Genomic DNA, 83,427 nt, shown 5'->3' with positions numbered 1-83,427 from the left:
TCGTAGACCTCGCAACCAAGGTCCACATAAGAAGGACGCCGCCGGAGGGCCTTCTTGACCAGCTTCACGCCGCGGCGGCCGGGTGGCCCGGCAGCGCCCGGGGCCGGCGGGCGCTGCCGGGCCCCCGGTCAGGCCTGCCCGGCCGGCTCCCGGTACCCGGCCACCTCGAAGTCGAGCCCGCCGTCGCCGACCACCACCCGGACGGTGTCGCCCCGCTGGACGCCGCCCTGCAGGAGCAGCCGGGACAGCGGGGTGTCCAGCTCCCGCTGGATGACCCGCCGCAGCGGCCGCGCGCCGAAGTCGGGCTGGTGGCCGTGGTCGGCCAGCCACTCGACCGCCTCAGGGGCGACCTCGAGCGTGATCCCCTGCGCCGACGTCCGCCGCCGGGTCTCCTCCAGCAGCAGGTCGGTGATCCGGCGGAGCTGGTCGGGCTCCAGCCGCTCGAAGACGACGACCTCGTCGATCCGGTTGAGGAACTCCGGGCGGAAGGACTCCCGCAGCCGGCGCATGACCCGCTCCTGCAGGTCGTCCCCCGACCCGCCGTCGGCCGAGCCGAACCCGAGCGGCGTCCCCCGGCCGACGATCAGCTCCGACCCCAGGTTGCTCGTCATGATCAGCACGGTGTTGGTGAAGTCGACCGTCCGGCCCTGGCTGTCTGTCAGCCGGCCGTCGTCGAGCACCTGCAGCAGCGTGTTGAAGACGTCGGGGTGAGCCTTCTCGATCTCGTCGAGCAGGACGACCGAGTAGGGACGCCGCCGGACGGCCTCGGTGAGCTGGCCGGCGTCCTCGTACCCGACGTACCCGGGCGGGGAGCCGACGAGCCGGCTGACGGTGTGCCGCTCCTGGAACTCGCTCATGTCCAGCCGCACCATCCGGTCCTCGTCCCCGAACAGGGCGGCGGCCAGCGCCTTGGCCAGCTCGGTCTTCCCCACGCCGGTGGGGCCGAGGAAGAGGAAGCTGCCGATCGGGCGGTCCGGATCGCCGAGCCCGGCGCGCGACCGGCGCACCGCCTCGGCGACGACCGCCACGGCCCGGTCCTGGCCGATCACCCGCTCGTGCAGCCGGGCCTCCAGCTCCAGCAGCCGCTGCATCTCCTCCTGGGTGAGCTGGCTGACCGGGATGCCGGTGCTCCGCGACACCACCTCCGCGATGTCCTGCACCTCCACGCACGGGATGCCGCTCCCGCCCCCGGAGCGCGCCTGCTCCAGCCGCTGCTCGGCCTCGCGCACCTGGTCGCGCAGCTCCGAGGCGCGCTCGTACTGCTCCGCGGCGACCGCCTGGTCCTTCTCCCGCTGCAGCCGGGAGAGCTCCTGCTCCAGCCCGCGCAGGTCGGTCGCCGGCGTCTTCACCCGCCGCCGCACCCGCGCCCCGGCCTGGTCGATCAGGTCGATCGCCTTGTCCGGCAGGTGCCGGTCGGCGATGTAGCGGTCGGACAGCTCGGCGGCGGCCACCAGCGCCTCGTCGGTGAACCGCACCTGGTGGTGGGCCTCGTAGCGGTCGCGCAGCCCGCGGAGGATCTGCACGGAGTCCTCGACGCCGGGCTCGGGCACGAGGACCGGCTGGAACCGGCGCTCGAGGGCGGCGTCCTTCTCGATGTTGCGCCGGTACTCGTCGAGGGTCGTCGCCCCGATGATGTGCAGCTCACCGCGGGCCAGGGCGGGCTTGAGCATGTTGCCCGCCCCACCGGAACCCTCCGACGCCCCGACGCCGACGACGGTGTGCAGCTCGTCGATGAAGACGATGAGCTCGTCGCTGTGCTCGCGGATCTCGTCGATGATCTTCTTCAGCCGCTCCTCGAAGTCACCGCGGTACCGGGTGCCGGCCACCAGGCCGGTCAGGTCGAGCTCCACGACGCGGCGGCCGCGCAGGGTCTCGGGGACGTCGTCGTCGGCGATCTGCGCCGCGATCCCCTCGACGATCGCCGTCTTGCCGACGCCGGCCTCGCCGATGAGGACGGGGTTGTTCTTCCGCCGGCGGGCGAGCACCTCCAGCGTCTGGTCGATCTCCTCCTCGCGGCCGATCACGGGGTCGATGCGGCCGTCGCGCGCCATCTCGGTGAGGTCGCGGCCGAACTCGTCGAGGGTCGGGGTGCTCGACGGCGGCTTCGCGGCGGGCCCCTGGCCACCGCCCCCGCCGGCGGCTGCCTGCTGCAGCGCCTCCGGGGTGACGCCCGCCGAGCGCAGCACCTGCCCGCCCGGGGAGTCCGCGTTCACCGCCAGCGCGAACAGCAGGTGCTCGGGGCCGATGTAGGTGGAGCCCAGGGCCCGCGAGATCTGGTGCGCGTCGAGGAGCGCCCGCTTGGCGGCCGGGGTGAGCGCGAGGGCCCCGCCGGCCTGCTGGACCCCGTCGTGCGGTGCCGCCACCTGGTCGTGGAGGACGCCGGGGTCGACGCCCGCGCGGCCGAGCAGCTGCTGCACCGTCTGCTCCTCGGTCAGCGCCGCGAGCAGGTGCTGGGTGTCCACGTCGGTGCTGCCGGCGTCGACGGCGTGCCGCGCCGCCGAGTTCACCACCTCGCGGCCGCGCTCGGTGAGGAGCTGGGTGATGTCGATGCGCTGCCGGGGCTGCCGGGAGCCGCCCAGGTAGCGGGCGAAGAACTCGTCGAAGGGGCTACCGGCACCGCCGGGGAAGAATCCGCTCGTCATGCCACTCGTCTCGATGTCGGGGACCACCCGCGCCGGGGCTGGGCGTCGGGCCGCCGTCCCCTACCCGGTGCCGGCGACGGCCTAGCATCGGGGCGTGCCGGTCCTGCCCGCTTCCTTCTCCCCCACGACCATCTCGCGGGTCGCTTTCGCCAACGTGCTGGCCAACGGGGCGATCGTGCTGACCGGGGGCGTCGTCCGCCTGACCGGCTCGGGCCTGGGCTGCCCCACGTGGCCGCGCTGCACCACCGAGAGCTTCGTGACGACGCCGGAGATGGGCATCCACGGCGCCGTCGAGTTCGGCAACCGGCTGCTCACCTTCGTCCTCACCGTCCTGGCGGTCGCGCTCGTCGTCGTGGTGGTGCGCTCCTCGCGCCGCGACCTGCGCCCGCTGGCGGTGGCCGCGTTCCTCGGCATCCCCGCGCAGGGGGTCGTCGGCGGCATCACCGTCCTGACGGGCCTGAACCCGTGGACCGTCGCCGCGCACTTCCTCGTCTCCATGGGCCTGGTCGCGCTGACCACCGTCCTCTGGCTGCGCTCGCGCGAGCCCGGGGTCGGCGAACCGCTGCTGGGCCGGCCCTTCCGCCTGCTCGTCGGCGCCATCGCCGCGGTGACGGCGCTCGTGCTGGTCATGGGCACCGTGGTCACCGGCAGCGGACCGCACAGCGGCGACCCGGAGGCCGGGCGCACCGGGCTGGACGCCGAGCTGGTCAGCCACCTGCACGCCGACGCCGTCTTCCTGCTCGTCGGGCTCACCGTGGCGCTGCTGGTCGCCCTCTACGCGACCGACTCCCCCGGCCGGGTCCGCCGGGCTGCGCGGGACCTGCTGGTCGTCCAGCTGGCGCAGGGCGTCGTCGGCTACGTGCAGTACTTCACCGACCTGCCGGTCCTGCTCGTCCTGCTGCACATGCTCGGCGCCGTGCTCGTCACCGGGTACACCGCGCGGCTCGTCTGGTCGGTCCGCGGGCCGGCGTCCGACCTGCCGCTCCCCGCCCGCGCCGAACCTGCGGTCGCCGCCCGCTGACCCGTTGTCGCCCTGGGCGTGTGCCCCCACGCCCGGTTCGACCGCGTGGAACCGGGCGTCAGCGCACACCCGCGAGCAGATGCCGTCGCCTGGCGGCGTGGACCGACCGGATGTCCCGACGGCACTCCTCGGGCTCGGCGGGCAGCCGGGGGTAGCTGGAGCGGAGCGTCTGCCGACCGGCGGTGGCGAGGACGGCGTCTCGGCGGGTGTCCCGCTCCCGCTGGTCTCTCGAACCGTGCCATGCGGCGCCGTCCATCTCGACGGCGAGCAGGACGTCGTCGTAGGCGGCGTCGAGGTGGTGGGTACGGCCGCCGACGGAGACCGCCCGCTCCTGGGTGAACCGGGGCATCCCCGGTGCGCGGAGCACCTGCAGGCAACCCCGGATCTCCCGCTCGCTCTGGCAACCCTGCGCCAGCAGCCGGACCAGCCCGGTGAGCGCCACGTGCGCGGGAGGGCGGTGTGGTGGCTGAGCACGCCGTCGCAGGCCTGCGCCGCGGCACGGGCTCGGACGCGCCAGTCGTCGGCGAGAGCGGGGGGCGTAGACCCCCGGCTGGATGCGGCGGAGCCGGCCGGCGGACACCCAGGCGGCGAGGGTCTTCCGGTCGATCCGGCTGACGAGCGACTCCACGTCGCCCAGCCGTCGGGGTCCGAGCAGCTCCGCGATGTCGTAGGCCGCCTCACGACCCTGACCGGTCGCCCCGTCCGTGGCGGCGTCGGCGCCGATCTGTGGACGGAGCAGCAGTGTGTGCGTCGAGGTCCGGTTCCGAGCGTTGGAACCGGGCGTCGGCGCACACGCTCGGCGCAGCAGCCGTCAGACGATGGCGTCGACGATGATCGCGACCGACAGCAGCGACAGGTACGAGATCGAGACGTGGAACAGCTGCATCGGCTTCGTCTCGCCGCCGCGCTTGATGCGGGCCAGCAGCCGGTGGGACTCGACGACGAACCAGGCGCCCAGCAGCGCGGCCGGGATCGCGTAGCCCAGCCCGATGCCGTAGCCGGAGGCGACCGGCCAGAGCAGCAGCGAGACGGCGACGGTGGCCCACGCCCACGCCGCCGACTGCCGGCCGACCGACAGCGCGGTGGTCACCACGGGCAGCATCGGGACGTCGGCGCGGGCGTAGTCGTCCTTGAAGCGCAGGGCCAGCGCCCAGAAGTGCGGCATCTGCCAGCAGAAGACGATCCCGAAGACGACGACCGCCGGCCAGTCCAGCGAACCGGTCACCGCCGCCCAGCCGATCAGCACCGGTGCCGCGCCGGGGACACCGCCCCACTCGGTGCTGCGGCGGGTGTGCCGCTTGAACACCATCGTGTACAGGACGGCGTAGTAGAAGATCGCCGTCGCCGCGAGCACCGCGGCCAGCGGCGTCGTCGTCACCAGCAGCAGCACGGTGGAGCTGACGGCGAGGACGGCCCCGAAGACCAGGGCGGCGCGCGGGGTGACCTCGCCGGTGACCAGCGGCCGCTTCCGGGTGCGCTGCATCAACCGGTCGATGTCGCGGTCGAAGTAGCAGTTGAAGACGTTGGCGGCGCCGGCGGCGAACGTGCCGCCGAGCAGCGTCCAGAACAGCAGCGACAGCGACGGCCAGCCCCGGTCGGCCAGCATCATCGCCGGCACCGTCGTGATGAGCAGCAGCTCGATGATGCGCGGCTTGGTGAGGCCGACGTAGGCGCCGACGCGGGCGCGGACGCGGGTGGCGAGGCGGGGAGCAGGGGCGGGGGCGGCGGTGCGCTCGGACAGCACCGTCACCGGGTGCCCTCGTGCGCGGTCGCGCGCGGGCAGCAGGGCACCACGGGATCCCTTCGAGCCTGGGGGCGGAACTCCCCCACTGTAGCCCCGGCCGCTCGCGACGCCGGCGCGCGGCATGACCTCGGATGACTAGGGTTGATCACGTTGCTGCCGCCGGTGCAGCGGGTAGGGGCGACCCCGACGACGCCGTCACGCCCCCCCGGTCCCGCACCAGCCCACCGGCGGCCGGCCGCGCCCGGGCACGACGTCAGGCCTACCTCGAGGGAGAACCGACCAGATGGACACGCGCAGCACCGGGCCGGAAGCGCCGGCCGAGGCCGCGACCGACGCGCCCACCGGCAGCCCGTCGCAGCCGCAGCCGACCCTCCCCGACGGCTTCGGGGACCTCGACCGCCGCGCCATCGACACCGCCCGCGTCCTGGCGATGGACGCCGTCCAGAAGGTCGGCAACGGCCACCCCGGCACCGCGATGAGCATGGCCCCGACGGCCTACCTGCTGTTCCACAAGTGGCTGCGGCACGACCCCAGCGACCCGAACTGGGTGGCCCGCGACCGGTTCGTCCTGTCCATGGGGCACTCCAGCCTGACGCTGTACGTGCAGCTCTTCCTCTCCGGTTACGGCCTCGAGGTCGAGGACCTCCAGGCGCTGCGCACCTGGGGGTCCAAGACCCCCGGCCACCCCGAGGTCAACCACACCCCGGGCGTCGAGACGACGACCGGCCCGCTGGGCCAGGGCGTCGGCAACGCCGTGGGGATGGCCATGGCCGCCCGCCGCGAGCGCGGCATGCTCGACCCCGACGCCCCCGAGGGCGAGAGCCTGTTCGACCACCACATCTGGTGCTTCGCCTCCGACGGCGACATGGAGGAGGGCGTCAGCGGTGAGGCGTCCTCGCTGGCCGGCACCCAGCGGCTGGGGAACCTGACGCTGGTCTACGACGACAACCGCATCTCCATCGAGGACGACACGACCGTCGCCTTCACCGAGGACGTGGGCAAGCGCTACGAGGCCTACGGCTGGCACGTGCAGCACGTCGACGACGGCGAGGACCTCGCGGCCGTCGACGCCGCGTTCGCCGCGGCCAGGGCCGAGACCGGCCGCCCCTCGCTGATCGTGCTGCGCACCGTCATCGCCTGGCCGGCGCCGACCAAGCAGAACACCGGTGCCTCGCACGGCTCGGCGCTGGGCGAGGACGAGGTCCGCGCCACCAAGGAGATCCTCGGCTTCGACCCCGAGCGCACCTTCCAGGTCGACGACGAGGTGCTCGCCCACGCCCGCTCGGTCGTCGAGACCGGCCGGGCGGCCCGCGCGGAGTGGGACGAGGCGTTCACCGCCTGGCAGCAGGCCAACCCCGACGGTGCCGCGCTGCTGGCCCGCATGCGCGAGCGCCGGCTGCCGGAGGGCTGGGCCGAGGGACTGCCGACCTTCCCCGCCGACGAGAAGGGCGTGGCCACCCGGAAGGCCTCCGGCAAGGTCCTGGCCGAGCTCTACCCGCGGCTCCCCGAGCTGTGGGGTGGCTCCGCCGACCTCGCCGAGAGCAACAACACCGCGGTGGAGGGCGAGCCGTCGTTCCTGCCCGCCGACCGCCAGACCAAGATGTGGTCCGGCGGGCCCTACGGCCGCACCATCCACTTCGGCGTCCGGGAGCACGCCATGGGCGCGGTGATGAACGGCATCGCCCTGCACGGCGGCACCCGCGTGTACGGCGGCACCTTCCTCACCTTCTCCGACTACATGCGCGGCGCGGTGCGGCTGGCCGCGCTCATGCAGCTCCCCGTCACCTACGTCTGGACCCACGACTCCATCGGGCTGGGCGAGGACGGGCCGACCCACCAGCCGATCGAGCACTTCGCCGCGCTGCGCGCCATCCCCGGGCTCGACGTCGTCCGCCCCGCGGACGCCAACGAGGTCACCGTCGCCTGGCGCACGATCCTGGAGAACAACGACCGGCCCGCCGGCCTGCTGCTGTCCCGGCAGAACCTGCCGGTGTTCGACCGGGAGCAGCTCGCCTCCGCCGAGGGCGTGGCCCGCGGCGCCTACGTCCTGGCCGAGGCGTCGGGCGGCAGCCCCGAGGTCATCCTGCTGGGCACGGGCTCCGAGGTGCAGATCGCCGTCGCCGCACGCGAGCGGCTGGAGGCCGACGGCGTCCCCACCCGCGTCGTCTCGGTCCCCTGCGTCGAGTGGTTCGCCGACCAGGACCAGGCCTACAAGGACGAGGTGCTCCCGCCCTCGGTCCGCGCCCGGGTCAGCGTCGAGGCCGGTGTGCCCATGGGCTGGCGCGAGTTCGTCGGCGACGCCGGCCGCATCGTCGGGCTCACGCACTACGGCGCGAGCGCCGCCTACACCGTGCTGTACGAGGAGTTCGGCCTGACCGACGAGGCCGTCGTCGCGGCGGCGCGGGAGAGCCTCGAGGCCGTCCGCTCCGGCACGGCCGTCCCCACCGGCTCGGTCGCCGCCACCGGCGGCCTGCCGCACCCCACCGGCGACCGATGAAGGACCGCCGTTCCCCCCACGCCTCGCGAGCTCGGCGCGGGCCCCTGGACGGCGGCCGTTCCAGAACCTCACCAGGAAGGCACTGACATGGCACAGAACGAGAAGCTGGCCGAGCTGTCGTCCGCGGGGGTCGCCGTCTGGCTCGACGACCTCTCGCGGGACCGCATCCGCAGCGGGAACCTGCAGTCGCTGGTGGACGAGCACTCCGTGGTCGGCGTCACCACCAACCCGACGATCTTCGCCGCGGCGATCAGCGGCTCGGACTCCTACGACGACCAGCTGCACGCCCTCGCCGTCCGCAGGGTGAGCGTCGAGGAGGGGCTGCGCACCGTCACCGCCGCTGACGTCCGCGACGCCTGCGACCTGCTGCGGCCGGTCGCCGACCGGCAGCCGGGCGACGGGCGCGTCTCCCTCGAGGTGGCCCCCGGGCTCGCCAACGACACCGACGCCACGGCCGCGGAGGCCGCCCACCTGTGGTGGCTGGTGGACCGCCCCAACCTGTACATCAAGATCCCGGCCACCGAGGCCGGCCTGCCGGCGATCACCACCTCGATCGCCCGCGGGATCAGCGTCAACGTGACGTTGATCTTCAGCCTCGAGCGGTACCGGGCGGTCATGGAGGCCTACCTCTCCGGGCTGGAGCAGCGGCTCGCCGACGACCCGGAGGCCGACCTGTCCCAGCTGGAGTCGGTGGCCTCGTTCTTCGTCTCCCGCGTGGACAGCGAGATCGACAAGCGGCTGGACGCCGCAGGGGCCGACGCGTCCCTCAAGGGCAAGGCCGGCGTGGCCAACGCGCAGCTGGCCTACCAGGCGTACGAGGAGGTCTTCTCCTCCGAGCGCTGGCAGGCGCTGGAGGCCAAGGGCGCCCGCCGGCAGCGGCCGCTGTGGGCCTCCACCGGGGTCAAGAACCCCGAGTACTCGGACACGATGTACATCAGCGAGCTGATCGCCCCCGGCACGGTGAACACCATGCCGGAGAAGACGCTGATGGCCTACGCCGACCACGGCAGGCCCGGCACGCCGGTGCAGAAGTCGTACGACGACGCCGCCGCGGTCATGCAGGCGGTGCGCGACGCGGGCGTGGACCTCGACGACGTCTTCCGGGTGCTCGAGGAGGAGGGCGTGCAGAAGTTCGTCGACTCCTGGGACGAGCTCACCGACTCCGTCCGCACCGAGCTCGAGGACAAGGCGTGAAGCTGCAGGTCACCCGCACCGGCCTGGACGTCCCCGAGGCGCTCCGCGCGGAGCTCGAGCAGGACGAGGTCGCCGCCCGCCTGGCGCGCAAGGACCCGACGCTGTGGGGTCCCGAGGCCGAGAGCGAGGCCGCGGTGCGCCTCGGCTGGCTGGACCTGCCGGCCACGTCGCGGTCGCTGCTCGCCTCGCTCGCGGAGCTCCGCGCGGAGCTGGTCGCCGAGGGGCTGGACCGGATCGTGCTGTGCGGCATGGGCGGTTCGTCGCTCGCACCGGAGGTCATCTGCCGCACCGCCGGCGTGCCGCTGGTCGTCCTCGACACGACCGACCCCGGCCAGGTGCTCGCGGCCATGACCGAGCTGGAGCGGACCGTCGTCGTGGTCAGCTCCAAGTCCGGCGGCACGGTGGAGACGGAGAGCCAGCGGCGGGCGTTCGTCGCCGCCTTCGCCCGCGCCGGTCTCGACGAGGCGCAGATCGGCCGGCGCTTCGTCGTCGTCACCGACCCCGGCTCCCCGCTGGCCGAGACGGCCTCGGCGATGGGGGCCCGGGCGGTCTTCCTCGCCGACCCCACCGTCGGCGGCCGGTACAGCGCGCTCTCGGCGTTCGGGCTCGTGCCTTCCGCGCTCGCCGGGGCCGACGTCGCCGCGCTGGTCGACGACGCCGAGCAGCTGGCCGAGCGGCTCGCCGAGCCGGGCAACGCGGCGATGGAGCTGGGAGCCGCGCTGGGTGCCGCCTTCCGCGCCGGCCGCGACAAGCTCGCCCTCGCCGACGCCGGTGAGGCCCCGATCGAGGGCTTCGGCGACTGGGCCGAGCAGCTCATCGCCGAGTCGACGGGCAAGGAGGGGCGCGGCATCCTGCCGGTCGTGCTGGAGTCCCCGGAAGCCCCGGGCAGTTCGGGGCCCGACGTGCTGCTGGGCCTGGTCGGGGCCGACACCCCGGGTGCCGGTCCGGCGGTCGGCGTGACCGGCCCGCTGGGCGCGCAGTTCCTCGGCTGGGAGTACGCCACCGCGGTCGCCGGGCGGGTGCTGGGCATCAACCCCTTCGACCAGCCCAACGTGACCGAGAGCAAGGAGAACACCCAGGCGATCCTCGCCGCCGGGCTCCCCGACGAGCAGCCCGAGGCGACGATCGGCGCCGTGGAGATCCGCGGCACGGCCTCGGTGCTCCAGGGCGTGGACCTCTCCTCCCACGACGGGCTGTCGCTGACGCTGGACGCCCTGCTGGCCGCCGTCCCGACGCGCGGCTACCTGGCCGTCATGGCCTACCTGGACCGGCTCCGGGACGCCCGCGCCGCCGAGGTCCGCACCGCGCTGGCGCTGCGCACCGAGCAGGCGGTCACCTTCGGGTGGGGCCCCCGCTTCCTGCACTCCACCGGGCAGTACCACAAGGGCGGGCCGCAGATCGGCGTGTTCCTGCAGATCACCGGCGCCCTGGAGGAGGACCTGCCGGTCCCCGGCCAGCAGTACACCTTCGGCACGCTGCAGGCGGCCCAGGCCGCGGGCGACCGCAAGGCCCTCGCCGACCGCGATCGCCCGTTGCTCCACCTGCACCTCACCGACCGGGCGGCCGGCATCGACCAGCTGCTCACCGCGTTGCACTGCTGAGCCCCGGCGGGCCGGCCGGGGAGCCGCTCGACCGCGCCCGACCCACCCCGCCGTCCCGTCCCGCCGGGACCGGACGGCTGGATCCCCCGACCACGAGGACGGACGATGACCCTCCCCCCGCTGCGCGGTCCGCGATGATCATCAACCCGCTGCGCGATCCCCGGGACCGGCGGCTGCCCCGGGTGCCCGAGCCGTGCGCCCTGGTGGTCTTCGGCATCACCGGTGACCTGGCGCGGAAGAAGCTGCTGCCCGCTGTCTACGACCTCGCCAACCGGGGTCTGCTCCCCACGAACTTCGCCCTGCTGGGCTTCGCCCGGCGCGACTGGGGCGACACCGAGTTCGCCGAGCTCGCGCGCGACGCGATCCGGGAGCACGCCCGGACGCCGTGGCGCGAGGAGGTGTGGGAACGGCTGGCCGGCAGCGTCCACTTCGTGCAGGGGTCGTTCGACGACGACACCGCGTTCGACGAGCTCGCCGCGGCCCTCGGCGAGCTGGAGGGCACGCACGGGATCGGCGGCAACGCCGCGTTCTACCTGTCGATCCCGCCGTCGATGTTCCCGGTGGTGCTCAAGCAGATGCAGCGCACCGGCATGGCGGAGAACACCACCGGCCGGTGGCGCCGCGTCGTCGTCGAGAAGCCGTTCGGCACCGACCTGGCCTCCAGCCGGGAGCTCAACTCCCTCGTCGACTCGGTCTTCAGCGCCGACGACGTCTTCCGCATCGACCACTACCTGGGCAAGGAAACCGTCCAGAACCTGATGGCGCTGCGGTTCGCCAACAGCCTCTTCGAGCCGGTCTGGAACGGCCACCACGTGGACTCCGTCCAGATCACCATGGCCGAGGACGTCGGGATCGGCGGCCGGGCCGGCTTCTACGAGAAGACCGGCGCCGCCCGCGACGTGCTGCAGAACCACCTGCTGCAGCTGCTGGCGCTGACCGCGATGGAGGAGCCGGTCGAGTTCTCGGCCGAGGAGATCCGCACCGAGAAGCTCAAGGTGCTGCGCGCCGTCTCGCTGCCCGAGGACCTGCCGACCTTCGCGGTCCGCGGCCAGTACGAGCAGGGCTGGCTCGCCGGCGAGCGCGTACGGGCCTACCGCCAGGAGGAGGGCGTCGACCCGGCGTCCACAACCGAGACCTTCGCGGCGGTGCGGCTCGGCGTGGAGACCCGCCGCTGGGCCGGCGTGCCGTTCTACCTCCGCACCGGGAAGCGGCTGCCCCGCCGGGTCACCGAGATCGCCCTGGTCTTCAAGCGCGCACCGCACCTCCCCTTCGCCGACACCGACACCGAGGAGCTCGGCAACAACCAGCTCGTCGTCCGCGTGCAGCCCGATGAAGGGGTCACCCTCAAGTTCGGGTCGAAGGTGCCGGGCAGCGTGATGGAGGTCCGCGACGTGTCCATGGACTTCCTCTACGGCGAGCAGTTCACCGAGACCAGCCCCGAGGCCTACGAGCGGCTGCTGCTCGACGTGCTCCTCGGCGACGCGACGCTGTTCCCGCGCAACGCCGAGGTGGAGGCCTCCTGGGCGGTGATCGACCCGCTCGAGGAGTTCTGGGCGGGGACCGACCCCGCGCCCTACCGGGCCGGTGAGTGGGGGCCGCGCGCCGCCGACGCGATGCTGGCCGCCGAGGGCCGCCGCTGGCGGCGACCGTGACCGCCCCGCGCACCACCGAGCCGCAGCCGCGAGCGGAGGAGACCCCGTGACGACCCTCTGGGACACCACCGGATCGGCGGTGGTCAAGGAACTGGCCGCCCAGCGCCGCACCGGCGGCGCCGTCCTCTCCGGCGTGGCCCTGACCCTGGTGGTCGTGGCGGACGAGAGCCGGGTGGCCGAGGCCGAGGCGGCCGCCACCCACGCGGCCGAGATGCACCCGTGCCGCGTGCTCGTCGTCGTCCGCCGCCAGATCGACGCCCCGGTCCCCCGGCTCGACGCCGAGGTGCAGATCGGCGGGCGGCTCGGGCCGGGCGAGGCGGTGGTCATGCGGATGTACGGCCGCCTGGCCCTGCACGCCGAGTCCGTCGTCCTCCCGCTGCTGGCCGCCGACGCACCGGTCGTCGCCTGGTGGCACGCGCCGGCGCCCGAGCAGCTGGCCACCGACGCGCTGTCGGTCGTCGCCGACCGCCGGATCACCGACAGCTCCCTCGCCGAGGACCCGCTGGCCGCCCTGCGCACGCGAGGGCAGGACTACGTGCCCGGCGACACCGACCTGGCGTGGACGCGGGGCACCGCCTGGCGGGCCACGCTCACCTCCACCCTGGACGCCGTCGCCGGACGCCGCGGGGAACCGGTCCGGGTGATCGGTGGCCGGCTGACCGGCGACCCGGGGAACCCGACCGCGCAGCTGCTGTCCGGGTGGATCACCTCCCGCGCCGGCTGCCCGGTCGACATCGAGAAGGGGTCGCGCTCCGCGGGCCCCTCCGGCGTGGAGGCGGTGACGCTGCGGCTCGACCAGGACGAGGAGGTCCGGGTCGCCGCCGACCACCGCGGCGGCGCGGTGATCACGCAGCCTTACCGACCGGACTCGACCGTCGCCCTCCCGGAGCGGGTGCTGGGCGACCTGCTCAGCGAGGAGCTCCGCCGGCTCGACCCCGACGAGCCCTACGCCGACGCGCTCTCCACCGCCACCGGCATCGCGGGGCTGGCCGAGCGGGCACGATCCCGCCAGCACATCTGGTTCGACCCGGCCGAGAGCGACGGTGACGAGACCGGGCCGACCGGCCCGACCGTCCCCGGCGACTCCGAGGACTCCGACGAGGTCGCCCTCGACGGGGAGCGGAACGCCGAGGAGCCCGCACCCGCCGACGTCCGACCAGGGAGGACCTCGTGACCCGCTCCCCCGGCGACCGCGTCGCCGCCGACCTCGCCGCGACCGGGGGTCCGGTCCCCGACGTCGTGATCGAACCGGACCCCGACCGGTTGTCCCGGGCCGTCGCCGAGGCGCTCGTCGCCCGGCTCGCGGCGGCCCAGGCGGTGCACGGCACCGCCTCGGTCGTGCTGACCGGCGGCGGGATCGGCATCGCCGTGCTGGAACGGGTGGCCGCCCTGGCCGCCGAGCCGGTGCGGGAGACGGTCGACTGGACCGCGGTCGACGTCTGGTGGGGCGACGAGCGCTTCGTGCCGGCCGGCGACGCCGAGCGCAACGAGGGGCAGGCCCGGACCGCGCTGCTGGACCGCGTCGGCGTCCCCGCGGAGCGGGTGCACGCGATGCCCGCCGCGGACTCGGCGTCCGGGTCGCCCGAGGCGGCCGCCGAGGCCTACCTGGCCGAGCTCCAGGAGCACGCCGACGGCGGGACCGGCCTGCCCCGCTTCGACGTGCTGCTGCTGGGCATGGGCCCCGAGGGCCACACGGCGTCGATCTTCCCCGGGTCGCCTGCGGTCCACGACGAGCGCCCGGTGCTGGCGGTCCGCGACTGCCCCAAGCCCCCGCCCACCCGGATCAGCCTCGGCTACCCGGCGATCAACAGCGCCGAGGAGGTCTGGGTGGTCGTCACGGGCGAGGGCAAGGCCGAGGCCGTGGCCGCCGCCCTGGGGGGCGCGGACCCGGTCGACATCCCGGCGGCCGGCGTGCACGGCACGCGCGCCACCCGGTGGCTGCTCGACGCCGGCGCCGCGTCGCGGCTCCCCCGCGCCGCGGGGTGACTCAGCCGCCGCGACGCACGCGCAGCCGGTCGAGGGCCTCCTCGAGCAGGGCGTTGCCGTCGGCGTCGCTGCGCCGCTCGCGCACGTAGGCCAGGTGGGTCTTGTAGGGCTCGATCCGCGGCGCGGGCGGCGGGGCGGTGCGGTCCTGCCCGGCGGGCAGCCCGCAACGCGGGCAGTCCCACAGCTCGGGGACCTCGGCCTCGGCCGCGAGCACCACGTGGGTCTCGTGCCCGTTGGCGCACCAGAAGGGGATCCGCCGGCGGGGCGCGGACTCGCCGCGCTCGACCTCGCCGACCGGACCCGCTCCGACCCGGGTGCCCCGGATCGCATTCCCACCAGCCACGTGTGCCCCCTGATCGTCCGTCCGGGCGCGGCAGCGCCGTCCGCCGCGGGAGGAGTCTAGGGCGTGGTGGGGCGCATCCCGGTCACGATTGCGTGCCGGTTGTGAACCGGCCCACTCCGGGTCGGGTCAGGGGTTGACCTTGATCAGGATGCCGAGGCCGACGATGCACACGGTCCAGACCAGCGCGGTGAGCACGGTCAGCCGGTTGAGGTTCTTCTCGACCACGGACGACCCGGACAGCGAGGAGGAGACGGAGCCGCCGAACATCGAGGACAACCCGCCCCCCTTGCCGCGGTGCAGCAGGATGAGCACCACGAGCAGCAGGCTGCTGAGGACCAGCAGCACGTTGAGGACCAGCTCCATCGACCTCTCCGGAAGGTTGTCGGCGACCGGCGACGGACGCCAGCTCTCGGTCCGAGGGTAGCCGACGGGCAGTACCCCGCCGCTCAGCACTGCCGGGACGGGCAGGGCCCAGCGGATCGCCGCGTTCGTCGGCGCCCGGCCGCGCCGGCGGTCAACGGACGCCGGCAGTGGCGACGTCGTAGCCGTCGTAGGGCCGCATGACCAGCCCGTTGCGCAGCCGCTGCCCCGCCAGCAGCTGGATACGGGTCTCGGCCAGGGGCACGTAGGCCGCCCGGGCCTGCGCCGCCGCGGCGACCTCGGCCCACTCCGCGTCGCCCGCCCGCGCCCGGTCGACCAGGGCGTCGACCTCCGGGTCGGCCAGCCGCGCGTGGTTCGGGTTGCCCACGCGGGCGATGCTGCGCCCGTCGACGAGCGGCACGAGGAAGGACCCCGGTGTCGGGAAGTCGGCGGTGCGCGTGGCGAGGACCAGCCCGTAGCCGTTCGCGGCGACGTTGTCGGGGTTGCCGACGTCGGTGGCGTAGAAGGTGGCGGGGTCCAACGGGCGCACCTCGACGTCGATGCGGATCTCGGCGAGCTGGGCGGCGATCTCCTCGGCGACGGCGACGCTGCTGCTGACGTCGGGCACGGCGAGGACGGTGGCGAACCCCTCGGGCCGCCCGCACTCCTCCAGCGCGGTGCGGGCGGCGTCGAGGTCCGGCCCCTGCTCGCCGCCGTCCGGGCCACCGGGCAGCGCCCGGGGCCACAGCGCGCTGCTGCGGATCGCGTCGACCGCACCACCGAGCGCCGCCTGGACGCCGCGGCGGTCGACGGCGGCGGCGACGGCGGCCCGGCAGCCGGGGTCGTCCATCGGCGCGACGTCGGTGGGCAGCGCGAGCAGGCGGACGGCACCGGTGGTGACGTCGTCGACCCGGTCCAGCAGCTCCTCGCCGCCGTCGCCGCCCAGGCGCGCGGTCGTGGCCGGCATGACACCGGTGCCGGAGATGTCGAGGTCCGCGGAGCCGGCCAGCAGCGCCTGGTCCCGGGCCAGCCCGGAGAGGCCCGTGCGCACCACGACGCGGTCGGGCAGCGCCGTGCGCACCTCGTCGGTGGCCGGGTCCCACTCGGAGTTGCGCTCCAGGAGAATCCCGGTCTCCGGGTCGACGGAGGAGATGGCGTAGGGGCCGGAGGAGACCGGGTCGGCACCGTACTCGCCGCGGGTGTCGGCCTCGGCCGGGACCGGGCTGGCGGACGGCAGCGCCAGGACGTAGGGCAGATCCGGCTGCGGGACGCGCAGCCGGAAGACGACCGTGCGCTCGTCCGGCGTCTCGATCGAGGACAGGACGGGGTCGTCCTCCTCGGTGGAGTACGGCCCCGGGTAGGGGTTGGCCGGGTCGTCGAGCAGGCCGACGAGGTAGGTGGGTCCGCCGACGATCACGTCGGAGGCGAACGACCGCTGGATGCCGTACTTCACATCACCGCTGGTGATGGGCCGGCCGTTCTCGAACCGGACCCCCTCCTTGAGCGTGAAGGTCCAGGTCAACCCGTCCTCGGAGACGGTGCCGAGGTCCGTGGCCAGGTCGGGCACCAGCCCGGTGGTGCCCCCGGCCGCGCTGGAGAAGGTCACCAGGGTGCGGGCGTAGAGCCGCATCAGGTTCCACACCCCGGGCAGGTAGGAGCGCTGCGGGTCCAGGCTGTCCACCGTGGGGGCGACCACCCGCAGGGTGCCGCCGCGCTCCTCGGAGGGCGACCGGACTCCCTCGACGCCGGCGTCCGGACCATCGGCGAGCACCGGCACGTCGGCCCGCCCGCCCGTGCCACCGAGGCAGCTCACGGCGAGGACGACGACCAGCGCGACGACCGCGGCGGAGCCGAGCAACCGCCGCGGCGACCAGCCCTGCGCCCAGGGCGGGAGCCGGTCGGCCGTCCGCTCCCGCGTCGAAGGCTCCACCTGCTGCCCACCCCCATCCGTGTCCGGCCGGGGGCGGCAGCAGGGTTCAGCTACCGCCCGCGGCGATCCGGCAGATCCGCGCGAACTCGTCGGCGTCCAGGCTGGCCCCACCGACGAGTGCGCCGTCGATGTCCGCCCCGGCGAGGATCCCGGCCGTGTTCGCGGCCTTCACCGACCCGCCGTAGAGGATACGGACGCTCGAGCCCGTCTCGTCGCCGAAGCGCTCGGCGAGCCGCGCCCGCAGCGCCCCGCAGACCTCCTGCGCATCCTCCGGCGTCGCCACCTCACCGGTGCCGATGGCCCACACCGGCTCGTAGGCGACCACGAACGCGGCGCCCGGGGCCGCCACCTGCTCGGCGGTGAGCCCTTCGAGCGCGGCGTCCAGCTGCCGGGTGCAGTGCGCGACGTGCTCCCCGGCCCTGCGGACGTCGAGCCCCTCCCCCACGCAGAGGATGGGCACCAGGCCGTGCCGGACCGCCGCCTGCACCTTGGCGGCGACGACCGCGTCGTCCTCCGCGTGCAGCGCGCGCCGCTCGGAGTGCCCCACGGTCACGTAACCGCAGGCCAGTGCGCTCAGCATGGCTCCGCTGACGTCACCGGTGTAGGCGCCGGAGTCCTGGGGGGAGAGGTCCTGGGCGCCGTAGCCGATGTCCAGCTTGTCGCCGGCCACCAGCGTCTGCACGCTGCGCAGGGCGGTGAACGGCGGGAGCACGACGACCTCGGCGGCCTCGAGTTCCTCCTCCTTGAGGGAGAACACGACCTTCTGGACCAGCCCGATGGCCTCCAGGTGGGTCATGTGCATCTTCCAGTTGCCGGCGATCAGCGGCCGGCGGCCCTCGCGGGCCGGGGTGGACCGGGTGCGTGCCATGTCCGCTCCTCGCTCAGTCGGCCAGCACGGCGAGGCCCGGGAGCTCCCGGCCCTCGAGGTACTCCAGCGACGCGCCGCCACCGGTGCTGATGTGCCCGTACGCGCTCTCGTCGAGGTCCAGCACCCGCACCGCGGCCGCCGAGTCCCCGCCACCGACGACCGACAGCCCGTCGACGGCGGAGACGGCCTGCGCCACGCCGCGGGTGCCGGCCTGGAAGGGCGCCAGCTCGAAGACGCCCATGGGCCCGTTCCAGAACACCGTGCGGGCCTCCCCGAGCGTGGCGCCGAAGAGCTCCACCGTCCGCGGGCCGACGTCCAGGCCCATCTGGTGCTCGGGGATGGCGTCGACCGGCACGGTGGTGGTCGGGGCGTCCGCGCTGAACTCCGGCGCGCAGACGACGTCGACCGGCAGCACGATCCGGTCACCGGCCTCGGCCAGCAGCCGGCGGCAGGTCTCCACCTGGTCGGCCTCCAGGAGGGACTTCCCCACCCCGTGGCCCTGCGCGGCCAGGAAGGTGAAGCACATCCCGCCGCCGACCAGCAGCCGGTCGACCTTGGGCAGCAGCGCCTCGATCACCGCGAGCTTGTCGCTGACCTTGGAGCCGCCCAGGACCACCACGTAGGGCCGCTCGGGCTCGGTGGTGAGCCGGGTGAGCACCTCGAGCTCGCGGGCGACCAGCCGCCCGGCGTAGTGCGGGATCCGCTCGGCCACGTCGAACACCGAGGCGTGCGCCCGGTGCACGGCGCCGAACGCGTCGTCGACGTAGACGTCGGCGAGCGCCGCCAGCCGGTCGGCCAGCTCGCCGCGCTCGGCGTCGTCCTTGCTGGTCTCGGCGGCCTCGAAGCGGACGTTCTCCAGCAGCAGGACGTCGCCGTCGCCGAGGGCGGCCGCCTTCTCGCGGGCGTCCTCCCCGGCCACGTCGGCGGCGAGCGGCACCGTCGTGCCGAGCAGCTCACCCAGGCGGGCGGCCACCGGCGCGAGCGAGAACTGCGGGTCGGGCGCCCCCTTGGGGCGGCCCAGGTGGGCGGCGACGAGCACGCGCGCCCCGGCCTCCCGGAGCGCCTGCAGCGTCGGCAGGCTGGCGCGGATCCGGCCGTCGTCGGTGATCGCGCCGGTCTTCTTGTCCAGCGGGACGTTCAGGTCGGCGCGCAGCAGCACGCGCCGACCGGAGACGCCCTCGGCGAGGAGGTCGTCGACGGAGCGCATCAGAGGGACTTGCCCACCAGCGTGGTCAGGTCGACGAGGCGGTTGGAGTAGCCCCACTCGTTGTCGTACCAGCCCAGGACCTTGACCATGGGACCGAAGACCTTGGTCAGCTTCGCGTCGTAGATGCACGACGACGGGTCGGTGACGATGTCGGAGGAGACGATCGGCGCGTCGGTGTAGGTGAGGTACTTCCCCAGCGGCCCGGCGGTGGCCTCGCGGTAGGCGGCGTCGATCTCGTCGGCCGAGGCCTCGCGGGAGACCTGCACGGTGAGGTCGGTGGCCGAGCCGGTGGGGACGGGCACGCGGATCGCGTAGCCGTCGAGCTTGCCCTTGAGCTCGGGCAGGACCAGACCGATGGCCTTGGCGGCACCGGTGGAGGTCGGCACCATGTTGAGCGCGGCGGCGCGGGCGCGGCGCAGGTCCTTGTGCGGGCCGTCCTGGAGGTTCTGGTCGGCGGTGTAGGCGTGGATGGTGGTCATCAGGCCGCGCTCGATGCCGAAGGCGTCGTTGAGCACCTTGGCCAGCGGCGCGAGGCAGTTGGTGGTGCACGAGGCGTTGCTGATGATCGTCTGCGAGCCGTCGTAGAGGTCGTCGTTGACGCCCATGACGATCGTGATGTCGTCGTCGGTGGCCGGCGCGGAGATGATGACCTTCTTGGCGCCACCGGCGTCGACGTGCTTGCGGGCGTCGGCAGCCTTGGTGAAGAAGCCGGTCGACTCGACGACGACGTCGACGCCGAGGTCGGCCCACGGCAGGTTGGCCGGATCGCGCTCGGAGAGGACCTTCATGGTCTTCCCGCCGATGCTGATGCCGTCGCCGTCGGCCGCGACCTCCTCCTTGAGGACGCCGAGGATGCTGTCGTACTTCAGGAGGTGGGCCAGGGCCTCGTTGCTGGTGAGGTCGTTGACCGCGACGATCTCGATGTCCTGACCGCTGGCGGCGGCGGCACGCCAGAAGTTGCGGCCGATCCGGCCGAATCCGTTGATGCCTACCCGGACCGTCACTGCAGACCTCCCATGGGAACCGTCACGTCGGTTGCCGCGCGGACCGCGCGGCCTCGCTCCGTGCAGACCCTATCGGTCGCGGTCCCGGGCGGCTCCCGGTCGCCCGAACGGGCGAGCGCGGCACGCCCGCTCTGGACCGGTCAGCCGCCGGCGACCAGCTCGACGGCGGCGGCGGGCGCGGGCACGGGGCTCATCAGGTGCGCGCCGGGGGCGGCGACGACCCGGTCGCGGCCCGCGGCCTTCGCGACGTAGAGCGCCCGGTCGGCCGCCTGCAGGAGGCGGTCGGACTCGGCACCGCCCGCGGGCCCGGCGGCCACGCCCGCGCTGATGCTCACCCGGACCGTCTCACCGGCGAAGACGGGTCGGAGGGCGCCGCACTCCCGGCGGACGCGCTCCGCGCGCTCGACCGCCTGCGCGAGCGGCACCCCGGGGAGCACGAGGACGAACTCCTCCCCGCCCATCCGGGCCACCGTGTCGCCGTCCCGTGTGGCCCGCCGCAGCACACCGGCGACGGCCCTGAGGACGTCGTCACCCGCGGCATGGCCGAAGCGGTCGTTGACGGCCTTGAAGTGGTCGATGTCGACGACGACGACCGCGACCCCGTCGCCGCCGTCCCGGTGCCGGTCCGCGGAAAGGGCCCGGTCCAGCTGGCGGCGGTTGTGCAGGCCGGTCAGCGGATCCCGCACCGCCTCCTCGGCCAGCTCCGCCCGCAGCCGCTCGATCTCGCGCACCTGCTCCTCGAGGCGGCTGTTCAGCTGCTCCACCGCCGCCTGCCTGGCCTGCTGCTCGCTCACGTCGCGCACCACGAGGATGCGCCCCAGCGCACGTCCGCGGGGGTCGCTCACGGGGGCGTCCCGGACGTCGAGCCACAGCCCCGGCCGCACCTCGGCCACCCGGTGCCCGTCCAGCCGTTCGGTGCGGTCGAGGACGGCGAGGGCGTGCTGACCGACGATGTCGGTCAGCCGTTGCCCCACCAGCTCCTGGCCTCGCAGGTCGGTGCGCAGGTGGGCGAGCAACCGGCCGGCCGACGGGTTCAGGTCGATCAGCACCCCCGCCGGGTCCACGACGAGCACCGCATCTGGCACCGTGTCCACCACCTGGTCGCGGGCGACGGGGACCAGGCGCAGCAGGCCGAGCCGCAGCAGGGCCCAGCAGTTGATCAACCCGGTCACCACGAAGAACAGCGGGGTCACGTCGACGACCTGCCCGGCTGACTGCAGGGCGAGCGCGGTCGCGTTGCCGGCGGTCGAGATGACGCCGGCGCCGATCAGGACACCGATCTGCCGGCGGAAGACCCCCGTCGCGCTCCTCCAGCGGCGGCCCATGTGCCAGTAGGCCTCCGCGATGAGCACGTAGGAGTACACCGTGTGGACGTCGAAGAGCGGCCCCAGGGTGATCGACTCGAAAGGGTCGGAACCCGTCGCGCCGTGGCCGACGATGACGAGCTCCCAGGTGGCCGGCAGGGACGCCGCCACGACCAGCAGGACCGGTTCGACTGCGAGCAGGGCGAACCGCCGCCCGGTGGGCCGCCACGAGGGATCGGCGACCGCCCGCGACAGCGCATGGATGCCCACCACGACGACGCCGACCGCGGCCATGAGCAGCGGCGGGTAGAGCATCCGCACGGCGTCCGAGGCCAGACCGTGCAGCACCGCGTCGACGGCCGACCAGCCTGCCGCGCCCGCCATCGTGGCGGCCAGCGCGGTCGCGGCCGGGGTCCGCTCGCGGCGCTGCCAGGCCAGCGTCGCCGTGACGAGCGCGACCACGGCGGCGCTGGCGAACAGCAGTGCCCACTGCTGTGAGGTCATCCCGGCTCCTCGATCGGGCGGCCGGGTCGGTACCGGGCCGTCGACCGGGGCATCGGCGACGACCCGGCTCCGCTGGAGGAAGGCGGGCCCGGTTCCTCCCCCGGTCGGGGGAGACGGGTCCCGCTCCTCTACTGAGCCAGCATGTCGTCGGTGACGACGGACTCCGTGTCCGGGATGCCGAGGTCCTTGGCGCGCTTGTCCGCCATGGCGAGCAGCCGGCGGATGCGGCCGGCGACGGCGTCCTTGGTCATCGGCGGATCGGCCCGCTGGCCGAGCTCCTCCAGCGACGCCTGCCCGAACTCCAGGCGCAGCCGGCCGGCGACCAGCAGGTGCTCGGGGGCGTCCTCGCCGAGGATCTCCAGCGCGCGCTCGACCCGGGCGCTGGCGGCGACGGCGGCCCGCGCGGAGCGGCGCAGGTTGGCGTCGTCGAAGTTGGCCAGGCGGTTGGCGGTCGCCCGCACCTCGCGGCGCATCCGCCGCTCCTCCCAGGCCAGCACCGCGTCGTGCGCGCCCATCCGCGTGAGCAGCGCGCTGATCGCGTCGCCGTCCCGCACGACCACCCGGTCGGCGCCGCGCACCTCGCGGGCCTTGGCGGCGATGCCCAGCCTGCGGGCCGCGCCGACGAGCGCCATGGCCGCCTCCGGGCCGGGGCAGGTGACCTCGAGCGAGGACGAACGACCGGGCTCGGTCAGCGAGCCGTGGGCGAGGAAGGCACCGCGCCAGGCCGCCTCGGCGTCGTTGATGCTGCCGGAGACGACGGCCGGCGGGAGGCCGCGCACCGGGCGACCGCGCTGGTCGACCAGCCCGGTCTGCCGGGCCAGCCCCTCGCCGTGCTTGGCGATGCGGACGAGGTAGCGCACTCCCCGGCGGATGTTGCCGCCCGCGAGGACGCTCACCCCGCTGGTGTAGCCGTAGACCTCGCTGATGTCCCGGCGCAGCCGCCGGGCGACCGAGCCGGTGTCCAGCTCCGCCTCGATGACCACGCGGCCACCGACGATGTGCAGGCCACCGGAGAACCGCAGCAGCGCGGTCACCTCGGCCTTGCGCTCGGAGGTCTTCGTGCACTCCACCCGGGAGAGCTCGTCCTTCACCATGGCGGTCATCGCCATGCCGTCCACCCCCACGTTCCCCCGGGAGATCCCGCCCCCGCAGTCCGGGTCAGCGTCATGTACGCCGTCCCCTCTCCCCCTCGTGCCGGCCGACCGGCCGTCCAGCTGGTACCCGCTCGCATGCCGCTACCCGTTCACCTCATCCCGACCACGGAGGCCAGCGCCGCGGCGAGGCGCCCCGGGTCGTGCCGCGGCGCACCATCCGGCTCGGCGACCGGCGCCAGCAGCAGCTCGGCACCGCACCCGCGGACCGCCTCAAGCAGACCACGGCGGTCAACCACCGACTCCACGTCCGCGATCACGGTGTGCAACGCCACTCCGTCCAGGTGGGCCTGCAGCACGGCCAGGTGCTCCTCCGGGGAGAAGCCGTCCGTCTCGCCGGGCTGCGGTTCGAGGTTCAGCACCACCACCACCCGCGCGCCGGTCGTCGCCAGCGCCGCGCGGAGCCGGGGCACGAGCAGGTGCGGCAGCACAGAGGTGTACCAGGAACCGGGGCCCAACGAGACGACATCGGCCGCGGCGATGGCGTCGAGGACCGCCGGGTGCACCGCCGGATCGGCGGGCGCGAGCCGGATCTCCCGGACCCGCCCCGGGGTGGCCGCGATCGCCACCTGCCCCCGGATGGTGCGCACCCGGGCGGGGTCGTCGCGGTCGGCGGTCTCCACCCGGGCGACCAGGTCCAGGGGCTCGTCGGCCATGGGGAGCACCCGGCCGGCGGCGCCTACCAGCGAGCACAGCTCGTCGAGCGCCCGGACGGTGTCACCCCCGTACATCTCGGTCAGGCCGGTGAGCAGCAGGTTGCCGACCGGGTGGCCGGCGAGCACGCCGCTGCCGCCGAAGCGGTGCTGGAACAGTGCGGCGAGGGTCTGCTCGCGCTCGGCCGCCCCGGCAAGCGCGGCCAGGGCCATCCGCAGGTCACCAGGGGGCAGCACCGGCATCTCGCGCCGGATCCGCCCCGACGACCCGCCGTCGTCGGCCACCGTCACCACGGCGGTCAGCTCGGGGGTGATCCGGCGCCACGCCGCCAGCGCCGCGGCGAGCCCGTGACCGCCGCCGAAGGCGACCACCCGGGGCGGCCGCCCCGGGATCGCCGTCGCCCCCACTACTCGCGCCCCAGGTCGCGGTGCCGGGCCACGGCCGCGATGCCCTCGGCGTGCAGCCGGCGGGCGAACTCCTCGGCGATCGCGACACTGCGGTGCTTGCCGCCGGTGCAGCCGACCGCGAGCGTCAGGTAGCGCTTGCCCTCGCGCCGGTAGCCGGGCAGCAGCAGCCGCAGCACCTCGGTGTAGCGGTCCAGGAAGTCACCGGCGTCCGGCTGCCCGAGGACGTAGTCGCGGACGTCGGCGTCGCGCCCGGTGTGCTCCCGCAGCTCCGGCACCCAGTGCGGGTTGGGCAGGAAGCGGGCGTCGACCACGAGGTCGGCGTCCAGGGGCAGGCCGTACTTGAACCCGAAGCTCATCACCGTCGCGGTGAGCGGTGGGGTGCGGCCGTCGCGCGCGAACGCGTTCTCCAGCGTGGCGCGCAGCTGGTGCACGTTGAGGTCGCTGGTGTCGACCCAGAGGTCCGCCTCGCCGGCGATGCCGGTGAGCAGGGCGCGTTCCTCGGTGATGCCGTCGGTGAGCGTGCCGTTGCCCTGGAGCGGGTGCTCGCGGCGGTTGGACTCGTACCGGCGGACCAGCACCTCGTCGCGGGCGTGCACGTACACCACCCGCGGCCGGTGCCCCGCCTCCGAGAGGAGCCGGATGGACTCCTGCAGGTCGCTGGAGAAGGCCCGGCTGCGGACGTCGACGACGGCCGCGAACCGGCGGAGGTCACCGCGGGCGCCGAGTTCGACCATGGGCAGCAGCAGCGCCGGCGGCAGGTTGTCCACGACGAACCAGCCGAGATCCTCCAGCACCCGGCCGGCGCTGTTCTTCCCCGCGCCGGAGAGCCCGGTGACGACGACGACCTCGAGCGGCTGGGTCTCGGTGCTCGCGGGGTCCATCGCCGGCGAGACGTCGTTCTGCGGGCCCACCGGGGCGGTGCCGGCCTCGTCCACGCCCGGCGTCCCGGCGTCGGTGCCGGCGGTCACGAGGCCACCCGGCCGACCTCGGCGGTGTCGCCGGAGCCGGGGCGCGGGGCGCCCTGCTCGGCCGGGCCCTGGGGCGCGAGGGTGCTCTCCGCCGCCGGCTGCGCCTCGTCGGGCGCGGGAGTCGGTTCGGCGACCGCCCGCTGCACCGCCTCCGCCGTCCGCCGGCCGATGCCGGGGACCGCCATGAGTTCCTCCACCGTCGCGGCCCGCAGGCGCTTGAGCGACCCGAACTGCTTCATCAACGCCTTCCGTCGTGCCTCCCCGAGACCGGGGACGTCGTCGAGCAGGGACACCAGCATGCTGGTGGACCGCTTCTGCCGGTGGTAGGTGATGGCGAAGCGGTGTGCCTCGTCACGCACCCGCTGCAGCAGGTACAGCGCCTCGGAGGTGCGGGGCAGGATCACCGGGTCGCTCTCCCCCGGCAGCCACACCTCCTCCATGCGCTTGGCCAGCCCGCAGACGGCGACGTCGACGACGCCGAGCTCCTCGAGCGAGCGCGCCGCCGCGGCCACCTGCGGGGCGCCGCCGTCGACGACGAGCAGGTTGGGCGGGTAGGCGAACCGGCGCGGCCGCCCTTCCTCGGCGGCGATCCCCTGCTCGTCGCGGCGGTCGGCCTCCTCCTTGAGGTGGCGGGCGAAGCGGCGGCGGACGACCTCGGCCATCGCCGCGGTGTCGTCGGTTCCCTCGGTGACGGAGAAGCGCCGGTAGTCGGACTTCTTCGCCAGGCCGTCCTCGAACACGACCATGGACGCCACGACGTTGGTGCCCTGCACGTGGCTGATGTCGATGCACTCGATGCGCAGCGGCGCGTCAGGCAGCTCGAGGGCCTCCTGCAGCTCCGACAGGGCCAGCGAGCGGGCGGTGAGGTCGCTGGACCGCTTGACCCGGTGCCGGGCGAACGCCTCCTTGGCGTTGCGCTCGACGGTCTCCATCAGGCTGCGTTTGTCGCCCCGCTGCGGGACGCGCAGCGACACGCGGCCGCCGCGCAGCTCCTCGAGGAGCTCCACGTACACGTCGGCGTCGTCCGGGAGCTCCGGCACGAGCACCTCGCGCGGCACCGCCTCGCCGGCCTCCCCGACGCCGGTCTGCTCGTCGACCCCGCCGTACACCTGGAGGAGGAACTGCTCCACCAGCTCCCCGGTGGTGACCTCCTCGACCTTGTCGATGATCCAGCCGCGCTGACCGCGCACCCGGCCGCCGCGGACGTGGAAGACCTGGACGGCCGCCTCGAGCTCGTCCTGCGCGAAGGCGACGACGTCGGCGTCGGTACCGTCACCGAGGACGACCGCCTGCTTCTCCATCGCCCGCTTGAGCGCCCCGATGTCGTCGCGCAGGCGGGCGGCCCGCTCGTACTCCATCGCCGCGGCGGCCTCGCTCATCTCGCGCTCGAGCCGCTTGATCATCGACTCGGTCTTCCCGGCCATGAAGTCGCAGAAGTCGTCGACGATCCGCCGGTGCTCCTCGGCGCTCACCCGACCTACGCAGGGGGCCGCGCACTTGCCGATGTAACCCAGCAGGCAGGGGCGGCCGATCTGGCCGGCGCGCTTGAAGACGCCGGTGGAGCAGGTGCGCGCGGGGAACACGCGGGTGAGCGTGTCGAGCGTCTCGCGGATGGCCCACGCGTGGGCGTAGGGGCCGAAGTAGCGCACGCCCTTCTTCTTGGGGCCGCGCATCACCTGCAGCCGCGGGTACTCCTCGTTCAGCGTCACGGCGAGGCTGGGGTAGCTCTTGTCGTCGCGGTACCGGACGTTGAACCGCGGGTCGAACTCCTTGATCCAGTTGTACTCGAGCTGCAGCGCCTCGACCTCGGTGCCGACGACGGTCCACTCGACGCTCGACGCCGTCGTCACCATCTGGCGGGTGCGGGGGTGCAGGCCTGCGACGTCGGCGAAGTAGCTGTTCAGCCGCTGGCGCAGGCTCTTGGCCTTGCCGACGTAGATGACCCGGCCGTTCGGGTCGCGGAACTTGTAGACGCCTGGGGACTCCGGGATGGAGCCGACCGCCGGACGGTACGTGGACGGGTCGGCCATGCCTCCACACTAGGTCGCGGCACCGACACGCCGTCAGTGAGCGGACCCGTCCGTCCCACACGTCACAGCCGCCGCCGCACCCCCGCACAGACTCCTGGAGCGGAGCCCGTCGGGCTCCGCTCCAGGAGGATGGCCAGGGAGGTGGCGGTCAGGCCACCGGCTGCGACCGCCGCACCGTCACGGCCGGCACGTGCGCGGCTGCGGCAGAGGCGCCCCGGACAGCCAGCCGGGCCGCACGGCGGGTGAGCGCCGCGGCGGCGAACAGCCCGACCGGCACGGCGACGAAGTCGAACGCGTCGGCCACCACGTCCTTCGTCACGACGGCCAGCGAGAGACCGAGCAGGGCGAGCAGGACGACGGCGGAGACGATGCCCGAGCCCCGGGCACCCTTGCCCTGCCACGGCTGCCCGCAGTGGGCCATGTCGGGGTCGCAGTCAGGCGTGAGTGCGCTCATCGCGGCCTCCTCGCGGGGGCGTGGGTCCGCCCCGGTGATGTCCGTCACAGGGACGATACGCCCGCAGTGACTTCTCTCACAAGTGCGTGCGTCCCACGACCCCGCACGCCCCCGTCGGACCGCCCGGGCACGGGAAGCTCCGCACGGAGACCCGTCAGCTGGCCTTCCTGCGGGCCCGCTTCTTCACGGGGCCGGCCCCCGCCGCGGCGATGGCGTCCTCGTCGAGCAGCGGCACCAGGTAGCGGCCGGTGTGGCTCTCCGGCACCGAGGCGACGAACTCGGGCGTCCCCTCGGCGACGACGGTGCCGCCCCGGAAGCCCCCCTCGGGCCCCATGTCGATGAGCCAGTCCGCGCTCTTGATGACGTCGAGGTTGTGCTCGATGACGATCACCGAGTTGCCCTTGTCGACCAGCCCCTGCAGGACGAGCAGCAGCTTGCGGATGTCCTCGAAGTGCAGGCCGGTGGTCGGCTCGTCGAGCACGTAGATGCTGCGCCCGTTGGACCGCTTCTGCAGCTCGCTGGCGAGCTTGACGCGCTGCGCCTCGCCACCGGAGAGCGTGGTCGCCGGCTGGCCGAGCCGGACGTAGCCCAGGCCGACGTCGGTGAGCGTGCGCAGGTAGCGGGCGATCGCCGGGATGGCCGCGAAGAAGTCCGCCGCCTCCTCGATGGGCATGTCCAGGACCTCGGCGACGGTCTTGCCCTTGTAGTGCACCTCCAGGGTCTCCCGGTTGAACCGGGCGCCCTTGCAGACCTCGCAGGGCACGTAGACGTCGGGCAGGAAGTTCATCTCGATCTTCAGCGTGCCGTCGCCCGAGCAGGCCTCGCAGCGGCCGCCCTTGACGTTGAAGGAGAACCGGCCCGGGAGGTACCCGCGGACCTTCGCCTCCGAGGTCTGGGCGAACAGCTTTCGGACGTGGTCCCACACTCCCGTGTAGGTCGCCGGGTTCGACCGCGGGGTGCGGCCGATGGGCGACTGGTCGACGTGCACGACCTTGTCGAGGTGCTCCAGGCCGGTGACCGTGCGGTGCCGGCCGGGTACCAGCCGCGCCCGGTTGAGCTCGTTGGCCAGCACGCTGTAGAGGATGTCGTTGACCAGGCTCGACTTGCCCGAGCCGGACACCCCCGTGACCGCCACCATGCAGCCCAGCGGGAAGGTGACGTCGACGCCGCGCAGGTTGTTCTCGCGGGCCCCCTTCACCACGAGCTCTCGCCCGGGCGTCGGCTCACGCCGCTTCTCCGGGACGACGATCTCCCTGCGGCCGGACAGGTACTGCCCGGTGAGCGAACGCTCGCTGGCCAGCAGGTCCTCGACCGTGCCGCTGACGACTACCTCGCCGCCGTGCTCACCGGCCCCCGGGCCGATGTCGACGACCCAGTCGGCGGTCTTGATCGTGTCCTCGTCGTGCTCGACGACGATGAGGGTGTTCCCCATGTCTCGCAGCCGGACCAGGGTCTCGATCAGCTTGGTGTTGTCGCGCTGGTGGAGCCCGATGGAGGGCTCGTCCAGCACGTAGAGGACGCCGACGAGCCCGGAGCCGATCTGGGTGGCCAGCCGGATGCGCTGCGCCTCCCCGCCGGCCAGCGTGGCGGCCGGGCGGTCGAGCGAGAGGTAGTCCAGGCCGACGTCCACGAGGAAGGACAGCCGGGCCTGGATCTCGCGCAGCACGCGGTCGGCGATCGCCTTCTCACGCTCACCCAGCTCCAGCGCTCCCAGCCACTGCGACGCCTCCCCGATGGAGAGGTTGGTGACCTCGGCGATGGACCGGCCGTTGAGCTTGACCGCGAGGATCTCCGGCTTCAAGCGCGTGCCGTGGCACACGGGGCAGGGCACGTCGCGCATGTAGCCCTCGTACTTGTCCCGCATGTACTCGCTGTCGGTGTCGTCGTGCCGGCGCTCCAGGAAGGGCAGCACCCCCTCGAAGGCGGCGTAGTAGCTGCGCTCGCGGCCGTACCGGTTCTTGTAGCGGACGTGCACCTGGTCGGGCGAGCCGTGCAGGATCGCCTTCTGCACCTTCGCCGGCAGCCGCTCCCACGGGTCGTCCATGGAGAAGCCGATCTGCTGCGAGAGCCCGGTGAGCAGCCGGGTGAAGTACTCGTTGCTCATCGAGCTCGACCAGGGGGCGATCGCACCCTGGTTGAGGCTCTTCCCGGGGTCGGGCACCACGAGCTCGGGGTCGACCTCCTTGCGGGTGCCGATGCCGGTGCACTCACCGCACGCGCCGAACGGCGAGTTGAACGAGAACGACCGCGGCTCGAGCGCCTCGAAGGAGAGGCCGTCGTCGACGCAGGCCAGGTGCTCGGAGAAGGTCCGCTCGCGCTCCGGGTCGTCCTCGGGGAGGTCGACGAAGTCGAGGACCACCAGGCCCCCGGCGAGCCCGAGGGCGGTCTCGATCGAGTCGGTGAGCCGGCGCTTCGCGCTCTCCTTGACGGTGAGGCGGTCGACGATCACCTCGATCGTGTGCTTCTCCTGCTTCTTCAAGGTCGGCGGCTCGGTCAGCGGGTGGACCGTGCCGTCGACGCGGACGCGGGAGAAGCCCTGCGTCTGCAGCGAGCTGAACAGGTCGACGTACTCGCCCTTGCGGGCCCGGACGACCGGGGCCAGCACCTGGAAGCGGGTGCCGTCCTCCATCGCCAGCACCTGGTCGACGATCTGCTGCGGCGTCTGCCGCGAGATGGGCTTGCCGCAGTTGGGGCAGTGCGGCTGGCCGGCGCGCGCGTACAGCAGACGGAGGTAGTCGTAGACCTCGGTGATGGTGCCGACGGTCGACCGCGGGTTGCGGTTGGTCGACTTCTGGTCGATCGACACCGCCGGGGAGAGCCCCTCGATGAAGTCGACGTCGGGCTTGTCCATCTGACCGAGGAACTGGCGGGCGTAGGCCGACAACGACTCGACGTACCGCCGCTGCCCCTCGGCGAAGATCGTGTCGAAGGCCAGGCTGGACTTCCCCGACCCCGAGAGCCCGGTGAACACGATGAGCGCGTCACGGGGGAGGTCGATGTGGACGTCCTTGAGGTTGTGCTCGCGGGCGCCTCGGACGACGAGCCGGTCCATGTGATCCCTGTCGGTCGCTGGTGGGTGGAGCGGTGGTGCGCTGGACGGCGGCCGTCGTGGTCCGGTCGCGGTTCGGCCGGTGCAACGCCGGCGCTGCCCGCGGTCGTCCACCGCACGGTGTGAGCTGCGCCCGGTCGCCGGGCCGGCCGCCGCCGGGCCGGGCTCTCAGACCGGTGTCGCGGTGGGGTCGAAGACGGGCGCGTACCGGCGCCAGGGCCGGCGGGACTCCAGCTCGCCGATGATCCAGAGTAGCCGCTCCTCGGAGCCCGGCGGGCCGATGAACTGGACCGGTACCGGGGGGCCGCCGGGCCGGGTGGCGGCCGGCAGGACCGCTGCCGGGTTGCCGGCCAGGTTCCAGGCGGCTGTCCACGGGGCCCAGCGGGCGTTGGCCGTGATGTTGGCCAGGAAGCCGCGCTCGTGCCACGGGCGGGCGGGCAGCGGCGGACCGGTGGTGACAGGGGTGAGCAGCAGGTCGACGTCGTCGAAGAACCGCTCCACGCGCCGGCGGAACCGCTCCTGCGTGCGCGGCCGGACCAACCCCAGCCGGCGCACCAGCCGGCCGATGCGGGCGTGGGTGCGGCTGCGCGGCTGCAGGCGCGCCCGGTCGAGACCAAGGAACTCCGCGTCGTCCTCCGCGCCGGCCATCCACCGCGCGAGGGCGCCGCCGGCGGCCGCCGGGGTGATCGGCGGGTCGCGGCGCACCACGGTGTGACCGGCCGCGCGCAGCTGGTTCACCACGGCGTCGACCGCCGCGCGCGTCGCCCGGTCAGCACCGAGACCGGGCAGCGGCGACCGCGTGCTGACGGCGACCCGCAGCGGGCGGCCGGGGGCCGCGGGTGCCGTGGGCTGCTCGCCCGCAAGCACCGCGTGCGCCACCGCCAGGTCGGCCGCCGTGGTGGCCAGCGCGCCGTTGACCGCCATCCCCGACCAGTCGTCGGCGCCGATCCCGCCGGGCAGCACGCCGACCCCGGGCTTGAGGGTGACCAGCCCGCAGGCGGCGGCCGGCAGCCGCAGCGACCCCATGCCGTCGTTGCCGTGCGCGATCGGCACCGAGCCGGAGGCGACCGCGGCCGCGCTGCCACCCGAGCTGCCCGCCGGCGAGAGCGCGGTGTCCCACGGGTTGCGCGTCACCGTGCCCGGGCCGTCGGTGGCGGCGTACAGGCACAGCTCGGGCACCCGGGTGATGCCGACGACCACCGCGCCCGCCTTGCGCAGCCGCGTGACGACCTCGTGGTCCCGGCGCTCGGGCCCGGCCTCGCGGGCCGGCGAGCCGTCGGTGCACACCTCGCCGGCCACCTGCACGTTGTCCTTCACCGCGACCGGGACCCCTGCCAGCGGGAGGGCGAACCGGGTGAGGCTCGCGTCGACCGCGGCGGCCTCGGCCAGCGCCGCCTCGCGCCGCACCACGCGGAAGGCGCCGATGCGCGCGTCGACCGCCTCGATGTGGTCGAGGTGCGCCCGGACGACCTCCACCGCGGTGAGCTCGCCGGCCCGCACCCGTGCGGCGATCTCCGTGGCCGTCAGCCCGACGATCCGCCGCCCGCCGGCCGCGCCCCCAGGAGCACCGCCCTGAGCTGTGCCGAGACCTCCGCTAGCGTCCATGCCTGGACCGTAACGGCGCCCGCCGACACTTTCCGAACGGAGTCCGGATGAGCACCCCGACCTACACCGGAGACGTCACCGTCGGCGGCCCCGCCGACGTGCGAGAGCTGCCCGGGCTGACCGTCAGCAAGGTCGCGGTCAGCGAGATGGCGAACAACGCCTACCTGCTGCGCTGCACCGCGACCGGCGAGGGCCTGCTGATCGACGCCGCCGACGAGCCGGAGGTCCTGCTGGCGCTGGTCGGGGACACCGACCTGCGAACCGTCGTCACCACGCACGGCCACTGGGACCACCACCGGGCCCTGCCCGACGTCGTCACCGCTACCGGTGCCGCGACCGCGGCCCACCCGGCGGACGCCCCCGCCCTCCCCGTGCCGGTGACGCGGCCGGTCGAGCACGGCGACACCGTGGCCGTCGGCGAGCAGGTGCTGGAGGTCGTGCACCTGCGCGGGCACACGCCGGGGAGCATCGCGCTGGTCTGGCGCGGGCCCGGCGACGCCGGCGTCCACCTCTTCACCGGTGACAGCCTGTTCCCCGGCGGCGTGGGGAGGACCTGGTCCGCGGAGGACTTCGCGAGCCTCGTCGACGACGTCGAGCAGCGGCTGTTCGCCGTCCTGCCCGACGGCACGTGGGTGTACCCGGGGCACGGCGCGGACACCACGCTCGGCGCGGAGCGCCCGCACCTCGCGGAGTGGCGCGAGCGGGGCTGGTGACCGCCGGCCCGGCTAGTCCTCGTCGTCGTCGAAGAGGGCGACCAGCTCGTCGGGCGTCCCGGGCACGTGCAGCGGGAGCACCGAGACCGTCCACTCCGGCCGCTGCCCCTCCACGCCCAGCGCGAGGTCCCACGCCGCCCGCGGGGTGAGCGGGCCGAAGCAGGCGTCGTCACCGTCCTCCCCCAGGTCGACCTCGACCAGCCACTGGTCCGACAGGTCGGCCGCGAGCTCGGCGAAGTCGGGGGCCGCGTCCTCGTCGGGTTCCGGGGAGTCGATCCGGACGGGGTAGATGAGCGCCATCCTGCGCACGCTAGGCCCACCGGCCCCGGCCGGCACCCCCGAACGGCACGAGCCGCCGCCGACGTCCGGGAGGACGCCGGCGACGGCTCGCGTCACCGGGGGAAGGTCAGCTCAGGATCTCGTGACCGTGCACGTGGTCGTGCTCGAGGCCGCCGCCGCCGGCCGCCTCGACGAAGGTGCCCTCCGCACCGGCGGGGGCGGGCAGCTCGAACGCCGGCCCGGGGACCGGCCTGCCCTCCACGCCGTTCACCGACTCCGTGGAGAAGGCGAACGTCAGCATCGCGAAGGCGATCAGGTCGCTGTTCACGTCCAGCGCGTCCAGGGCCAGGTTGTCGATCGTGTCGCAGGCCTCGTGGTAGCACGGGTCGAACTGGTCACCCGCGACGCCACCCCAGATCTCCGCCTGCCGATCGGTCTTGATCACCTCCGCCCCGGTGAACAGCCCGCCGGAGGGGATCCCCGCGTTGATGAACGCCTGGTAGTCGCTGCGGCCCGAGTACTCGGCGTCGTCGTAGGGCACGCCGATCTTCGTGTAGTAGGACTCGTAGACGTCCTCGATCGCCGTCGAGCCCTCCGGGATCGGGGCGGACGCGTCCCAGGTCGACTCGTCCGAGTCGTAGACCATCTGCACGTAGTTCGGCGAGGCGACCATGTCGTAGTTCATGTAGAGGGCGATCCGGTCGAGCTCGCTCTGCGGCTGCTTCGCCACGTAGCTGTTCGAGCCCACCAGCCCCTGCTCCTCCGCGGCCCACCAGGCGAACCGCAGGGTGTTGTGCGGCTTGAGGCTGGCCATCGACAGCGCCGTCTCCAGCAGCGCCGCGGAGCCCAAGCCGTTGTCGTTGATACCGGGGCCCTCGATGACGCTGTCGAGGTGCGCGCCGGCCATGACGACGTTGTCCCTGTCCCGGCCCCGCACTTCGGCGATGACGTTGTAGTCGGTGCGGGTGTCCGCGGGGAGCACCTCCACGAAGGCGGTGGCCCCCTCGGCCGCGAGCGCCACGCCCTGGTCGAAGCTGGCGCCGACGACCGGGATCCCGTGCTCGACCGTCCTGCCGTCGCCGAGGGTCGCCGCGTTGGCGACGATCAGCTCCATGCGGTCGGGCGCGCTGCCCTGGTTGAAGATGACGACCGCCTCGGCCCCCGCGTTCTCGGCGTTGACCACCTTGTCACCGAAGTTGCAGGTGCCCCGCTGGAGGAGCGCGATGTCGGCCGCGCCGCTGAGGTCCACGCCGTCGAAGTCCGTGGCCTCGCAACCGCTGGACGAGGCCCGGTCGCCGTCGAGGTTGATGTCGACGGGGACGACGTCGCCGGTGAGGGTGCCCGCGCCGCTGCCGGTGAAGACGCCGGTCTCGTACTCGGCCTCGACCGGGGTGAGCTGCCGAAGGACGGCGGGGAAGTTGAAGGTGACCTCGACCGGGTCGAGCGTGACGTCCATGCGGGCGTCCCGCAGCAGGTCCGCGACGTACTCGACGCTGTCGGCGTAGCCGTCGGTGCCCGCCGCGCGGGTGCCCGGGTAGACCGGGTCGTCGCTGTTGTCGGCGATCGTCTGGAAGGCGCGCTGGTGCTCGAGGACGTCCTCGAGGTCCACGCACTCGAGCAGCTTGGCGTAGGTGTTGTTGTGCCGGCGGTCGCACGGGTCCCGGGGCGCGGCGGTGGCCGTGGTGACGGGGAGCGCCAGGGCGATCATGATGCCGCTGGTGCCCAGTGCGATGGTTCGAGCCGCCGTCCGTCGTGCGGACGCGGTCCGTCGTTCGTTCACGCTCGATCCCTTCGATCGGTGGTCGGCGGCAGAGCCGCCGGGTGCCGGCGCCGTTGCCGGCACCCGGCACTCCACCGGAGTGACGACCCGCTTGCATAGAGGGATCTCGAGAGGCGCGGAGCGCCGGAGCCCGGCAGCCGAACCCGGCACGAGCACCGCTCCCCGCATCCACCTGCGCCTTCGCTGTGACTCGGGTCACGACACGCCGGACGGCGTACTCCACGCACAGTCACCGGCCGTGACGGCGTGTCGGCTCGTCAGCCCCCGGCGACGGCAGCCGTCCCGTCCACCGGGAGCCACCGCCCCCACCACCGGAGCAGGTGCTCCAGCCGGGCGACGCGGTGCCGGGGCCGCCCGTTGCAGGGCAGGTCGTGCCCCTCCCCCGGGAACACCAGCAGCTCCGCCGGCACGCCCTGCCGCAGCAGGTCGACGTGGAGCCGCTGCGCCTGCTCCAGCGGCGTGCGCAGGTCCTCCTCGGCGGCGACGACCAGCATCGGCGTGCGGATCCGGCCGACCCGGGCCACGGGGCTCTGCGCGCGGCGCCGCTCCGGGTCGGTGCCCAGGTGCGCGTCCACCAGGTACCAGCCCGTGTCCGAGCTGCCGACGAAGGACTCCGGGTCGATCAGCGCCCGTTCCACGACGGCCGCCGTGAAGCGGTCCGTCCGCGCGGTCAGCAGCGCGGCGAGTGAGCCCCCGTAGCCGCCGCCCATGACCCCCAGGCGGCCGCCGTCGAGCGCCGGGTCGCCGAGCACCGCGTCGAGGAACGCCAGGACGTCGTCGGCGTCCGGGCCGCCCCAGGCGCCCCGTACCGCCCGCCCGTGCGCCGCGCCGTACCCGGAGGACCCGCGCGGGTTGCACCGCACGACGGCGTAGCCGGCGGAGACGAGCACCTGGGTGTCCTCGTCCAGCGCCCAGCCGTGCTGGCGGAACGGCCCGCCGTGCAGCAGGAGAAGCACCGGGTGCGGGCCTTCCCCCGGGGGCATGGTCACCCAGCCGTGCACCGGGTACCCGTCGGGTGCCTCGGCGCTGCGCTCCACCATCCGGTGCAGCCGCCCGGTCGCGCCGAGGTCCCGGCCGAACCCGGTGAGCAGCCGGCGCCCCCCGTCGCGCAGCGCCAGCAGCTCCCCCGCGGAGCGGTCGTGCCCCACGGTGGCGACGACGACCCCGCCGCCGGCCCCGATGCCGCGGACGGTGAACGAGCCACCGACCAGCGTCTCCGGTGCCCCGCCGTCGAGGGGCACGCGCAGCAGCTCCACCGAGCCCCGCCGCTGGTCACCGACCAGCACGGCGCCGTCGGCCAGCACGGTCGCCGCGGTGGCGTCGCCCCGGGCGTGCTCCCCGGGGTCGAGGAGCGGGGTCAGCGGGCCACCCCGGGCCGGGACCAGGCAGGGCACCGCCGCCCGGGCCGCCACGTCACGCCCGTCCGGCCCCAGATCGGGGACCGCGGTGAGCACGATCGAGCCGCCGTCGGGGGTGTAGGCAGGCAGCGAGCAGTGCGCCCGCGCGTCGGTGACCCGCCGGAGCCCGCTCCCGTCGGTGCGGACGACGTGCACGCCCCGCCCCAGGTCCAGGACGGCCCCGTCGCGGCCCGCTGACACGAAGGCCAGCTCCTCGCCGTCCGGGCTCCACGCCACGTCGGCGCAGTCGACCTCGCCCGTCGTCACCTGCGCCGGCGCCGGTAGCGGGGTGGCGTCGTCGGCGAAGTCGGCCGGCAGGCGGATCACGAAGACCTGGGCGGGCCGGTCGTGCACGTAGCCGATCCCGTCCCGCCGGTACGCCGGTGTGGTGATCAACCGGGGAGGCTCCGCGGCCGGCGCGATCCCCGGCTCGGTGCCGTACCTGCCCTGCTCGGGGACCCGCGCCACGTATGCCAGGCGGCGGGAGTCCGGGGCCCACACCGGCGCCCCCGCTCCCAGCGGGTGGTCGGTCAGCCGGCGCGGCGCCCCGCCGGCCGCCGGCAGCACCCGGAGCTGGGAGGTCCCGCCGGCCTCCGTGCCCAGATAGGCCAGCCACCGCCCGTCCGGGGAGAAGCGGGGATCGGTGTCGTGACGACCGGTCGTGAGCGGGCGCGCCGGCGCCGAGCCGTCGGTGGGCACCGCCCAGAGCTGGCTGCGGTACCCGTCGGCCCCCGGGTCCGGCCAGCGCACGGCCACGACCGCGATCCGCCCGTCGGGCGAGACCGTCGGCGTCCCCGGCGTCCGCAGGAGGGCGAGGTCCGACGGGCGCATGCCCGCGACGCTAGCCGAGCTGCCCGCCCCGGCCGCCGGGCGGCCGGGGCGGGGAGGTCAGCGCCGGCTGCCCCCGTCGCCGGGGTCGGCGCGGTCGGCGAGGCGCGACTCGGCCGCCGCGGCGGCCTCCGGCCCACCGGTGGCGATCGTCTGCGCCTCCTCCGGCTCGATGACCGGCTCGTCGACGGTGACCACCTGGCCCCGGGTCTTCAGCAGGCTGGCCACGGTGGCGACGACCAGCACGCCGAGGATGATGCTCAGCGACAGCCAGATCGGGATGTGCGGCACGGCCTCGATCGGCTCCCGCTCGCCGGCGAACGGCAGCTGGTTCTCGTGCACCGCCTCGAGGATCAGCTTGACGCCGATGAAGGCCAGGATGACGGCGAGGCCGAGGGAGAGGTACACGAGCCGCTTGAGCAGGCCGCCGAGCAGGAAGTACAGCTGCCGCAGGCCCATCAGGGCGAAGACGTTCGCCGTGAACACGATGAACGGCTCGCGGGTGAGCCCGAAGATCGCCGGGATGCTGTCCAGCGCGAAGATCAGGTCGGTGGTGCCGAGCGCCAGGATGACCACGATCATCGGCGTCCACATCTTCTTGCCGTTCTCCGTCACCCGGATCTTGGCGCCGTGGTAGTCCTTCGAGATCGGCAGGACCTTGCGCATCCGCCGGATGAAGGCGTTCTCCTCGTACTCCTCGTCGTCGTCGCGGTGCCGCACGAGGTTGATGGCGGTGTAGATCAGGAAGACGCCGAAGATGTAGAAGACCCAGACGAACCGCTCGATGACCACCGCGCCGAGCAGGATGAAGATCCCGCGGAGGACGAGCGCGATGATGATGCCGATCATCAGCGCTTCCTGCTGGTACTTCCGGGGCACCTGGAAGCGCGCCATGATGATCACGAAGACGAAGAGGTTGTCCACCGAGAGCGAGTACTCGGTGAGCCAGCCCGCGTAGAACTCCGTGGCGTAGGTGCCGTTGGTGAACGCGAGCATGAGCAGACCGAAGATCAGCGCCAGGCTGATGTAGAAGCTCACCCAGAGGCCGGCCTCCTTGATGGAGGGCTCGTGCGGGCGGCGGGCGACGATGGCGAGATCGGCGAGCAGCAGGACCGAGAGCCCCACGAACGTCGTGATCTCGAACCAGGCGGGAAGTTCCATGCGGGTGAGGTCCTCCGGGGACGCGTGTCGGCACCGGAGGTCTCTCCCACCGCCGGCCCGGGGCCGGCGACCGGCAGCACCGGAGACCGTGGGATCTCGTGATGACGACGCTGCCGCAGGGGGATACTCCCCTCCATCGTGCGACCCCGTCGCCGTGCAGGCGCCATCGACTGCGAGCACCGGGGTACGTGGCGCACACCGTACCCCGGCGCTACGCCGTCTACCGCCGGAGCGACCCGTCCGCCCGGCGCGCCGCGGCGTCGCCCGCGGACCGGTCGTCCCCCACCCCGCGACCGAGCGGATCGCCGGTGGTGGCGGACCCCGTCCCGACCTCCGGGTCGGCACCCGCCGGCCGCTTCTCGGGAGCGAGCCCTGCCGGGGCCTGCGGCACCGCGGCCCCGCCCGCGAGGGCGGCGTGCTCCTCGCGGTCCCGGCGGCTCCTGGCCAGGCTGGCCACGGTCGTCACGACGAGGGTGACCAGGATGACCGACAGGGAGAGCCACGTGGGCACCTCGGGGATCAGGGTGATGTGCTCCCCGCCGTTGAGGAACGGCAGCTCGTTGGTGTGCAGCGCGTGGATGACCAGCTTGATCCCGATGAAGCCGAGGATGACCGCCAGCCCGTAGGCCAGGTACACCAGCCGGTCCAGCAGCCCGTCGATGAGGAAGAACAGCTGGCGCAGGCCGAGCAGGGAGAAGGCGTTCGCCGCGAAGACGAGGAACGTCTCCTGGGTGAGGCCGAATATCGCCGGGATCGAGTCGACGGCGAAGATGACGTCGGCGGTGCCGATCGCGATGAGCGCGATCGCCAGCGGGGTGAGGTACCGCTTGCCCTGCTGCTTCACCGTCATCCGGTCGGAGTGGTACTCCTCCGTGGTGCGCAGCCGCTTCCGGGCGAACCGGAGGACGGCGTTCTCCTTGTAGTCCTCCTCCTCGCCGTGCCCGCCGCTGCGCGCCTGCGCCCAGGCGGTCCAGATGAGGATGGCGCCGAACAGGTAGAACACCCAGCTGAAGTTCGCGATGGCGGCCGCGCCGACGGCGATGAAGACCGTGCGCAGGGCGAGCGCGAAGGCGATGCCGAACAGCAGCACCTTCTGCTGCAGCTCCCGCGGCACGCCGAAGCTCGCCATGATGATGACGAAGACGAAGAGGTTGTCGACCGACAAGCTCTTCTCGGTGATGTAGCCGGCGAAGTACTCACCGCCGAACGTGGCGCCGTAGAAGATCCAGACCAGGATCCCGAAGACGATGGCGAGCGCGACGTAGACCGCCGACCAGATCGCCGACTCGCGCAGGGTGGGCGCGTGCGGCGTCCGCACGTGGCCGAAGAAGTCGAAAGCGAGCATGGCGACGATCGCGGTGACCGTGATCGCCCACACCCAGAACGGGACGTCCAAGAAAACCTCCGGGAACTGGCGGATGTGCGTCAGTGCCGGAGGTCTCTCCCGCCACCGGACGGAGCCGGCGACCGGCGGGGCCGGAGGGCGGAGATGTCTCCCGCCCTCGTACTGACGACCTCGCCGCGGGGGGATACTCCCCTCCACGAACCGGGATCTACGCACGACGCATCGCCCGCACGTCCCGTGTGGTTCGTGGGGATCAACGCACCGGGGCAGCCGGCAGTTCCCGGATCTCCCCGGCGAGCGCCTCAGATCTCTCCCGGGGGATCCGGGACCATCGTCGGGGCCGCCCGGCGCCCGGCCCGTCGGGCCGTCGGGCCGTCGCGGCCAGGTATGCCGCGCGAGCCCTCACGAGCATGCGGTTGCGTGCGTCCGCGAGGTGGCCGGCTGGTTCCTCGCGGGGGTCCAGCCGCTCACGCGTGGGCGGCGTCGAACTGGCGCAGCTCCTTCTTCAGCTCGTTCAGCTCGTCGCGCAGGCGTGCGGCCACCTCGAACTGCAGCTCGCGGGCGGCGGCCAGCATCTGCTCGTTCATCTGCGTGATCATGTCCGCCAGCTCGTTGCGCGGCAGACCCTGGACGTCGATCGACCCGGCCTTCCCCTTCGCCTTCGACGACAGCCCGGGCACCGGGGACTTGCCCCTTGACTGCTGCCGCCCGGAGCCGCCGAGCAGCTCGGTGGCACCCTCGGCCTCCGTGGCGTCGCGGTAGATGCCGTCGAGGATGTCGACGATCTTCTTGCGCAGCGGCTGCGGGTCCACCCCCCGCTCGGTGTTGTAGGCGATCTGCCGCTCGCGGCGCCGGTTGGTCTCCTCGATCGCCTGCGCCATCGACGGCGTGATCTTGTCGGCGTACATGTGCACCTGACCCGACACGTTCCGCGCCGCCCGGCCGATCGTCTGGATCAGCGACCGGCCCGACCGGAGGAAGCCCTCCTTGTCGGCGTCGAGGATCGCCACCAGGGAGACCTCGGGGAGGTCCAGCCCCTCCCGCAGCAGGTTGATGCCGACCAGCACGTCGTACTCCCCCTGCCGCAGCTCGCGGAGCAGCTCCACCCGGCGGAGGGTGTCGACCTCGGAGTGCAGGTAGCGCACCTTGATGCCGAGCTCGAGCAGGTAGTCGGTGAGGTCCTCGGCCATCTTCTTGGTGAGCGTGGTGACCAGCACCCGCTCGTCCTTCTCGGTGCGCAGCCGGATCTCGTGCACGAGGTCGTCGATCTGCCCCTTGGTCGGCTTCACCACGACCTCCGGGTCGACGAGGCCGGTCGGCCGGATGACCTGCTCGACGACCTCCCCCTGCGTCCGGCCCAGCTCGTAGTCGCCCGGCGTCGCCGACAGGTAGACCGTCTGGCCGATCCGGTCGGTGAACTCCTCCCACTTCAGCGGGCGGTTGTCCATCGCCGAGGGGAGCCGGAACCCGTGCTCCACCAGCGTGCGCTTGCGGCTCATGTCGCCCTCGTACATCCCGCCGATCTGCGGGACGGTCACGTGCGACTCGTCGATGACGAGGAGGAAGTCGTCCGGGAAGTAGTCCAGGAGGCAGGAGCCGGCGCTGCCGGGCGTGCGGCCGTCGATGTGGCGGGAGTAGTTCTCGATCCCCGAGCAGAAGCCGACCTGGCGCATCATCTCGATGTCGTAGGTGGTGCGCATGCGCAGCCGCTGGGCCTCGAGCAGCTTGCCCTGCTTCTCCAGCTCCGCCAGCCGCTGCTCGAGCTCGGCCTCGATCGAGCCGATCGCGCGCTCCATCCGCTCGGGACCGGCGACGTAGTGGCTCGCCGGGAAGACGAACAGCTCCTCGACCTCACGCACCACCTCGCCGGTCAGCGGGTGCAGGTAGTAGAGCCGCTCGACCTCGTCGCCGAACATCTCGATCCGGACGGCGAGCTCCTCGTACACCGGGAAGACCTCGATCGTGTCGCCGCGCACCCGGAAGGTGCCGCGCGTGAACGAGAGGTCGTTGCGGGTGTACTGCTCGGTGACCAGGGTGCGCAGCAGCTCGTCGCGATCGCGCTCCTCCCCCACCTTGATCTTCAGCGCCCGCTCGACGTACTCCTGCGGCGTGCCCAGGCCGTAGATGCACGAGACGGTGGCCACGACGACGACGTCCCGCCGGGTGAAGAGGCTGTTGGTCGCCGAGTGGCGCAGCCGCTCGACCTCCTCGTTGATCGAGGAATCCTTCTCGATGTAGGTGTCGGTCTGCGGGACGTAGGCCTCGGGCTGGTAGTAGTCGTAGTAGGAGACGAAGTACTCCACGGCGTTGTCGGGGAGCAGTTCACGGAACTCGTTGGCCAGCTGCGCGGCGAGGGTCTTGTTCGGCGCCATCACCAGCGTCGGGCGCTGGACCTTCTCGATCAGCCAGGCCGTCGTGGCGGACTTGCCCGTGCCGGTGGCGCCGAGCAGGACGACGTCCTTCTCCCCGGCGTTCACCCGCTGGGCCAGACCCTCGATGGCGGCCGGCTGGTCGCCCGAGGGCTGGAACTCGCTGACGACGCGGAAGCGCCCCTGGGTGGGCCTGAGCTCGGTGGACGTGCGCACGGGACGACGGTACGTCGACGGTGTGACAGAACGCGTCGCGAGCGATCCGCGGGCGGGCTGGGGCACCCGGGACGCCGAGCGGCAGGGCGGGTACTTGTCCCGGCCCGCCGGCAGCCCTAGCGTGCCCAGTCGCAGGAGCGGTCCGCGCCGAGGGACCAGCGCCACCCGGGGAGCTCCGGGCGAGGTCGGACCCCGGTGCGCCCGGCGCCCGGCCCGACGGGCCCGCGGCCCGGCCGGGCCTGCGCACGACGCCCCCTGCGGTCCGCCGCGGGGGGCGTCGTCGTCCCCCGCGGAGCGCACCGCGGAGCTGCGACGGCGGCGCTGTCGCCCGTCTCACCGCCGCCACAGGTGTGGCGAGCGCCTCGCGCGGGCATCGGGGTCGCGACGTCCACCCCCCGACCCGGGCGCGCGAGCTCGTGCCCGGGTCCCCCGCCCCCAGCCCCGGGGCGCCCTGCGCAGGAGGAACTCCCCAGATGACCCAGGTGTGGCCCGGAAGTGCCTACCCCCTCGGCGCCACGTACGACGGCACCGGGACCAACTTCGCGATCTTCAGCGAGGTGGCCGAGAAGGTCGAGCTGTGCCTCTTCGACGACGAGGGCAACGAGGAGCGCATCCGCCTGCCCGAGATGGACGGCTACGTCTGGCACGCGTTCCTCCCCGGCATCCACCCCGGGCAGAAGTACGGCTTCCGCGTGCACGGTCCGCACGACCCGGCCCGGGGGCTGCGCTGCAACCCGAACAAGCTGCTGCTCGACCCGTACGCCAAGGCGATCGACGGCCAGATCGACTGGGACCAGTCGGTCTTCGGCTACGACTTCGAGACCAAGGAGCGCAACGACGACGACTCGGCGGCGCACATGCCCAAGTCCGTCGTGGTCAACCCGTACTTCGACTGGGGCGTCGACCGCCCGCCGAAGACGCCCTACAACAAGACGGTGATCTACGAGGCCCACGTCAAGGGCCTCACGATGACCAACCCGCGGATCCCCGAGGAGCTGCGCGGCACCTACGCCGGCGTCGCGCACCCGGCCACGATCGAGCACCTGCAGGAGCTGGGGATCACCGCGATCGAGCTGCTGCCGGTGCACCAGTTCGTGCAGGACGACACCCTGCAGCAGAAGGGCCTGCGCAACTACTGGGGCTACAACACGATCGGCTTCTTCGCGCCGCACAACGAGTACGCCAGCAACACGACCGCCGGGCAGCACGTCCAGGAGTTCAAGGGCATGGTCCGGACCCTGCACGAGGCGGGCATCGAGGTCATCCTCGACGTGGTCTACAACCACACCGCCGAGGGCAACCACCTGGGCCCGACGCTCTCGTTCCGCGGCATCGACAACCGCACGTACTACAAGCTCGTCGAGGGCGACGAGCAGTACTACATGGACTACACGGGCACCGGGAACACGCTCAACGTCCGGACGCCGCAGTCCCTGCAGCTGATCATGGACTCGCTGCGCTACTGGGTCACCGAGATGCACGTCGACGGCTTCCGCTTCGACCTGGCCTCCGCGCTGGCCCGCGAGCTGCACGCGGTGGACCGGCTGGCCACGTTCTTCGACCTCGTCCACCAGGACCCGGTCGTCAGCCAGGTCAAGCTCATCGCCGAGCCCTGGGACGTCGGCGAGGGCGGCTACCAGGTCGGCAACTTCCCGGCCCTGTGGACCGAGTGGAACGGCAAGTACCGCGACACCGTCCGCGACTTCTGGCGCGGCGAGGGCGGCACGATCGGCGAGTTCGCCGACCGGATCTCGGGCTCGTCGGACCTGTACCAGCACTCGGGCCGGCGGCCGATGGCGAGCATCAACTTCGTCACCGCCCACGACGGCTTCACCCTGAACGACCTCGTCTCGTACAACGAGAAGCACAACGAGGCCAACGGCGAGGGCAACAACGACGGCGAGAGCCACAACCGCAGCTGGAACTGCGGCGTCGAGGGGCCCACCGACGACCCGGAGGTCCTGCAGCTGCGCGCCCAGCAGCGGCGGAACTTCATCACCACGATGATGCTCAGCCAGGGCGTGCCGATGCTGCTGCACGGCGACGAGCTGGGCCGCTCGCAGGGCGGCAACAACAACGGCTACTGCCAGGACTCCGAGCTCACCTGGATCGACTGGGAGAACGTGGACGAGGGTCTCCTCGAGTTCACCAGGAAGGTGACCCGGCTGCGGCACGAGCACCCGACGTTCCGCCGTCGCAGGTTCTTCCACGGCCGGCCCGTCCGCCGCGGGCTGGGCGATCCGGTGCCCGACATCGCCTGGCTCACCCCCTCGGGCGAGGAGATGGCCGACGAGGACTGGGACGCCGCCTACGCCAAGTCGCTGGCGGTCTACCTCAACGGCGTCGGGATCCGGGAGACCGACGAGCGCGGCGAGTACGTCTCCGACGACCACTTCTACCTGGCCTTCAACGCCTCCCACGAGCCGATCGAGTTCACGCTGCCCAGCGACGACTACTCGCAGAGCTGGACGACCGTGCTCGACACCGCCGAGATGCACGAGGTGGAGCCGGTCGAGGTCAAGCCGGGTGAGACGGTCACCGTCCAGGGCCGCTCCATCGTCGTCCTGACGGGCCCGGCCCGGTGACCCAGCCGATCCAGGTGCCGGGGGGCGAGCGCCGTCGCGGGACCCCGGCGGCGACGTACCGGCTGCAGGTGCACGCCGGCTTCCCGCTCCAGGACGCCGCCGAGGTCGCCGGCTACCTGGCCGACCTCGGCGTCACCCACGCCTACTCCTCCCCCCTGCTGCGCTCGGCCGAGGGCAGCAACCACGGGTACGACACCGTGGACCACGCCCACATCGACGAGGCCCGGGGCGGGCAGGCCGGCTTCGAGCGGTTCGTGGCTGCGCTGCACGAGCACGGCCTCGGCCTCGTGCTCGACCTCGTCCCCAACCACATGGGCGTCGACGACCCCGCGGCCGCGCCGTGGTGGTGGGACGTGCTGCAGCACGGGCGGGGCAGCGCCCACGCCGCGGCCTTCGACATCGACTGGGACTTCGGCGGCGGCAAGGTGCGCATCCCCGTCCTGGGTTCAGCCGACGACGTCGAGAAGCTGGAGGTGGTGGACGGCGAGCTGCGGTACTACGACAACCGCTTCCCCATCGCGCCGGGTACCGGCGAGGGCACGCCGCAGGAGGTGCACGCCCGGCAGCACTACGAGCTGGTCGACTGGCGCCGCGCGGACGCCGACCTGAACTACCGGCGGTTCTTCGCCATCAACACCCTGGCCGGCCTGCGGGTCGAGGAGCCGGCGGTCTTCGACGCCACCCACGAGCTGGTGCTGCGGCTCGTGCGCGAGGGCGCCGTCGACGGGCTGCGGATCGACCACCCGGACGGGCTGGCCGACCCCAAGGGCTACCTCGACCGCCTCGCCGAGGCGTCCGACGGCCGCTGGACGGTCGTGGAGAAGATCCTCGAGCCCGGGGAGGACCTCCCCGGCAGCTGGGCGACGGCGGGGACGACCGGCTACGACGCGCTCGCCGAGGTGGACCAGGTGCTGGTCGACCCGGCCGGCGAGCCGGCGCTCACCGCGCTGGACACCGAGCTCGCCGGGCAGCAGGTCGACTACGGCCGGCTGGTGCACGACTGCAAGCGCGAGGTCACCGACGGCATGCTCGGCTCCGAGGTCGCCCGGCTGGTGCGGGTGATCGGCGAGCTGCCCGGCACCGACCGGGGGCAGCGGACCGAGGCGCTGGCCGAGCTGCTGGCGAGCTTCCCGGTGTACCGGAGCTACCTGCCGGACGGGCGGGAGCACCTCGACGAGACGGTCGCGGCGGTGCGCGCACGGCGGCCCGACCTCGCCCCGGCGCTGGACGCGCTGCACCCGGTGCTCTCGCAGGCCGGCACCGAGGCGGCCACCCGCTTCGAGCAGACCAGCGGGCCGGTCATGGCCAAGGGCGTCGAGGACAGCGCGTACTACCGGTGGTCCCGGTTCGTCGCCCTCAACGAGGTGGGCGGCGACCCGTCCCGCTTCGGCAGCACGGTCGCCGAGTTCCACGAGGCCCAGCGACGGCGGCAGGAGGTGAGGCCGGAGTCGATGACCACGCTGTCGACGCACGACACCAAGCGCAGCGAGGACGTCCGCGCCCGGCTGGCCGTGCTCGCCGAGCTGCCCACCGAGTGGGCGCAGCTCGTGCGCGGGTGGCTCGCCCGGCACCCGCTGGCCGACCGCCCGCTGGCCCACCTGGTGTGGCAGAACCTGGTCGGCGCGTGGCCGCTCTCCCGCGAGCGTGCGCACGCCTACGCGGAGAAGGCCGCCCGCGAGGCGGGGACCGCCACCACCTGGACGGACCCGGACGAGGCGTTCGAGGCGCAGCTGCACGCGCTCGTCGACGCGGCCTACGACGACCCCACCACGAGGTCGGAGATCGACGCGTTCGTCACCCGGATCGCCCCGCTGGGCTGGTCGAACTCGCTCACCCAGAAGCTGCTGCAGCTGACCATGCCGGGCGTCCCGGACGTCTACCAGGGCACCGAGCTGTGGGACTTCTCGCTGGTGGACCCCGACAACCGCCGGCCCGTGGACTACGCGCTGCGCCGCCGGCTGCTCGGGGGGCTCGACGGCGGCGAGGTGCCGGCGGTGGACGAGACCGGGGCGGCCAAGCTGCTGGTGGTCTCGCGGACCTTGCGCGCCCGCCGCGACCACCCCGAGTGGTTCGCCGGGTACGAGCCCGTGCCGGTCACCGGCTCGGCGGCCGACCACCTGGTGGCCTACGACCGCGGCGGCGTCGTCGTCGTGGGGACCCGGCTCCCGGCGGCGCTGGCGCGGAGCGGCTGGGGCGACACGGCCCTGCAGCTGCCCAACGGCGGCTGGGAGGACCTGCTGACCGGCGCCCGGGTGGTCTCCGACGTGGCGGGGGTCGCCGCCGACGCCTTGCTCACCCGCCTCCCCGTCGCCCTGCTGGTCCGGACCTGACGGCGGGCGGGTCCCTCCGGCGGCGGCCGGCCCCAGCACGGCGTGCGGGCCGGGGCCGGTGCCCGACCGGCGGTCAGGCGATCGGCGCGACGCTCTCCCGCGGGAGGCCGGCCGCGTCCGGGAACCGGCCGGCAGCGGGACCGGACCGGCCAGGGCCCTCCGGGAGGGTCCACCGCGAGCCGAGCCAGGCGTCGACCGAGGCCGGCTCGAACGGCATGACGCCGCCGCCCGGGTAGGGCGTGAGCTCGCCGAACCAGATCGCGCCCCCCGCGCTGTAGAGGTCGACCCGCATGAAGTCGAAGGAGCGCCCCAGCACCTGGGCGGCGTGCAGCATCGCGGCGAGGTCCGCCGGCGCCTCGGTGGGCGGCCCGCTGGGCACGACGACCTGGACGGGGACGGGCTGCCAGTCCGGGGTGTAGAACGTGCGCGTGTGGTCGCCGGTGAACCGGTTCCGGTCGACCTGGACGACCGCGACCCGCCCGTCGAAGACGAAGAACTTGTAGTCGTCCAGCGGCACGCCCCCGCCGATGGCCTCCTCCACGACGAGCAGCCTCCGCGCCTGGCCGTAGGCCCACTCCCCCAGCAGCACGCTCTGGTCGTCCCGCAGCCAATCCCGCGTCGCCGCCACCGTCGACGCGTCGACCACGTCCGAGGCCGCACCGAAGCGGACCAGCCCGCTCCGGTGGTTCGGCTTGAGCACCCAGGGCCGGCCGAACGCACGGCCGGCGACCGCGGCCAGGTCGTCCCCGGCCCACAGCGTCTCGGGCACCGCCACGCCGGCCTCCTCCCGGAGGCGGAGCGCGTGGTCCTTCATCGCCAGCTTGTCGCACGTCCACGCCAGCTCCGGCCGGCGGTCGCACAGGATCCGCCAGTTGACCTTCTCCGAGAACGTCCGCGGGTCACGCAGGTCGGGCAGCTGCCGGTGCCCGGCCAGGTACAGGTAGCGCCGCCGCGCCGCCGGCGGCAGCAGGCCGGCGACGCGGCGGTGCGCGGGCTGCAGGTAGGAGCGGAGGACCGAGCTCAGCGGGCTCCGGGGCATGGTCGGGTCCTCCTGCGGAGAGCGCCGGGAGGGTGGCGGGCCGCCGGCCGTGGCGGGCCCGGGTGGCCCGCTTCGCCGCCGAGGGTAGGCAGGGGATCGGCCGCCCGCCTCCCTCGACCGGGGGAGACCGCCGGCGACCGGTCGCCGGCGGTCCCCCGGCTCAGCGCGGGAACGCCGGCAGCGACCAGTGCGCCCCGAGCCACGCGTCGAACTCCCTGGGCTCGTACCGCATGCAGCCCCCGCTCGGGTACGGGGTCAGCTCGCCGAACCAGACCTCGCGCCCCGTGCTGTACAGGTCGACGCGCATGAAGTCGAAGGAGCGGGCCAGCACCTCGGCGGCGCGGATCATCGCGGGCAGGTTGGCGGGCGCCTCGACCGGTGGGCCGCTCGGGACGACGAGCTCCACGGGGATGCGCTCCCAGCCGGGGGTGTAGTAGCAGCGCGTCTGCTCGGCCGTGAACCTGCCGCGGTCGACCTGGACCGCGGCCACCTCGCCGTCGAAGACGAGGAACTTGTAGTCGTCCAGGGGGTCACCCCCGCCGATGGCCTCCTCGATGACGAACAGCTTGCGGGCCAGGCTGTAGGCCCACTCACCGAGGAGCGCGTTCTGGTCGTCGCGCAGCCAGTCCCGCGTCGCCGCCACCGTCGACGCGTCGACCACGTCCGAGGCCGCCCCGAACCGCACGAGCCCGCTCCGGTGGTTCGGCTTGAGCACCCAGGGCCGGCCGAACGCACGGCCGGCCACCGCCACGAGGTCCTCCCCCGACCACAGCGTCTCGGGGACGAGCACGCCCGCTTCCTGCTGGAGGCGGTGCGCGTGGTCCTTCATCGCCAGCTTGTCGCACGTCCACGCCAGCTCGGGCCGGCGGTCGCGGAGGATGCGCCAGCTGACCTTCTCGGTGAACGTCTGCGGGGATCGCAGCCGGGGCAGCCGCCCCTGCCCGGCCAGGTACAGATAACGCCGCCGGGCAGCTGGTGGCAGGAGGCCGGCCGCCCGCCGGTGCACGGGCCGCAGGTGCGAGCGCAGCACGCCGTTGAGCCGGCTCCGGGGCATGGTGTGGTCCTCCCGCGCGGAGGCCGCCCCCGCGGCATCCCGCTCTGGCGGGGACACCGGTGTCCCCGTCGTGGGCGGAAGGTTAACTCCCGGGTCACGCCGGGGGTGTCCCCCCGGTGGGGGACGTGCGGGCGTCACCCCACCGCGCGGTGCAGCCCGGCCGACGACTCGGCCAGGAGCGCGGCGTCCCCGTGGTCGGCGGCGTACCGGGCGAGCATCGCGCACAGCCGCACGGCCAGGCAGCGGGCCCGCACCTCCCGCTCGCCCGGCACGGGTCCGTAGGCGGCGATCAGCGCCGTCCGCGCCGGGCCCGAGAACCCGGCGTAGGCCAGGGAGAGGTCGAGCGCCGGGTCGGCGAGGCACACGTCACCCCAGTCGATCACACCCGCCGCCGCACCGTCGTCGTCCACCAGCAGGTGGCGCGGGTGCAGGTCCCCGTGCACCAGCACCGGTGCGCCGGTGGGCTCGTCGAGGCAGGCGCCCTCGTCGAGGAGCGCGCCGACGGCGTCCGAGGGCACGGGCACCCCGACGGCTCCCAGCGCCTCGAGCTGCGCCCGGGTGTCGGCCGCCCGGGTGCCGGGCGTCCCCCGGCCCAGCGGGTCCACGGGCAGCTCGACGCCGCGCAGCAGGTCGCGGGTGGCGGGGTCGTGCAGCACGGCGAGGAAAGCGCCCAGCGCGGCGGCGGCGGGGAGGCGCTCCTCCTCCGGCAGCCCGGCGTGCGCCAGCTCCCCGCCCCGGAGCAGCGGCGCGACGGTGAACGGCCACGGGTCGTCGGGGTCGTCATCGGCACCCACCCACCGCGGTGCGGGCACCGGCAGGGGCAGCCGACCCGCGATGCGCCCGAGCACCGCGAGCTCGCGCCGGAACCCGGGCAGCGCGATCGCCCGGCGCGGGAAGCGGGCGACCCAGCTCCCGCCGACGAGGTGCACGGTGTTGTCCCAGCCGGCCGCCAGCGGGACCACCGGGAGACCGCGCAGCCCGGGCACCCGTCCGCCGACGAGCGCGGCGGCCCGGGGTGCGTCGACGGTGCGGTCCGGAGCCCACGGCGGGAGCGTGCCCACGGTCCGAGTGTCGCAGCGCACCCGTCCGCCCGGACCGAGGACGGTTCGACGGCCGCCGTCCGGGCAGAACACCGTCAGTCCCCGCCCGACCCGTCCAGGAGGCCCTGCATGCCCGCACCCGTCGAGTTCGCCGTCTGGGCCCCGCTGCCCGAGCGCGTGCGCGTGCAGGTCGACGGCGCCGTCCACGACATGCAGCGGGAGGACGGCGGCTGGTGGCGGGCCGAGGTCGAGGCGCGGCCCGACGCCGACTACGGGTTCCTGCTCGGCGACGACGACGGGAAGGTGTACCCGGACCCCCGCTCGCGGCGCCAGCCCGACGGGGTGCACGGCCCCTCCCGCCTCTTCGACCCCCGGGCGCACGCGTGGGGCGACGGCGCCTGGACCGGCCGCCCGCTCGCCGGTGGCGTCGTCTACGAGCTGCACGTGGGCACCTTCACCCCCGACGGCACGCTGGACTCGGCGATCGGGAAGCTCGACCACCTGGTCGACCTGGGCGTCGACTTCGTCGAGCTGCTGCCGGTCAACGGTTTCGACGGCACCCGCAACTGGGGCTACGACGGCGTGCTCTGGTACACGGTGCAGGAGAGCTACGGCGGCCCCGCCGCCTACCAGCGGTTCGTCGACGCCTGCCACCAGCGGGGGCTGGGCGTGATCCAGGACGTCGTCTACAACCACCTCGGCCCGTCGGGCAACTACCTGCCGGCGTTCATGCCGATCTTCAGCGAGGGCGGCGCCAACACCTGGGGCGAGTCGGTCAACCTCTCGGGGCCGGACTCCGACGAGGTGCGCCGCTACATCCTCGACAACGCCGTCATGTGGCTGCGCGACATGCACGTCGACGGGCTGCGGCTGGACGCCGTGCACGCCCTGGTCGACGAGCGGGCCACCCACCTGCTGGAGGAGATGGCCGAGGAGGTCGACCGGCTCTCCGCCGCCGTCGGCCGGCCGCTGACCCTGATCGCCGAGAGCGACCTCAACGACCCCCGCATGGTCACGCCGCGGATCGCGGGCGGCACGGGCATCCACGCCCAGTGGAGCGACGACTTCCACCACGCGCTGCACGCCACGCTGACGGGTGAGGGACAGGGCTACTACCGGGACTTCGCCGAGGCCGGGCTGGGTGGCCTGGCCAAGACGCTCACCGGCGCCTTCTTCCACGACGGCGCGTGGTCGAGCTTCCGCCGCCGGCACCACGGGCGGCCGGTGGACACCGCCCACCTGCCGGGCTGGAAGTTCCTCGGCTACCTGCAGGACCACGACCAGATCGGCAACCGCGCCGTCGGCGACCGCATCTCGGCGTCCCTCTCCCCCGGTCTGCTGGGCGTCGGCGCCACGCTGGTGCTGACCAGCCCGTTCACCCCCATGCTGTTCATGGGCGAGGAGTGGGGCGCGTCCACCCCGTGGCAGTTCTTCACCAGCCACACCGACCCGGAGATCGGGCGGGCGACGGCGGAGGGCCGCAAGGGGGAGTTCGCCGAGCACGGGTGGGACGCCGACGAGGTGCCCGACCCGCAGGACCCGGAGACCTTCCGCCGCTCGAAGCTCGACTGGTCCGAGCCGGGGAAGGAACCGCACGCCGGGCTGCTCGCGGTCACGCGGACGCTGCTGGCGCTGCGCCGGCAGCACCCGGAGCTGGCCGACCCCGACCTGCGCGCGGTCGAGGTGAGCTGGGACGACGAGGACCGCACCATCACCGTGCACCGCGGGTCGCTGCGGGTGGTGGCGAACCTCGCCGGCCAGCCGCGCGAGGTCGACCTGGACCGGGCGGCGGCCGGCGTGGTCTTCTCCACCGGTGACGCGCCCCGGCTCGACGGCACGACCGTGACCCTCCCCGCCGAGAGCGCCGCCGTGCTGGCGACCCGCTGACGTGCGCCGCCTGCTCCCCGGGGCGGGTGGGCCCGGTGCCGAAGCGCTCGACGACGACGCGCTGGTCGAGGCGTACCGGCTGGCGCCCGGGCCCTCGCTGCGGGTCAACTTCATCGCCTCGCTCGACGGTGCGACCACCGTCGGCGGGGTGAGCGAGGGGCTGGGCACCCCCGGTGACCGGCGGGTGTTCCGGGTGCTGCGCGCGCTGGCCGACGTCGTCCTGGTCGGGCACGGCACGGCGGCCGCCGAGGGCTACCGGCCGGTGCTGCCGGGTTCCGCCGTCGGCCGGCTCCGGGAGTCGATCGGGCGCCCGCCGACGGCGCCGGTCGCGGTCGTCTCCCGTCGGGCGTCGCTGGACCCGTCCGCCGCGCTGGTCACCGGTGCCGTCTCCCCCACCGTCGTCGTCACCTGCGCGGCCGCCGACCCCGACCGCCGCGCCGCGCTCGCCGCCGCCGGCGCCGACGTGCTGGTCTGCGGTGACGACGACGTCGACCTGCCCGCCGCGCTGGGCGCCCTCGCCGGGCGCGGCCTGGAGCAGGTCACCTGCGAGGGCGGACCGCAGCTGCTGCGCAGCGCGCTGACCGCCGGCGTCGTCGACGAGCTGGACCTCTCGCTCGCCCCCGCGCTGGTCGGCGGCGAGAGGCGGCTGCTGGACGCCGCCCTGCGCTCTCCCGCCCGGCTCGACCTGCGGCAGCTCCTCGAGGAGGACGGGGTGCTCTTCGCCCGGTACGCGGTCGCGCCGGGGAGCCGGTAGCAGTCCATCTCGATCCGCACCGCCGGTGGCTGCTTGACTGACCGGCATGGACCTCCCGCTGCTGCCGCCGGTGAAGCCGATGCTCGCGAAGGCCGCCACCAGGGTCCCGGTCGGCGGCGAGTGGTTCTACGAGCCCAAGTGGGACGGGTTCCGCTGCATCGTCTTCCGCGACGGCGACGAGGTGGAGCTCGGCAGCCGCAACGAGCGCCCACTGACCCGCTACTTCCCCGAGGTCGTCGCCGCGGTGAAGGAGAACCTGCCCGAGCGGTGCGTCGTGGACGGCGAGATCGTCGTGCCGCGGGACGACCGGCTGCACTTCGAGGCGCTGCTGCAGCGGATCCACCCGGCGGAGTCGCGCATCACCCTCCTCGCCGAGCAGACCCCGGCCTCCTTCGTCGCCTTCGACCTGCTGGCCCTGGGCGACGAGGTGCTGCTGGAGGCCCCGTTCGCGCAGCGGCGCGCCCGGCTGGAGGCCGCCCTGGCCGGGGCCCGTCCGCCGGTGCACCTGACCGGCGTCACCCGGGACCCCGCCACCGCCGAGCGCTGGTTCGAGACGTTCGAGGGCGCCGGCCTCGACGGCGTCGTCGCCAAGTCCGCCGACCTGCCCTACGGCCCCGACCAGCGCCTGATGACCAAGGTGAAGCACGTGCGGACGGCGGACTGCGTGGTCGCCGGCTTCCGCTGGCACAAGAGCGGGCCGGTCGTCGGGTCGTTGCTGCTGGGCCTGTACGACGGCGAGGACCTGCAGCACATCGGCGTCGCCGCGTCCTTCCCGATGGCCCGCCGGGCCGAGCTGGTCGAGGAGCTCGCGCCCTACCGCGCCGAGGCGCTCGACGGCCACCCCTGGCAGGACTGGGCCAACGCCCAGGTGCAGGCCGACGGCGAGCAGCGGATGCCCGGCGCGGTGAGCCGGTGGAACGCGAAGAAGGACCTCTCGTGGGTGCCGCTGCGCCCCGAGCTGGTCGTCGAGATCAAGTACGACCAGCTCGAGGGGCGTCGACTTCGTCACACCGGCCAGTTCCTCCGCTGGCGCCCCGACCGGGACCCCCGCAGCTGCACGTACGACCAGCTCGACGTACCGGTCCGCTACGACCTCGGCGAGGTGCTGGACCGCTGAGCCGGTGCTCGCGGTCGCCTTTCTGCAGGGGCCCGCCGCGAGCGTTCGGGCGGTGGGGGGCAGGAAGGTCCTTATGCTCGTGATCATGCGTCTGCACCGTGGCCTCCCGGCCGCCGCGTCCGGCCTGCTGCTGGCCCTGCCCCTCCTGCTCACCGGCTGCACCTCCTTCGGCGAGACCACGGAGGAGCCCGCCGCCACCAGCACGGCACCGGCCGAGCCGGAGGTCGCGCCGATCGAGTGGACCGACTGCGACGCCCAGATCCAGCCGCTGGTCGAGGGCCAGCCGGGCAGCGAGCGCGACGTCGCCTTCGAGTGCGGCCGCACCGACGTGCCGATCAGCTACGACGAGCCCGGTGGCGCCACGCTGCCGCTCTTCCTGGTCCGCGCGTCGCTGGCCGGGCAGACCGACGAGCTCGGCTCCCTGGTGGTCAACCCCGGCGGCCCGGGCGGCTCCGGCGCCGACGCCGCCATCGGGCTGGCGCTCACCCTGCCCGAGGACGTGCTGCGCCGCTTCGACGTCGTGGGCTTCGACCCGCGGGGTGTCGGCCTGTCCACGCCCGTCGAGTGCATCCCCCAGGAGCTGAAGGACCGCGCGATCGCCGCGGAGCCGCGCCCGACCACCGACGAGCAGCTCGACGACGTCTTCGCCCTCTCCAGCGAGATCGCCGAGGGCTGCGCCGAGGAGTACGGCGAGGCGCTGGGCACCTTCAACACGGTGGACACCGCCCGCGACATGGAGCAGCTGCGGCAGGCCCTCGGCGAGGACCAGCTGACCTACCTCGGCTACTCCTACGGCACCACGCTGGGCTCGACCTACGCCGAGCTCTACCCCGACCGCGTCCGCGCCATGGTGCTCGACGCCGCCGTCGACCCCGACGTCGACGCGGTCGCCGACGCGGAGGCGCGCGCCGCCGCGTTCGAGGCCGGCTTCGACGCCTTCGCGGAGAACTGCCGCGGGCTCATCGCCGGCTGCCCGCTGGGCGACGACCCGCGGCTCTTCCTCGAGGAGCTGCTCGCCCAGGCGCAGGCCACCCCCGTCCCGAGCAGCGAGGAGGGCGAGACGCGGCAGGCGACGCCCGGCGTCATCCTCACCGCGGTGCAGGCCGCGCTCTACGACACCGCCTCCTGGCCGCAGCTGGCGCAGGGGCTCGCCGCCGCGCGGAACGGCGACGCGCGGCTGCTGTTCTCGCTGGCCGACGACTACAGCGGCCGTCTCGAGGACGGCACCTACTCCAACCTGCTGGACGCCAACGTGGCGATCAACTGCGCCGACACGGAGGAGACCGTGCCCGGGGCCCGGGTGCGGGAGCTGGCCGCCGAGTGGGGCGCCCGGTACCCGCTGTTCGGGGCCGGGGCGGCCGCCGGGCTGTTCACCTGCTCGGTGTGGGACGCCGAGCGCACCCCGGTGCCCGAGCGCGACGCCGAGGGCAGCGCCCCGATCCTGGTGATCGGCAACGCGGGCGACCCGGTGACCCCGCTGCCCGGCGCGGTCGACCTCGCCGAGGACCTGGACAGCGGCGTGCTCCTCACCTGGCAGGGCCAGGGGCACACCGCCTACCCCAAGACCGAGTGCGTGACGGCCGCGGTCAACGCCTACCTCATCGATCTGGTGGCGCCGGTGGACGGGCTCACCTGCCCTGCGTGAGACTCGGCAGCCCACCGACGAGCGGAGCGACGCGATGGCCAGCAGCAGCAAGGACGCCGTCGTCCTCCACGTCGACGGGCACGAGGTGCGGGTCTCCAACCCGGAGAAGCCGTACTTCCCCGAGCGCGGGATCCGGAAGATCGACGTCGTCGAGTACTTCCTCGCCGTGGGCGACGGGATCCTCTTCGCGCTGAGGGACCGGCCGACGACGCTGGAACGCTGGCCCGGCGGGGTGTTCGAGGGCGCCCGCATCTCCACGCGGGTGGACAACACCGGCGACGCGTTCTACCAGAAGCGGGTGCCGAAGAACGCCCCCGACTGGGTGCCGACCGCGCACATCACCTTCCCCAGCGGGCGGACCGCCGACGAGATCGCGCCGGACTCCGTCGCCGTCGTCGCCTGGTGCGCGAACCTCGGCACCCTCACGTTCCACCCGTGGCCGGTGGGCAAGGAGGACGTCGAGTCCCCGAACCAGATCCGCATCGACCTCGACCCGCAACCGGGCACCGACTTCGCCGACGCGGTGCGGGTCGCCCCGCACGTCCGCGAGCTGCTGCACGAGTTCGGCATGGAGGGCTGGCCGAAGACCTCCGGCGGGCGCGGCGTGCACGTCTACGTGCCGATCCTGCCGCGGTGGACCTTCACCGACGTGCGCCGCGCGGTCATCGCCTTCGGCCGGGAGCTCGAGCGCCGGCTGCCCGACCAGGTGACGATGTCGTGGTGGAAGGAGGAGCGCGGCGAGAAGATCTTCATCGACTACAACCAGATGGCGCGGGACCGCACCATCGCATCGGCCTACTCCATCCGGCCCAAGCCGCACGCCCCCGTCTCGGCGCCGGTCGACTGGGACGAGCTGCCCGACGTGCACCCCGCCGACTTCGACGTGCTCACCATGCCGGCCCGGTTCGCGGCCGTGGGTGACAAGCACGCCGGGCTTGCCGACCACGCCTTCGGCATCGAGCCGCTCCTGGAGCTCGCCGAGCGCCAGGCGGCCGACGACGGCCTCGGCGACCTGCCCTATCCGCCGGACTACCCGAAGATGCCCGGCGAGCCGATGCGGGTGCAGCCCAGCCGGGCGCGGAAGCCCGCGACCGCCGGGGACTGAGCGGCGCTCAGTCCAGGGCGGCGGCGCGCTCCTCGCGCAGCGCCTGGAAGACCCGCCGGCGCAGCACGTCGGCGTCCTTCTCCTCGACGTCGTGGAACTGCATGGACAGCAGCCACTGCGGCCCGTGCGCCTGCTGGCGGACGCTCGCGCCGCGGACGTCGACGGGTCCTCGCCGATCGTCAGGCTCATGTGCGCCCGCGTGCCCGGCTCCGGGGGGAGCCCCAGCCGTCGACCAGGGCGCGGAGCCCGGCCTCGCTGAGGTCGACCGTGGATCCGACGAGCAGCCGTCGAGCCACGGCATGACGACGGGGACCTCGACGCGGGCCCCGCACCGTGCGCCGGCGCCGGCTGCGCTCGGCCGGACCGGTGGGCACCAGGTGCCACAGGGGTTCCTCGCTGGCCTCGACGCTCGTGGTCTTCGCGGGCAGGGAGCGCTCCTCGTACCCGTTCACCCGGTACAGGGCGAGCGACCGCGTCCCGGGCTCGATCGCCCGCTTCCACCCCGTCTTCCCGCCCAGGGGGCGGACGACGACCGTGTTCTCGTAGGAGAGCCTCCACCTGCGCCGTCGCCGTCAGCCCGCGCGCCACGTGGGTGACGTCGGCCTGGGTGCTCTCCTCGGGCCGGTCGTGCTCGGGGTCGGTCACTGGGTCCTCCACTGCCCCACGGGTCGCGCGGGCGCCGTTGTGCCCGCGCGGAAGCTAGCGCGGCGACCAGCGGGAACGGTCCATCCGGAACAGGCCACCAACCCACCCGGAGGGATGAGCGGCGGCCCGTCGCCGTGCGGCATCGGCTCAGCCGGCCAGCCGGTGCGCGGCCCGGTCGAGGACGTGCAGCCGCAGGGCCGCCGACCCCGGGCTGCCCTGGTGCACGATCTGCTGCGCCAGCTCGGCGGCGGTCACCGCGGCGCGGAGGGCGTCGGCGGACTCGGCCAGGCGGTCGGCGAGGAGCTGGTCCAGGTCGGCGTCGTGCAGGTCTCCACGTCGCGCAGGCAGACGGCACCTGCGGGGGCGGCGGTACCGGTGGGCACGGTCGGGATGACGAGCTGCTGCACGGTGGTCCTCCTGGATCGCTGGGGCGCCGGATCCGTCCGGCAGGTCCCACGGTGGCCGGGCAACCGCAGGGCCGCCCCGAGGAAGCGCAGGAAACCGCAAGACCGCCCCGTCCCGCACCGCTGCCCACCGCCGTCCTCCAGCCGGACGGTGCCGCTCCCCCGGACGGGTGAGCACCGGCGCCCGCACCGCGCCGGGTGCTCCAGCCGGGGGTAGCGGGAGTCGATGCACCTGTCGACCACGGCGGAGGAGCACGGGTGAGGATCTGGTTGCTGGCGTACGGCGTGCTGTACGTCGTCGTGGAGATGGTCGGGCACCGGCTGGAGAGCATCGGCTGGCCCCGCCTGACCGCCCTCGACGTCGCCACCGCGGTCACGGACGCCTGCCTCACCGTCTCGATCACCCTCGCCGTCCTGCTGGCCGGGCAGCTCGTGATGCACCGCTGGGCCCCCGTGGCCGCCGCCGCGCTACGGCCACCGGCGCCCCCGGCGTTCCTCGTCGACCGGCCGATCGGCGTCCGCTCGTGGCGTCCCGAGCCCCTCGCCCTGCCGGCCGCCACGCCGGCACGCGACCCGTACTCGATCGGCGCCTACGGGCCCGCGTGGAGGCTCCGGGGACGCCGGGTGGCGCCCGACTTCCCCGAGGAACCGGGCCGCCTGCTCTGAGCGGCCGGGCACCCCGCAGGAGAGTCGCAGGTCACAGTTGTGCGGCACCGGTGTTCCCATCCGGTGATCGACGGCTAGGGTTGGCCTCGTCGGGAAGGCCCTGCGCTATGGCAGGACCCCGATGCACCACCTCAGCTAGGAGCGAGCAATGCCCGAAGGAACTGTCAAGTGGTTCAACGCGGAGAAGGGGTTCGGCTTCGCCACCCCCGACGGCGGCGGACCGGACGTGTTCGTCCACTACTCGGCCATCCAGACCAGCGGGTACCGCTCGCTCGATGAAGGCCAGCGGATCGCGTTCGACATCGAGCAGGGCCAGAAGGGCCCGCAGGCTGCGAACGTCACCCCGCTCTGATCTCCTGATCAGCACCGCGCCCCCGTCCGGACTCCCGGGCGGGGGCGCTGTCGTTCACGGCGACCCCGGCTCAGCGGGCGCGGGGCACGTACCCGCCGATCAGCGCGGACATGAGCAGCGCGCCGTCGTGCTCCCCGACCGCGGCGGCCGCATCGGCGAAGGCCCGCCAGCGCTGCCGCTCGACGTCGGTGGGCGCGTTCGCGGCCCGGGCCGCCAGTTGCTCGAGGAGCCGCTCCCACTCCCCCTGGGGCGTCGGCCACAGCCCGGCCAGCCGCCGGGCCTCCGCCGAGATGGCGGTGATGCGCACGATGTCGCCGGCGTGGTTGGTGAGCGGCTCGATGTAACCGGCCGCCGCCAGCGCCTTCGCCGCCGCGATGACCTCCGCCTTCGGCAGCCCGCTGCCCGGGACCACCGAGCCCAGCAGGTAGGGCGCGCCGCCGTGCTTCGGCTCGTCGACCAGCCGGGCGATGGCGCGGAGCACGGGCAGGTCGCGGGTGAACCAGACGTCGGGCAGCGGCCCGTCGGGCGGCTGGGGGGCGGAGTTCACTCCCCCAGTCTCCCTGCTCCCGGGCACGGCGGCGCCCCGCCTCCCGGGTGGGAGACGGGGCACCGGGTCGGCGGTTCAGCCGCGGGCACCGGTGAGGTGCGGCCGGGTGGCGAGGACGACGCCCAGGACGACGTACCCCACCAGCAGGTGGGCGGCCCCCACGTACTGGGTGACGGCCGGCAGGAGGAAGGCGGTCGGGACGGTGACCGGCGCCCAGCTCTCGGCGACCATCGGCCAGAAGCGGGCGACGCCCTGCCAGCGGCCAGCGATCGCGATGCGAACCCCCAGGGCGGCCATGCCCAGCATGGACAGCGGCCAGAAGAGGTCGATCACGAAGAAGAAGCCGGTGTCGTAGAGCCCCGGCGTGAGCGCCCACATGAGCGAGGACACGGTGGCCACCGCGAGCAGACCGTGCTCGACGTGCAGGAGCCGCCGGGCCAGCCGGCCGGTGCCGATCGCGCCTGTCCGCATCTGCACGGTCACCAGGAACATCAGGCCGACCTGGAACGCGACCGCGGCCAGGTTGACGACGGTGGCCTGCCAGGTGCCGGGGGGCGGCGTCGTCCCGAGGGCGGCGCAGGCGATGGCCCAGGACCCGGCACCGGCGGCGACCGCGATGCCGGCCCGCCGGACCAGCCGGGTGGAGGCGCCCGGCACCGACGCGACGGAGGCGGCCACGTCGGTGCGGGCGGGTGCGGGGGTGGTGCTGAGCGACATCTCGTCTCCCGTGGTGTGGTGCGGTGCCCTGTGCACCGCCTGGGAGAACCGTCCCGGGGGGCCGTCCCGGGCGCCCAGGGCCGCGCGCCCTCGATCCGGTCCCGGTCGACGTCCCGGGGGACACGGGACGCCCGCCCCGTGACGTCCGGGACACCGGCAGGCGAGTATCTGCGCGTGCAGGCGAGGACCCCGGTGGCCGGAGCGACCGGTGCAGCTGCCCCGGCGACCGGCGTCGCCCCCTCCACCGCGCCCCGTCATCCGCTGGCCGTCGCCTGGCTCGTCCTCGTGGTGGTGCTGGGCTCCACGGTCGCGGCGGCGGTCCTGGACGCCGTCACCCCGGAGGCGGCGCGGGCGGCGCGCGGGGGCGCCGAGCTCGGGTGGGTGGTCGCGCTGCCGGGTCTCGCCCTCGCCGCCCCGGCCTGGCTGCTGCTCACCCGCGCCCCGCGCCACGCGCTCTCGTGGGTGGTCGCCGCGACGGCCGTGCTCTGGGCGACGGACGGTCTCGCCGAGTCGTGGCTGACCTACGCGCTGCGCCACGATCCCCCGCTCCCGGGCGCCAGCCTGGCGTCCTGGACCGTGGAGCGGCTCGGAGCGCTGCTCCTGCTCGGCCTGCCGCTGCTCCTGCTCCTCTACCCCGACGGCAGGCTGCCCTCCGGCCGCCTGCGCCGGCTGGCGGTCGCGAGCCTGTCCGCCAGCGCCTTCCTGCCCGCGCTGCTGCTGTTCGTCCCCTCCGCGGTCGCCTACTCGCGGGACGGCGCCGGCGTGCCCGACGTCTACGCCGGCCTCGACCTCGACCTCACCACCCTGCCGATCCCGCCGGAGGTCGCGCAGCCGATGCTCCGGATCGCCTTCCCGCTCGCACTGCTGGGCGTCGTGGTTCCCGCGGCCGTGGTCGTCGCGCGGTACCGGAGGGCCCGCGACGAGGACCGCCGGCGGATGCGCTGGCTGCTGTGGGCGGCCGTCGTCGACCTGCTCGTGATGCTGTCGACCCTGCTGCTGCCGGGCGGGCCCACCACGGCGACCCTCTCCCTCGCCGTGGCGCTGACCGGGACGGCGGTCGCCCTCGGCATCCTCCGCCCGCGTGCGGTGGACATCGACCGGCTGCTCGGCGGCACGGTGGTCTACGGCGTGCTGGGCACCGGCGTGGTGCTCCTCGACCTCGCCGTGCTGGCCGGCGCGGGTGCACTGCTCGGCGACCGGTTCGGCGAGCGCGACGCCACGCTGCTGACGCTGCTGCTCGTCGCGGCGGCCTACGTGCCCCTCCGCGCCCCGCTGTGGCGGCTGGTCCGGCGGTGGGTCCTCGGCGAGCGGGACGACCCCTACCGGGTCGTCTCCCAGCTGGCGGCCCGGCTCGAGCGGTCCGAGGACGCGGAGGCCCAGCTCGTGGCGGTCGCGGCGGCGGTCGCGGAGGCGTTCCGCTCCCCCTACGTCGGGGTCGAGGTCGACCACGCGGGGGGCGGCCGGCTGGTGGCCGAGCACGGCCGGCGCCCGGCCGCGCTGCAGTCCCTGCCCATCGCCTACCGGGGTGAGGAGATCGGCCGCCTCCTGCTGCCCGGGGACGGCGTCCGCGCCCACCTGGTCACCCGCGACGAAGGGCTGCTCGCCGACGTCGTGCGCCAGGCGGCCGCCGCGGCCCGGGCCAGCTCCCTTGCCGCCCAGCTGCAGGAGAGCCGGGGGGAGCTGGTGGCCGCCCGCGAGGAGGAGCGCCGCCGGCTGCGCCGTGACCTGCACGACGGGCTGGGCCCCAGCCTGGGCGCCGTCGTGCTCCGCATCGACACCGCGCGCAACCTGACCGCCGCGGGCCGCGCCGAGGACGCCGACCGCCTGCTGCGTGCCGCGCGGGACGACGTCGCGGGAGCGCTGGGCGACGTCCGCCGGCTGGTGCACGACCTGCGACCGCCGGCGCTGGACGACCTCGGCCTGACCGGGGCCGTGCGGCAGCAGGCCGGCCGGCTGCTGGGAGCCGGCACGGTCACCACGGTGGAGGCGGACCCGGGCGCCGACGACCTCCCGGCCGCGGTCGAGGTCGCCGCCTACCGGATCGCCTCGGAGGCGCTGGCGAACGTCGCCCGGCACGCACGCGCCACGACCTGCCGGGTGGAGCTGGTCCGCGGCGAGGACCGGTCGCTGGTCCTGACCGTGACCGACGACGGCGCCGGCATCCCGGGGGGCGCTCCTGCGGGGGTCGGGCTGGTGTCGCTGCGAGAGCGCGCCGCCGAGCTCGGCGGCCGGTGCACCGTGTCGTGCCCGCCCGAGGGCGGGACGGTGGTGCGGGCGGTCCTGCCCGCCGACGGAAGGGTGACGACGTGACCGGGGACGACGAACCGCTGCGGGTCGTGGTGGCCGACGACCACCCGGTCTACCGCGACGGCCTGGCCATGCTGCTGGACTCGGTCCCGGGTATCACCGTGGTCGGCGCCGCTGCCGACGGTGGGACCGCGGTCGCCCTCGCGCTGGAGGAGCAGCCGGACGTCGTGGTCATGGACGTGCAGATGCCGGGCGTCGACGGGATCGAGGCGACCCGGCGGGTGACCTCGGCGTCGCCGTCGGTGGGCGTCGTCGTCCTGACCATGAGCGAGGACGACGGCACCGTCTTCGCCGCCGTCCGGGCCGGTGCGCGGGGCTACCTGCTCAAGGGCGCCGACCAGGAGGAGGTCGTGCGGGCGGTGACCACGGTGGCCGCGGGCGGCGCCGTCTTCGGTGCCGCACTGGCCCGCCGGATCGCCGACTTCTTCGCCGGCGGGCCGGCCGGAGCGGAGACGGCGTTCCCGCAGCTCACCGCCCGGGAGCGGGAGGTGCTCGACCTGGTCGCCGCCGGGCGGTCCAACGCGCAGATCGCCGCCGCGCTCTACCTCTCCCCCAAGACGGTGCGCAACAACGTCTCGAACGTGCTGGCCAAGCTGCAGGTCACCGACCGGGCGCAGGCGATCGTCCGCGCCCGCGACGCCGGTCTGGGCCGCTGAGCACCGGGAATGGTGCCGCGGAGTGGCTCGTTCGACCTGGCATGACGACCTCCCCCCAGAAGCCCCAGGTCACCAGGACCGACGAGGAGTGGCGGGCGCAGCTGTCGCCGGAGGAGTACCAGGTGCTGCGCCAGGCCGGCACCGAGCGACCCTGGACCGGTGAGTACGTCGACACCAAGACCGTCGGCGTCTACGAGTGCCGCGCCTGCGGCGCCGAGCTGTTCCGCTCGGAGACCAAGTACGACTCGCACTGCGGCTGGCCCTCCTTCTACGAGGCCTCCGCCGAGGACAACGTGATCCTCCGCGAGGACCGGAGCTTCGGGATGATCCGCACCGAGGTGCTGTGCGCGACGTGCCACAGCCACCTGGGCCACCTGTTCGACGACGCGCCGCAGACGCCGACCGGTGACCGCTACTGCATCAACAGCGTCTCGATCCGGCTGCAGCCCGCCGAGAGCTGAGCACGCGCCGATACGCCCGAGGCGGCGACGACATCGTGGTCCTCCGGATCACACCGCGGCCAGGTGCCGTCCCCCCTCACCGCTGAGCCGTCGCACATCCCCCGTCGGGACCCTCCGGGCCCGCGACGGGGGATGTCGTGCGTCTACGCCAGGTCGTTGACCAGCTCGGCGACCGGCTTCCGGACGCCGGTGTAGAACGGCACCTCCTCGCGCACGTGCCGCCGGGCGCGGCTGGCCCGCAGGTCGCGCATCAGGTCGACGATGCGGTGCAGCTCGTCGGCCTCGAAGGCGAGCATCCACTCGTAGTCGCCGAGGGCGAAGGCGGCGACGGTGTTGGCCCGCACGTCGGGGTAGGGCCGGGCCTGCATGCCGTGCTCCTTGAGCATGTCCCGCCGCTCCTCCTCCGGGAGCAGGTACCACTCGTAGGACCGCACGAACGGGTAGACGCTGACATAGCGCCGCGGCTCCTCCTCGGCCAGGAACGCCGGGATGTGGCTGCGGTTGAACTCCGCGGGGCGGTGCAGCGCCAGCTGCGACCACACGGGTTCCAGGTGCCGGCCGAGCGTGGTGCGGCGCAGCCGGGTGTAGGCCTCCTGCAGCGCCTCGGCCGTCTCCGCGTGCCACCACACCATGAGGTCGGCGTCGGCTCGGAAACCGGCGACGTCGTAGGTGCCGCGGACGACGACGTCCTTGCCGGCGAGCTCGGCGAACAGCTCGTCCACCTCGGCGGCGACGTGGTGCCGTCGCTCGTCCTCCAGCGGGCGGGCCAGCCGGAACACCGACCACATCGTGTAGCGGATCGTGGCGTTGAGCTCGTTGGCCCGCTTGCCGATGCTGCGTTCCTCGACCTGGTCGCTCATGCCGCCCATTGTCGCGCGCGGGGCACACCCGCACGGCGCGAGGGTCTGTGACCTCCCGCGGGACTGCGACCAGCGGCGACGGAGCCCGGCCCGGCAGGCAGGCCGGCCGCCCGTAGAGGGCCAGGGCGAGCCAGGTGACGGCGCGTCCAGGGCGACGGCGCCCGGGCGCCGGCGGCCAGGCCGTGGGGGAACGTGCTGGTCAGCCCCCGACCCTGCGGCGCGGCGACGGCCTCGGCAGGACGGGGTCAGCGGGTCGACCGCTCCCCCGGGGTGGTTGCGCGGCGGGCAGCCTGCACCCGGTGGGCCTCGCGGCAGTCGGTGCAGGCGGCCATCCAGACGTGGTGGCGCAGGCAGCGGAGGGTGGTGGGCTTCTGGTCGTGGGAGTGGACGTGGGTGGTGCTCACCCCGTCTTGAACGCCGCCAGGCCACCGGCGATGCCCCGCCGGACACGTGGTCCGCGCCACGGCTCAGACCAGCGCGCCGACCGCCCGCTGGGCGTCGCGGATGCACGCCGGGACGCCCACCCCGGCGAAGGCCGCCCCCGCGATGCCCAGCCCCGGCACCTCCGCGACGGCGGTGCGCACGGCGTCCACCCGCGCCTGGTGCCCCACGAGGTACTGCGGCAGCCCGCCACCCCAGCGCACGACGGCGGTCTCCAGCGGCTCCGGTCGCGACAGCCCCAGCAGGTCGGCGACGTCGGCGACCACGGCAGCGGCCAGGTCCTCGTCGGTGCGCTGCAGCTCCGACTCGTCGCGGAACCGGCCCACCGACGAGCGCACGAGCAGCGCTTCCCCGCCCAGGTGCGGCCACTTGCTGGAGGAGACGGTCACGCCCTTCACCAGGCGGCCGGTCACCGGGGGGACGAGCAGCCCGCTGCCGGCGTCGACCTGCTGGGCGGGGAACGCCATCGCGACGACGGCCATCGAGGCGTACGGGATGCCCTGCAGCGGCGGCACGGCGGCGGGCGCGACGCCGGCCAGCAGACGGGCGGCCTTGCCGGCGGGGACGGTGACCAGGACGGCGTCGGCGGGCAGCACCTCCGGCGTCCCCACCGGGCCCACCGACACCTCGAGGCCCGTGGCCGTCCGCCGGATGCCGTGCGCGGGGGTGCGCAGCCGGACCTCGGCGCGCGCCGCGTCGACCAGCGCCGCGGGCAGCGCGCCGATGCCCTCGTCGACCGTGGCGAACACCGGGCCGTCGCCGTCGCCGCGGCTCCGGGTGCCGGCGTCCCGGGCGGCCGCGGCGGCGGCGAGGACCGAGGCGGAGCCGGGCAGGTGGGCGAAGAGGGCCGGCATCGTCGCCTGCAGGGAGAGCTCGTCGGCCCGGCCGGCGTAGACGCCGCCCAGCAGCGGCTCGACCAGCCGGTCCACGACCTCGTCGCCGAGCCGCTCGCGCAGCAGCGCACCGACCGCGACGTCGCCGTCGAGCGCCGGCGGCGGCAGCTCGGCCTCCGCCCGCACCCGGGCGACCCCCGCGGGCGAGAGGATCCCGTCCAGCCCGTCCGCGGCCGCCGGCACGCCGAGCACGGTGCCGGCCGGGAGCGGGAACCGGCCGTCGGGCAGCACGACCGCTGCCTGCGTCGTCGCGGGCGCGACGAGCCGGTCCCCCCAGCCGAGGGCCTCGACCAGCCCGACCGCCTCCGGGACCCGGGCCAGCACCGCCTCGGGCCCGGTGTCGTACCAGTGGCCGGCCAGCTCGATGCGGTGCAGCTTCCCGCCGACGCGGTCACCGGCCTCGAGGACGACGATCTCGTCGTCCGGGCGCCGCCGACGCCATTCGAAGGCGGCTGCCAGCCCGGTGATCCCGGCGCCGACGACGACCACGCGGCGGGTGCTCACGCGGTGGGCGCCGCGGTCAGCTCGTGGACCAGCTCCACGACGTGGGTGAGCACGTCCGGGTCGGTCTCGGGCATTACACCGTGGCCGAGGTTGAAGACGTGCCCGCGGGCCGCCTTCGCCTGCTCGACGACGCGGCGGACCTCCCGGTCGACGGTCGTCCGGTCGGCCAGCAGGACGGCGGGGTCGAGGTTGCCCTGCAGCGACCGCCCGGGGCCGACGCGCCGCGCGGCCTCGTCCAGGGGCACCCGCCAGTCCACCCCTACGACGTCGGCGCCGGCGTCCCCGATGAGCGGCAGCAGCTCGCCGGTGCCGACGCCGAAGTGGATCCGCGGCACGTCCCGCCCGCCCAGCCCGTCGAAGACCGCCCGCGAGTGGGGCAGCACCCGCTCGGCGTAGTCGGCGGCCGAGAGCACCCCCGCCCACGAGTCGAACAGCTGGACCGCCGAGGCCCCGGCATCGATCTGGGCCCGCAGGAAGGTCGACGACGACACCGCGAGCTTCTGCAGCAGCCGCGACCAGGCCTCGGGCTCGGCGTACATGAACGCCTTGGTGCGGGCGTGTTCCTTGGAGGGCCCACCCTCGATGAGGTAGGTGGCGAGGGTGAACGGCGCGCCGGCGAAGCCGATCAGCGGGGTCGGCCCGAGCTCGGCGACCAGCGCGCGCACCGCCGTCTCCAGGAACCCGAGCCGGTCGGGCTCGAGGTCGGGGAGGGCGTCGACGTCGGCGACGCTCCGGACCGGCTCCGCGACCACCGGGCCGACGCCCGGCTTGATCTCGATGTCCACACCGGCCACCACCAGCGGCAGCACGATGTCGGAGAAGAAGATGGCCGCGTCCACCCCGTGCCTGCGGACCGGCTGCAGGGTGATCTCGGTGATCAGGTCGGGGTCCTGGCAGGCGTCGAGCATCTTGGTGCCGGCGCGCAGGGCCCGGTACTCGGGGAGCGAGCGGCCGGCCTGGCGCATGAACCAGACCGGGGTGCGGCTCACCGGGAGGCCACGGGCGGCGCGGACGAGATCGGAATCGGCCGGGGACGCCGAGGCGGGAGCGGGACTCACGACCGCCGATCCTCCCAGACCGCCGGGAGGCTCCGCGCCGCCGCGTGCGGCGCGTCGGCGCCGCCTCACCCTCTCCGGGCCTACGCTGCGGACGTGGAGCCGCGCAACCTGGCCGATGCCGGGGACCGGGACCGGGACGACGACGTCCCGGCCGCCTTCCGCGCCGCCCTGGAGTCGCTGGCCGCGGTGCGGGTGCGGCCGGAGATCGAGCTCGGCCGCATCCCCGCGCCCCAGCGGCTGGCGCCCTTCTCCTTCGCCCTCGGCGCCCGCGTGGCCGACCCCGAGGCCGACGACGAGGACGACGCCGAGATCGCCAGCGCCCGGTTCATCGTGCTGTTCGACCCCGAGGGCCACGAGGCCTGGCACGGCACGACCCGCTGCGTCGGCTACCTCTCCGCCGCCACCGACGAGGAGCTGGTCGACGACGCCATGTTCTCCGAGGTGGCGTGGAGCTGGCTGACCGACGCCCTCGGCGACTCCGGCGCCGGGCACCACACCGTCGGCGGCACGGTGACCCGCACCGCGTCGACGCGCTTCGGCGAGCTGGCCGGCCCCGAGCACTCGGTCGACGTCGAGATCCGCGCCTCCTGGACGGCGGTGGACAGCGACCTGGACCGGCACCTCACGGCCTGGCTCGAGGTGCTGGGCAACGCCGCCGGCCTGCCCCCGCCCGGTGTCCACCTCCTGGGTCCCTCCGACCGGGTCGGCAGCGAGACTCTCTAACATCGGTGCGGCACAGCGGCACGGAGCCCGTTGAGCCGGTGCTCCTCCTCGGGTCGGCGCGGTCGTCGCCCTCCCGGCCCGGGCGCCGGTGGACCGAAGGACGAGGACCGGCAAGAAGGTGGACGGCAACTGAGCACCGACCCCACTCCCCGGCCACCGCAGGAACCGGCGGCCGCCGAGACGCCCGAGGCGACCCCGCTGCTGGCCCCCCGCGACGGCCTGCCGCCGGTCATCGAGACCTCCACGCAGCTGGTCGAGTACGCCGAGGCGCTGCGCGCCGGCACCGGCCCGGTCGCCGTCGACGCCGAGCGGGCCTCGGGTTACCGGTACGGCCAGCGCGCCTACCTGGTGCAGCTGCGGCGCGCCGGCTCCGGGACCGGCCTGCTCGACCCGATCCCGCTGCCGGACCTCTCGGTGCTCCAGGCCGCGATCGCCGACGCCGAGTGGGTGCTGCACGCGGCCAACCAGGACCTGCCCTGCCTCGCCGAGATCGGACTGGTCCCGGCCCGCATCTTCGACACCGAGCTGGCGGCCCGCCTGGCCGGGCTGCCGCGGGTGGGCCTGGGCGCCGTCGTCGAGTCGCTGCTGGGCTTCTCGCTCCAGAAGGGGCACTCCGCCGCCGACTGGAGCACCCGCCCGCTGCCGGAGGAGTGGCTGGTCTACGCCGCGCTCGACGTCGAGGTGCTGGTCGACCTGCGCGACGCGCTGGCCGGCATCCTCGAGGAGCAGGGCAAGACCGAGTGGGCGCGGCAGGAGTTCGAGGCGATCCTCGCCGCCGGCCCGCCCGCCCCGCGGCAGGACCCGTGGCGGCGCACGTCCGGGGTGCACGGCCTGCGCAGCCGCCGCCAGCTCGGCATGCTCCGCGCCATCTGGGAGGCCCGCGACGAGCTGGCCCGCAAGCGGGACGTCGCCCCCGGCCGGGTGCTCCCGGACTCGGCGATGGTCGCCGCCGTCCAGGCGGACCCGAAGAACGAGGGCGCCCTGCTGGAGCTGCCGGTGTTCCGCGGCCGGGCCAACCGCCGGCTCGTGGCGCACTGGTACAACGCGCTGGCCCGTGGCAAGGCGCTGCCCGAGGACCAGCTGCCGCTGCACAGCAAGCCCGGCGACGGGCCGCCGCCGGTGAACCGCTGGGCCGACCGCGACCCCGCCGCCGCCGCGCGGTTGCAGGTGGTGCGGGCGGGGCTCGCCGAGCTGTCGGACAAGCACTCCGTGCCGGTGGAGAACATCCTCTCCCCCGACCTGGTGCGGCGGATCATGTGGAGCCCGCCGGAGCCGCGGGAGCCGGCCGCCGTGGCGGAGGCGCTCCGGGCCGGGGGCGCCCGCGAGTGGCAGGTCGAGCTGACCCGCGACCTCCTCGCCGACGCCATCACCCGCGCCTGACCCCGCCCGACGCCCGTAGGCGCAGGAAGCTTCACCTGCGTATCGGCGCCCCCATCCGCAGGTAGAGCGTCCTATGCCCCCGCGGCGCGAGCCCTGGGCGGCATAGCACCCCGGGGACGACGACGCCGGCGCCGTCCGCGGGGTGCGGACGGCGCCGGCGTGGCGTGGTCACCTGCCGCCCGCCGGCGCTGGGCACGGCGGGCGGCAGGGGTCATCGTCGGGCGGTGGCGGCCCGTCGGCGGGCGAGCGCGTCGACGCTCGCGGCGAGCAGCAGCACCCCGCCGGTGATGATGAAGTTCAGGTACGCCGCGACCCCCAGCAGCCCCAGCCCGTTGGCGATGATCGCGATGACCAGACCACCCAGGACGGCGTCCCGGGCCCTGCCGCGGCCGCCGAAGAGGCTGGTGCCACCGATCACGGCGGCGCCCACCGCGTAGAGCAGCGTGTTGCCCGCACCGGCGTCCGGCGTCACCGAGCTCAGCCGCGAGGTGGCCAGGATGCCGCTGATCGCGGCGAGGCTCGAGGAGATGACGAACGCCAGCACGCGGATGCGGGTGACGTTGATGCCGGCCCGGCGGGCGGCCTCCGCGTTCCCGCCGACGGCGTAGACGTGCCGGCCGAAACTGGTCCGCGAGAGCACGAAGGTCAGGATCAGCAGGAGGACGACCACCAGCGGCACCGCGTACGGGATGCCGGCGAGGTCGATGGCGGCGGCCAGCGCCCGGTCGACGCTGAGGATGGCGGTCACGCCGAACACGACGGCGGCGATCACCGCGATGCGCAGCACCACGAGGGCCAGCGGCTGGTGCGCCAGGCCACGGGTGCGCTGCGACCGCCAGCGCCACAGCTCGAAGCCGGCGTAGGCGACGACGACCAGCACGGCCAGGATCCAGCCGAGGGTGACCGGCAGGTTCTCGTTGGCCAGCGCCCGGATGACCGGCTCCCGCACCGGCACGGTGCCGCCCTGCCCGATCAGCCGCAGGGTCACGCCCTGGAAGCCGAGGAACAGCGCCAGGGTGACCACGAAGGACGGGATGCCGACGATCCCCACGAGGCTGCCGGTGAACACGCCGATGACGGCGCCGGCGGCGATCGCGGCCAGGACGGCGACCGGCCAGGCCACCCCAACCTGCACCAGGAGCTGGGCCAGCACCGCCGAGCAGACGCCGCTGACCACACCGGCGGAGAGGTCGATCTCGCCCAGCAGCAGGACGAAGACCAGGCCCATCGCCAGCACGATGATCGGCGTCGACTGGACCAGCAGGTTGGCCAGGTTCAGCGGGGTCAGGAAGGTGTCCGGCCGCAGCGCGGTGAACAGGATGCCCAGGACGACGATGCCCAGGATTGCGGGCAGGGCGCCGAGGTCACCGGCCCGCAGCTTGTTCAGGTACCCGCGGAGGGCGCCGCCGACGGTGTTGTCCTGCCGATCGCCCTCGAAGCCCGCGGCCGGCTTGTGCGGCCCGCTCGCCTCGGCGGCGGTCAGGGTGTTGCTCGACATGGGGGTCCTCTCAGTCCTCGAGCGCGTCCGGCGCGAGCCCCAGCTCGCCGGAGCGGCCGGAGGTGATCAGCTCGATGACCTGCGTGCGGTCGACCTCGGAGATGGGGACGTCGGCGGCGATCCGGCCCAGGTACAGGGCGGCGACGCGGTCGGCGACCTCGAAGACGTCGACCATGTTGTGGGTGATGAAGACGACGGCGTGACCGGTGTCGGCGAGCCGGCGGACCAGGTCGAGCACCTGCCGGGTCTGGGCGACACCGAGCGCGGCGGTCGGCTCGTCGAGGATGACGAGCTTGGACTCCCAGAGCACGGCCTTGGCGATGGCCACGGTCTGCCGCTGGCCACCGGAGAGGCTGGACACCAGCTGGCGCACCGACTTCAGCGTGCGCACCGAGAGCTTGGTCAGCGTGTCGCGCGCGGCCTCCTCCATCGAGGCCTCGTCGAGCACCACACCGCGCTTGCGCTCACGCCCCAGGAACATGTTCTGGACGACGTCGAGGTTGTCCGCCAGCGCGAGGTCCTGGTAGACGACCTCGATGCCGAGGCGGGCCGCGTCGCGAGGGCCGTTGAGCTGCACCGGCTCGCCCTCGAACTCGACGGTGCCCGAGTCGATGGGGTGGATGCCGGCGATCGACTTGATCAGCGTGCTCTTGCCGGCCCCGTTGTCGCCGACGAGCGCGGTGACCTTGCCGGGGTAGACGTCGAGGTGGACGTCGTGCAGGACCTGGACGGCCCCGAAGCTCTTGTTGACCCCGCGCAGGCTCAGCGTGGGCCGCTCGAGGGTGGAGGTCTGAGGGGTCTGTTCGAGTGCGGACACCGCTGCGTCCTTCCAGCAGGGAACGGTCGGTGGACCGTGGCGGGACGATAGGCCGCCCTGCCGATCCCGGGCGAGCCGGGGTCGGCAGGGCGGAAGCACGCGGCCGGGACACCCGCGGAAGGGGTGCCCCGGCCGGATGGCTCAGGAGATGCCGAGCTCGGTGCAGGCGGCGGCGTACTCACCGGTGCAGACGTCGGCGGCGGACTGGTAGCCGTCGTCGATGACCTGCTTGACGTTGTCGCGGAAGATCGAGACCGGCTCGAGCAGCACCGACGGGACCTCGCGGCCGCCCTCGGGGTCCTCGACCGAGCCGTCGACCTCGGGCTCCTCGCCGTTGACCAGGGCCACGGCCAGGTCGGCCAGGGCCTGGGCCTCGTCGGCGATCGGCTTGTAGACGGTCATGCACTGGTCGCCCGAGAGGATGTTCTGCAGCCCCTCCACGGTCGCGTCCTGACCGGTCACCGGCACCTGCCCGGCCACGTTGTTGCGGGCCAGGATCGACACGACGGCGTTGGCCAGCCCGTCGTTGGCGGCCAGCACGCCCTGGATGTCACCGCCGGCCTGGGTGTACATCTGCTCGAAGATCGTCGCGGCCTGCTGGTTGTCCCACTCCGGCACGGCCTGCTCGGCGACCTGCGTGTACTGGGTCATCTCGTCGAGGACCTCGTGCGCGCCCTGCGAGAACAGGGTGGCGTTGTTGTCGTCGGGCGAGCCGTTGAGGAAGGCGATGTTCGCCGGCTCGTCGCCGAGGCACTGCGCCAGGCCCTCACCCTGCAGGCGACCGACCTCGGTGTTGTCGAACGAGACGTAGTAGTCGCTCTCGCCACCCAGGGTGAGCCGGTCGTAGTCGATCGTCTGCACGCCCTGCTGCTCGGCCTGGCGCTGGATCGCCGCACCCGAGGCCGAGTCGAGGTTCGTGATCGCCAGGACGGTGACGCCCTCGGTGATCATCTGCTCGGCGATGGTGCTCATCCGCTGGGCGTCGCCCTGCGCGTTCTGGATGTCGTACTCGACACCGGCCTCCTCGAAGGCCGCCTCGAGCAGCGGGCGGTCGGCCGACTCCCAGCGGGCCGATGAGGCGGTGTCGGGGAGGATCACGCCGACCTTGCCTGCGGCGGCCTCGCCACCGCCGCCGCCGTTGCCACCGCTGCTGTCGTCGCCACCACACGCGGCCAGGCCGAAGACCAGGGCCGCAGCGATCGCCGTCGTCACCGTGCGCCGTCGCGCCATGAGAGGGACCTCTATTTCGTTGGGGTTACAGAGAAATTCCGGCGGGTCATCTTGCGCGCCGCCCCCCTGTGACCGCAAGCACACCCGCGCACCGTTGCCGGACCGTGATGTGGAGCCCCCTCGTACGAGGGTCGTGGCACCCTTGGCCCACTCGGTTACCGACCGGTAACTTGTAGCCCGCCGCCCTGCCGGGCCGGCTACGAGACCTGCGGAGGTTCTGCGTCTTCCACTGAGCGGCGGCCACGCTCGCTGCGTGAGGTCGTCTTCGTCGACGGCGTGCGCACCCCCTTCGGCAAGGCCGGCCCGAAGGGCATCTACGCCGAGACGCGCGCCGACGACCTCGTCGTCCGCGTCATCCGCGAGCTGCTGCGCCGGAACCCGGCACTGCCGGCCGATCGCGTCGACGAGGTGGCCATCGCCGCCACCACCCAGATCGGCGACCAGGGCCTCACCCTCGGCCGGACCGCCGCCCTGCTGGCCGGCCTGCCGAAGTCGGTCCCCGGCTACTCGATCGACCGGATGTGCGCCGGTGCCATGACCGCGGTGACCACGACCGCCAGCGGGATCGCCTTCGGCGCCTACGACGTCGCCATCGCCGGCGGCGTCGAGCACATGGGCCGCCACCCGATGGGCGAGGGCGTGGACCCCAACCCGCACATCGTCAGCGAGAAGCTGGTCGATCCGTCGGCCCTGGTCATGGGCTCGACGGCGGAGAACCTGCACGACCGCTTCCCGCACCTCACCAAGGAGCGCGCCGACGCGTTCGCGCTGGCCAGCCAGCAGAAGTTCGCGAAGGCCCTGGCCAACGGGAAGATCGGGCCCGAGCTGGTCCCCGTCGCCACCCGCTCCGCCGAGCACGGCTGGGGGGTGGCGACCGTGGACGAACCGCCTCGGCCGCAGACGACCCTCGAGGGGCTGTCCACCCTCAAGACGCCGTTCCGCCCGCACGGCCACGTGACCGCCGGGAACGCGGCCGGGCTCAACGACGGCGCCACCGGCTGCCTGCTGGCCGCCGAGGACGTCGCCCAGGAGCTCGGCCTGGACATCGGCATGCGGCTGGTCGGCTACGGCTTCGTCGGGGTCGAGCCCGAGGTCATGGGTGTGGGCCCGGTCCCCTCGACCGAGCGCGCCCTCGCCCGAACCGGCCTGACCATCGAGGACATCGGCCTGTTCGAGCTGAACGAGGCCTTCGCCGTCCAGGTGCTGGCCTTCCTCGACCACTTCGGCATCGCCGACGACGACGAGCGCGTCAACCCGTGGGGCGGCGCCATCGCCGTCGGCCACCCGCTGGCCTCCTCCGGCGTCCGCCTGATGACCCAGCTGTCCCGCCAGTTCGCCGAGCGGCCCGACGTCCGGTACGGCCTCACCGCCATGTGCGTGGGCCTGGGCATGGGCGCCACCGTGATCTGGGAGAACCCGAACTGGGAGGGGTTCCAGGAGTGACCACCGCCGTCTTCGAGAACGAGGTCGTGACCGCCGCCAAGGTGCGGTTCCTGACCTACCCGGGCCTGGTCGGCGAGATCGCGCTGATCACGCTCGACAACGGCCACGACCACACCCGGCCGTCCACGTTCGGCCCCGGCGGCTTGGCGTCGCTGGACGCCGCCCTGGACGAGGTCGCGGCGCACAGCCCGGCCCCGGCGGCCATCGCCGTCACCGGCAAGCCGTTCATCTTCGCCGTGGGCGCCGACCTCTCCGGCGTCCCGTCGGTGACCGACGCCGCGGTGGCGCGGGAGATCGCCGGAACCGGCCACCGGGTGTTCCGGCGGCTCAAGGACTCGACGGTCCCCACCTTCGCGTTCGTCAACGGCGTCGCGCTGGGCGGTGGCCTGGAGCTGGCGCTGCACTGCCACTACCGGACCATCAGCGCCGGTGCGGCGGTCGGCTTCCCCGAGGTGTTCCTCGGCCTGGTGCCCGGCTGGGGCGGCACGCAGCTGCTGCCGAACCTGATCGGCATCGACCCCGCCGTCACCGTGGTAGTCGAGAACGCCCTCGCGCAGAACAAGATGACGCCCGCCCCGAAGGCCGCGGAGCTGGGCATCGCCGACGCGCTCTTCGAGCCGGCCGACTTCCTCGAGCGCTCCCTCGAGTGGGCCGTCGGCGTGCTCGACGGATCCGTAGCGGTCTCCCGCCCGGAGATCGACCGGTCGGCCTGGGACGGCGCCATCGAGCGGGCGAGGGCGGTCGTCGCCGGCCGCACCCGCGACGCCTCCCCCGGCGCCGTCCGGTCGGTCGAGCTGCTCGACCTGGCCCGGGCCGGGGTCGAGGACGAGGCGTTCACCGCCGGCACGGCCGCGGAGGACGACGCGCTCACCGAGCTGCTGATGAGCGACACGCTCCGGGCGTCGCTCTACTCCTTCGACCTGGTGAACAGGCGGGCCAAGCGCCCCGCCGGGGCGCCCGACAGGTCGCTGGCCCGCAAGGTGACCAAGGTCGGCGTCGTCGGCGCCGGGCTCATGGCCTCGCAGCTGGCGATGCTGTTCGTGCGGCAGCTGAAGGTGCCGGTCGTGCTGACCGACATCGACCAGGCGCGCGTGGACAAGGGCGTGGCCTACGTGCACGGCGAGCTGGACGAGCTGGCCCAGCGCGGGCGGCTGAACGCCGACGAGCTCAACCAGCTCAAGGGCCTGGTCACCGGCTCGCTGTCCAAGGACGCATTCGCCGACGCCGACCTCGTCATCGAGGCCGTCTTCGAGGAGATGTCGGTCAAGCAGCAGGTGTTCGCCGAGGTCGAGGCGGTCGTCTCGCCCGAGTGCGTGCTGGCCACCAACACCTCGGCGCTGTCGGTGACCGAGATGGCCGCGAAGCTCGAGCACCCCGAGCGCGTGGTCGGGCTGCACTTCTTCAACCCGGTCGCCGTCCTCCCGCTGCTGGAGGTCGTGCGCGCCGAGCAGACCGACGACGCGACGCTGGCGACCGCCTTCGCCGTCGGCAAGTCGCTGAGGAAGTCCTGCGTGCTGGTCGCGGACGCCCCGGCGTTCGTGGTCAACCGGCTGCTCACCCGCTTCCTGGGTGAGGTCACCGCGGCCGTGGAGCAGGGCACGCCGGTGGAGGTCGCGGAGCGCGCGCTCGACCCGCTCGGCCTGCCGATGACTCCCTTCGAGCTGCTCTCGCTCGTCGGTCCGGCGGTCGCGCTGCACGTGGCCGAGCGGATGCACGAGGCGTTCCCCGACCGGTTCGCCGTCGGCGAGGGGCTCAAGCGGATCGTCGAGCTGGGCAAGACGGGCGTGTTCGTCGAGCCGGGCGTCGTGGACCCCGAACTGGCCGACGCCTTCACCGGCGACGAGCCGCTCACCGAGGAGCAGGTGCGCGCCCGCGCCCTGGGAGCGGTCGCGCAGGAGATCCGGCTGATGCTGGAGGAGGGCGTCGTGCAGGCGGTGCAGGACATCGACCTCTGCATGATCCTCGGCGCCGGATGGCCGTTCTGGCTGGGCGGCATGTCCGCCTACCTGGACCGCACCGGGGTCTCGCAGCGGGTCACCGGTTCGCGGTTCCTGCCGAAGGGCGTGGCCTCCCTCCCCGCCTGACCTCCGCCGGGATCAGGTGACCTGATCGTGGTGCGTCCTCCCTCGCGGTGCGCGGTGAGGGAGGATGCGCCACGGTGAGGGAGGACGACGGCGCGTGGTCGGTCGCTCCACCACCCCGGGCCCGACCACCGCCCGACACCCGAGCGGGCTGCACGGCGACCACTCAGGTCGCCGCGGTCGGCCTTCCCCGGCGCACGACGCCGGAGGATCTTGACCCGCCCTCGACCCCCCTGCCAGGTTCGGCGTCCGGACCGGGCCGTGCTCACGGCCCGGAACTCTCCACTGGGGCAGGGGGAACGATGAGGCGTCTCGTGTGTGCAGCGGCGACCGCCGGCCTGGCGGTATCGACGCTCGTGATCAGTCCGGCCGTCGCTGCGCCGATGGCTGGCCCCGCCGATGCTTCGCGGCTGGCTCCGGTGCCGGTCGCGCGGCACCTGGACAACCCGCGGCAGCTGGACCTGACCAGTGACGGCGTCCTGGTCATCGCGGAGTCCGGGACCGGCGGCGACGACTGCGCCGACCTGGGCGGGGAGACCGTCTGCGTGGGCACGACCGGGGCGGTCAGCATCGTGCGGCACCCGGCGAGGGCCCAGGGGGTCACCGCGGAGCGCGTGGTGACCGGCCTGCTGTCCGAGGCCGGCCCGTCGGGTATCGGCGCCACCGGGAACGACGCCGCCAGCGCCCGCACCCTGGGCCGGATCTACGTCGCCAAGGACGTCGACGTCCCGGAGGGGATCACCGGGCTGCCGGAGGAGCAGGAGGGCAAGCTGCTGCGCGCGGCGGCGGGCCGGCCGGCCGCCGTCGTCGCCGACATCCGCGCCTTCGAGGCGGCGAACGACCCCGACGGCCAGGGTGTCGAGTCGAACCCGTACGCGGTGCTGGACGTCGGCGACAAGGTGCTCGTCGCCGACGCCGCCGGCAACGACATCCTCGCCGTCGACAGCCGCGGCCGGATCAGCGTGTTCGCCGTCCTGCCGACCATCAGCGGCGGCGCCTGCGACACCCGGGCCAACCAGGGCGGCTTCTTCTGCGACCCGGTGCCGACGGCGCTCAGCTTGAGCCGTGACGGGGACGTCATCGTGGGCGGCCTCGGGTCGCTGGTCCCCGGTGCCGGGCGGGTGTGGGAGCTCGACCGCCGGACCGGGGCGATCCAGCAGACGTGGACCGGCTTCACCGGCGTGACCGGTGCGGCGCAGGACCAGGCGGGCAATCTGTACGTCAGCGAGCTGTTCGGCGGCGCCGACGGGGCAGGTCAGCTGGTGATGGTCCCGAAGAACGGCGCACGGGCCATGCTGCCCGTTCCCTCACCGGCGGGCGTGGTCGTCGACCAGCGCGGCAACGTCTACGTGGCGGCGCACTCGCTGTCCCCCGGCGCCGGCACCGGTGCGCCGGACAGCGACGGCCAGGTCTGGCGGCTGACCAAGCGGTCGTTCTGACGCGCTGACGGACGAGGCCGCGACCTCGCAACGCAGCAGCCCACCTCGCCGCGTACCGCGGGGTGGGCTGCTGCCGGGCCAGGAGAGGGGCCGGAGCGACGGCTCAGCGGAACTTGGCGGTCAGGCTGTCCATCGTGCGGTTCACCGACGCGACCTTGACGTGCGAGAGCCCGGCGTCGGCCCCCGCGTCGAGCATCGCCTCGTGCGCGGCACGCAGCGTGGCCCACACCTCGTCGGCCTCGCCCTCGAGCGTGGTGCCCAGGGCACCGACCTCGTAGCGCAGCCCGGAGGACTGGATGACGGCGATCGCCGCCTCCACGTGGGCGTGGGGGTCGTCCGCCCTGCCGGGCGGCGAGGGCGCCACCTGGATCTCGGCGATGACCGTGCCGCCTCGTCGTCGACCACCAGCAGGCTCGTCCCGGGGTGCAGCCTCTCGGGTCGCGCTCATGCCCGGTCCTCGACGGCCGCCTCGGCGACGACGTCCCCGGCGCGCTCGGTCAGCCGGGCGGTCCACTCCGCGATCCGCCGGGCGACGTCCTGCTCGGTCAGCCCCGCGTCGGCGAGGACCTGCCCGCGGCTGCCGTGCTCGAAGAAGCGCTGCGGCAGGCCGAGCGTGCGCACGGGGACCTCGACGTCGCGGTCCTGCAGCGCCTGGGAGAGCGTGGTGCCCACTCCCCCGGCGCGGCCGCCGTCCTCCACGGTGACGATCAGCCGGTGCCCGGCGGCCAGCTCGACCAGCTCGGCGGAGACGGGGAGCACCCAGCGCGGGTCGACGACGGTGACCTCGATGCCGTGGTCGGCGGCCCGCTCGGCGACGGCCTGGCACATCGGGACCATCGACCCGACGGCGACCAGCAGCACCTCCGGCCGGCCGCCCCGGCGCAGCACGTCCACCGGCCCGCGCCGCTCCACCGCCGGGATGTCCGGCGGGAGCGAGCCCTTGGGGAACCGCACCACCGACGGCCCGTCGGTGATGTCGACCGCCTCGCGCAGCGCCTCTCGCAGGGTCGCCTCGTCGCGCGGCGCGGCGAGGGCGAGGCCGGGCACCACCGAGAGGATCGACATGTCCCACATGCCGTTGTGCGAGGCGCCGTCGTCCCCGGTCACCCCGGCCCGGTCGAGCACCACCGTCACCGGCTGCCGGTGCAGGGCGACGTCCATGAGCAGCTGGTCGAACGCCCGGTTGAGGAAGGTCGAGTAGACGGCGACGACCGGGTGCAGCCCCGCCATCGCCAGGCCGGCGGCCGAGGTGAGCGCGTGCTGCTCGGCGATGCCGACGTCGAAGGTGCGCTCGGGGAACCGCTCGGCGAAGGGCGCGAGGCCGGTGGGGTGCAGCATCGCGGCGGTGATGGCGACCACGTCGGGGCGCTCGGCACCGACCCGCACCAGCTCGTCGGCGAAGGCGTCGGTCCAGGCGAGGCCGGTCTTGCGGACGCTGGCGCCGCTGTCGGGGTCGAAGACACCCGTCGCGTGCCAGGCGTCGATCTGGTCGGTCTCGGCCGGCGGGTAGCCGAAACCCTTGGTGGTGACGGCGTGCACGATGACCGGACCGCCGAAGGAGCGGGCCCGGCGGAGCGCCGACTCCACGGCCCGGATGTCGTGGCCGTCGACCGGGCCGACGTACTTCAGGCCGAGGTCCTCGAACATGCCCTGCGGCGAGAGGACGTCCTTGAGGCCCTTCTTGATCGCGTGCAGCGCGTCGTAGAGGGCCGAGCCGACGACGGGCGCGCGGTGCAGCGCCTGGCGCACCTGCAGCAGCGCGTTCTCGTAGCCAGGGCGCAGCCGCAGGGTGGCCAGCGCGTCGGCCACGCCACCGATCGTCGGCGAGTAGGAGCGGCCGTTGTCGTTGACGACGATGACGACCGGGCGGTCCTGGGCGGCGGCGATGTTGTTCAGGGCCTCCCACGCCATGCCACCGGTCAGCGCGCCGTCACCGATGACGGCGACGACGGGGCGGGAGTCCCCGCGGATCGCGAAGGCCTTGGCCAGCCCGTCGGCGTAGGACAGCGAGGTGGAGGCGTGGCTGTTCTCGACCCAGTCGTGCTCGCTCTCGGTGCGGCTCGGGTAGCCCGACAGGCCCCCGCGCTGGCGCAGCCGCTCGAAGCCGTCGACCCGGCCGGTCAGCATCTTGTGCACGTAGGACTGGTGGCCGGTGTCGAAGACGATCGGCTCGCGGGGGGAGTCGAACACCCGGTGCAGGGCGATGGTCAGCTCGACGCAGCCCAGGTTCGGCCCGAGGTGACCCCCGGTCCGGGCGACGCTGGTGACCAGGGCGTCACGGATCTCCGCGGCGAGGGCGGGCAGCGCTTCGGACTCGAGGGCCCTGACGTCTTCCGGGCCCTGCAGCGTTCGCAGGAGCGGCACGGTGCGGCGGTGTCCTCTCGGTCGGGCGGCGCCGGAGAGCAGCCGCCGATCCACTGTAGCTGCGGTTTCCCGGCACTTCCGGTCGAGCGGGCGGTGCGGGTGCAGCTCACAGCGCCTCTGCTCGCTCCCGCGGGCGCTCCGCTCCTCGCTCGGCCCTCGCTGCGCTGCTCACGCCCCTGCCCGCTCACAGCCGCGGCACCCAGCGCTCCCCCCTCAGCGCCCCGCCGACGACCTCGACGCCGCGGGCCGCGGCGGACAGCCGGGCGCCCTCGCGCTCGTAGGCGACCATCGCGGCCTCGATCGCCTCCGGCGGGAGCTGGTCGGCCAGCTCGACCCGCAGGGTGCGCCAGCCCGCGCGGGCGGCCTCCAGACCGGCGGACACGTGGTCACCGGCGAACCGGGCGAGCAGCGCGGGGTACCGGCGGAGCACCTCGTGGGCGCGGTAGTCCGGTGGCACGAGGTCGAACAGCCAGGCGACCGCGGTGCGCTCCCAGTCAGGGGCGCCCGGCGGGCGCACCTCCTCCGGCCAGCCCGGCGGCAGCGACGTCTCCACCGGACCATTCTGCCCCACCGGTCGAACAGGCGTTCGACGGCGGGGCGTGTCGGGTCAGGACGACTGGCGCTTGAGCCAGAACTGCTCGAAGCCCCAGGTCCCGGCGCCGCTGGAGTGGTAGCTGACCAGCTCCCACCCCTCGGCACCGAGCTTGTTGAGCACCGAGCTGGTGTCGCCCTGCTGACGTTCGAGCTGACCGCCGGGGAGCTTGACGCTCACGCCGGCCCGCTGCGACTCCGCGTCGTTGGCGGTGATGACCGAGGCGTATTCCCACGTGGGCACCCCATGACCGTATCGAGGCGGGCCGCCGGGTGAGCAGCCGGGCAGGTGCGGCGGGCCACCGAGGTCACCCGGCCACACCCGCCACCCCGCTCAGAGAGCGACGCCGTCCTCGACCTCGAGGCCCAGGGCCAGCGCGGCACCTGCGGCGACGAACCACCACCCCAGCGCCAGGAGCTTGCGGGCCACCGCCACGTGCGGGTGGGCGGCGCCGGTCGTGCTCTGCATCGCATCTCCCCTCGTCACCCGGCGGACGCTACGCAGGAGGCGGGACGGGAGGCCGACGGGTGTGACTCCTGCGACGGGAGTGGTCGTCCGACGCCGAACCGCCACCTGGCGGCGGCCGGGACCGGGGCGTCGTCAGGCGGGTACGAGCAGCGCGACGCACTCCATGTGCGCGGTCATGGGGAAGGCGTCGAAGCCGCGCAGCGCGGCGAGCCGGTACCCGGCGGCGGCGAACGCGGCGACGTCCCGGCCCAGCGCCGCGGGGTCGCAGGCCACGTAGACGACGGCCCGTGCACCGCTCCCGGCCAGCAGGCGGCTCACCGCCGTCCCCGCACCGGCGCGCGGCGGGTCGAGGACGACGACGTCCGGCCCGGAGCCCAGCTCGGCGAGCAGCTCGGCCAGCCCGCCCGCGTCCACCTCGCCCTGCCAGACCTCTGCCTGCGGCAGGTCGGCGAGGTTGGCGTCCGCGGCCTCGCAGGCGCCGGGGTCGGCCTCCACGCAGACGACCCGGCCCCGGGCGCCCACCGCGGGCGCCAGCGCGCCGCCGAACAGCCCCGCCCCGGCGTAGAGGTCGAGCACCGTCTCCCCGGCGGCCGCGGCGGCGAAGCCGGAGACGGCCTCCACGAGCGCGTCGGCCGCGGCGGGGTGCACCTGCCAGAAGCCGGTGCCCTCCACCTCCCAGTCCCGGCCGCCGGCGCGGCGCTCCGCACGCCCGGCGGGCTCGGCGGGAAGCGCCTCCCCCGCGCGGCGGACCTCGGCGCCGCGGGGCCGGCCGCGACGGTCCAGCGGGGCGGTCGTCACCGCGCCGGTCGAGTCGATGGACACGTCGACGGCGCCCGCGCCGGGCCAGCGCCGCCCGAGCACCGCCCGCGCCGCAGGCTCGACCGTGATGGGGCAGTCGTCGAGCACCACGACGTCGTGCGAGCGGTGCCGCCGCAGGCCGGGGGCCCCGCTGCCGTCGACGGCGAAGCGGGCCCGGGAGCGCCAGCGCAGCGGACCGCCGGGCAGCTCCTCGACGGCGAGCCCGGCGAGCACCGGGTCCTCGGCGTCCAGGCCACCGAGGCGCACCAGCTGCTCGCGGACCACCGCGGTCTTGAGCCGGCGCTGCTCGGCCGGGTCGACGTGCTGCCAGTCGCACCCGCCGCACCTGCCCGGGCCACTGTAGGGGCAGGGCCGGTCGACCCGCGCGGGAGCGGCCTCCAGCACCTCGATCGCGTCGGCCCGGCAGAAACCCGGGTGCCGGTCCTCGGTGACGCGGACCCGCACGCGCTCGCCGGGGAGCGTGTGCCGGACGAAGACCACACGGCCCTCGTGCCGTGCGACGCAGTGCCCCCCGTGCGCGACCGGCCCGACGGTCACCTCGAACTCCCGCCCCACCCATCCGAGGCCCTTGTCAGGTGACGTGCTGGTACGTGACGTGCTGGAACGGCCCCGGCGCAGGGGCCCGCGCCGAGCGTGCGAGGCGTGGGGGGCGCCGGGGTCCTTACCCATAGGGCGTCACGTCGACCTCGTCGTCGGTGAACCCGCGCCGCAGGTCACCCGGGGCGGGCCCGCCGCGGCGGCCGTCGTCGTCCGCGCCGACCGAGCTCTCCAGCTGCCACGGCACGGTCGTGATCATCACCCCGGGCTGGAACTGCAGCCGGGCGCGCAGGCGCAGCGCGCTCTGGTTGTGCAGCACGTTCTCCCACCAGTGCCCCACAACGTACTGCGGCACGAAGACCACCACCAGCTCGCGGGGGCTGTCCCGCCGGATGCCCTTCACGTAGTCGAGCACCGGACGGGTGATCTCCCGGTACGGCGACTCGAGCACGGTGAGCGGGACGGGGATGTCGTAGCGCTGCCAGTCGGCCTGCAGCGCGCGGGTCTCGCCGTCGTCGACGTTCACCGTGAGCGCGGTCAGCGCGTCCGGGCGGGTCGCCCGCGCGAAGCTCAGCGCGCGCAGCGTCGGCTTGTGCACCTTCGACACGAGGACGACGGCGTGCACCTTGCTCGGCAGGGTGCGGGCGTCGGTGTCGGGCTCGAGCTGCTCCGACACGTGGCAGTAGTGCCGGTTGATGCCCTTCAT

68 protein-coding genes (1 of these 68 only partly in view) are annotated in these 83,427 nt (G+C 74.1%); 25 read left to right on the top strand and 43 right to left on the bottom strand.

Annotated features, from left to right (window positions below):
• Positions 1-128 precede the first annotated feature (128 nt).
• Entirely contained in the window at positions 129-2,642 is a 2,514-nt protein-coding gene (locus ACI79W_RS07915) for an ATP-dependent Clp protease ATP-binding subunit (protein WP_456561529.1), read from the bottom strand.
• A 94-nt stretch (positions 2,643-2,736) separates the two neighbouring features.
• Here ACI79W_RS07915 and ACI79W_RS07910 point away from each other — a divergent pair, with 94 nt between their 5' ends.
• A complete protein-coding gene (locus ACI79W_RS07910; protein ID WP_456561528.1) occupies positions 2,737-3,663 on the top strand; it encodes a COX15/CtaA family protein in 927 nt (308 codons plus the stop codon).
• Between the two features lie 58 nt (positions 3,664-3,721).
• On the opposite strand, the gene ACI79W_RS07905 is transcribed toward ACI79W_RS07910, so the two are convergent.
• Both ACI79W_RS07905 and ACI79W_RS07900 read right to left on the bottom strand, forming a co-directional pair.
• Positions 3,722-4,105: a hypothetical protein gene (locus ACI79W_RS07905; RefSeq protein ID WP_456561527.1), complete on the bottom strand. Its 384-nt coding sequence runs from the start codon at positions 4,103-4,105 to the stop codon at positions 3,722-3,724.
• Between the two features lie 369 nt (positions 4,106-4,474).
• Positions 4,475-5,413 carry a heme o synthase gene (locus ACI79W_RS07900; protein WP_456561526.1) on the bottom strand — a complete coding sequence of 313 codons (939 nt, stop codon included), beginning with the start codon at positions 5,411-5,413 and terminating at the stop codon, positions 4,475-4,477.
• Positions 5,414-5,690: 277 nt separating this feature from the next.
• Between ACI79W_RS07900 and tkt the strand changes: the two genes are divergently transcribed.
• From tkt to pgl, 6 genes are all read left to right on the top strand, one after another.
• Positions 5,691-7,904 carry a transketolase gene (gene tkt, locus ACI79W_RS07895; protein ID WP_456561525.1) on the top strand — a complete coding sequence of 738 codons (2,214 nt, stop codon included), beginning with the start codon at positions 5,691-5,693 and terminating at the stop codon, positions 7,902-7,904.
• A gap of 87 nt (positions 7,905-7,991) precedes the next feature.
• On the top strand, positions 7,992-9,098 hold the full coding sequence (tal, locus tag ACI79W_RS07890; protein ID WP_456561524.1) for a transaldolase: 1,107 nt from the start codon (positions 7,992-7,994) through the stop codon (positions 9,096-9,098).
• Positions 9,095-10,699, top strand: coding sequence for a glucose-6-phosphate isomerase (locus ACI79W_RS07885; RefSeq protein WP_456561523.1), 1,605 nt, complete (start codon positions 9,095-9,097; stop codon positions 10,697-10,699). Before tal ends, ACI79W_RS07885 begins: the two co-directional genes overlap by 4 nt.
• Positions 10,700-10,833: 134 nt before the next feature.
• Positions 10,834-12,351 (top strand): glucose-6-phosphate dehydrogenase, encoded by a 1,518-nt coding sequence (gene zwf, locus ACI79W_RS07880; RefSeq protein ID WP_456561522.1) that lies wholly within the window; start codon positions 10,834-10,836, stop codon positions 12,349-12,351.
• A gap of 46 nt (positions 12,352-12,397) precedes the next feature.
• Positions 12,398-13,525 (top strand): glucose-6-phosphate dehydrogenase assembly protein OpcA, encoded by a 1,128-nt coding sequence (locus tag ACI79W_RS07875; protein ID WP_456561521.1) that lies wholly within the window; start codon positions 12,398-12,400, stop codon positions 13,523-13,525.
• Entirely contained in the window at positions 13,522-14,337 is an 816-nt protein-coding gene (gene pgl / locus ACI79W_RS07870) for a 6-phosphogluconolactonase (protein WP_456561520.1), read from the top strand. The genes ACI79W_RS07875 and pgl overlap by 4 nt, the downstream gene beginning before the upstream one ends.
• A 1-nt stretch (position 14,338) precedes the next feature.
• On the opposite strand, the gene ACI79W_RS07865 is transcribed toward pgl, so the two are convergent.
• The 14 genes from ACI79W_RS07865 to ACI79W_RS07800 all read right to left on the bottom strand — a co-directional run bounded on the left by ACI79W_RS07865 (position 14,339) and on the right by ACI79W_RS07800 (position 32,175).
• Positions 14,339-14,680 carry an RNA polymerase-binding protein RbpA gene (locus tag ACI79W_RS07865; protein WP_456561519.1) on the bottom strand — a complete coding sequence of 114 codons (342 nt, stop codon included), beginning with the start codon at positions 14,678-14,680 and terminating at the stop codon, positions 14,339-14,341.
• Between the two features lie 126 nt (positions 14,681-14,806).
• Entirely contained in the window at positions 14,807-15,043 is a 237-nt protein-coding gene (gene secG, locus ACI79W_RS07860; protein WP_456561518.1) for a preprotein translocase subunit SecG, read from the bottom strand.
• Between the two features lie 151 nt (positions 15,044-15,194).
• Positions 15,195-16,970, bottom strand: coding sequence for an ABC transporter substrate-binding protein (locus ACI79W_RS07855; RefSeq protein WP_456561517.1), 1,776 nt, complete (start codon positions 16,968-16,970; stop codon positions 15,195-15,197).
• A 46-nt stretch (positions 16,971-17,016) separates the two neighbouring features.
• Positions 17,017-17,838, bottom strand: coding sequence for a triose-phosphate isomerase (gene tpiA / locus ACI79W_RS07850; protein ID WP_456561516.1), 822 nt, complete (start codon positions 17,836-17,838; stop codon positions 17,017-17,019).
• Between the two features lie 13 nt (positions 17,839-17,851).
• Complete coding sequence (locus ACI79W_RS07845) at positions 17,852-19,045, bottom strand: phosphoglycerate kinase (RefSeq protein ID WP_456561515.1); 1,194 nt, start codon at positions 19,043-19,045, stop codon at positions 17,852-17,854.
• Positions 19,045-20,049: a type I glyceraldehyde-3-phosphate dehydrogenase gene (gene gap, locus ACI79W_RS07840; RefSeq protein ID WP_456561514.1), complete on the bottom strand. Its 1,005-nt coding sequence runs from the start codon at positions 20,047-20,049 to the stop codon at positions 19,045-19,047. The genes ACI79W_RS07845 and gap overlap by 1 nt, the downstream gene beginning before the upstream one ends.
• Before the next feature lie 140 nt (positions 20,050-20,189).
• Positions 20,190-21,857 (bottom strand): histidine kinase N-terminal 7TM domain-containing diguanylate cyclase, encoded by a 1,668-nt coding sequence (locus ACI79W_RS07835; protein WP_456561513.1) that lies wholly within the window; start codon positions 21,855-21,857, stop codon positions 20,190-20,192.
• Positions 21,858-21,985: 128 nt separating this feature from the next.
• Positions 21,986-22,966, bottom strand: coding sequence for a DNA-binding protein WhiA (gene whiA, locus ACI79W_RS07830; RefSeq protein ID WP_091930636.1), 981 nt, complete (start codon positions 22,964-22,966; stop codon positions 21,986-21,988).
• A gap of 134 nt (positions 22,967-23,100) precedes the next feature.
• The gene (locus ACI79W_RS07825; RefSeq protein WP_456561512.1) at positions 23,101-24,069 is read right to left on the bottom strand and encodes a gluconeogenesis factor YvcK family protein; all 969 of its coding nucleotides are present in this window, start codon (positions 24,067-24,069) and stop codon (positions 23,101-23,103) included.
• Complete coding sequence (gene rapZ / locus ACI79W_RS07820) at positions 24,069-25,037, bottom strand: RNase adapter RapZ (protein WP_456561511.1); 969 nt, start codon at positions 25,035-25,037, stop codon at positions 24,069-24,071. Before rapZ ends, ACI79W_RS07825 begins: the two co-directional genes overlap by 1 nt.
• On the bottom strand, positions 25,034-27,067 hold the full coding sequence (gene uvrC, locus ACI79W_RS07815) for an excinuclease ABC subunit UvrC (RefSeq protein ID WP_456561510.1): 2,034 nt from the start codon (positions 27,065-27,067) through the stop codon (positions 25,034-25,036). The genes rapZ and uvrC overlap by 4 nt, the downstream gene beginning before the upstream one ends.
• A gap of 148 nt (positions 27,068-27,215) precedes the next feature.
• Positions 27,216-27,521, bottom strand: coding sequence for a hypothetical protein (locus ACI79W_RS07810; RefSeq protein ID WP_456561509.1), 306 nt, complete (start codon positions 27,519-27,521; stop codon positions 27,216-27,218).
• A gap of 154 nt (positions 27,522-27,675) precedes the next feature.
• Positions 27,676-30,573 (bottom strand): excinuclease ABC subunit UvrA, encoded by a 2,898-nt coding sequence (gene uvrA / locus ACI79W_RS07805; RefSeq protein WP_456561508.1) that lies wholly within the window; start codon positions 30,571-30,573, stop codon positions 27,676-27,678.
• Positions 30,574-30,738: 165 nt separating this feature from the next.
• The gene (locus ACI79W_RS07800) at positions 30,739-32,175 is read right to left on the bottom strand and encodes an amidase (protein WP_456561507.1); all 1,437 of its coding nucleotides are present in this window, start codon (positions 32,173-32,175) and stop codon (positions 30,739-30,741) included.
• A gap of 47 nt (positions 32,176-32,222) precedes the next feature.
• Between ACI79W_RS07800 and ACI79W_RS07795 the strand changes: the two genes are divergently transcribed.
• A complete protein-coding gene (locus ACI79W_RS07795; RefSeq protein ID WP_456561506.1) occupies positions 32,223-32,888 on the top strand; it encodes an MBL fold metallo-hydrolase in 666 nt (221 codons plus the stop codon).
• A gap of 12 nt (positions 32,889-32,900) precedes the next feature.
• Here ACI79W_RS07795 and ACI79W_RS07790 read toward each other — a convergent pair whose 3' ends face one another.
• The 6 genes from ACI79W_RS07790 to uvrB form a co-directional block, all read right to left on the bottom strand.
• Positions 32,901-33,188 carry a hypothetical protein gene (locus ACI79W_RS07790; RefSeq protein ID WP_456561505.1) on the bottom strand — a complete coding sequence of 96 codons (288 nt, stop codon included), beginning with the start codon at positions 33,186-33,188 and terminating at the stop codon, positions 32,901-32,903.
• A 106-nt stretch (positions 33,189-33,294) separates the two neighbouring features.
• Entirely contained in the window at positions 33,295-34,947 is a 1,653-nt protein-coding gene (locus ACI79W_RS07785; RefSeq protein WP_456561504.1) for a M28 family peptidase, read from the bottom strand.
• Between the two features lie 257 nt (positions 34,948-35,204).
• Positions 35,205-37,175 (bottom strand): S9 family peptidase, encoded by a 1,971-nt coding sequence (locus ACI79W_RS07780; RefSeq protein WP_456561503.1) that lies wholly within the window; start codon positions 37,173-37,175, stop codon positions 35,205-35,207.
• A 57-nt stretch (positions 37,176-37,232) separates the two neighbouring features.
• On the bottom strand, positions 37,233-38,333 hold the full coding sequence (locus ACI79W_RS07775) for a TerC family protein (protein WP_456561502.1): 1,101 nt from the start codon (positions 38,331-38,333) through the stop codon (positions 37,233-37,235).
• A 220-nt stretch (positions 38,334-38,553) separates the two neighbouring features.
• Positions 38,554-39,729, bottom strand: coding sequence for a TerC family protein (locus tag ACI79W_RS07770; protein ID WP_456561501.1), 1,176 nt, complete (start codon positions 39,727-39,729; stop codon positions 38,554-38,556).
• 416 nt (positions 39,730-40,145) lie between these two features.
• Entirely contained in the window at positions 40,146-42,263 is a 2,118-nt protein-coding gene (gene uvrB / locus ACI79W_RS07765; RefSeq protein ID WP_456561500.1) for an excinuclease ABC subunit UvrB, read from the bottom strand.
• A 473-nt stretch (positions 42,264-42,736) separates the two neighbouring features.
• Between uvrB and glgX the strand changes: the two genes are divergently transcribed.
• Positions 42,737-44,848: a glycogen debranching protein GlgX gene (gene glgX, locus ACI79W_RS07760; protein ID WP_456561499.1), complete on the top strand. Its 2,112-nt coding sequence runs from the start codon at positions 42,737-42,739 to the stop codon at positions 44,846-44,848.
• Positions 44,845-47,178, top strand: coding sequence for a malto-oligosyltrehalose synthase (treY, locus tag ACI79W_RS07755; RefSeq protein WP_456561498.1), 2,334 nt, complete (start codon positions 44,845-44,847; stop codon positions 47,176-47,178). The genes glgX and treY overlap by 4 nt, the downstream gene beginning before the upstream one ends.
• A gap of 73 nt (positions 47,179-47,251) precedes the next feature.
• Here the strand turns inward: treY and ACI79W_RS07750 are convergent, their stop codons facing one another.
• The 3 genes from ACI79W_RS07750 to ACI79W_RS07740 all read right to left on the bottom strand — a co-directional run bounded on the left by ACI79W_RS07750 (position 47,252) and on the right by ACI79W_RS07740 (position 50,332).
• Positions 47,252-48,217: an ATP-grasp fold amidoligase family protein gene (locus tag ACI79W_RS07750; RefSeq protein WP_456561497.1), complete on the bottom strand. Its 966-nt coding sequence runs from the start codon at positions 48,215-48,217 to the stop codon at positions 47,252-47,254.
• Positions 48,218-48,377: 160 nt separating this feature from the next.
• Positions 48,378-49,271 (bottom strand): ATP-grasp fold amidoligase family protein, encoded by an 894-nt coding sequence (locus tag ACI79W_RS07745; RefSeq protein WP_456561496.1) that lies wholly within the window; start codon positions 49,269-49,271, stop codon positions 48,378-48,380.
• 134 nt (positions 49,272-49,405) lie between these two features.
• Positions 49,406-50,332, bottom strand: a complete 927-nt coding sequence (locus ACI79W_RS07740; protein ID WP_456561495.1) for a phosphotransferase — start codon at positions 50,330-50,332, stop codon at positions 49,406-49,408.
• A 108-nt stretch (positions 50,333-50,440) separates the two neighbouring features.
• Here ACI79W_RS07740 and treZ point away from each other — a divergent pair, with 108 nt between their 5' ends.
• The 5 genes from treZ (at position 50,441) to ACI79W_RS07715 (ending at position 56,819) form a co-directional block, all read left to right on the top strand.
• Positions 50,441-52,198 carry a malto-oligosyltrehalose trehalohydrolase gene (gene treZ / locus ACI79W_RS07735; protein WP_456561494.1) on the top strand — a complete coding sequence of 586 codons (1,758 nt, stop codon included), beginning with the start codon at positions 50,441-50,443 and terminating at the stop codon, positions 52,196-52,198.
• A 1-nt stretch (position 52,199) separates the two neighbouring features.
• Positions 52,200-52,952, top strand: coding sequence for a dihydrofolate reductase family protein (locus ACI79W_RS07730; protein WP_456561493.1), 753 nt, complete (start codon positions 52,200-52,202; stop codon positions 52,950-52,952).
• A 46-nt stretch (positions 52,953-52,998) separates the two neighbouring features.
• Positions 52,999-54,069, top strand: a complete 1,071-nt coding sequence (locus ACI79W_RS07725) for an ATP-dependent DNA ligase (RefSeq protein ID WP_456561492.1) — start codon at positions 52,999-53,001, stop codon at positions 54,067-54,069.
• A gap of 85 nt (positions 54,070-54,154) precedes the next feature.
• Positions 54,155-55,714, top strand: a complete 1,560-nt coding sequence (locus ACI79W_RS07720) for an alpha/beta hydrolase (protein WP_456561491.1) — start codon at positions 54,155-54,157, stop codon at positions 55,712-55,714.
• Positions 55,715-55,748: 34 nt separating this feature from the next.
• Positions 55,749-56,819: a DNA polymerase domain-containing protein gene (locus ACI79W_RS07715; protein ID WP_456561490.1), complete on the top strand. Its 1,071-nt coding sequence runs from the start codon at positions 55,749-55,751 to the stop codon at positions 56,817-56,819.
• Between the two features lie 896 nt (positions 56,820-57,715).
• Here ACI79W_RS07715 and ACI79W_RS07710 read toward each other — a convergent pair.
• Complete coding sequence (locus tag ACI79W_RS07710; RefSeq protein ID WP_456561489.1) at positions 57,716-57,871, bottom strand: hypothetical protein; 156 nt, start codon at positions 57,869-57,871, stop codon at positions 57,716-57,718.
• Between the two features lie 255 nt (positions 57,872-58,126).
• Between ACI79W_RS07710 and ACI79W_RS07705 the strand changes: the two genes are divergently transcribed.
• Together ACI79W_RS07705 and ACI79W_RS07700 are read left to right on the top strand one after the other, a co-directional pair.
• Positions 58,127-58,534, top strand: a complete 408-nt coding sequence (locus tag ACI79W_RS07705) for a hypothetical protein (RefSeq protein ID WP_456561488.1) — start codon at positions 58,127-58,129, stop codon at positions 58,532-58,534.
• Between the two features lie 148 nt (positions 58,535-58,682).
• Complete coding sequence (locus ACI79W_RS07700; RefSeq protein ID WP_040339721.1) at positions 58,683-58,886, top strand: cold-shock protein; 204 nt, start codon at positions 58,683-58,685, stop codon at positions 58,884-58,886.
• A gap of 70 nt (positions 58,887-58,956) precedes the next feature.
• Here ACI79W_RS07700 and ACI79W_RS07695 read toward each other — a convergent pair whose 3' ends face one another.
• Together ACI79W_RS07695 and ACI79W_RS07690 are read right to left on the bottom strand one after the other, a co-directional pair.
• A complete protein-coding gene (locus ACI79W_RS07695) occupies positions 58,957-59,433 on the bottom strand; it encodes a hypothetical protein (RefSeq protein ID WP_456561487.1) in 477 nt (158 codons plus the stop codon).
• Positions 59,434-59,508: 75 nt separating this feature from the next.
• Complete coding sequence (locus ACI79W_RS07690; protein ID WP_456561486.1) at positions 59,509-60,150, bottom strand: hypothetical protein; 642 nt, start codon at positions 60,148-60,150, stop codon at positions 59,509-59,511.
• A gap of 192 nt (positions 60,151-60,342) precedes the next feature.
• Here ACI79W_RS07690 and ACI79W_RS07685 point away from each other — a divergent pair, with 192 nt between their 5' ends.
• Genes ACI79W_RS07685 through msrB form a run of 3 tightly spaced genes read left to right on the top strand, consistent with a single transcriptional unit; the run spans position 60,343 to position 63,574 of the window.
• Entirely contained in the window at positions 60,343-62,460 is a 2,118-nt protein-coding gene (locus ACI79W_RS07685; RefSeq protein WP_456561485.1) for a sensor histidine kinase, read from the top strand.
• Entirely contained in the window at positions 62,457-63,113 is a 657-nt protein-coding gene (locus ACI79W_RS07680) for a response regulator (RefSeq protein ID WP_456561484.1), read from the top strand. The genes ACI79W_RS07685 and ACI79W_RS07680 overlap by 4 nt, the downstream gene beginning before the upstream one ends.
• A gap of 41 nt (positions 63,114-63,154) precedes the next feature.
• Positions 63,155-63,574 (top strand): peptide-methionine (R)-S-oxide reductase MsrB, encoded by a 420-nt coding sequence (gene msrB, locus ACI79W_RS07675; RefSeq protein WP_456561483.1) that lies wholly within the window; start codon positions 63,155-63,157, stop codon positions 63,572-63,574.
• A gap of 143 nt (positions 63,575-63,717) precedes the next feature.
• Here the strand turns inward: msrB and hemQ are convergent, their stop codons facing one another.
• The 4 genes from hemQ to hemE all read right to left on the bottom strand — a co-directional run bounded on the left by hemQ (position 63,718) and on the right by hemE (position 67,330).
• Positions 63,718-64,434, bottom strand: a complete 717-nt coding sequence (gene hemQ / locus ACI79W_RS07670) for a hydrogen peroxide-dependent heme synthase (protein ID WP_456561482.1) — start codon at positions 64,432-64,434, stop codon at positions 63,718-63,720.
• Between the two features lie 245 nt (positions 64,435-64,679).
• Positions 64,680-64,838 (bottom strand): hypothetical protein, encoded by a 159-nt coding sequence (locus ACI79W_RS07665; RefSeq protein ID WP_456561481.1) that lies wholly within the window; start codon positions 64,836-64,838, stop codon positions 64,680-64,682.
• A gap of 63 nt (positions 64,839-64,901) precedes the next feature.
• Complete coding sequence (hemG, locus tag ACI79W_RS07660) at positions 64,902-66,272, bottom strand: protoporphyrinogen oxidase (protein WP_456561480.1); 1,371 nt, start codon at positions 66,270-66,272, stop codon at positions 64,902-64,904.
• On the bottom strand, positions 66,269-67,330 hold the full coding sequence (gene hemE, locus ACI79W_RS07655) for a uroporphyrinogen decarboxylase (protein WP_456561479.1): 1,062 nt from the start codon (positions 67,328-67,330) through the stop codon (positions 66,269-66,271). Before hemE ends, hemG begins: the two co-directional genes overlap by 4 nt.
• Before the next feature lie 93 nt (positions 67,331-67,423).
• On the opposite strand from hemE, the gene ACI79W_RS07650 reads away from it, so the two are divergent.
• Together ACI79W_RS07650 and ACI79W_RS07645 are read left to right on the top strand one after the other, a co-directional pair.
• A complete protein-coding gene (locus tag ACI79W_RS07650; protein ID WP_456561478.1) occupies positions 67,424-68,053 on the top strand; it encodes a DUF3000 domain-containing protein in 630 nt (209 codons plus the stop codon).
• Between the two features lie 30 nt (positions 68,054-68,083).
• The gene (locus ACI79W_RS07645; protein WP_456561477.1) at positions 68,084-69,433 is read left to right on the top strand and encodes an HRDC domain-containing protein; all 1,350 of its coding nucleotides are present in this window, start codon (positions 68,084-68,086) and stop codon (positions 69,431-69,433) included.
• Between the two features lie 211 nt (positions 69,434-69,644).
• On the opposite strand, the gene ACI79W_RS07640 is transcribed toward ACI79W_RS07645, so the two are convergent.
• The 3 genes from ACI79W_RS07640 to ACI79W_RS07630 form a co-directional block, all read right to left on the bottom strand.
• Complete coding sequence (locus ACI79W_RS07640; RefSeq protein ID WP_456561476.1) at positions 69,645-70,931, bottom strand: sugar ABC transporter permease; 1,287 nt, start codon at positions 70,929-70,931, stop codon at positions 69,645-69,647.
• Between the two features lie 10 nt (positions 70,932-70,941).
• The gene (locus ACI79W_RS07635; RefSeq protein WP_456561475.1) at positions 70,942-71,748 is read right to left on the bottom strand and encodes an ATP-binding cassette domain-containing protein; all 807 of its coding nucleotides are present in this window, start codon (positions 71,746-71,748) and stop codon (positions 70,942-70,944) included.
• A gap of 141 nt (positions 71,749-71,889) precedes the next feature.
• A complete protein-coding gene (locus ACI79W_RS07630) occupies positions 71,890-72,978 on the bottom strand; it encodes a sugar ABC transporter substrate-binding protein (protein ID WP_456561474.1) in 1,089 nt (362 codons plus the stop codon).
• A 249-nt stretch (positions 72,979-73,227) separates the two neighbouring features.
• Here ACI79W_RS07630 and ACI79W_RS07625 point away from each other — a divergent pair, with 249 nt between their 5' ends.
• The 3 genes from ACI79W_RS07625 to ACI79W_RS07615 all read left to right on the top strand — a co-directional run bounded on the left by ACI79W_RS07625 (position 73,228) and on the right by ACI79W_RS07615 (position 77,941).
• The gene (locus ACI79W_RS07625; protein WP_456561531.1) at positions 73,228-74,421 is read left to right on the top strand and encodes a thiolase family protein; all 1,194 of its coding nucleotides are present in this window, start codon (positions 73,228-73,230) and stop codon (positions 74,419-74,421) included.
• A complete protein-coding gene (locus tag ACI79W_RS07620; RefSeq protein ID WP_456561473.1) occupies positions 74,418-76,505 on the top strand; it encodes a 3-hydroxyacyl-CoA dehydrogenase NAD-binding domain-containing protein in 2,088 nt (695 codons plus the stop codon). Before ACI79W_RS07625 ends, ACI79W_RS07620 begins: the two co-directional genes overlap by 4 nt.
• 380 nt (positions 76,506-76,885) lie before the next feature.
• The gene (locus ACI79W_RS07615) at positions 76,886-77,941 is read left to right on the top strand and encodes a ScyD/ScyE family protein (RefSeq protein ID WP_456561472.1); all 1,056 of its coding nucleotides are present in this window, start codon (positions 76,886-76,888) and stop codon (positions 77,939-77,941) included.
• 103 nt (positions 77,942-78,044) lie between these two features.
• Here the strand turns inward: ACI79W_RS07615 and ACI79W_RS07610 are convergent, their stop codons facing one another.
• From ACI79W_RS07610 to ACI79W_RS07580, 7 genes are all read right to left on the bottom strand, one after another.
• On the bottom strand, positions 78,045-78,389 hold the full coding sequence (locus tag ACI79W_RS07610) for a thiamine-binding protein (RefSeq protein ID WP_456561471.1): 345 nt from the start codon (positions 78,387-78,389) through the stop codon (positions 78,045-78,047).
• Complete coding sequence (gene dxs / locus ACI79W_RS07605) at positions 78,386-80,305, bottom strand: 1-deoxy-D-xylulose-5-phosphate synthase (RefSeq protein WP_456561470.1); 1,920 nt, start codon at positions 80,303-80,305, stop codon at positions 78,386-78,388. Before dxs ends, ACI79W_RS07610 begins: the two co-directional genes overlap by 4 nt.
• A gap of 184 nt (positions 80,306-80,489) precedes the next feature.
• Entirely contained in the window at positions 80,490-80,858 is a 369-nt protein-coding gene (locus ACI79W_RS07600; RefSeq protein WP_456561469.1) for a hypothetical protein, read from the bottom strand.
• Positions 80,859-80,912: 54 nt separating this feature from the next.
• Entirely contained in the window at positions 80,913-81,140 is a 228-nt protein-coding gene (locus ACI79W_RS07595; RefSeq protein ID WP_236825064.1) for a DUF4177 domain-containing protein, read from the bottom strand.
• Between the two features lie 90 nt (positions 81,141-81,230).
• Positions 81,231-81,365 (bottom strand): hypothetical protein, encoded by a 135-nt coding sequence (locus ACI79W_RS07590; RefSeq protein WP_456561468.1) that lies wholly within the window; start codon positions 81,363-81,365, stop codon positions 81,231-81,233.
• A 132-nt stretch (positions 81,366-81,497) separates the two neighbouring features.
• The gene (locus ACI79W_RS07585; RefSeq protein WP_456561467.1) at positions 81,498-82,853 is read right to left on the bottom strand and encodes a class I SAM-dependent RNA methyltransferase; all 1,356 of its coding nucleotides are present in this window, start codon (positions 82,851-82,853) and stop codon (positions 81,498-81,500) included.
• Positions 82,846-83,427 carry the final stretch of an APC family permease gene (locus ACI79W_RS07580; RefSeq protein WP_456561466.1) on the bottom strand. 1,404 nt of this gene lie beyond the right edge of the window, so only the last 582 of its 1,986 coding nucleotides appear in the window; the start codon falls outside the window, past its right edge; its stop codon occupies positions 82,846-82,848. The genes ACI79W_RS07585 and ACI79W_RS07580 overlap by 8 nt, the downstream gene beginning before the upstream one ends.

It is taken from the genome of Blastococcus sp. SYSU DS0533 (assembly GCF_054050775.1).
The sequence above is the reverse complement of the archived record's forward strand: the minus strand, read 5'-3'. Positions and strand labels throughout refer to the sequence as shown.

Coding starts and splice junctions, on each gene's coding strand:
- ACI79W_RS07915 (WP_456561529.1), bottom strand. CDS start 2,642: ATGACGAGCGGATTCTTCCCCGGCGGTGCCGGTAGCCCCTTCGACGAG.
- tkt (WP_456561525.1), top strand. CDS start 5,691: ATGGACACGCGCAGCACCGGGCCGGAAGCGCCGGCCGAGGCCGCGACC.
- tal (WP_456561524.1), top strand. CDS start 7,992: ATGGCACAGAACGAGAAGCTGGCCGAGCTGTCGTCCGCGGGGGTCGCC.
- zwf (WP_456561522.1), top strand. CDS start 10,834: ATGATCATCAACCCGCTGCGCGATCCCCGGGACCGGCGGCTGCCCCGG.
- secG (WP_456561518.1), bottom strand. CDS start 15,043: ATGGAGCTGGTCCTCAACGTGCTGCTGGTCCTCAGCAGCCTGCTGCTC.
- tpiA (WP_456561516.1), bottom strand. CDS start 17,838: ATGGCACGCACCCGGTCCACCCCGGCCCGCGAGGGCCGCCGGCCGCTG.
- ACI79W_RS07845 (WP_456561515.1), bottom strand. CDS start 19,045: ATGCGCTCCGTCGACGACCTCCTCGCCGAGGGCGTCTCCGGTCGGCGC.
- ACI79W_RS07835 (WP_456561513.1), bottom strand. CDS start 21,857: ATGACCTCACAGCAGTGGGCACTGCTGTTCGCCAGCGCCGCCGTGGTC.
- whiA (WP_091930636.1), bottom strand. CDS start 22,966: ATGGCGATGACCGCCATGGTGAAGGACGAGCTCTCCCGGGTGGAGTGC.
- uvrC (WP_456561510.1), bottom strand. CDS start 27,067: ATGGCCGACCCGTCCACGTACCGTCCGGCGGTCGGCTCCATCCCGGAG.
- ACI79W_RS07810 (WP_456561509.1), bottom strand. CDS start 27,521: ATGAGCGCACTCACGCCTGACTGCGACCCCGACATGGCCCACTGCGGG.
- uvrA (WP_456561508.1), bottom strand. CDS start 30,573: ATGGACCGGCTCGTCGTCCGAGGCGCCCGCGAGCACAACCTCAAGGAC.
- ACI79W_RS07800 (WP_456561507.1), bottom strand. CDS start 32,175: ATGGACGCTAGCGGAGGTCTCGGCACAGCTCAGGGCGGTGCTCCTGGG.
- ACI79W_RS07795 (WP_456561506.1), top strand. CDS start 32,223: ATGAGCACCCCGACCTACACCGGAGACGTCACCGTCGGCGGCCCCGCC.
- ACI79W_RS07790 (WP_456561505.1), bottom strand. CDS start 33,188: ATGGCGCTCATCTACCCCGTCCGGATCGACTCCCCGGAACCCGACGAG.
- ACI79W_RS07780 (WP_456561503.1), bottom strand. CDS start 37,175: ATGCGCCCGTCGGACCTCGCCCTCCTGCGGACGCCGGGGACGCCGACG.
- ACI79W_RS07775 (WP_456561502.1), bottom strand. CDS start 38,333: ATGGAACTTCCCGCCTGGTTCGAGATCACGACGTTCGTGGGGCTCTCG.
- glgX (WP_456561499.1), top strand. CDS start 42,737: ATGACCCAGGTGTGGCCCGGAAGTGCCTACCCCCTCGGCGCCACGTAC.
- ACI79W_RS07750 (WP_456561497.1), bottom strand. CDS start 48,217: ATGCCCCGGAGCCCGCTGAGCTCGGTCCTCCGCTCCTACCTGCAGCCC.
- ACI79W_RS07745 (WP_456561496.1), bottom strand. CDS start 49,271: ATGCCCCGGAGCCGGCTCAACGGCGTGCTGCGCTCGCACCTGCGGCCC.
- treZ (WP_456561494.1), top strand. CDS start 50,441: ATGCCCGCACCCGTCGAGTTCGCCGTCTGGGCCCCGCTGCCCGAGCGC.
- ACI79W_RS07725 (WP_456561492.1), top strand. CDS start 52,999: ATGGACCTCCCGCTGCTGCCGCCGGTGAAGCCGATGCTCGCGAAGGCC.
- ACI79W_RS07720 (WP_456561491.1), top strand. CDS start 54,155: ATGCGTCTGCACCGTGGCCTCCCGGCCGCCGCGTCCGGCCTGCTGCTG.
- ACI79W_RS07715 (WP_456561490.1), top strand. CDS start 55,749: ATGGCCAGCAGCAGCAAGGACGCCGTCGTCCTCCACGTCGACGGGCAC.
- ACI79W_RS07700 (WP_040339721.1), top strand. CDS start 58,683: ATGCCCGAAGGAACTGTCAAGTGGTTCAACGCGGAGAAGGGGTTCGGC.
- ACI79W_RS07690 (WP_456561486.1), bottom strand. CDS start 60,150: ATGTCGCTCAGCACCACCCCCGCACCCGCCCGCACCGACGTGGCCGCC.
- msrB (WP_456561483.1), top strand. CDS start 63,155: ATGACGACCTCCCCCCAGAAGCCCCAGGTCACCAGGACCGACGAGGAG.
- hemQ (WP_456561482.1), bottom strand. CDS start 64,434: ATGAGCGACCAGGTCGAGGAACGCAGCATCGGCAAGCGGGCCAACGAG.
- ACI79W_RS07640 (WP_456561476.1), bottom strand. CDS start 70,931: ATGTCGAGCAACACCCTGACCGCCGCCGAGGCGAGCGGGCCGCACAAG.
- ACI79W_RS07630 (WP_456561474.1), bottom strand. CDS start 72,978: ATGGCGCGACGGCGCACGGTGACGACGGCGATCGCTGCGGCCCTGGTC.
- ACI79W_RS07615 (WP_456561472.1), top strand. CDS start 76,886: ATGGCTGGCCCCGCCGATGCTTCGCGGCTGGCTCCGGTGCCGGTCGCG.
- ACI79W_RS07610 (WP_456561471.1), bottom strand. CDS start 78,389: ATGAGCGCGACCCGAGAGGCTGCACCCCGGGACGAGCCTGCTGGTGGT.
- ACI79W_RS07590 (WP_456561468.1), bottom strand. CDS start 81,365: ATGCAGAGCACGACCGGCGCCGCCCACCCGCACGTGGCGGTGGCCCGC.
- ACI79W_RS07585 (WP_456561467.1), bottom strand. CDS start 82,853: ATGGGTAAGGACCCCGGCGCCCCCCACGCCTCGCACGCTCGGCGCGGG.